We start from the raw sequence: 111,311 nt of genomic DNA, 5'->3' as shown, positions 1-111,311 counted from the left end.
CCGCTGCGCGAGGACAACGGCCTGGTCCCCGACCCGGCGGAGGCCGAGCGGCTGATCGACGCCGGCACGCGCGCCCTGGTCCTGATTTCTCCGAACAACCCCACCGGCGCCATCGCCTCCCCGGACGCCATCGCCGCCCTGTACGCGCTGTGCGAGCGGCGCGGCGTCAAGCTGCTGCTGGACGAGACCTACCGCGACTTCCCGGAATGGGAGGGGCGGGCGCCGCACGGGCTGTTCCAGCGGCCCGGCTGGCAGCGGACCCTGGTCCAGCTCTACAGCTTCTCGAAGGTCTACAGCCTCGCCGGCTACCGGGTGGGCGCGGTGGTCGCCGACGCGGCGTTCCTGTCGCAGGCGCGCAAGGTGATGGACTGTCTGGCGATCTGCGCGCCCCACATCGGGCAGAAGGCGGCGCTGTTCGGGCTGGAGACCCTGGACGGCTGGGTGGCCGGGAAGCGCGCGGACATCCTGGCCCGCGTCCACGCCTTCCAGTCGGCGATGGAGGCCAGCGGCACCCGCTACCGCATCGCCAGCATCGGGGCCTATTTCGCCTATGTCCGGCATCCCTTCACCGGGACGCGCGCCCATGACGTGGCCGAAGGGCTGGCACGCGATCACAACATCCTGTGCCTGCCCGGTTCCATGTTCGGTCCCGGCCAGGACGATTACCTGCGCTTCGCCTTCGCCAACGTGGACGCGGCGGTGATGCCGGAGATCGCCCGGCGTCTCGTGGAAAGCGAAGGGTAAAGGCCGGTCAGCGGGTCAGGCCGGTCAGCGGGTCAGGCCGGTCAGCGGGTCAGGTGGGTGACGATGTTGGCGCCCACCGCCGCCAGATGGTCGGCGCGGTCGCGGTAGTCGAGGCTGCCGGAAAAGCCGCCGGCGGCCCGCACCCGCTCGATCCAGGCCGGGGCGGCCCCCAGAGCGACCAGACGCTTCACCATCTGGTCGGTGGAGCGCAGCGTCATGCGTCCGTTCTCGGCCAGACGCGGGGCGTGCACCATGAATTCGGCGGTCGGTGCCGCGTAGCGCGGGTAACCGGCCAGATAGAGGCCGACGCACATGCTCTCGCAGGACTGGCCGCCGATCACGCGGGTGGCGACCGGGCGGCCCGCCTGCCGCTCCGCCAGCATCAGGTCGATCATGCGGTAGCCGGCGGTCGTGAAGCCGCCGGGGCTGGACAGTTCGACCACCACCGGCTGGCCCGCCGGGACGCTGCGCAGCGCGTCGGTGAAGCGCTGCTCCACCCCCGGCGTGATGATGCCGTCCAGGCGCAGCGTGGTGGAGTCCACCTGATCGACCCGGACCAGCGTGGCGTCGGGGAAATCGGAGGCGACGGGCGGCGGCGCCGGGTTCGGGCGATTCACGGACAGGCTGTCGGCGGTTGCGGCCCCCGACGAGCCGACGGCCAGCAGCAGCCCCAGAACTATCATGCGTGCAGTCGCGCGAACCGGCATCGAAACCTCCTTGCTCTGCGCAGGAGGGTGCCGGGAAATGCTTGCGTGATGGTTAACGGCAAGCCTGTCCGAAAGTGCAACCTCCTCCGCCATGGGCTGTTTATGGAGGAAGGCGTTCGTGCGGACAGTGAATTGTGAAACAATTTTGCGCATTTTGCGCCATGATCACGCTGGTTTTGTGGCCCTGTCCGGACATATCCGCGGATTTGGTTAACAATGTGGCGACGCAGCAAAAATCCCGCGGATGCGGAACGCCGCCCCCGGCGGCGGTTCCGGACCATGTGGCGGTGAATGGGACGGCGCGCGGCGTGATCGTGGCCGTGCCGGCGGATTACCGCCCGGACCGTCCGCACAGCCTCGTCGTCGCCTTCCACGGGCGCACCAACAGCAACGCCGAGGTGCGCCGCTATTTCGACCTGGAGCGGCACGCGGAGGAGCCGGCGATCGTCGCCTATCCCGCCAGCCTGAAGGACGCCCGCGGGCGGAACGTATGGTCCGATCCGGGCGACCCACCGGACCGGCTGCGCGACTTCCGGCTGTTCGACGCCGTTCTGGAGACGCTGGCGGATGCCTATTGCCTGGATCGGGGCCGGGTGTTCGTGGTCGGCCATTCGCTGGGCGGGTCCTTCGCCAACAGCCTCGCCTGCGCGCGGGGCGGCGTCATCCGCGGGCTGGCCAGCGTCGGGGGCGGCGCGGCGCGGGCCGGGGAGTGCGGCGGACCGGTCGCCGCCATGCTCCTGCACAACCCGCGCGACGAGCAGGTACCGGTCTCCGAAGCCCTGCGCCTGCGCCGCGCGCTGCTGGCCCAGGACGGGCTGCCCACGGGCAGCGCCCCGGACGAGCCGCACCGCTTCAACTGCCGCCGCTACGGCGCGGACGGGGAGGCGAACCCGGTGCTGTGGTGCCCGCTCGCCGACGACCGGACGCGCAGCGGGCGTTTCTACCCGCACCAATGGCCGCAAGGGGTGGGCGAGGCGATCATGGACTTCTTCGCGCGGCTCGGTTGATCCTGTTCGTTGGCTGGCATGATTGTTCGTCGCACCCATTGCCGCCGCCGTCCCATTCCGCCAAGATGGCTGAAAAGACACTTCAGGGACGGAACGCATTGATGTCAGACAGCGCCGCCATGGCGGCCGCCCTGCGGACGGAGGGGGCGGACAAGGCCGCGCTCCGCCTGGACGGCGTGACCTGCACCTTTCCATCGCCCGACGGACGCGGGCGCACCTACACGGCGGTGCAGGGCGTGACCCTCTCGGTCGCCGCCGGGGAGTTCGTGTCCATCGTCGGGCCGACCGGCAGCGGCAAATCCACCATCCTGAACGTCGCGGCGGGCCTGCTGGCCCCCAGCGCGGGCCGGGCCCTGGCCTTCGGGGAGCCGGTCAGCGGCATCAACCGGCACGCCGGCTACATGTTCCAGGCGGACGCGCTGATGCCCTGGAAGTCGGCGCTGGAGAATGTCGCCGCCGGGCTGGAGTTCCGCGGCGTGCCGCGGCGCGAGGCGGAGGAGCGGGCGCGCCCCTGGCTGGCCCGCGTCGGGCTGGACCGCTTCGGCGACCGCTACCCCCACCAGCTTTCGGGCGGCATGCGCAAGCGCGTGGCGCTGGCCCAGACGCTGATCGTCGATCCCAAGATCGTGCTGATGGACGAGCCCTTCTCGGCGCTCGACATCCAGACGCGGCAATTGATGGAGAACGAACTGCTGGACCTCTGGTCGGCCGACCGCAAGTCGGTGGTCTTCATCACCCACGACCTGGAGGAGGCCATCTCCATGTCCGACCGGGTGCTGGTGCTGTCCGCCGGCCCCGGCGCCCGGCTGATCGGCGAGTACCGGGTGGATCTGGAGCGCCCGCGCGACGTGGCGGAGATCCGCATGACGCCGCGCTTCCTCGACCTGCACCGGGAGATCTGGGGGCAGCTTCGCGAGGAAGTGCTGAAGGGCTACGCCCAGACCAAGCTGACGTGAGGATTCCATGGCCGTGGCCCGTGTGAAACGCCTGCCGAGCCGCCCGGTGATCCTGCTGCTGCAGGTGGCCGTGCTGATCGGCTTCTTCCTGCTCTGGCACGTCCTGACCGCGACGAAGATCCTGAGCCCCTTCTTCTTCGGCACGCCGCTGGCGGTGCTGGAGCGCACCTGGAGCGATTTCGCGTCCGGGGTGATCTGGTACCATCTGGGCATCACGCTTCTGGAGACCGCGCTGGCCTTCGCCATCGGCACCGTCGCCGGGATCGCCTTCGGCTTCTGGTTCGCGCGGGCGCCCTTGGTCTCCGTCGTGTTCGACCCCTACATCAAGGCGGTCAACGCGCTGCCCCGCGTGGTGCTGGCGCCGATCTTCGCGCTCTGGCTGGGGCTGGGCATCTGGTCGAAGGTGGCGTTGGGGGTGACGCTGGTCTTCTTCATCGTCTTCTTCAACGTCTACCAGGGCGTGAAGGAGGTCAGCCCCGTCGTGCTCGCCAACGCGAAGATGCTGGGGGCGAGCAACCGGCACCTGTTCCGGCACGTCTATCTGCCGTCCGCCCTGTCCTGGGTCTTCTCCAGCCTGCACACCGCGGTCGGCTTCGCCATGGTCGGCGCGGTGGTGGGCGAGTATCTGGGCTCCGCCGCCGGCCTCGGCTACCGCATCCATCAGGCGGAGGGGGTGTTCGACACGGTCGGCGTCTTCTCCGGCATGCTGGTGCTGACGATCTTCGTCGTGGTGATCGACGCGGTGGTGACCGTCATCGAGAAACGCCTGCTGCACTGGCGCCCGCAGGAGGCGCAGACGACCAACGCGCAGGGATGACCGCGCGAAACCGATAAATCTGGGAGGGAAGCCATGCGTTTGAAAAGCGTGATCGCCGCCGCGGCGGTGGTCCTGGCCTTCGGCATCACCGGGGCGGACGCCCAGCAGGTCGAGAAGAAGGACCTGAAGCTGGCGGTCGGCGGCAAGCCGCTGCTCTATTATCTGCCGCTGACGGTGGCGGAGCGGCTCGGCTACTTCAAGGAGGCCGGGCTGAATGTCGAGATCAACGATTTCGGCGGCGGCGCCAAGAGCCTCCAGGCGCTGGTCGGCGGCTCGGCGGACATCGTGACGGGCGCCTTCGACCACACGGTGCAGATGCAGGCCAAGGGCCAGCCGATCACCGCGGTGGCCCTGCTGGGCCGCTATCCGGGCATCGTGCTCGCCTCGGTCAACAAGGCCGGAACGATCAAGTCGGTGAAGGAACTGAAGGGCAAGAAGATCGGGGTGACCGCCCCCGGCTCCTCGACCAACTTCATGGTCAACTACCTGCTGACCCAGAACGGCATGAAGCCGGACGACGTGTCCTTCATCGGCGTCGGCGGCGGCCCCAGCGCGGTGGCGGCGGTGAAGCGCGGCGAGATCGACGCCATCGCCAACCTGGACCCGGTCATCAGCCAGTTGGAGGCCGACGGCGACGTGACCCCCATCGCCGACACCCGGACGGAGAAGGGCACGCTGGACACCTACGGCGGGCCGTACCCGGCGGCGGTGCTCTACACCACGCCGGACTTCATCAAGGAGAATCCGAAGACCACCCAGGCGCTGGTGGACGTGTTCGTCCGGACGCTGAAATGGCTGGATCAGGCCAAGACGGAAGAGGTTCTGAAGATCCTGCCGCCGGAATATTTCCTCGGCAACCAGACGCTCTACGCCCAGGCGTTCGAGCATTCCAAGCCGACCTACTCGCCGGACGGCCGCTTCTCCCGCGAGGGGGCGGAGGCCGCCTACAAGGTGCTGAAGGCGTTCGACACCGCCGTGGCCGCGACGGACATCGACCTGTCCAAGACCTACACCAACGCCTATGTCGAGGATGCTCTCAAGCGGGTGAAGTGAGATTTCCCTCTCCCGCCTCGGGAGAGGGTGCCCGCGAAAGCGGGCGGGTGAGGGTCGTCCAAGGATGGGGCCGCTGATCCTTGGCGATACCCTCACCCTCCCGCCGCTTCGCGGCGGGTCCCTCCCTCTCCCGGGGCGGGAGAGGGAACGTAAGGTGCGACATTCCGTCATCCGCACCCCCGGTGCCCGCGCCGTTAGACTGGACCTAATTCGTCCTGTTTCGATGCGGAGCACCAACCCCATGACGGAAGTGATCTTTTACGGTCTGTCCGGCTGCACGGCGAACGCCAAGCAGAAGCTTCAGCTTCAGGCCGCCGGCCACACGCTGGTGGAGCGCGACTTGGCGGCGGAGCCCTTCACCGCCGAAACCCTGCGCCCCTTCTTCGGGGACCGTCCGGTCGAGGACTGGTTCAACCGCCGCGCCGCCGCGGTGAAGACCGGTTCCGTGAAGCCCGACGAACTGGACGAGGATTCGGCCCTGGCCGCCCTGCTGGCCGACCGCGATCTGATCCGCCGCCCGCTGCTCCAGGTCGGGACGGACCGCAAGGCCGGTTTCGATCCCAACGCGCTGCACGCCTGGATCGGCCTGACCGCGTCCGGCGAAACCTGCGACGACAAGCATTCGCGCGGCGTCTGCGACCACGGCCATCACCACGTTCCGAAGCACGGCTGAGCGCGGAATCAACTGGCGGGGGGACCGCAGGGAATGGTTGAATGCCGGGCTATGGACCGGCCCGATCAAGAGCTTGCGGAACTCCTCGCCAACCTGGGCGCGCGCCTGCCCGCCGCGCCGTCCGGCGTCCCGGCCCATCTGCGGGAGCCGTTGCGGGCGCTGCGCGACCGGCTGAACGCCGTCCTGGACGCCCCCCTGGACCACCCGCAACCGGAGCCGGGCCGGGGGGAGGGCGGGGCCCATTTCCGCGCCCTGCTGTCCGACGCCATCGGCTGCGTGTCCGAAGGCTTCGTGCTGTTCGGCGCGGACGGTCGGCTGGTGCTGTGCAACGACCGCTACCGCGCCGCCTATCCGCTGCTGTCCGACCATCTGGTTCCCGGCGTCCGCTTCGCCGACCTGCTGCGGGTCGCTGTGGAGCGGGGCGCCGCCGGCGACGCCCTGGGCGATCCGTCGGACTGGATCGCCGAGCGGCTGAACCGCCACATCCGCAACGGGCCGCCCACCGACCACCAACTCGGCGACGGGCGCTGGTACCGCATCAGCGAGCACGCCACCCGCTTCGGCGGGGTCGTCAAGATCCTCACCGACATCACCGAGTTGAAGCGTCACGAGGAGGCGCTGGCCGACAGCGAGGCGCGTTACCGCCGGCTGGTCGAGATGGCGCCCTACGGCATCCTGATCTGGGACGGGCTGCGGGTGCGTTTCGCCAACCGCTCCGCCGCGCTGATCCTGGGCAGCGGCGATCCGGAGGCCATGCTGCGCATCCCGCTGGTCGAGGCGACGGAGTTCGACGGGATGCAGCGCCTGTTCGACTGGCTGCCCCCACCCGGCACCGGCCTGGAAGCGCCGCCGCCGGTGGAGGCCCGCTTCATCACCGCGCAGGGCGCCCTGCGGGAGCTGGAGGTCGGCATCCATCCGTTCACGGTGGGGGCTTTCACGGTGGAGGGGGAGGCGGCGTGGCTGCTCGTCCTCAACGACATCACCGGGCGCAAGCAGGCGGAGCGCGCCATCCAGCAGGCGCAGAAGATGCAGGCCATCGGCCAGTTGGCCGGGGGCATCGCGCACGAGTTCAACAACATGCTGACGGCCATCGGCGGCTTCGCCCAGATGGCCCGCCGCGCCCCGCAGGACCGCCCGCGGGTGGAGCAGTGCCTGACCGAGATCGTCAAGGCGACCGACCGCGCCTCCGGCCTGACCGCGCAGCTTCTCAGCTTCGGGCGGCCCGGCCGGACGGACGCGGTGCGGCCCGTGCGCGTCGGCGCGGTGATCGAGGATCTGCGCCGCTTCCTGGGCCCCACGCTGGGCGAGCGCCACCCGCTGCGGATCGAGGGTGCGGGCGGCGGGGCGGTGGTGACCATCGACCCCGGCCTGCTCCACCAATCGCTGGTCAACCTCGTCCTCAACGCCCGCGACGCCATGCCGGAGGGGGGAGCGATCACCATCGCGGTGGGCCGGCCCGACGATCTCGGCGTGACCGTCACCGTCGCCGACACCGGATGCGGCATCGACCCGGCGGTGATCGACCGCATCTTCGAACCCTTCTTCACCACCAAGGAGCCCGGGGCCGGCACCGGGCTGGGGCTGGCGCTGGTCTATTCCACGGTCGCGCGGGCCGGCGGCGCGGTGGATGTGGACACCGAGCTGGGCCGGGGCACCGTCTTCACGCTCCGGTTCCCAACGGACGGCGCGGCGGCTTTGCCGGAGCCGGACGCTCCGGGCCTGGACGACGCCTTCTTCCCCGGTGCCGAGGAGGACGAGGTGGACGGGCTGTCCATGGCCGCCACCGTCCTGCTGGTGGAGGACGAGGCGCAGGTGCGCGACTTCATCCGCCTGACGCTGGAGGACATGGGCATGCGGGTGGTCTGCGCCACCGACGGCGCCGATGCCCTGCGCGCCTACGCCGACCATGGCGGCGCCTTCGACCTGCTGGTGACCGACCTCGTGATGCCGCAGGTCGGCGGGGCGTCGGTGGCGCGGGCGTTGCGCCGGGAGAATCCGGATCTGCCGACCGTGCTGATGTCCGGCTACCCGCCGGAGACGGAAAGCCTGGAGGACCTGCTGGCCGATCCGAAATCAGGCGGGCGCCGCATCGTTTTCCTGCGCAAGCCGATCAACCCGGACGAGCTGGCCGACACCATCCACGCGCTGCTGGTCTGACGGCGGGGTACCGATGAGCACCATCCCGCCGACCCCGCCGCCGACCCTGCCGCCGACTCTGCCGCCAACCCCGCCGCCAACCCCGTCCGAGAGCATTCCCATCGGCGCCTACGACGTCGATGCCCTTCTCGGCGAGCTGAGCGGCGACACGCTGGAGGAGCCGCCGGAGTCCGCCGTCTGCGTCCGGCTGGAGGAGATCTTCGCCCCCGCCGCCCGCTTTCTGATCGCGGAGGAGCTGGCGGAGTTCCTGGAGGCGCGCGGCATCACCCCCACCGAATTCCTGCACAAGGTGGAGCCGCAGCGCTCCTTCCTCGACTGGCCGCGCCGTCCCCTGGTCCTGGAGCGGGTGGCCCAGCGGCAGGCGCGGCCCGGACGCCGGTCCCCCGCCATGCGGCTGGAGGAGCTGAAGCGGCTGGAGCAGGAGGTGCTGGCCCTCACCGCCCGGCGCGCCCACGGCGGCACGTCCCTGTCCATCGACGCCAAGCAGTTCGCCGCCATGGTGGCCCAGACCATGGCGCGGACGCCGGGCTTCGCCGGGCGCCACACCATCGATTCCTGGCTGTCCGCCTGGCTGGGGGAGGGCCGCAACCACGAGCTTCGGCTGGTGCGCATCCTGTCCCTGGACGGCGACGGGCTGTCCGGCGAGGGCATCGCCATCCTCGACCAGTTCGTCGGGGAGATGCTGGCGAACGGGCTGGTGGCCGAGGCGCTGTTCGCCTGGGCGGACGGCCTGCGCGGCATGGTGGACGCCATGGCGATGGTCTGGCGCGGGGAAGCCCCGTCCAGGCCCGGCGCCCCGGCGGTTCTGCACCGCCTGTCCGCCTTCGTCGCCCGCCATCAGGCCCGCGCCGCCCGGCTGGGGCTGGAGGCGGGAATACACCACGCCCTGCTGGGCGACACGCCGCTGTCCGCCGCGAAGGCGGAGCCGAACAGCGTGGCGGCGGTGCTGGACGAGCTGACGGCCATCGGCCTTCTCGCCTCCCGCCTGACGATGAAGGACGGGGTCATCGGCGGGGAGCGCACCACCCGGCTGCTCGACCGGCGGGTGGCGCTGCTGCTGTCCGGCCCCCGGCTGGAGGCGGTCCTGCACGCCAAGAGCCACTACGCCCGCATCGTCGATCTGCTGGCCTTCGAGGGGGCGGTGTCGGGGGAGCGCAGCCGCCGCCTGATCGTGGCGCATCTGCGCCGCCATCTGGAAGCCCGCGACTTCGCCCAGCGGCTGTTCGAGACCGCCCGAACGCCGCGCGCCCGCATCAAGGTGCTGGCCGACCTGCAACGGCGCGTCCAGCGCTCCACCCTGACGGAGGGACTGCGCGAGCGCTACGTCCGCATGCTGGACGAGATGCAGAACACCTTCCTGCGCACCAACAAGATCCTGGCCCGCATCGCCAAGGACCGCCCGCCCCATGTGGAGGAGGTGATGGAGTTCGCCAGCCTGCTGGCCGAGGGCGCCTTCACCGAAGGGAAATGCGCGGCGGCGGCGCGGGAGCTGGTCGGGCATCATGTCCGCTCCACCGCCTTCCTGCGCGCCTACCTCGCCCGCTGCAAGGACGCGACGGAGCAGCGCGCCGACCGCTTCGCCCATTTCTTCGCCACGCTGGCCGGCGCCGGCCTGCCGATGCGCGCCATGAACACGCTGCGCGTCCTGCTGGCCGACGACGAGCCGGCGGCGCGCGGCTATGTCGAGATGATCCTGCGCGATCTGGGCATCACCGACCTCACCATCGCCGAGGACGGGCGCGAGGCGCTGACCCGGTTCGAGGAGCGGGAGGGCGCCTTCGACCTGATCGTCTGCGACTGGAAGATGCCGCGCCTGTCGGGCCTGGAGTTCCTGAAGCTGGTCCGCGCGGTGCGGTCCGACATGCCGTTCCTGATGGTCACCGCGCTCGCCACCATCATAGCGGTGGAGGAGGCCATGGCCCACGACGTCACCGCCTACATCGCCAAGCCTTTTTCTCCCGAGCAGCTTGAGGAAAAGATCCTGGTTCTGGTGAACCGGCGCTGAGCGGCGGAAATCGCCTTCCCATGGTGGAATGCGATCGTACGGAAGCGAGCACTGAAACCCGCTGTTAACGGCTGGCCTCCTATTACGGGTTTATGCAAGCCGCCTCTTGCGCGGCGGTAATCCCATGACGATGGAGCGGGGCTCCGTGGATCTTTCCGGCCGGGGCGGGTTGCCCCCCACCGACACCGCTGCCGACGCACGGGCCTCACGCCGGGGGCTGGGCGGGCTGACCGACCTGCTGTTCCTCATGCTCGGCGCCGCCGGCCTTCTGGCCCTGACCATGCCGGAGGAAGGGCGCGACCGGCTGATGCTGCCGCTCGGCATGATGACGCTGGCCATGGCGGCGCTGGCCGTGCTGTCGGTGCGCCGCTCCCGCGCGGCGGCGGCGGCGCTCGACCGCTCCGCCCGCCTGCTGCGCGCCGCCAATGAGGAACTGGCCGGCAGCCGCCAGCGCTTCCGCGATTTCGCGGAGGCGGCATCGGACTGGTTCTGGGAAAGCGCGCCCGACCACCGCTACACCTACGTTTCCGAACGGCTGCCGGCGCTGCTGGGCGGCGATCCGGCGCCGGTGTTCGGCGATTCGCTGCTCGACCTCGGCGAACTCGTGGAGGACACCGACACCTGGCTGGAGTATCTGGCCGACATCGAGGCCGGGCGGGCCTTCCGCGATCTGGAGATCACGCTGTGCGACGGGGCGGGCCGGAACCGCGTCTTCCGCATCAGCGCCCAGCCCTGCTTCGACGCGGACGGGGATTTCGCCGGCTACCGCGGCACCGGGATCGAGACGACGGCGGAGACGCTGGCCCTGGTCGAGGCACGCTTCATGCAGTCGGTGGTGCACGACGCGCTGTCCAGCATCTCCGAGGGCTTCGTGCTGTTCAGCCCCGACGACCGGCTGATCTTCTGCAACGAGCGCTACCGCAGCGCCTATCCGAATCTGGCCGACGTGCTGGTGCCCGGCGCCGCCTTCGAGGACATCCTGCGCGCCGCCGCGGAGCGGGGCGGCTACGACGGCGACGACCGCGAGATGGAGAACTGGATCGCCGAGCGGATGAAGCGCCACCTGCTGCACACCGACCCGGTGGACGGTCGCCTGTCGGACGGGCGCTGGTACCGCATCAGCGAGCACGCCACCGGTTCCGGCGGCATCGTGAAGATCCTGATGGACATCACCGAGCTGAAGCGGCGCGAGGAGCAGCTCGCCGGCCAGACCGAGCGGCTGGAGGCCACCGTCAGCGCGCTCAGCGAGAGCGAGAAGCGCTACCGCCAGCTCGTGGAGCTGGCGCCCTACGGGATCGCCATCTGGGACCGCCGGGCCATCCGCTTCGGCAACGCCGCGGCGGCATCCCTCCTGGGGGTGGGCGGCAGTGGTGGGCTGGAGGGGCTGGACCTCAACCGCTTCATCGTGGAGCCGGAGACGGTGACCCCGCGGCTGGGGCTGGGCGCGGAGGGCGACCGCCAGCGGGTGGAATGCGAGATCGTCCGCCCGTCGGGCGAGCGCCGCCATGTGGAGATCGGCGCCTTTCCCGCGGTCTACCAGCGCGAGGCGGCGGTGCTGCTGGTGATGAACGACGTCACCGACCGCCGCCGGGCCGAGGCGGAGCTTCAGCGGTCGCAGAAGATGGAAGCGGTGGGCCGCATGGCCGGCGGCATCGCGCACGAGTTCAACAACATGCTGACCGCCATCGGCGGATTCGCCCGGCTGGCCGAGCGGGCGCCGGACGACCCGGTGCGCGTCACCACCTGCGTGCGGGAGATCGCCAAGGCGTCCGACCGGGCGGCGGCGCTGACCGCGCAGCTTCTGGACTTCTCGCGCCGCCGCCCGGCGGACGAGACGGAGGTGGTCGCCCTGGCCCCGCTGGTGCGCGACCTGAAGATCTTCCTGAAGCCGCTGATGAGCGCCGGCATCGATCTGGACATCCGCATCGGCGACGGCGAGGCGCACGCCGTCGCCAACCCGGTGATGCTGAACCAGGCCATCCTGAACCTCGCCCTCAACGCCCGCGACGCGATGCCGGAGGGCGGGCGGCTGACCATCGCCCTGGACAGCGGCGTCCCGGACGCCGCCTTCTTCGGGCGCCACGGCGGGCTGGCGCGCGGGTGCTACGCGACGATCCGGGTCATCGACGAGGGCTGCGGGGTGCCGGAGGAGGTGCGCGACCGCATCTGGGAACCCTTCTTCACCACCAAGGAGCCGGGCAAGGGCACCGGCCTCGGCCTGTGGATGGTCTACGGCACCGCCCGGCAGGCCGGCGGCGCGGTGGGGATGGAGGCCGGGCCGGACGGGCGCGGCAGCGTCTTCTCCATCCATCTGCCCGCCGTCGCGGCCCCGGCGAAGCCCGCCACGCTGGCCGACGGGCTGGGGCTGGGCGAGGACGAGGGGGCGACCATCCTGCTGGTGGACGACGAGGAGTCCGTGCGCACCTACGTCCGGCTGGCGCTGGAGGAGGCGGGCTGCACGGTGACGGAGGCGGTGGACGGTCTGGACGCGCTGGAGCGCTGGGACGAATGCGGCGGGCTGTTCGACGCGGTGGTGTCCGACATGTCGATGCCGCGGATGAATGGGCTGGAGATGGCCCGGGTTCTGGAGGAGCGCAACCCCGGCCTGCGCATCCTGTTCCTGACCGGCTATGCGTCCCACGAGACGGCGGCGGATATGACGGCACAGCCGGGCCGCCGGATCGTCATGAAGCCGGTGGCCCCGGACCGCCTGATCGAGGCGGTGCGCGGGCTGCTGACCGAATGACACAGGGTTAGGGTGGATCAAGGGCATGGCATCGGACCAGCGCATCGCGGACAGCCGGGACATCGACGCCGATGGCGGGATGGACGCCGCCGTCTGCCGGACTCCGGAAGACTTCTACACCCCGCAGGGCCGCGACAGCATCGGCCGGCATTGCCAGCGCTATTTCGACGAGAACGCGCTGACCCCGACCGAACTGCTGCACTCCCCCCGCCACCAGCAGAGCCTGTCCAACATCCCGACCTTCGTCGCCATCCTGCAACAGGCCGAACGGGCGATGGACCGGAAGGGCGCGCTGACCGCGCTCGTCAACGAGGTCGCCCGGCTGACCCGGGAGCGGCTGAAGGACGCCCAGCCGCCGGAACTGACGCCCGCCACCTACGCCGCCACGGCGGAACGGCTGATCGCCTCGCGCGACGCCTTCACCGGGCGCTTCCTGGTCGATGCGGCGCTGACCACGCACCTGTACCAGGGCCGCAGCTTCGCCGAGAAGGCGCGGCTGCTGCTGGATCTGGCGGAAAACCTGGAGGACCCGGACGCGCTGGCGCCGCTCGACCGGCTGCTGGGCGAGATCCTGCGCAGCGACACCGGCACCGCCTCCTGCTCGCTGGACGCGCCCTTCGTGGACCGGGTGGACATGATCGTGTCGCTGATCGCCGGGGACAAGCCCCTGCCGGACGAGGCGCCGCCGGTGTTCCAGGCGCTGGAGAAGCTGGTGCGCCGCACGGCCGTGCCGGTGCTGAGCGACAGCCTGATCTTCGCGCTGCGCCGCGAGTTGTCGAAGCCCGACCGCTTCACCATCACCAGTGCCGGCGACCTGTTCGGCGTGGAGGCGGTGCAGCGGGAAATCATGGCGCTGAGCCAGATTTCGCAACGGCTGCGCACCGGGGAGGGCTATTTCGGCGGCGCCCGGACGGAGGCGGCGCTCCAACGGCGCAGCGCGCTGCTCGTCAACGAGGACACGCTGCCCGAGATCACCAAGGGGCGGACGTTGATGCAAAAGCTCCGCATCCTCTTCGTCCTTCAGAAGATGCCCCTGTCGCCCAGCGCGGAGCGGGCGGTGAACGGCTACCTGAACCAGTTCTTCGACGGGCGGGACTTCGCCGGGCGCCTGCTCGACTGCTGGAAGGAGAAGACCGAGAAGCTGAAGGGGCTGGCGGAGGTGCAGAAGCTGGTGCTCGACAGCGTTTTCGCGGAGGACGCCCGCGAGCATATGGCCGGGCAGATCGACGATATCCAGAACGCCTTCATCCGCACCCAGCGCCTGTTGAGCCCCCTTCAGGGCAAGGACGAGCCCAACCCCGACACGGTGCTGGAGATGGTGCGGCTGGCCGGGGACGGCGCCTTCTGCCGCGGCAAGAGCCGGGCGGCGGTCGCCAAGGCGCTGTACCGGCAGGTGCACCGCCCGCGCTTCGTGCGGTCCTTCCTGCTGGGGGCCGCCGGCGGCAAGGAGCGGTCGGCCCGCGCCTCCTGGATGCGGGGGGCTCTGGGGGTGATCGGCGTGCCCTTCATCGACCTCAGCGCGATCCGCGCGCTGGTCGTCGATGACGAGGACGGGCCGCGCCACTTCGTCGAATCGGTGCTGCGCGAACTGGGCATCGGCCACATCGACACCGCGGCGGACGGGCAGGAGGCGCTGGTCCGGCTGGCCGGAGAGGAGGAATACGACCTGATCGTCTGCGACTGGATGATGCCGAAGGCCAGCGGCCTGGACGTGCTGCGCCGCGTGCGCGAGGTGCGGCGCGACGTGCCATTCCTGATGGTGACGGCTCTCGCCACGCTGAAGGCGGTGGAGCGCGCTCTGGCCCACAATGTCAGCGCCTACATCGCCAAGCCCTTCACCCCGGAGCAGCTCGAGGAGAAGGTGTTCCTCGTCCTGACGCAGAAAGCAGCGCCCGGGGCGTGAGCGGGACAGAAAACAACCGAGTCACGCTAATTTTATAATCATAAGGTAGTCATCAAGTGTCTATCAAAAGAAACAAAGAAAAATGAACAAAAAATGAGCATTCACGTCTATTGAGTATTGGTCATGAAGTAAAGCCATTAATGAATGGGTTACCATTGGCCCGATAGAATTCCGGCAGATGAACGGCTGGCGCGCAATCCCACATCGTCGCGCCGCTGTCGGAAAGGTTGCCATGTTCGATAATTTGTCCATCCGCTCGAAACTATGGGGGTTGGTGGCGCTGGCGAGCATCGCGTCGGCGGCCATCGTCGGTGCCGGCCTGTGGCTGAATTACCAGCGCATGCACGATGACCGCGTGCAGTCCCTGCGCTTCATGGTGGAGGCCGCCCACAGCATGGCCGCCACGTATGAGGCGGAGGCCGCCGCCGGGCAGATCACCCGGGAGGAGGCGCAGGCCCGCTTCAAGCGGTCGCTTCTGGGGATGCGCTACGGCGGGCAGGAATACCTGTTCGCGGTCACGCTGGACGGCTTCGGCTTCGCCCATCCCAGCCCGAAGCTGATGGGACAGGACATTTCCGGCGTGAAGGACGCCAACGGCGCACCGATCCTGATGGACATGGCGAGGATCGCCAAAGCCGATGGACAGGGGACCTACAGCTATTTCTGGAACGTCACGCAGGGCAGCGAGGAGACCGCGCGCAAGCTGTCCTACGTCAAGATCTTCAAGCCCTGGGACATCTACATCGGCACGGGGGTTTTCATCGGCGACATCCGCAGCGCCTTCCTGAACACGCTGTGGACGGTGCTGGCGCTGGCCGGGGTGCTGGCGCTGCCGGCGGTCCTCCTGATCGCCCTGGTCGGGGTGAGGCTCAGCGCGACGATCCGCAGCCTCAGCACCCGCATGCACGCCCTGGCCGGCGGCGACCTCTCGGTTTCCTTCCCCGAGGCGGGCCGGCGCGACGAGATCGGCGCCATGGCCAGCGCCGCGACGGTGTTCCTCAGCAACGCGGAGGAGAAGCTCCGCCTGGAGGCCGATCAGGCCGCCGCCGCCCGCCGCGCGGAGGATGACAAGCGCCGCACGCTGGCCGGCCTCGCGGAACGGTTCGAACGGAGCGTCGGCGAGGTGATGAAGTCCGTCAGCGTCGAAACCGAGGCGATGGAACGCGAGGCCCAGGAAATGACGCGGGCCGCCGGTCAGACCGACCGGTTGGCGAACTCCGTGGCGGCGGCGACGGAACAGACCTCCACCAATGTCCAGACCGTGGCCACGGCGACGGAGCGGTTGTCCGGCTCGGTCGGCGAGATCAGCCGCCGCGTCGCCGACGCCTCCCGCATCGCGCGCGACGCCGCCACCGCGTCGGAACGGGCGACCGGCAAGGTGACGGGGCTCGCGGAGGCGGTCGGGCGCATCGGCACCGTGGTCAACCTCATCAACGACATCGCGTCGCAGACCAACCTGCTGGCGCTGAACGCCACCATCGAGGCGGCCCGCGCCGGCGAGGCCGGCAAGGGCTTCGCCGTGGTCGCCGGGGAGGTGAAGAGCCTGGCCAGCCAGACCGCCAGGGCCACGGAGGAGATCGCCCAGCAGATCGGCTCCATCCAGGCGGCCACCGACGGCGCGGTGGAGGAGATCGGCGGCGTGGCGCGCGTGATCGAGCAGGTGAACGGCATCGCCAGCACCATCGCGTCGGCGGTGGAGGAGCAGGGGGCGGCAACCCAGGCGATCAGCCGCAACGTGCAGCAGGCCGCCGGGGTGACGCGCGACGTGGCCCGCGACATCTCCGGCGTCACCGCCGCCGCCGACCAGTGCGGCCGGATGGCCTACGCCGTGCTGGAAGCCTCCCGGCAACTGGCGCAGCAGTCGGAGGCCCTGAACGGCGAGGTGGGAAGCTTCCTGCGCACTCTGCGCACCCAGTGAACCGTGCCGCGCGCCGCGCCGATCAGTCGGCGGCGGCGCGTGCGCCCGTCTCCCGGCCCGTTGCCCCGGGCACCGCCGCCTCCACCCAGTCCACGATGTGGCGGGCGACCGTTTCCCAGCCGGATTCCAGCATCAGGCTGTGCCCCATGCCGGGAAAGAAGACCGGCTCCGTCCGGAAGGCGCGGGCGGTGGCGCGCACCTGATCGGCCGGGACCAGCAAATCCTCCGCCGCCCCCGTGACGGCCACCAGGATGCTCCGGTCGGGCAGGGGCGGAAAGGGGATCCAGCCGCCGATCTCCAGGGCCGCGCGCTGCGACTCCTCCTGCATCAGCGGCTCGTAGCGCCGGGCCTCCTCCAGCGGCACCCGGTCGGAGAACATGGCGCGGCGCACCGCCTCCGGGTCGACGGCGCGGGAACCGAAGGCCATCAGCATGCCCATCTGCTGGAACACGTAGGGATCGCGCCACGCCAGCCCAACCGTGGATTCCCACAGTCCGTGGGGCGGCGCGGAGGCCATCAGCACCGCCCCCGGCAGACGGCGGCGGATCAGCGCCCGCTGCACCACCATGCCGCCCATGGAGTGGCCGACCAGAACCGGCGGCGCCGAGCAGGCGTCCGCAGCGGCCAGCACGTCTTCCACATAGTCGGCGATGCCGAAGCCGTGCAGCCGCTCCCGCCCCTCGCTGGCGCCGTGGCCGCGCAGCGACACGGCGTGCGCCTCCCACCCCCGTTCGGCGAACCAGGGCAGGAAATGCACGTCCCAGATCCAGGCGGCGCAGAAGGCGCCATGGACGAACAGCAGAGGCACGGGCTTGGCCGGTCCGGAGGGGGACCGGCTGATGATTTCGAGCTGGGGCATGGAGGGTCCGGTCGGAATGCTGCGGTGCGGGAAGGTGAACCAGAGTTAGCCCGCATCGGTTCCCCTGTCGACCCGCGCTCAGCCGTTGGCAGCCTTGAGCAGATGGGTGGTGAACCAGGAGCGCGCGGAATCCGCCACCTGGTCCAGCTTCCCCGTCTCCTCGAACAGGCGGCCCGCCCCCGGCACGACCTCCAGCGCCTTGACGCAGTGCAGCCGGGAAAAGGCGTCGGCGTTGAGGTCCAGCGCCGGAGCATCCTTGCCGCCGACCATCAGCAGGGTGGGGGCGGCGACGGCGTTCAACCATTCCTCCGCCAGATCGGGCCGTCCGCCGCGGCACACCACGGCGCCGATCCCGTCATGCTCGGCGGCGCGCCCCGCGGCGATCAGCGCCGACGCCGCCCCGGACCCGGCGCCGAAGAAACCGATGGGCCTGCGCTCGATGTCGGTGGTGGCGCGCAGGTGGCGGACGGCCAGCAGCAGGCGTTCGGACTGGCGGTGCACGTCGAACAAGTTGGCGGGGTCGGCCTTTTCCTCCTCCGTCAGCAGGTCCATCAGCAGTGTGGCGAATCCCGCCGCGCGCAGGCGGGAGGCGACGCGGACGTTGCGCGGGCTTTTCCGCCCGCTGGAGGTGCCGTGTGCGAAGACCACCACCGCCTCGTATCCGGCGGGCGCGCCGAACTGACCCGCAAGGCCGAGCGGTGGAACGTAGAGCGTCGTCTCCATGCGCATTTTCCCCCCTTCCGATGGTCCATGCCCCGATGATGGTCCCCAGCCGGCGGATTCAACAGGCCGGATGGCCCATCCGTGCCCGATAGCCTAGAGTGACGGCTCCGGACCAATCCATGAGATCGGTATCGAACCCCGGTGAAGGGAGACCCACCTTTGTCCGACAAGCCAACCGTCAAACCCGTGGCCTTGCCCGAAACCCCGGTTCTCGACCCCGCCGCCGTGGAGGCCCGGCCCGGTGTCACCGGCTACCCGGAACCGTTCCGCGCGGCGGTCGCCGGGCGCCTGCGCAAGCGGCTGGGCAACCCGCTGGGCATCACCAACTTCGGCGTGAACCTGACCCGGCTGGAGCCCGGCGCGGCCTCGGCCCTGCGGCACTGGCACACCCGCCAGGACGAGTTCGTCTATGTGCTGGAGGGCGAGCTGACGCTGGTCACCGACGCCGGCGAGACCCTGCTGCGCCCCGGCATGTGCGCTGGCTTCCCCGCCGGAAAGCCGGACGGGCACCAGCTCGTCAACCGTTCCGGCGAGCCGGCGGCCTATCTGGAGGTCGGCGACCGCACCGCCGGCGACGAGGTCGATTACCCCGACGACGACCTGCGCTACGACGGCACGGCGGACCGCTACAGCCACCGCGACGGGACCCCGTGGTGAGAGAGCAGGGGCGGCGATCCGGTCAGGGAACCGCCCGCGCGTGCACCAAGGCCGGTTCCGCCAGAGCGTCCAGGGCGTAGGGTGGCCGCCGGAGCCGGGCGATGTGCTGGGCGGCCTTGGCGCACTGGCTGCGCAGCTCGGGCACCGCGGTCATTTCCCAGAAGGGCGGGCGGCTGACCGGACCGAGCGCGAACAGCCGGTCCGACGCCTGCCCGTCCTCGCCGATCAGGGCGCCGTCCAGCGTGACGTCCAGCCCCAGCCGCAGCGGGTCGGGGCGGGCCAGACCGCGCGTCAGCAACGCCTTGACCAGCGGATGGCCGATCCGGCTGAAATCGCATTCGGTGCCGGTGGCGTTGACGATGGCCCCCACCGTCCGGGTCCACACGGTCCCCTCCGCCCCGCGGGCACGGACGGCCGCCTCCACCCCGTCCGGGCGCAGCCGCAGCGACTGCAGGCGCCCGGCGCGGATGGCCAGCCGTCCGTTCGCGCGGAGCGCGGCGATGCGGGCGGCCACCTCCGGCGCCATGCGGTGGCGGTGGACCTCCCAATAGGGGCGGACGTGGCGCAGGAAGCGCCGCCGCTCCTCCGGCGGCAGATGGCTCCAGATCAGGTGGTGGTAGGGGCGCAGCGCGTCGAAGGCCGACCTCCAGTCGAATCCGGTCTCCCGCGCGCGGCGCAGGTCGGCCTTCAGGGCGATCATCACGTCCAGGACGGTGCGCGGCATCACCTGCGGATGGACGAAGCTCTTGAAGGGCCGTGTCTCCTCGTGCGTCTGCGGCAGCAGGCCGCGGCGCGACAGGGCGAGGACGGGGCCGCGGTGCCCTTGGTTCTCCAGCGACAGGACGGTGTCCACCATGGTGAGGCCCGTCCCGAGGATCAGCACCGGCGCATCCGGGGCGATGGTGGCCAGCGCCGGCCAGTCCCAGGGCGAGGCCACGTAGCGGCTGGAGGCGTACACCTCCGGCGCCGGGACCGGCGGCGGCGAGGGGGCGAAGTTGCCGACGCACAGCACCGCCGTGTCCACCGACAGGCTGGTCCCGTTGCCCAGCCGCAGCCGGGTGCCCCGCGCGTCCGACGCGAGGTCCACCGCCTCCGCCTGCGACACGGTGAGCGAGACGTGGCGCGGGGCGGCGGCCACCGCCTCCCGCAGCACGTCCTGGATGTAGGCGCCGTAGCGTGCCCGGGACACGAAGGCGTGGCCGCTGGGCGGCACCGCGCCCGCCCCGTCGTCCTGCGCCCACAGCCAGCGGAGGAAGTGCCGCGGGTCGTCGGGGTAGGCGCTCATGTTGTAGGCGCGCACGTTCAGCAGATGCGCGGCGTTGGGCGTGGAATAGGCAAGCCCGGCGCCCACGCTCGGCGTGCGTTCGATCAGGTGCAGGCTGGTCGGCTCGTCGACGTGGCGCAGCAGATGCGCGGCGAGGACGCTGCCGGTGAAGCCGGCCCCGATGATGGCGATGCGGCGTTTCGAAGGGCGTGCTGACAACGTCGTCGCTCCTCTGCTCTGGCCGTACGAGGGGGGCGATGATCCGGCGCTGGGGGTCCGGAAGGCCCGGTCGGCCACTGTTCGGTGCGGGATTGTACAGGTCAACCACAATTCCGGTGTATCATGATCCACCGGACTCCGCTGGCGGTTTCATGGTTAACACGAAATTAACCATAACATGGAAGGTTTCGGACGTTCGAACCATGTACGGCAGGACCGATGCGCGACGACCCCTTCCGACCCGCCAACACCGTTCCGTCCGGCGCCACCGCGGCCCAGCCCGTACGGCGCGAGCCCGCACGCTGTGAGTCTGGCCGGCGTGAGTCTGCCCGGGGCGAGTCTGCCCGGCGCGAGCCTGACGTGCAGCTTGCCGCCATGGTGCCGCAGAGCGTCAAGCGCGCCGTCCGCCGCCGCGCCGAGGAGGAGGGCACGACCGTCCGCAGCGTCCTTCTGCGCGCCCTGAAGCACGCCGGGATCGCCGAGGTGGACGAAACGGAGATCGCCGACCGCCGCATCGCCGCCGGGGCCGAACGGTCCGGCCTGTGGAAGGCGACCCGCAACCGCTGACCGGGGCGCCCGGCCTCTCCGCACCGTCACCCGGCCCCATCCTTCGAAAGCCGTCCTGCATGAGTCTTCTTCACCGCCTGTTGCTGCTGGTCTTCCTGGCGATGGTCCCGGCGGCGGTCATCGAAGTGAAGAACGAGCTGGCGCTGCGCGCCGCCCGGGAGGCGGAGGTGGGCCGGGACGCCCTGCACCTCGCCGCCCTGTTCGAGGCGGAGCAGCACCGCATGGTCGACGGGCTGCGGCAGGTGCTGAGCACGCTGGTGCGGGCGGACCCGGTGCGCGCTCCGGACTCTCCGGCCTGCCAGGCTCTGATGGACGATCTGCGCACCTCCTACCCCGGCTATCTCGGCGTCTCGGTCACCGGGCTCGACGGCGTGGTGCGCTGCGCCACCAACCGCGCGGCCATCGGCATGTCCATCGCCGACCGCGGCTATTTCCGCGACGCGCTGGACAGCGGGCGGATGACGCTGGGGGAGCATGTCGTCCGGCGCACGGACGGACGCCCGGCCTTGCCCGTCGCCCAGGCTTTCCGGGACGGGGAGGGCAGGGCCGCAGGCGTGGTGACGGCGATGACCGACATTTCCTGGATCGCCGATTTCCTGTCCAAACGGCCGCTGTCCGACAACGCGCGGATCATGCTGGTGGATCGCGGCAACCGGGTGATCGCCCAGGTGCCCCCCCTGACGGATCAGGTGGGCGGCGCGGTTCCCCTGTCCTTTCTCGGGCTTCTGTCCCGCGACACGCCCGGCGTGACCGAGATGGCCGGGCTGGACGGGCAGCCCCGCATCGTCGCCTATCGGCCGGCCGGGCCGGCGGCGGATGGCATCGGGGTGCTGGTCTGCCTGGACAAGCGCGAGGTGCTGGGACCGATCCGCGGGGCGATGGTGCAGGCGATGACGGGCATCGTCACGGTGCTGGCCCTGACGCTGCTCACCGTCTGGTGGGGCGCCAACCGGTTCCTGCGGCGGCCCGTGGCGGCGCTGGTGGAGACGGCGGAGCGCTGGAAGGGCGGCGACCTGACGGCGCGCAGCGGCGTGGCGGACCAGTCCTCCGAACTGGGCACGCTGGCCCGCGCCTTCGACAGCATGGCCGGGGAACTGGCCCGCCAGCAGCAGATCCGGGAACAGGCCAACGCGCTGGCCCACAAGATGGCCGCCGTGCTGGGCAGCACCACCGACGGCGTGTTCGAGATCGACCGCGACTGGCGCATCACCTTCATGAACGAGCGCGCCCGGACGCTGGTCGCCGGGGGGCGCGACCTGACCGGCCAGGGGCTGTGGGATGTCTATCCGGAAGCCGCCGGCAGCGGGTTCGGGGAGCATTACCGCCGCGCCCTGCGCGACCAGACGCCGGTCGAGTTCGAGGAGTATTACCCGCCCTTCGAATCCTGGTACGCGGTGCGGGCCTTCCCGTCGCCGGACGGGCTGGCGGTCTTCTTCCAGGACATCACCGCCCGCAAGTGGGGGGAGGCGGCGCTGACCTCCGCCAACCGGGAGAAGAGCGCTCTGCTCGCCCAACTGAACAGCCTTCTGCAGAACGCGCCGGTCGGCTTCGCCTTCTTCGACCGCCAGCGCCGCTACATCCGCATCAACGAGCGGTTGGCCGACGGCAACGGCATGCTGGCCGAGGAGCATATGGGCCGCAAGCTGGGGGACCTTCTCCCCGCGGTCGGGGCCAGCGTCGAGCCGATGATCGACCAGGTGTTCGAAACCGGCGAGCCGATCCCCTACCGCGAGGTGGTGGGTGAGACGCCCAGGGAATTCGGCGTGACGCGCCATTGGCTGAACGCCCTGTTCCCCGTGCACGAGGGGGCGGAGGTCGTCGCGGTCGGCGCCGTCGTCATGGAGATAACCGACCTGCGCCGGGCCGAAGCGGCGCGCCGCCAGAGCGAGGAGCGGTTCCGCTCCATCTTCGAACTGGCCGCGGTGGGCATCGAGCGGGTGGCGCTGGACGGGCGGATACTGGACGTCAACGCCAAGCTCTCCGACATCGTCGGTTATCCGCGGGACGAGCTGCTGGAGCTGACCTACCGCGACATCACCGAACCGGCGGACCTGCCGGCGGAGGAGGAGCTGATCGACTGTCTGCTGGCCGGCGATCTGTCCAGCTACGCCATGGAGAAGCGCTACCGCCGCAAGGACGGTGGAACGGTGTGGGTGCGGGTGACCTCCTCGCTCGCCCGGATCACCGGGGCGGAGCCGGCCTACCGCATCACCGTTGCCGAGGACATCACCGAACGCAAGGCGATGGAGGCCGAGTTGCGCTCCGCCCGCGACGATGCGGAGCGCGCCAACCTCGCCAAGTCGAAATTCCTGGCCGCGGCCAGCCACGACCTGCGCCAGCCGCTCCAATCGCTGTTCTTCTTCGCCGCCGCCCTGTCGGCCCATGTCGGCGACGACGCGGGGGCCAAGATCCTGAGCCATCTGGAGCAGGGGCTGGATGCGCTGAAGGGGCTTCTGGACAGTCTGCTGGACGTGTCGCGCCTGGACGCCGGGGTGGTGACGCCGGTCCTGGAGGATTTCGACGTGGCGGAGGTGCTGGACCCGATCCGCGCCGCCTACGCCCCGGTCGCCGCCGGCAAGGGCATCGGCTGGCAGGTGGAGGTCCGCGCCGGGCGGGTGCGCAGCGACCGCACGCTGCTTGGCCGGCTGCTGCGCAATCTGGTGGAGAACGCCATCCGCTACACCGAAAGCGGGCTGGTGCGGGTGCAGTGCCGGACGGACGGGCGGTTCCTGTCGATCGTCGTCCAGGACACCGGGGTCGGCATTCCGGACGACCATCTGGAGCGCATCTTCGAGGAGTTCCATCAGGTCGGCAACCCGGAGCGCGACCGCAACCAGGGGCTCGGCCTCGGCCTTGCCATCGTGCGGCGCCTGTCGCGGCTGCTCGACCATCCGGTGGAGGTGCGGTCGGCGGTGGGGCGGGGCTCGGCCTTCCGGGTGGTCGTCCCGATGGGCGAGACGGCGGTGGTGGCTCCCGCCGGGACCGGGGCCGGGGCGCCGGGGCAGGGGCAGGGCCGTTTCGCCGTTCTGGTGGACGACGACGCCATCGTGCTGATGGGGCTTCAGATGATCCTGACGGAATGGGGCTATGCCGTGCTGGCGGCGGGGAGCGCCGATCAGGCGATGGAACGGCTGTCCGCCCAGACCCGCGTCCCCGACATCGTGATCGCCGATTACCGCCTGCGCGAGGGGCGGATCGGAACCGAGGTGATCCTGCGCGTGCGCGAGCGGTACGGGACCGGTGTGCCCGGCGTGATCCTGACCGGGGAGACCGGGCCGGACTGCCTGCTCGACGCCACCGCCCACGGGCTGACGGTGATTCACAAACCGGTCACCCCGCGGGAACTGGCGGCGGCGGTGGACCAGCAGTTGAAGGCTGTGCCTGCCTGAGGGGGCAACGGAAAGCCTCCGAAACCCTCACCCGGCCTGCGCAAGTTCCCTGGCGGCAAGCGCGGCGCGCCCCGTGTCGGTCAGGCGGCAGACCAGCCAGTCGGGCTTCAGCGGGTTGTCGAACCAGCGCTCCGCCCAGCCGGATTTCAGGCAGCTTTCGATGGTCTGCCGCTTCACGCGCTGGCCGTCGCCGTCGAACAGGGGCAGCTTGCCGCCGGGCTGGTCCAGGCCGTGACGCAGCCACGCCGCCTGGGCCTCGGTGGGCCGGCGTCGGGACGTGGTGCGGCGGGGTGCGGCCATGGGCGCCTCGGAGATGTTATGGCGGGAATGTTGCGGCCCTGCGGCCTGTGGCAATGTTCGGGCATCCTACATCGAAAGGGTTCGGCCATGGAATTCGTCTTCGCCTACATCACCGCCGGGTCGCGGGACGAGGCGCTGCGCATCGGCCGCGCGCTGGTCGGGGAACGGCTGGCCGCCTGCGCCAACCTTCTGGACGGCATGACCTCCATCTACCGCTGGCAGGGCGCCATGGAGGAGGCCACCGAGACGGTCGTGATCGCCAAGACGCGGGCGGAGCTGTTCGACCGGCTGGCCGCGCGGGTGCGGGAGCTGCACAGCTACGAGGTGCCCTGCGTGGTCGAGCTGAAGGTGGGGCGGGGCAACCCGGCCTATCTGGACTGGCTGCGCGACGAGACCGCCTGACCGCTTCACCGCCTGACCGCTTCACCGCCTGACCGCTTCACCGCCAGACCGCTTCACCGTCTGGCCGCGCCCGCATGCCCGCCATGCCCGTGCTGCATTGGACCGGTCCGGACCCGCGTGCCAGTTTCACCTCGGACATTTTCAATCGCAAATCATCCGGGTGCGGAGAGGTTCCATGACCGATACATCGGCGCGTCTGTCGATCGGCTTCTCGTGGGTCGGCCACGCGCTGATGCACATCGTCTCCGCCCTGTTCCTGACGGTCGTGCTGGCGCTGGAGCGGGAATGGAACCTGCCCTACGACGAGCTGATCCGGCTGTGGACCCTCGGGGCGCTGATGATCGGCGTCGGCGCGCCGCTGGCCGGCTGGCTGGGCGACCGCTGGAGCGAATGCCGGATGATGGCGGTCTTCTTCCTGCTGACCGGTGCGGGAACCATCGCCTGTGGCTTGGCCGACGGTCCGGAGGCGCTGTTGTGGGCGCTGGCGGTGCTTGGGCTTGGCTCGTCCATCTACCACCCGGTGGGCATGGCCTGGATGGTCAAGAACGCCACCAACCGCGGCAAGGCGCTGGGCTACCAGGGCATCTTCGGGACCATCGGCATCGCCTCGGCGGCGGTGGTGGCCGGCGGCCTGACGGAGTGGATGGGCTGGCGCTCCGCCTTCCTGATTCCGGGGGCGATCTGCCTGGGGCTGGGCGTCGTGCTGGCCCTGCTGATCGCGCTGGGCAAGGTGGAGGACCGCAAGGGCGACGTGAAGCCGATCCCGAAGGCGTCGCGCGGCGAGGTCATCCGTGCCTTCGTCGTGCTGTCGGTGACGATGGTCTGCGCCGGGCTGATGTTCAACGCCATGCAGGTGGTGCTGCCCAAGCTGTTCGAGGCGCGGCTGGGTGACCTTCTCGGCGGCAGCACGCTGGGGGTGGGCGGCGTGGTGACGGCGGTCTATCTGTTCGCCGCCCTGCCGCAGCTCATCGGCGGGCATCTGGCGGACAAGTACCCGCTGAAGCGCATCTACACGCTGTGCCTGCTGGTCCAGGTGCCGATGATGGCGGCGGTGGCGGTGCTGGCCGACCTGCCGCTGGTCGGCGCGGCGGCGCTGGTGGTGGTCGCTTCCCAGGTGCAGATCCCGGCGGAGAACCTGCTGCTCGCCCGCTACACGCCGGAAAAGCACCGCGGGCTGGCCTACGGCGCCAAGTTCATCCTGTCCTTCGGTGCCGGTCCGCTGGCCGTTCAGCTCGTCGCCCTGGTCTATGAGCGGACGAACGAGTTCGTGATGCTCTACGTCACGCTGTCGGTTCTGGCTCTGGTCGCTTTCGCGGCGGCGCTGCTGCTGCCGCGCGACCGCGACGTTCCGGCCAAGCCCGCCGCCGCCCCGGTGCCGGCGGCGGAGTGAGGCGTCACATCCGGTCCGGAAGCCCGGCGTAAAAAGCCTCGTCGGGCAGGTCGGCCACAACCGTCGCCCGCCCGTTCCACGGCAGAAGCCACGCATCGCCCACCCCGGCGGCGCGGATCTCCGCCAAGCGGCGCAGGGCGCCGGAGCGGTCCTCCGGCGGCAGGACGACGCGGTGGATGCGGCGGCCCCGCACGTCCGCCGTCACGATGTCGGCTTCCGGATGGCCCAGGCGGTCGCGCCGGGCCTCGGCCTGCCCGCGCTTCGCGAAGCTGCCCGCCACCACGAGGAAGCGCCGCCCGGCGGGTTGCGGAACCGGCGGTATGGCGGCGATCTCCACCTCCGCGGTCACGGGAAGCGGCAATGGCGCGGGTGGCGCCGGTGTTGCCGGCGGTGGCGGCTCCGGCACGGGGGCCGGTGCGGTCTCGGCGGTCCGGATCACCGGAACGATCACCGGTTTGCAGAAGGACCCTTCGGTCAGGATGCGGAAGGTCGCGCAGTCCTGCTGGAGCACCGCCGACAGCATGTGGTCGGTGCTGCTCTTGCTGGTCCCGACATAGAGAAGGCCGTCCAGGGCGAAGGACGCGGCGGTCATCCCGATGGGCATGCCCGCGCAGCCGCCCAGCCCAAGCAGCGCTGCCGCCGCGACTCCCGCCTTGAGCTTTCCGCCCATGCCCCGCTCCCCCTGTTCACGCCAGGGTCCGGGGGAGGGAGGGGAAAGGTCAACGGAACGGCCGCCGTTCAGCCGTCATCGCCGCCGCTACGCCTTGTGGGGTATCGCCCCCGCCCGCCGGGCATGAACCGTGGCGGGCGGGGGCGATGCGTGCACATCAGGCGGCCCTGAATCAGGCGGCCCTGAATCAGGCGGCCCTGAATTAGGCGGCAGTCAGCGCCTGATCGAGGTCGGCGATGATGTCCTCCACGCTCTCCAGACCGATGGACAGGCGGACGACGTCCGGGCCGGCGCCGGCCTGCGCCTGGGCTTCCGGCGAAAGCTGGCGGTGCGTGGTCGAGGAGGGGTGGATAATCAGCGACCGGCTGTCGCCGATGTTGGCAAGGTGGCTGAGGAGCTGGACCTTCTCCACCACCTTCACGCCCGCGTCGAAGCCGCCCTTCACGCCGAAGGTCAGCACGGCGCCGGCGCCCTTGGGCAGGTATTTCCTGGCAAGTCCGTTGTACTTGGACGACTCCAGCCCGGCGTAGCTGACCCAGCTCACCGCCGGGTGGCTCTCCAGGAACTGCGCGACCTTCAGGGCGCTGTCGCTGTGGCGCTGCATGCGCAGCGGCAGCGTCTCGATGCCGTTCAACGTCAGGAAGGCGTTCAGCGGCGCCTGGCTCGGCCCCAGGTCGCGCAGGCCGACGGCGTGGCCGTGGATGGTGAAGGCGAGATGACCGAAGGTTTCCTGGAACTTCAGCCCGTGATAGCCGGCGTCCGGCTCCGACAGGGCGGGGAACTTGCCGTCCTTGCCCCAGTCGAAGGTGCCGCTGTCGATGACCACGCCGCCGACCGAGGTGCCGTTGCCCGACAGGAACTTCGTGGTGGAGTGCACGACCAGCGTGGCGCCCCACTGGATCGGGTTGATCAGGTACGGGGTCGCCAGCGTGTTGTCCACGATCAGCGGGATGCCGGCCTCGTCGGCGATCTTGGCGATGGCCTCCAGGTCGGTGACCACGCCGCCGGGGTTGGCGAGGCTCTCCACGAAGATGGCCTTGGTCTTCTCGGTGATGGCGGCGCGGACGTTCTCCGGCTGGTCGGTGTCCACGAAGACGGACTTCCAGCCGAAGGCGCGCGGGAAGCTGATGCCGAACTGGTTCAGCGTGCCGCCGTAGAGCTTGCGCGAGGCGACGATCTCGTCGCCCGGCGACAGCAGCGGGAACAGGGCGAGGAGCTGCGCCGCGTGGCCGGAGGAGGTGGCCGTGGCCCCGGCGCCGCCTTCCAGGTTGGCGAGCCGCTCCTCCAACACCGCGACGGTGGGGTTGGTCAGGCGGGAGTAGATGAAGCCGACCTTCTGGAGGTTGAACAGCGAGGCCGCGTCGTCCACGTCGTCGAAGACGAAGCTGGTCGTCTGGTAGATCGGCGTCTGGCGCGCGCCGGTGGCGGGATCGGGGGCGGCGCCCGCGTGGATGGCGCGGGTCTCGAAACCGAAGGACTTCTGCTCGCTCATGATGGCTTCCTCTGTTTCCTACATCAGTTTCTTGAAGGTTTTGGCCGGTGCGGCCTTCTTGGACGTCAGGATGTTGGAGTTGACGCCGATGCGCCCGATCTCGTGGAGCAGGCGCTGAAGCTCGATCTTCGGGCAGCGGTTCATGACCACGGTCAGCCCCGCCGCCTCGGCCCGCGCCGCCGCCGCGTCGTTGCGGACGCCCAACTGCATCCACACCACCTTGGCGCCGACGGCGATGGCCTCCTCCGTCACGCCCGCGGCGGCGGTGGCGTTGCGGAAGACGTCCACCATGTCCGGCGGCTCCGGCAGGTCGCCCAGGCTGGCATACACCGGCTCGCCCAGGATGGTCTGCCCGGCCAGCTTCGGGTTCACGGGGATGACGCGGTAGCCCTTGTCGCGCAGGTATTTCAGCACGATGAAGCTGGCCTTCACCGGGTCGTTCGACGCGCCGACCAGGGCGATGGTCCTCACCCGGTCCAGAACGCCGCGGATGAAGCCGTCGCTGTAGTCGTCGTGCGTGCCGGCGCCGCTCATTGGCCGCACCACACCGGCGTACGCTTCTGCAGGAAGGCGTCGATGCCCTCCGCGGCGTCGCGGGCCAGCATGTTCTCGGTCATCACGCGGGCGGCGTAGGCGTAAGCCTCCTCCACGTCCAGATCGATCTGGCGGTGGAAGGCTTCCTTGCCGATGGCCAGCGTCAGCGGCGACTTCGCGGCGATCTTGCCGGCGGCCTCCTCCACGGTGGCGTCGAGCCGGTCCGCCGGCACCGCGCGGTTGACGAGGCCGATGCGCTCGGCCTCCCCGGCACCGATCAGGTCGCCCAGCAGCAGCATCTCCATGGCCGCCTTGCGCCCCACGGCGCGGCTCAGGGCCACCATGGGGGTGGAGCAGAACAGGCCGATGTTCACGCCCGGCGTGGCGAAGCGCGAATCGTCGGCGCAATAGGCGAGGTCGCAGGTGGCGACGAGTTGGCAGCCCGCCGCCGTGGCGATCCCATGGACCTTGGCGATCACCGGCTGGCGGATCCGGCTGACCGTCAGCATCAGTTTGGAGCACTGGACGAACAGCGCCTCGTACGCCTCGCGTCGGGGGTCGGCGCGCATCTCCTTCAGGTCGTGCCCGGCGCAGAAGGCCGGACCGGCCCCGGCCAGAATCACGACGCGGACCGACGGGTCCTGGTGGATGGCGTCCAACTCCGCCTGAAGAGCGCTCATCAGCCCGACGGACAGGGCGTTGCGCGCCTGCGGGCGGTTCAGTGTCAGGGTCGCGACCCCGTCGCGGTCCTGGCGGAGAACCAGCGGCGCGCGGTCGCCGGTGGTGGGCGGGGTGTCGTTCATCGCTGTCCAATCCTCCCGGATGTCTTGATCGTTGGCGGGAACAGTACCCCGACCGCCCCCGCCACGGAACCGGGCGTGTGGTCCGGCCATCTAACGCCGTCGCGAAGGGCAACTCAACCTTTTTGTTGATAGAATTTGTAGATTTATGAGGGGTGCGTGTTTATGGATTGTGTGAAATCGAGACGGTCCGACGCGCTTGGCGGGGCGGGCGATGTCCGCCATGATGGCGCTCCACAAGAAAAGCCATGGGTGAGGGAATGAGCGCGCCAGCCGTGTCCGTCGATGAACTGGAGGCCCTGATCCGCGAGGGCGTGCCGCTGGTCGGCAATTACGGAATCACCATCGAACAGCTCGGCGCCGGCACCGTGCGCATGAAGCTGCCCTACAACGACAGCTTCGTCCGGCCCGGCGGAACGGTGACCGGCCCGGCCATGTTCGGGCTGGCCGACGTGGCGCTCTACGCCGCGGTGCTCAGCCTGATCGGGCGGGTGGAACTGGCGGTGACCACCAGCATGACCATCAACTTCCTGCGCCGCCCGGCGCCGGTCGCCATCACCGCCGACTGCCGCATCCTGAAGATGGGCAAGCGGCTGGCCTATGGCGAGGTCCTGCTGTTCTCCGAGGGCGATCCGGAACCCGTGGCCCACGCCACCGGCACCTACTCGATTCCGCCGCACGAGCCGGTGACGCTCGCGGTATCCGGATACCATTCCCCGGATGCGGAATAAAAACGTCAATGATATCAATGGCTTTGCTGTCGCGGTAAAATGATACCGCCCCGGTAAAGCGCTGATTTCAAACGGATATTTTTCCGTTGACAGCGGCCCGTGCAATACGTACAAAACCGGCCGCTTCGGCGCCCCGGGGATTGAACGTCCAGTTTCGGTGGCCCGCCGATCCACGTTTAGTCAACGAGTGTGGCGATGAAGACCTTCAATCTGAAGCCGACCGACATCGAGAAGAAGTGGTACGTCGTCGATGCCGACGGCCTCGTTCTCGGCCGGCTTGCCAGCATCCTGGCGAACATCCTGCGCGGCAAGAACAAGCCGACCTACACCCCGCACATGGATTGCGGCGACCATGTCGTCGTGATCAACGCGGAGAAGGTGAAGCTGACCGGCAACAAGCGCCAGGACGACATCTTCTACTGGCACACCGGTTACCCGGGCGGCATCAAGGGCCGTTCCAAGGGCCAGATCCTGGACGGCAAGTACCCGGAGCGCGTGATCGAGAAGGCCGTGGAGCGCATGGTTCCGCGCGGTCCGCTCGGCCGCAAGGTGATGACCCACCTGAAGGTCTACAAGGGCGCTGCCCACCCGCACGAGGCGCAGCAGCCGGTCGCGATCGACGTTGCGGCCATGAACCCGAAGAATAAGCGGAGCGCGTAATCCAATGGCTCAGGTTACCACCACCCTTTCCGGCCTGAAGGACATCGCCGCCGCCCCGGCCGCCGCTTCCGCCGAGGACATCGCTCCGAAGCTGGACGCCCAGGGCCGCGCCTACGCCACCGGCAAGCGCAAGGACGCCGTCGCCCGCGTGTGGATCAAGCCGGGCTCCGGCAAGATCGTCATCAACGGCCGCGACCAGGAAGTCTACTTCGCCCGTCCCGTGCTGCGCATGATGATCGCCCAGCCGTTCGGCATCACCGACCGCGCCGACCAGTTCGACGTGATGGTCACGGTGACCGGCGGCGGTCTGTCCGGCCAAGCCGGTGCGGTCCGTCACGGCATCTCCAAGGCCCTGACCTACTTCGAGCCGGCGCTCCGTCCGCCGCTGAAGGCCGCCGGCTTCCTGACCCGCGACGCCCGCGTCGTCGAGCGTAAGAAGTACGGCAAGGCCAAGGCCCGCCGCAGCTTCCAGTTCTCGAAGCGCTAAAGCCTACCGCGGACCCGCGTTTATACTGTACAAGCGAGGGGCGTCCCGACGGGGCGCCCCTTTCTTGTTTCAGTTCTGTTTCGAACGTCTTCGGCGTTCCGTGCCCAATCCCGTGCGTCAAAAGGAACAGCGTCCATGGCCAACAGCACTTCCCCGATCCGCGTCGGCATCCTCGGTGCCTCCGGTTACACCGGCGCCGAGCTGGTGCGCATGCTTCTGCGCCATCCCGGCGTGGAGATCTGCGCGCTGACGGCGGAGCGACAGGCGGGAAAGCCCATGGCGGAGGTGTTCCCGCATCTGGGCCAGTTCAACCTGCCCGGCCTCGTGAAGATCGAGGAGGTCGCCTGGGACAAGCTGGACGCCGTGTTCTGCGCCCTGCCGCACGGCACCACGCAGGAGGTCATCGCCGGCCTGCCGCGCCACATCAAGGTGGTGGACCTGTCCGCCGACTTCCGCCTGACCGACCCCGCCGAATACGCCACCTGGTACGGGCATGAGCACCGCGCCGTGGAGCTTCAGAAGGAGGTCGCCTACGGCCTGACCGAGTTCAACCGGCAGGGCGTGCGCAAGGCGCGCGTGGTCGCCAACCCCGGCTGCTACCCCACCTGCTCGCTGCTGCCGCTGCTGCCGCTGCTGATGGACGAGCTGATCGAGCCGGGCTGGATCGTGATCGACGCCAAGTCGGGCGTGTCGGGCGCCGGGCGCGACGCCAAGCAGCAGAACCTCTTCACCGAGGTGTCGGAGGGCTTCAACGCCTACGGCGTCGGTTACCACCGCCACATGCCGGAGATCGAGCAGGAGCTGCGGCTGGCCGCCGGGCGCCCGGTGACGGTCAGCTTCACGCCGCACCTCGTCCCGATGAACCGCGGCATGATGGCGACGATCTACATCCGCATGGCCGATGGCGTCACCGCCGACGACCTGCGCGCGACGCTGACCAAGCGCTACGAATCGGAGCCCTTCGTGAACGTCACGGCGGCGGGCATCGCCCCGGCCACCCGCCACGTCCGCGCCTCCAACCAGGCGCTGATCGGCGTCTTCCCCGACCGCACCCCGCGCGGCGCCATCATCGTGTCGGTCATCGACAATCTGGTGAAGGGCGCCTCGGGCCAGGCCATCCAGAACATGAACGTCATGTTCGGCCTGGGCGAGACCACGGGGCTGGAGCAGGCCCCGCTGTTCCCGTAAGCGGAAAGGAGGAACCATTTCATGTCCGGCCTGATCCTGCCCTTCCAGGGCATGCTTCCGACGATCGACCCGAGCGTCTACGTGGCGCCCACGGCCTCGGTCATCGGCGACGTGGTGATCGGGCCGGACAGCAGCGTCTGGTTCGGCTGCACCATCCGCGGCGACGTGAACGAGATCCGCATCGGCGCCCGCACCAACATCCAGGACGGGACGGTCGTCCATGTCGCCTCGGCGGGGCAGGGGACCTACATCGGCGACGACGTGTCGATCGGCCATATGGCCCTGCTGCACGCCTGCACGCTGGACAGCGGCTGCTTCATCGGCATGCAGGCCTGCGTCATGGACGGCGCCCATGTCGAGTCGGGGGCCATGGTGGCCGCGGGGGCTCTGGTGACCCCCGGCAAGCGTGTGACCTCGGGGCAACTTTGGGCCGGAAGTCCCGCAAGACCCGTGCGTGCACTAACGGAAAAGGACCTTTCTTTCTTCCCGGTAAACGTCCGGAATTACGTGCGGCTTGCCCAAATCTACAGAGAGGGCTAATACCTCTTTAGTGCGTCGCAGCACTGTGGCATACTGGCAACAGTGACACCGGCACGAAACGTGTAGGACTTCCGGAGGGTATGTTTGAACGTAGACAAACCCCACATGTTTCGCGTTTTGTCACGTTTCATGCACGCGATATGTCCTATCGTTTGTGCGATTCGTCCTCCGCGAGCCAAGCGGTAGGGAGAGTGTCTCTAAGGGAGTGGAGAAATGAACAGCTTCTTCCGCGCAACCATGGCCGTCGTGCCGGCCGCCATCGTCGCTTTCGGCATGACCGCCGGGGCTCAGGCCCAGAGCGCCGACACCGCCGAGTGGTGCAACCCGGTCATCGGCTGGAACAACACCCCGGTCCGCACGGCTGATGGCGGCTACGCCATCCACCAGGGCAGCTTCAAGTGCCCGCCGGCCGCCGCTCCGGCGGTTGCCCCGGCCCCGGCCGCCCGCGCCCAGACCGAATACCTGGTGTTCTTCGACTGGGATAAGGCCAACGTGACCCCGGCCGCCGACCGCGTGATCGGCGACGCCGCCGCCGCCATCGGCAAGGGCGCCAACGCCCGCGTCCATGTCGTCGGCCACACCGACACCTCGGGTTCGCCGGCCTACAACCAGCGTCTGTCGATCCGCCGCGCCGAGGCGGTGAAGCAGGCCCTGGTCTCCAAGGGCATCGCCGCCGGCGCCATCACCACCGAGGGCAAGGGCGAGAGCCAGCTCCTGGTGCAGACCGGCCCGAACGTCCGCGAGCCGTCGAACCGCCGTGCGCAGATCCTGCCGCGCGGTGCGAACGCCCCGTCGTCGTAAGGCGCCGGGTTCCCTTTTGGGACACGAGCCCCGGACCTGCTCCGGGGCTCTCGCCGGATAAGGAAAAGGCCCCGGACCATGGTCCGGGGCCTTTTCTTATGGGCCGCTCCCCGAGAGGAACGGGCATCCGGGGAGCGGCGGACCGCTCCCCGGCGCATCCTCAGACGATGCGGACCTTGGCGTAGGAGCCGGGCGCGTCCTCCAGGGCCGGCAGGCCGCCCTTTTCCGGATCGCGGGCCGGGACCTTGCCTTCGGAGAAGGTGGAGACCCACTTGTTCCACTCCGGCCACCAGGAGCCGGGGGTCTGCTCCGACGACTTCAGCCAGTCGTCCGAGGTCTTCGGCAGCTTGGCGTTGGTCCAGTAGCAGTATTTCCCGGCGGCGGGCGGGTTCACCACGCCGGCGATGTGGCCCGACGCCGCCAGAACGAACTTCACCGGGCCGGAGAAGAGGTTGGCGCCCATGTAGGTGGACTTCCACGGGGCGATGTGGTCCTCGCGGGCCGACAGGAAGAAGGACGGGGTCTTCACCGTGCGCAGGTCGATCGGCACGCCGCCGATCGACACCGCACCCGGCTGCGCCAGAAGGTTCTTCTGGTACATGTTGCGCAGGTAGAAGCTGTGCATCGCCGCCGGCATGCGGGTCGAATCGCTGTTCCAGTACAGCAGGTCGAACGGGAAGGGGTCCTTGCCGAGCAGATAGTTGTTCACCACGAACGACCAGATCAGGTCGTTGGCGCGCAGCATGTTGAAGGTGGTCGCCATCTTCGAGCCGTCGAGATAGCCCTGCTCGGCCATCTGGTTCTCGATGAAGGTGAGCTGTTCCTCGTCGATGAAGACCGACAGCTCGCCGGCTTCGGTGAAGTCCAGCATGGTGGTGAAGAAGGTGGCCGACTTGATGCGGTCGTCCTTCTTGGCCGCCATATAGGCCAGCGTGGAGGCCAGCAGCGTGCCGCCCAGGCAATAGCCGATGGCGTTCACGTCCTTCTCGCCGGTGATCTTCGCGATGGCGTCCAGCGCCGCCAGCGGGCCTTCGAACATGTAGTCTTCGAAGCCCTTCTGGGCCAGCTTCTCGTCCGGGTTGACCCAGGACAGCACGAAGACCGTATGGCCCTGGTCCACCGCCCACTTGATGAAGCTGTTCTTCTCGCGCAGATCCAGGATGTAGTACTTGTTGATCCAGGGCGGCACGATCATCAGCGGCCGCTTGTTCACCTCCGGCGTGGTGGGGGTGTACTGGATGAGCTGCATCAGATCGGTCTGGAAGACGACCTTGCCCGGGGTGACGGCGATGTTCTTGCCGACCTGGAAGGCGTCGTAGTCGGTCATGGAGATGCGCAGCTCGCCCTTGCCGCGCTCCAGGTCCTTCAGCAGATGCTCAAGGCCCTTCACGAGGTTCTCGCCGCCGGTCTCGATGGTCGTGCGCAGCACCTCCGGGTTCGTCATGACGAAGTTGGAGGGGGCCATCGCGTCCACGAACTGGCGGGTGTAGAAGTCCACCTTCTTGGCCGTGTGGTCGTCCAGCCCGTCCACCTCGTTGACCGTGGACTGCATCCACCGGGCCGACAGCAGGTAGGACTGCTTGATGAAGTCGAACAGGGTGTTCTCGTCCCAGGCCGAATCCTTGAAGCGGCGGTCGTCCTTGGCCGGGGCGATGACCGGCTGGGCCTCCTGGCCGAAGAAGCGCTGGGTGGTGCGCTGCCACAGGGTCAGGTAGTCCTGCCACAGCGTCATCTGCGCCTTCATCAGCTTGGCCGGGTCGGCCATCATGCGCGTGGTCATTTCCAGGAACGCGTGGCCGACGCCCATCGGGTCGGGGTTCTTCGCGCCGACGCCGTCCGAAGCCTGACGGGACAGGAATTCGGTGACCAGCCGCTGGCTCTGCTCGGCGATGCGGGTCATCGCCCGCGACATCTCGACCGGGTCGGGAAGCTTGACGTCAGGGGCCTGGTTTTCGGCCATTGGTGCGGTCCTTCTTCTTTAGGCGAGTTTTAGGCTTCAGGAGGGACGTTGCGAGGTTTATACAATGCCTGCCGGAAGTCTGTTCGGTCGGAGTGCGGTCCGGTCCTGGCATCGCGGACAGTTTATGCTATGTCCGTTCGAGCCGGGGTCCGTCATACACCTCTCGTATGAAGATTTCATTTCGCCCACCACCGTTCAAGCGGCTGGATGGGTTCGGATGTGGGGTTCGCAGAATGGAAAAGGGTATCCGACGCGGCGTGGCGGTCAAGGCGGGCCGGTTCCGTCCGGCGCTGTCCGTGCTGGTTGTGTCCGTGCCGGTTGTTCTGGGGGTGTCCGCCTGCAGCAACCACGTGCTCGACACCGGGCTGCTGGGCGCCGTGACGGGCCGCGACGTGCCCAGCGACGAATCGCCGGTGCGCGGCATGTCCGGCGAGAACCGGGAGTACCCGAACCTCGGCACGGTTCCGCCGCGGCCCACCGACCTGCGCACGCAAGCGCAGCGCCAGCAGGACCTGGACCAGCTGGCCCAGGACCGCGAGGCCGCGAAGAAGATGCTGCCGACACCCATGGAAGCTCCGCCGCCGCCCGTCATCACGCCCGGAAAGCCCGGTTGAAGGCAGGGCTGTACCAAAAGGCGAGGGGCGGCAGTAATCCGTAAGTATACCTATGTGGAGCGTGCTTCGGGCATTGAGGGCGTTTCCCTGAAGGAAAGGGACGCGCCGGTCTTCGTCCGGTCGATGCGCAGTTCCCATCGCGGTGGCGCGGACCACGGAGCACCCATTGCTGCTGCCAAGGTGGAAAAAACTACGTCCTGTGGTGGCGGGTCCGCAACAGATTTTCAAACTGCGACTATTTAGCGCGTCGGGATCGGTTCACGCCGCCTGAACCGTGCGCGGGCCGCCATGGCGCGGCGGCATGACCGCCCTGCGCCGCCCGCGTTTGCCGCATTTCGTAAGGCACCCTTATAATAAGGCATGCTCGACGAATCCCCCTTCGGAATGATCCTGATCGACTGCGCGCGGCTGCTGCGCGCGCGGTTCGACCGTGCCCTGGACGACGCGCAGCTCGGCCTCACGGCGGGGGAGGCGCGGGCGCTCGTCTATGTCTGCCGCCACCCCGGTTCGCGCCAGTCCGTGCTGGCGACGCACATGTGGGTGGAACCGATGACGCTGGTCGGCTTCCTTGACCGGCTGGAGGCGCGCGGCCTGGTGGTGCGCGAGCCGGACCCGGCGGACCGCCGCGCCAAGATCGTGCGCCCGACCCCGCAGGCCGAACCGCTGGTTGCCCGGGTCCTGGAGGCGTTCCGCACGCAGCGCGAGTCGGCCATGGCCGACCTTTCGGCGGCGGAGGTCAGCCAGCTCAAGGACATGCTGTCCCGCCTGCGCAACCGCATGATCGCGGACGACCGCGGCGGGGCGGGCCAATGAGCCACGGCTCCTCCGTACCCGTGCCCGCGCCCGCCATGACGGAGATGCGGACCGCCGTCATCGGCACGCTGATCGTCACGCTGGGTCCGCTCAGCCTCGCGCTCTACACGCCGGCCCTGCCGATGCTGGTGGAGGCGTTCCAGACCACCCCGGCGGCGCTGAAGCTGACCCTGTCCGTCTATTTCTTCGGCTTCGCCTTCTCGCAGCTTGCCTGCGGGCCGCTGTCGGACGCCTATGGGCGGCGCCCGGTCGCGCTGGCCTTCTTCGTCGCCTACGCGCTGGGCAGCGTGGTGGCGGCGCTGTCCGGCAGCATCGAATGGCTGCTGGCCGGGCGGGCCTTGCAGGGGATCGGGGCGGCGGCGGGCATCGCCATCTCGCGCGCCATCGTGCGCGACCAATTCACCGGGCAGCAATCGGCGCGCATCCTGAACCTGATCGGGTTGATGCTGGCCGTGGTGCCGGCGGTGGCGCCGACGCTGGGCGGTGTGATCCTGGGCACGGTGGGCTGGCACGCCATCTTCGTGGTGATGACGCTCTACGGCCTCGGCGTGCTGGCGGTCTTCGCGCTGGGCACGGCGGAAACCAACCGGACGCGCGACCGCTCGGCGGCCCGGCCCGGCCCGGTGATGCGCAACTACCGCACCCTGCTGACCGACCGGCGCTTCATGCGGGCGGGGCTGGTGCTCGGCCTGACGCTGGGCGGGCTCTACACCATGGCGGCGCTGCTGCCCTTCGTGATGATCGGGCAGGTTGGGCTGAGCCCGACCGTCTTCGGCTTCGCCATGCTGCTGCAGACCGGCTCCTACACGCTGGGAGCGACGGTGACGGGACGGCTGCTGCGCCGGCTGGACGCGATGCGGCTGATCCCCTACGGGCTGGCCTGCGTGGCGCTGGGCGGGCTGGGCTTCGCCCTGGCGCCCGTCTTCGGCGAACCCACGGTGGCGAGCGTCATGGGGCCCACCGCGGTCTGGGCCTTCGGCATCGCCCTGGTCATGCCCGGCGCCACCAGCGACGCGCTGGCCGGCTTCCCCCGCATGGCCGGGGCGGCGTCGGCGCTGATCGGCTTCATGCAGATCGGCGGCGGTCTGGCCGGAACCGCGGTGGCCGCGCTGTTCGCCGATCCCCACACGGCGGTGACCGCCATCATGACGGGCCTCGCGCTGCTGGCTCTGCTGTCCTACGCCCTGCTGCGCGTGCCGGCGCACCGGCGCTCCCACCCGGCCAAACTGGAGGATCTGGAGGTCGCCGTGGACCCCGCCGCCCTGGTCGGTGCCGGCGGGGAGGAGATCGAGGAAGCGCTGCACCAGCGCCGCGATCCGCGGCGCAAGGGAGGCTGACGGGCGTCGGAAGCGTCCGGGATGCCGCAAGGCGTACAGGAATGTCGCCGAACGCGAATTTTACCTCGCTTCTGCGGAGGCGGGGCGGTAGATAAGTGGTCCCGGTCCGCTGGTATGGGTTCGTGGCGTGGCCGGACAGGCTTCGGAGCGTCCATGAGCGATTCAGAATTCCACCGGATCAAGCGGCTTCCGCCCTACGTCTTCGCCGAAGTGAACGCCATGAAGGCGCGAGCCCGAGCTGCCGGCGAGGACATCATCGACCTCGGCATGGGCAACCCGGACCAGCCGACGCCCCAGCACATCGTCGATAAGCTGATCGAGGCCGTGCGCGATCCCAAGACGCACCGCTACTCGAACTCCCGCGGCATCCCGGGCCTTCGCAAGGCGCATGCGGCCTATTACAAGCGCCGCTTCAACGTGGACGTCGATCCCGAGACGGAGTGCATCGTCACCATCGGGTCGAAGGAAGGTCTCGCCAACCTCGCCCAGGCGATCACCAGCCCCGGCGACATCATCCTGGTGCCGAACCCCAGCTACCCGATCCATCCCTTCGGCTTCATCCTGGCCGGCGCGTCGGTGCGCCATCTGCCGGTGGGGCAGGCGAACGGCACCTCCACCGACATCGACAGCTTCATGATCATGCTGGAGCGCGCCGTGCGCCACAGCGTGCCGAAGCCGCTGGCGCTGGTGCTGAACTACCCGTCCAACCCGACGGCGGAGGTGGTGGGGCTCGACTTCTACCGCCCGATCGTCGAGTTCTGCCGCAAGCACGGCATCTACATCCTGTCGGATCTGGCCTACGCCGAGGTCTTCTTCGACGGCGAGCCGCCGCCCTCCATCCTGGAGATTCCGGAGGCGCGCGAGGTGGCCGTCGAGTTCACCTCGATGTCGAAGACCTATTCGATGGCCGGCTGGCGCATCGGCTTCGCCACCGGCAACAAGAAGCTGATCACCGCGCTGGCCCGCATCAAGTCGTACCTCGACTACGGCGCCTTCACCCCGGTGCAGGTCGCCGCGACCGCCGCGCTGAACGGCCCGCAGGATTGCGTGGAGCAGGTGCGCTCCATGTACCGCCAGCGCCGCGACGTGATGATCGAGGGGCTGGCCGCCGCCGGCTGGTCGGTGCCGAGCCCCGCCGCGTCGATGTTCGCCTGGGCGCCGATCCCGGAGCGTTTCGCCCATCTCGGCTCGCTGGAATTCTCCAAGCTGCTGCTTCAGGAGGCCAAGGTGGCCGTGGCGCCGGGCATCGGATTCGGCGAGTACGGCGACGGCCACGTCCGTCTGGCGCTGGTGGAAAACGTCCACCGCATCCGTCAGGCGACCCGCAACATCAAGGAGTTCTTCCGTTCCAACGCCGCCGGTGCGGCGGCGAGCAAGGACCCGGCGGCGCGCGCCGCCCTCCTCGACCCCGAGAAAGCGAAAGCCTGATGTCCGACTCCCACAAAGCAGGCCCTCTGAAAATCGCCGTCGCGGGCCTGGGCACGGTCGGCGCGGGCGTTCTGAAACTTCTGGAGCGGCAGGCCGATCTGATCGAGCAGCGCTGCGGCCGCCGCATCGAGGTCGTGGCGGTCAGCGCCCGCTCGCGCGGCAAGGACCGCGGCGTCGATCTGTCGAAGGCCGAATGGTACGACGATCCGGTGGCGCTCGCCGCCCATCCCGGCGTGGATGTGGTGGTGGAGCTGATCGGCGGTTCCGAGGGGCCGGCCAAGGAGACCGTCGAGCTGGCGCTGGAGCGGGGACGCCATGTCGTCACCGCCAACAAGGCGCTGCTCGCCCATCACGGCACCGCTCTGGCGGCCAAGGCGGAGGCCCAGGGCCTCGCCATCGGCTTCGAGGCGGCGGTGGCCGGCGGCATCCCGATCATCAAGGGGCTGCGCGAAGGGCTGGCGGGCAACCGGGTGTCGGAGGTGCACGGCATCCTGAACGGCACCTGCAACTACATCCTGACCGAGATGCGCACCACGGGCCGCGACTTCGCGGACGTGCTGGCCGACGCGCAGAGGCTGGGTTACGCGGAAGCCGACCCGAGCTTCGACATCGACGGCGTGGACGCGGCGCACAAGCTGGCGATCCTGACCTCGGTGGCCTTCGGCACGCCGGTGGACTTCAAGAGCGTCCATGTGGAAGGCATCCGCCACGTCTCGGCGGTGGATTTCGACTACGCCGACGCGCTCGGCTACCGGATCAAGCTGCTGGGCATCGCGCGGCGCACCGACCGCGGGGTCGAGCAGCGCGTCCACCCCTGCATGGTGCCGAAGGCGGCGCCCATCGCGGCGGTGGACGGTGTGTTCAACGCCGTGGTCGCCCAGGGCGATTTCGTGGACCGCGTGCTGTTCGTGGGCCGCGGCGCGGGTGAGGGGCCGACCGCCTCCGCCGTCGTCGCCGACCTGATCGACATCGCCCGCGGGCGCTCCACCCCCACCTTCGGCGTGCCGGCGGCCCAGCTTTCCGAGGCCCAGCCCTCGCCGATGGAGGCCCGCCGGGGGTCGTACTACGTACGCCTGATGGTCCTGGACCGGCCCGGCGTGATAGCGGATGTCGCGGCGGCCATGCGCGACCAGAACGTCTCCATGGAGCAGTTCCTGCAGCGCGGGCGCGCGCCGGGCGAGGCGGTGCCGGTGGTCCTGACCACCCACGACACCGACGAGGCGGCCATGCAGCGGGCGCTCGCCACCATCGCCGCCAAGGAGTCGGTGGTCGAGCCGCCCCGCATGATCCGCATCGAACAGTTTTGACCGAACCATAGAAGAACCGAACATCGATTCGGGGGAGAACCACCATGTCCGTTCATGTCGACCTGTCCGGTATGGACCGGAACCTGGCCCTGGAAGCCGTCCGTGTGACCGAGGCCGCCGCGCTGTCCGCGTCGCTGCTGATGGGCCGCGGTGACGAGAAGCTTGCCGACCAGGCCGCGGTCGACGCCATGCGCCAGGCGCTCAACACCCTCTACATCGACGGCACCGTCGTGATCGGCGAGGGCGAGCGCGACGAGGCGCCCATGCTCTACATCGGTGAGAAGGTCGGCGCCGGCATCGGCCGCGGGCCGAAGGTCGACATCGCGCTCGACCCGCTGGAAGGCACCACCATCTGCGCCACCGGCGGCCCGAACTCGCTGGCCGTCATCGCCATGGCCGACGAGGGCGGGTTCCTGAACGCCCCGGACGTCTACATGGACAAGATCGCCGTCGGCTCCGGCCTGCCGGAAGGCGTGGTCGATCTGGACGAGACCCCGGCCAACAACCTGAAGGCCCTGGCCAAGGCCAAGGGCACCGAGGTGCAGGAACTGCTGGTCTGCATCCTGAACCGTCCGCGCCACGCCGAGCTGATCGCCCGCGTCCGTGAAGCCGGTGCGCGCATCATGCTGATCAACGACGGCGACGTGTCGGGCGTGATCGCCACCAGCCAGGCCGGCACGGGCGTGGACATGTATGTCGGTTCCGGCGGCGCGCCGGAAGGCGTTCTGGCCGCGGCGGCTCTGCGCTGCATCGGCGGCCAGTTCCAGGGCCGTCTGCTGTTCCGCAACGACGATGAGAAGGCCCGCGCCGCCCGCTGGGGCGTCAAGGACCTGAACAAGAAGTACAGCCTGACCGAGCTGGCCAGCGGCAACGTCATGTTCGCCGCCACCGGCGTGACCGACGGCGCCATGCTGCGCGGCGTGCGCCGTTACCCCGGCGGTGCGGTGACCCATTCGGTCATCATGCGCTCCAAGTCGGGCACTGTGCGTTACGTCGAGGCGCACCACAACCTGCAGCGCAAGCCGGCCATCAAGTAAGGTCGGCACCACCGTTCATTCTCCCCCTGGGGAGAACGTTGGGATGGAAGGGGGCGTCCTCTGGGCGCCCCCTTTGCTTTGCCGTGGGGCGAAGACGCCGAGGGGAGTCAGGAACGGTTCATGAAACCGATTTCATGATTCCGCAACGCTGGGGTCAGGCGGGAGACGCTAGAAGTACAGTCATTGACGACGTTTCATTACTGGCGAGTCATCCACCGGCGGTTCCCGCCGCCGGCCACACACGATCCGGAATGTTCCCGCATACCCCCGGATCGTTTCTTGCGGCGGTGTGCATCGGGTTTTTGCCTTGGATCGGCGTCCCCCGCCCAGGCTTCCCCCCAAACCCTTGCACGCCGCCGTCTTCTTTTCCCCTCTGTCCACCTTCGGAAACCGCCGCGCTTGACGCGGAGCCCCCTCGGCGGGATTGAATGGGGACCACAGGCCCCGTTTCCCCCCGCGAGACTTCAATCCCGTGCGTCCCGTCGTTCTCTTCCCGCTGTTCCGTCCGGTGACGGCGCTTCCCGGCCTCGGCCCCCGGCTGGGCAAGCTGGTCGAAAAGCTGGCCGGCCCGCAGGTCGTGGACCTGCTGTGGCACCTGCCGTCCGGAGTCATCGACCGGCGCTACGCCCCGAAGATCGCCGAGGCGCCGAACGGGCGGATCGCCACCATGACGGTCCGCGTCGATTCGCACGCGGTGCCGCTCAACTCCCGCCATCCCTACAAGATCCGCTGCACCGACGAGACGGGCGTGCTGGAGCTGATCTACTTCCATGTGAAGGGCGATTGGCTGGAACGGCAGATGCCGGTCGGCAAGACGATGGTGGTGTCCGGCAAGGTGGAGCGGTTCCACGACACGCCGCAGATCACCCACCCCGACGCCGTGGTCCCGCTGGAATCGAAGGACGAGATCGAGGCGGTGGAGCCGGTCTACCCGATGACCGCCGGCCTGCCGGCCAAGACGCTGCGCAAGGCGGTGCGCGCCATGCTGAACGACGTGCCGGAACTGCCGGAATGGCAGGACGCCGCTTGGCGCTCCCGCAACGGCTGGCCCACTTGGCACGAGTCCGTCCGCCGCGCCCACACGCCGGAGGACGAGGCCGACCTCGCCCCCACCAACCCGATCCGGCGGCGGCTGGCCTATGACGAGCTGCTGGCGAACCAGCTCGCCCTGACGCTGGTGCGGATGCAGCAGCGCCGTCTGTCGGGCCGTGTCATCCAGGGCGACGGGCGGCTGCGCGCCAAGGTCGCCGGGGCGTTGCCCTTCGCCCTGACCGGTTCGCAGGCCGCCTCGCTGGAGGAGATCTACGAGGACATGGCGGCGGAGCGGCGGATGCTGCGCCTGCTCCAGGGCGACGTCGGCAGCGGCAAGACGGTGGTCGCGCTGATGGCGATGCTGAACGCGGTGGAGGCCGGTCATCAGGCCGCCCTGATGGCGCCCACCGAGATCCTGGCGCGCCAGCACGCCGAAAGCCTCGCCCCGCTGTGCAAGGCGGCGGGGGTGGACCTCGCCCTGCTGACCGGGCGGGACAAGGGCAAGGCGCGGCAGGCTGTGCTGGACCGGCTGGCGTCCGGCGAACTGCCGCTGCTGGTCGGCACCCACGCGCTGTTCCAGGAGGATGTGGCGTTCAAGGACCTCGCGCTGGCGGTGATCGACGAGCAGCACCGCTTCGGCGTCCACCAGCGGCTCCAGCTTTCAGCCAAGGGGCGGGCGGTGGACGTGCTGGTGATGACCGCCACGCCGATCCCGCGCACGCTGACCCTGACCGCCTACGGCGACATGGACGTGTCGCGCCTGACCGAGAAGCCGGCGGGGCGCAAGCCGATCCAGACCGTGACCATAGCGCTCGACCGGCTGGAGGAGGTGGTGCACGGCATCCACCGCAAGGTGCAGGAGGGGGCGCGCGTCTATTGGGTCTGCCCGCTGGTGGACGAATCGGAACAGACCGACCTCGCCGCCGCGACGGAGCGTCACGCCTTCCTGCGCGCCACCTTCGGCGACCGGGTGGGGCTGGTGCATGGCAAGATGCGCGGGCCGGACAAGGACGCGGTGATGGCCGCCTTCCAGGCCGGTAACCTGGATGTGCTGGTCGCCACAACGGTCATCGAGGTCGGGGTGAACGTGCCCGAGGCCACCGTCATGGTGATCGAGCACGCCGAGCGCTTCGGCCTCGCCCAGCTTCACCAGCTCCGCGGGCGGGTGGGGCGCGGGGAGAAGCCGTCCACCTGCCTGCTGATGTTCGACCCGCAATTGACGGAGACCGCCCGTGCCCGCCTGAAGACGATGCGCGACACCGAGGACGGGTTCGTCATTGCGGAGGAGGATTTGCGTCTGCGCGGTGCGGGGGAGGTGCTGGGCACCCGCCAGTCGGGCCTGCCGGAGTTCCGCATGGCCGATCTGGCCGTGCACGGCGACCTGCTGGCCGCGGCCCGCGACGACGCGAAGCTGATCGTGGACCGCGATCCGGATCTGGCGGGCGAGAGGGGGCAGGCGTTGAGGACGCTGCTGTACCTGTTCGAGCGGGACGCGGCGGCGAAGACGCTGCGGTCGGGGTGAGCGGGGAGTGGTGGCGTTGGGCACCCCTCCGTTGCCTCATCGGGGCCCCCACCCAACCCTCCCCCACCTTCGGCGGGGGAGGGCTCATTCCTCCCCCCGCGATGTGGAGGGAGGTTAGGAGGGGGGCACCGCAACCACTCTCCCCCAAACCCCTTACGCCCGCTTGCGCTCCTCCACCGCCGCGCTCTTGACTTCGCGGGGCTTGCGGTCGGGCGGGGTGACGATGCCGCCGGACATCACCAGCTTCAGCCCGTCCTCCACCGTCATGTCCAGAACGGTCACCTCCCGCCGCGGCATGATCGCCAAGTAACCGGCGGTCGGCGGGGCGCAGGGAATGAAGACGTGGACCATCTCCTCCGCCGACATCTTCTGCACCTCCGGATGGGCGGCCCCGGTGATGAAGCCCAGGGACCACACGCCGTGACGCGGGTATTCCACCAGCACCACCTCGCGGAATGCCTTGGACTTCTTGGCGACCACCGTCTCGACGATCTGCTTCACCGCCCCGTAGACGGAGCGGACGACCGGCATGCGCTCCACCACGCCTTCGCCGATGCGCACCACCAGCCGCCCGACATAACCGGCGGCGAAGGCCCCGATCAGGGTCAGCACGATGATCAGCGTCAGCACCCCGATGCCGGGGATGGAGAAGGGCAGGTAGTTCTCCGGGTTGTAGGCGGCGGGGATCAGCGGGCGGACATGCCCGTCGATGAAGGCCAGAAGCCACCAGCCGAGATAGACCGTCACCGCGATCGGCGCCGTCACCAGCACGCCCGCCAGGAAATAGGCGCGCAGGCGCCCCATCAGGCCGATGCCGGCGGGCCGGTGGGACGCCGCCTCGTCCGCAGCGCTCTGGCCGTCCTGTTCGTTCCGATCCACCGTCCCACCCCTGCAAATCCGACGCCCGACATAGTGATACAGGAAACCCTCCCGTCTCAATCCACTCCGTCGTTCCGGCAGGCGGAAAAGCGCCGGCCCGGCGCAACCGAAGGAACTCCCTCCGGGGGGCTGGTCCGCCGCCCGACCGCGCATCACATCGCTGAGGATGAGCCATCCCCCCCGCATTCTCTCCCTCGCCACGGCCCTGCCGCCGCACCGCCTGGACCAGGACGAGGTTCTGTCCGTGGCGCGGGCGGTCTTCGCGCCACGGATGCGCGACTTCGACCGGTTGGTCCCGGTTTTCGCCAACACCGGCATCGAAACGCGCCACGCCGTGATGCCCATCGGCTGGTACATGGAGCCGCGCGGCTGGCCGGAGCGCACCGCCGCTTTCCGTGAGGGCGCCCTGGCCCTGCTGGAGGACGCGGCGTCGCAGGCTCTGGCCCGCGCCGGCCTGGGCCCGCGGGATGTGGACGCCATCGTCTGCGCCTCCACCACCGGCATCGCCACGCCCAGTCTGGAGGCTCTGCTGCTGGAGCGCATGGGCTTCCGGCCCGATACGCTGCGGCTGCCGCTGTTCGGGCTGGGTTGTGCTGGCGGCGTTTTGGGGCTGACGCGCGCCGGGCAGTTGGCGCAGGCCATGGCGGGGCGCACCGTGCTGTTCCTGGTGGTGGAGCTCTGCACGCTGGCCTTCCGCTCGGCGGAGGCGACCCCGACCAACGTCGTCGCCAGCGCCCTGTTCGCGGACGGTGCCGCGGCGGCGGTGCTGCGCGCCGATGGGGAGGGAGGCGATGGAGAGGGGCCGCGCCTCGTGGACGGGGCGGAGCACACTTGGCCCGGCACGCAGGACGTGATGGGCTGGCGGGTGGAGGACGACGGCTTCGGCGTGATCTTCAGCCAGAGCATCCCGACCCTGATCCGCGGCCGCCTGGGGCCGGTGCTGGACGGGTTCCTGGAGCGGCGGCGGATGGCCCGCGGCGATCTCGCCGGGCTGATCTGCCATCCCGGCGGGGCCAAGGTGCTGCATGCGCTGGAGGAGGTCTGCGCGCCGGTCGCCGCGGGGCTGGACGACGCCTGGGCGGTGCTGCGCCGCTGCGGCAACATGTCGGCGGCCAGCGTGATGTTCGTGCTGGAGCGGCGCCTCGCCTCGGGCGCCCGCGGCCCCCACCTGATGAGCGCGCTCGGCCCCGGCTTCACCGCCGCGATGGCCCAGATCGATCTCTAGGAGCGTTCGCAATGGAGACGCCGCCGCTCGGCTGGCCCCATGTCATCCTGCTGCTGGTCGCGGTGCAGCGCCTTGCGGAGCTGGCCGTGGCCCGGCGCAACACCCGCCGCCTGCTGGCGGAGGGGGCGCGGGAGGTGGGGGCGGCCCATTACCCGCTGTTCGTCGGGTTGCACGCCGGATGGCTGGCGCTGCTCGTCGCCGTCGTGCCGGCGGATGCGCCGGTCAACGGCTGGCTGCTGGCTCTGTTCGTTCTGTTGCAGGCCGGGCGGGTCTGGGTGATCGCCACGCTCGGGCGCTTCTGGACCACCCGCATCGTCACGCTGTCCGGCGCGCCTCTGGTGCGGCGGGGGCCGTTCCGCTGGGTGCGCCACCCCAACTATCTGGTCGTGGCGGGGGAACTGGCCGTGTTGCCCCTGGTCTTCGGGGTGTGGTGGATTGCGGTGCTGGCGACGCTGCTGAACGTGCCCCTGACCCTGCACCGCATCCGTGTCGAGGACGGCGCGCTGTCCGGGCGGCGCGCGCTCAGGTCAGCAGGAAGCACAGCATCGTGACGCAGCCGGCGATCGCCGCCCCGTCCAGGTGGTTGGGGAAGGCATGCCAGAAGGATTCGCGAGTCTCCGGCTCCGACCGGTCCATCTCGTCCAGCCACAGGCCGGCGGGCAGGCCGCCGTTGGCGCGCTCCGCCAGGGCGCCGGACAGATGGGCCATGGCCACCGCCAGATAGCAGAACTTCACGAAGCTCAGGACGAAGGCCATCGGCCCGCCGGCCTCCGCGATGGGGTCGGTCATGCCGCCCGTCGCCGCCACCGCGGTCGCCATGGCGATGGCCGCCGCGAAGGGAATGGCGACGACCGACAGGAGGCGCTGGGCGTCCACACGGCCGGCGTAGGGGATCAGGCTGCGGGGAACGGGGCCGGAGGGCAGTTGGAACGACATGGCTCTCTCAATTCCGGTGTGCGCGTCCCGTCCGTTCTGCCGCTTTCAGGGTTAACGGGACGTTAGCGATAACCGTTGGAGGGAGGCGGTTCCACCTTTGCGCAGGTCCGGCTATGCTCCCGGATGTGCCCGAGGGCCGCCGTCAGAAGAGGATACGACCGCCGTGGCTGCCGACGCTGGAGCTTCCCGGCTGGATGGGATCGCGCTGCTGAGCCCGTTGACCGTGGAGGAGCGCGCCGCCGTGGCGCGCCTGTGCCGCTGGCGCCGCTTTCACGCGAACGAGCAGATCATCGACCATCAGGGGGACTCGCGGGATGTCGCTCTCGTGGTGGAAGGGCGCGTGCGGGTGTTGAGCCATTCTCCGGCGGGCCGTGAAATCAGCTTCGACGACATCGAGGCGGGCGGATTCCTGGGCGAAATGGCGGCCATCGACGGGCTGCCCCGCTCGGCCTCCGCGGTGGCGCTGGTGGAGGGGACGCTGATCGCCTTCCTGGCGCCCCGGCCCTTCCAGGAACTGGTGTCCGGGCACCCGGCGCTCGCCATGACGGTGATGAAGCGGCTTTGCCGGGTCGTGCGCATCGCCACCGACCGGGTGATGGAACTGTCCACGCTGGGGGCGAACAACCGCGTCCACGCCGAGTTGCTGCGGCTTGCCAAGCGCGGACGGATGCAGGGCGGGGCGGCGGTGATCGCGCCGATTCCCGTTCACGCCGACATCGCCAGCCGGGTCAGCACCGCCCGCGAGACGGTCGCCCGCGTTCTGAACGACCTCGCCCGCGACGGGCTGGTGGAGCGGCGGGCCGACGCGCTGATCGTCAACGACCTGCACCGGCTGGAAGCGCTGGTCGAGGACGTGCGGGCCGGCGCTTGACGGTCCAGCGCCTGAACGCTGTGTCAGGCCGTCCGGCCCAGAACGGTCAGGATCATGGCGCGCAGGGATTCGGGGTCGTAAGGCTTGGGAAGGAAATGCCAGCCCGCGGCGCTGACGTCCGTACGGGTGGCGAGGGATTCGTCCCCGGTGGTGATGATCACCGGGAGGGAGGCGCCGAGCCCCGACAGCACCGCCCGCACCGACTCCGGCGCCTTGCCATGCCGGCCCAGATGATAGTCGGCGACCAGGATGTCGGGGCGCGCCCCGCCGGCCAGCGCGTCCAGAAGGAATGCGGGAGTCGGGGCGCTGACCAGCAGCATGCCCCAATCCTCGAACAGGGCCTCCATGCACATGCACAGCACCATATCGTCCTCCAGAAGGGCGACGGTCAGTGTGCCGGAGCTGGCGGATCGGCCGGCGAGTGGGGCGTCGGTCATGCGTCTGAGATATCCAATGACAGCTCCAATGGACAGCGGGGCAAGGAACAGCAGGGCGGCGAGGCCGACTGCCCGGTCCCCTCGCGTCCGGTTTGCAAAGCCGGTTCGGAGTGGCCGCTGTCCGCTCGATGGCCGGTCTACTCGATTATCTGGGTAGACAATCTATAACCTACATCGATCCTCCCGCCACCGCATTGTCATAGGTTAATCGGAAAGAGGATATCGCAGGAAGTCTTTGCGGGGCCGGGTCAGTCGCCCGCGCGTTTGCGGTCCGACTTGGTGTCCAGAGCATGCTCCAACGGCTTGGGCGCCCGGATCAGATGCAGGTACAGCTCGTCGAACTGACCGATGGAGGCGAGCTGCTTCACGTCATGAACGGTGATCTGCTGACCCGCCAGATCGATCAGCCCGATGTCGCGCAGCCGGCGGAGCGTCCGGTTGATGTGGACGATGCTGAGCCCCAGCGCGTCGGCCAGGATCTCCTGGGTGACCGGCAGGGTGAAGCGTCCCTCCTCGACCAGCCCGACGATGGTCAGCCGCCGCAGCAGCTCCACGATGAGATGGGCCGTCCGCTCCAGCGCGGTGCGGCGCCCGACGCTGAGCAGGCGTTCGGCGATGATCGCTTCCTCCTTCGCCCCGGACCAGGCGAGGGCCGCGGCCAGACGGGGAAAGCGCTTGAACAGCTCGATGATGCGGTCCGGCTGGAAATTCGCGACCTCGGCGGGCGTCAGGGTGGTGACGCCATGGTCCGCCGTCTCGAACAGGTTGCAGTAAAAGCCGATGATGTCGCCCGGCAGAACAAAGTTGACGACCTGCCGCCGTCCGTCGGGAAGCGCCTTGTGACGGATGGCCCAGCCCTTGCGCATCACACGGACGCAACCGTAGCGTTCGCCTTGCTGAAGAAGATCGGAGCGCGAGCCGTGACGGGTAACATTGCGCTCCAAATCGGCAAGGAAAGTCTTTTCCTCGTCTGTGAGGCTCATGTAACTGGTGATCTTGCGCCCCAATGGAGATGACGGCATGTTGGCCTGGGCGCGGGTCATTTCTGTTCCAGCCTTTGATCGTCCGGTAGTTATCGCCTCGAAGCGAACGCCTCGGCCAGCCCAATTACGGGCGGCCTCGAACGATTAAGCCAAACGACAAAACCATCTATAACATAGGTTAATGGGGGTAAGATTTTCTCGACCGGACAGGTGAGGGATCATATACAAAACTGTTGGTGGCATTGGCCGTAAGGGGTTTTTGAACGGCCTGGTTCGGGAACTGACGAGCGCGGGGGGCGGCATGGCGGCGGAGCGGGACGCGGCGGGTTTGGCTGCCCTCTCGATTTGTGAATCCCTTATGCTCGCCTTGGTGGAACGCGGTGTGTTGCGGATCGAGGAGGCGCAGGCCGCGCTGGAGGATGCCGCCGCCGCCCATCAGAACCGCGACGCCAAGGGCGAGGACCCGAACATGCACCGGCTCGCGATGCAGATCGTCGAGCGTCTGATGATCCAGATGAACGCCGCCCACCCCGCGTCGGAGCCCCTCGGGGCCGGTCCCATGGCGAAGCGGAATTCTCAAGACGGGTGACGGATCGGGCGAAACGAAGAAAGCCCCGCCATCGCGGCGGGGCTTTCTGTTCTCATGGCCCGTTTCGTGGCCCGGCGTCCAAGGATGGTCAGTCGGCCCCGGCTCCGGCGGCTTCCGTGGGTTCCGGACGCTGCTTGCCCAGCCCGATGTTCGGGAAGGCGTTGATCAGCGCGGTGATGAAGGCCGACAGGTAGGGCAGCGACTGCACCACCAGAAGGCCCGACCACATGAAGGCGTCGCGGTTCTCGTGACCGAACACCAGGACGATGGCCAGCGCGGCACCCCACAGGCCGAGCAGCAGAGCGATCTCCTCCCGCGCCATCAGGAAAGCCTGCATCAGCGCCGGCTGGTTCTCGCACTTCGGCGTGCGGACGAAGGGGCGCCCGGAGGTGAACATGCCCAGCCACATGGCGCGGCCCACCGTGTGGGTCAGGGCCATGCCGGCGATGGCGGCCCCCACCTTGTCCCAGAAGCCGCACTTCACCCGCGCCTCGTACAGCCAGAGCGAGGCGCCGACCTTGAAGGCGAAGACGCTGAGCGTCGGGATCATGAAGACGCTGGGCGGGAACTCGAAATATTTCGGGAAGGCCAGCAGGCCCAGCGACCAGATGATTCCGGCGATGCCGAAGATCATGTGGGCGGCGTCGGCGAACCAGGGCAGCCAGCCGGTGATGAAGTGGTACTTCTGCCCGGCGGTCAGGCGCGGGCCGCCCGGCAGCAGGTCGCGCCAGTGATGCTTCAGGATCTGCACGGCGCCGTAGGCCCAGCGGAAACGCTGCGTCTTGTAGGCGGAGAAGCTGTCGGGGACGAGGCCCTTGCCGTAGCTTTCCGGCATGTAGACGGCCTCGTACTTATGCTCGAACAGGCGCAGGCCGAGGTCGGCGTCTTCGGTGATGCACCACTCGCCCCAGCGCCCGACCTCCTCCAGCGCCGACTTGCGGATGATGGTCATGGTGCCGTGCTGGATGATCGCGTTGCGCTCGTTGCGCTGGATCATGCCGATGTGGAAGAAGCCGGCGTACTCCCAGTTGATCATCCGCTGGAACAGGTCGTGGCTCCAGTCGCGATAGTCCTGCGGGGACTGCACGAAGCCGACCTCGGGCCGGTCGAAATGCGGGATGGTCGCCTTCAGCCAGTCGGGATGGACCTGATAGTCGCTGTCGATGACGGCGATGTGCTGGGCGTCCGGCGCCGTCTGGGCGAGGCCGAAGTTCAGCGCGCCGGCCTTGAAGCCCGGCCAGTTGTCCAGGTGGAAGAAGCGGAACTTCGGCCCCAGCTTGCGGCAGTACTCCTCGACCGGGCGCCAGACCGCCGGGTCCTTGGTGTTGTTGTCGAGCAGCAGGACCTCGTAATTCGGGTAGTCCAGCCGGGCCAGCGCGTCCAGCGTCTCCATGACCATGTGCGGCGGCTCGTTGTAGCAGGGCACGTGGATGGAGACCTTCGGCGCGTTGGGCAGGGGGGCCGCCGAGCAGGGCTGGAACTTGCGCTTGAAGCGGTCCTGCCAGACGACCTCGGTCAGTTCCAGCCCGTCGATCAGCATGACGGCGAGCAGGACGAGCTGGCAGAACACCAGGATGCCCCAGGCGATCTCGGTGGTGGTGGCGAGGCCGGCGACGCTGGCCGCGGTGAAGGTGAAGACCAGCACTGACGCCACGCCCTGGATCATCGCGCCGTAGAAGATCTGCCCGCCGAACTTCAGGTCGCCGCCGCGGCGCCACAGGAAGAAGACGAGCGGCAGGAAGCCGACGGCGATGGAGATTCCGCACAGCAGCGGCCAGTTCCGCAGCTCCGTCACCTCGCCGATCATCGGGAACTTCGGCTTGCGCCATGCATCCCACAGGCCCCAGCTCGTGCCTGCGGTGCCTTCGATCTCCCGCTTCCAGGGCTGGTCGAAGGCTTCCATGATGAAGTAGTCGAGCTTGTTCTGCGCCGCGACGTTCAGGAAGGTGCGGATGAACTTGGCCTGGTTGACCTGGCTCGCCTCGGCGCCGCGGCGCCACGGGCCGTCCGCCGGCCAGCCGATTTCCGAGATCAGGATGTGCTTGTTCGGGAACTTGGTCTTCAGCTCGTTGTAGCGGAACATGGCGTAATCGACCGACTGGTCGGCGGGCACGCCTTCCCAGTAGGGCAGCAGGTGAACGGCCAGGAAGTCCACCGCGTCGGCCAGTTCCGGATGCTCCAGCCAGACGTGCCACGGCTCCGCGGTGGAGACCGGGACGTTGACCTTCTTCTTCACGCGCTTGATGTACTCGATGGCCTGCGGGACGGTGACGTCGGCGCGCAGGATCGCCTCGTTGCCGACCAGGACGCGGCGGACGTTGTTGTTGTCGCGCGCCAGCTTGATCAGGCCGTTGATTTCCGGCTCGTCGATCTCCGGCTTGCCGGTGATCCAGGCGCCCGCGGTGACCGGAAGCCCGTACTTGCGGGCGATGGGTGCGGCCTGCTCCGACCCGTCGGTGGTGGAGTAGATGCGCACGCCCTTGACCGACCCCTCCAGGGCCTTCATGTCCTTCTCGATGTCCTCCGCCGAGGCCTTGTCGCCCTTGGACGGGCTCTTGTCCGGATGGAAGGGGGTGTAGCCGACGCCGCTGATGGCGCCGCCCCAGGAGCGTTCGGCGACCGGGCGGTTCCACAGCGCCCAGACCCCGATGTTGCCCAGGATGACAAGAAGAAGAGCCGCGATCGCCGACTTGCGCATGACCGTCTTTCTTTATCCCAAACGTCTGCCGGCCGTCCTGGCACTGTCCGCCCCGGCCGGGCATTCCTCAATTCCGCAGACCGTTCGCTTCCGATCGGCAGGCAGGGGGACCCGCCGCCCCGACACCGCCTTCGGACCGAACACCCGTACCTGACCCTGGTTGCTGGACTCGTCTTGTTCCGCCGCGCGACCCGCGTTTCCCTTGAAACGCCGCCGACCGGAGCATCGCCGGGCCGAACAAAGATCGCCGGGCAGTTTATACATTTTTCCTAGTCCCGCAACCACGCGCATGGCCGCAGCCCTGCACCGGCGGCAATCCTCACTGGACGAACGCATCGGATTGGCGCTTTCTTCCCGGAAAGCCGCAAAGAAAACCTTGCCAGCCGAAGGGAAGACACGGGACCCCATGACGATGTTCCATCTGCACGACCGTTTGGAGGCCGATACGGCTCCCGTCGCCCAACTGCCGCTGTGCCGCGTGCTGCTGATGGACAACCGGGTGTGGCCCTGGCTGATCCTGGTTCCGGCGCAGCCCGGCCTGACGGAGATCCACCAGCTTTCCCGGGAGGACCGGCACCGTCTGATGGACGAGATCGCCCTGGCCTCGCGCACGCTGGAGGCGCTGTTCGCCCCGGACAAGATCAATGTCGGGGCGCTGGGCAATCTGGTTCCACAGCTTCACGTGCATGTCGTCGCCCGCTCCAAGGCGGACCCGGCGTGGCCGGGACCGGTGTGGGGGTCGGGCTTCGCGGAGCGCTACAGCCCGGAGGAGCGGGACAGCCTGACCCGAAAGATCGGGGAGGGGTTGGGCCAAAAGTGAGGCCCGCCCGAACCGGACGGGATGGGTGCCTCTCCCTTTTCGGACAAGCGGGGGCGGGACGTTTCCCGCGCGGCCTTGTTGACGATGCCTGAAATCACTCTTCGAGGGAGAGGGCATCATGAACACCGATCGCATCACCGGCGCCGGCAAGGAGCTGAAGGGCGAGGTCAAGAAGCAGGCCGGCGACCTGACCGGCAACCAGGACCTGAAGGACGAAGGCCGTGCCGACAAGGCCGAGGGCAAGATCGACAAGGTGATCGGAAAGGTGAAGGACGTGTTCCGGGGCGACAAGTGATGGGTACGGAGGAGCGGGGGCATCGCAAGGACGATGCCCCGTCCGACGCCGCCCAGCGGATCGAGGACAAGCTCGTCGAGGAGACCGGGCGGGCGTCGGGCGACCCCGACAAGCCCGTCCAGGAGAAGTTCGACGAATTGGGCGAGAAGCCCGACATCAAGAAGAAGAGCCTGAGGGATTAAGGATCGCCGGCGGGGGCGGCGGGCCGCGCCGCGCCGTCTCCCGCCGGAGCGGTTCCGTCCGTGTTCGTTCGGCGGGATGCCGCCACCAGCGCCATCATGGTTTCGACCGTCTGGACCACCGCCCTTTGGGCCACCGTGGCGTCCACCCGTGAAACGTCGAATGGTCCCCGCCCGCGCAAGGCGAGGCTGGCCGCTCCATGGACCGCCGACCAGAAGGTGAAGGCGGCGGTCTCCGTGTCCAACCCTTGCAGATATCCCGCCGCCTGACAGTCCCGGATGGATGTTTCCAGGAAGCGCAGACAGCGTTGCGCCATGTCTTCGGTGCCGTCTGCGGCGCCTTCCGATCTCGACGCGCGCAGTTCTTCGAGGCGGCGGTGCGGGCCGCGGTCGTTGAACATCAACTCGTACAGATTCGGGTTCTCCAGAGCGAAGCGGATATAGGCCAAGCCACCCAGCCGGAGCCGCGCCACGGCATCGCCGCCCGCCGCCCGTCCGGCATCCGCCTTGAAGGCGTAGAGGCGGCGGAACCCCTCGTCGTGGACCTCCAGCAGAAGGGCTTCCTTGTTCGGGAAGTAGCGGTAGAGGGCCGGCGCCCGGCACCCCACGTCAGCCGCGATGTCCTGAAGCGTGACCCGTTCGGTTCCGCGTTCGACGAACAGCCGCGCCGCCGCTTCGACGGCCCGGCTGCGGATGTCGATCCGCTCGTCGTTACGCGGGCGAACCATGGGAGCGGCCTCTGGCGGTGGGGCGGTACAGCTTCCAGCTTGCCGCGGCGAGAACGCCGATCAGGACGCTTCCCACGGCGATGGCCGGATAGACGGCGACCGTCTGGGCAAAGACCGGCGGCGGTCCCGGATAGAGCTTGTGCGGGCCGAAGGAGAGCAGCGATTCCAGGATGACGGCCGCCGTCGGCAGCGCGAACCAGCGCGATCGCACGAGCATCAGTGCGGCGCACAGCGCGCTGAGCGCGAGGGACGAGGCGAACAGCGGGGCGAACTGCAGGGGCGGGTAGGGCTCCGTCTGCGTGAACTGTCCGGCCAGCATCACGGCCTTGAGAATCGCCAACCCGGCCAGCGCACCGAGGGCGAGCGTGCGGACCGGGTTGGGAGGCGGAGCGTCCGGGGCGTGCTGGCCGGTGTGCGGCGGTATGGGCATGGTGACACCCTGAGCGGTTTTGTGAACTTCATTAAATTAATTCCATTCATTTAATGACGCAAGGGGCAGCCATCCTCCCGGATGCGGCGGAGAGGAATGAGGGGCGAAAGCGGCCTCTCTATACCCGTCATTCCCGCGAAGGCGTTCAGCGGATCTTCGATCCGCCTGACGCGGTCAGCGCTGGCTTTGCCAGCGGGAGAGGCGGGAATCCAGCCTGCTCAAACACTTATATGCGGAGTCCCCTGGACCCCGGCTTCGCGGGGGTGACGATGAAAGAAATCCATTTCAGATCAGCAGGTTACAGATGTGTGCATCAGGTGGCGCCGAAGGTGGGGAGGGTCAGGCTGGGGGATCGGCGCGACCGCCTGCCGAGGACGTGACGGTCTGCGCCTCGACCCGCACCGGGAAATTCACCGAATTGGCGATGAAGCATTTTTCGTGGGCCTCGTGGTGCAGGGCCTCGGCCTTCGCAGCGTCGCTGCCGGGGGCCAGGGTGACCTGGGGGCGCAGGACCACTACGGTGAAGCGGCCCCCGCCGCCGGAATCCTCCGCCATGGTGCCGGTCGCCGGGTCGCTGTAGGCGGTCACGGTGACGCCGTTCACGGCGCACAGATGCAGGTACCACAGCATGTGGCAAGCCGAGAGCGAGGCCACCAGCATGTCTTCGGGATTGTAGCGGGCCGGGTCGCCACGGAAGGCCGGGTCCGAGGAAGCGGGGATCGGCGGCTTGCCCGGCGCGGCGATCTCGATGTCGCGGCTGTAGGCTTTGTAGCCCGAGGTTCCGGTTCCCTGGTTGCCCGTCCAGGTGACCGCCGTGCTGTAATGATGTTCGCGTCCCGACATGGCCCCTCCGCATGCTTTTCCGGAAGAGTAACCATGAACGCCGGCGCTGAAAAGAAAACGGGAGAGCCGAAGCCCTCCCGCGTTCCCGGAAACACTATGCCTTGAAGCCTCAGCTCGCTTCCGCCGCGCGGGCGTGGCGCTTGCGCTCGTTCGGGTCGAGGTAGCGCTTGCGCAGGCGGATGGACTTCGGCGTCACCTCCACCAGTTCGTCGTCGCCGATGTAGGACAGGGCGCGCTCCAGCGTCATCTGGATCGGCGGGGTCAGGCGGACCGCCTCGTCCTTGCTGGTGGTGCGGATGTTGGTGAGCTGCTTGCCCTTGATGACGTTGACCTCAAGGTCATTGCCGCGGGTGTGCTCGCCGATGATCATGCCCTGATAGACCGGAACGCCCGGATCGATCAGCATCGGGCCGCGATCCTCCAGGTTCCACAGCGCGTAGGCCACCGCGGTGCCGTCGGCGTTGGAGATCAGCACGCCGGTGCGCCGGCCGGCGATGGTGCCCTTGTAGGGGGCGTAGCCGTGGAACAGCCGGTTCATGATGCCGGTGCCGCGCGTGTCGGTCAGGAACTCGCCCTGGTAGCCGATCAGGCCGCGCGACGGGGCGTGGAAGACGATGCGGGTCTTGCCGCCGCCCGACGGGCGCATCTCGATGAGGTCGGCCTTGCGCTCCGCCATCTTCTGCACGACGGTGCCGGAGAACTCCTCGTCCACGTCGACGACGACTTCCTCGATCGGCTCCAGGCGCTGGCCGTTCAGCGGGTCGGTCTTGAACAGCACGCGCGGGCGGCTGATGGCCAGTTCGTAACCCTCGCGGCGCATCGTTTCGATCAGGATGCCGAGCTGGAGTTCGCCGCGGCCCGCCACCTCGAAGGCGTCGCCGCCCTCGGTGTCGCTGACGCGGAGCGCCACGTTGCCTTCGGCCTCGCGCATCAGGCGGTCGCGGATCATGCGGCTGGTGACCTTGTCGCCCTCGCGGCCGGCCAGCGGGCTGTCGTTGACCGAGAAGGTCATCGCCAGGGTGGGCGGGTCGATCGGCTGGGCGGCCAGCGGCTCGGTCACTTCCGGCACGCAGATGGTGTCGGCGACGGTGGTGGTGGTCAGGCCGGCCAGCGCCACGATGTCGCCGGCGTGCGCCTCGTCCACCGGAACGCGCTCCAGGCCGCGGAAGGCCAGGACCTTGCTGACGCGGGCGTTCTCGATCAGCTTGCCGTCGCGGCTCAGCGACTTGATGGCCATGTTGACCTTGACGCTGCCGGTCTGGATGCGGCCGGTCAGGATGCGGCCCAGATAGGGGTTCGCCTCCAGCGTGGTCGCCAGCATGGTGAAGGGCAGATCCTCCTCCACCTTCGGCGCCGGGACGTGGTCGCGGATCAGCTCGAACAGCGGGGTCAGCGTCTCGCGGGCGCCGTTCTCCAGGTCCGTGGTCGCCCAGCCGTTGCGGCCCGAGGCGAACAGGGTCGGGAAGTCGAGCTGCTCGTTCGAGGCGTCGAGCGAGGCGAAGAGGTCGAACACCTCGTCATGCACCTCGTGCGGACGGCCGTCGGGGCGGTCCACCTTGTTGATGACGACGATCGGGCGCAGGCCCAGCTTCAGCGCCTTGCCCAGCACGAACTTGGTCTGCGGCAGCGGCCCTTCGGCGGCGTCGCAGAGCAGGACCACGCCGTCCACCATGGAGAGGATGCGCTCGACCTCGCCGCCGAAATCGGCGTGGCCGGGGGTGTCCACGATGTTGATGCGCAGGTCGTTCCACAGGACCGACGTGCACTTGGCCAGGATGGTGATGCCGCGCTCGCGCTCCAGGTCGTTGGAGTCCATGGCGCGTTCGGCGACCTGCTGGTTCTCGCGGAACGAACCGGCCTGCTTGAGGAGCTGATCGACCAGGGTGGTCTTGCCGTGGTCAACGTGCGCGATGATGGCGACGTTACGAAGATTCATGTGTCGGGGACTCTTAAATCCGCTTTGGGGCTTCCGTTGCGCAATGCCGCCCCGACACCGCGGCTCCGGGCCGCGCACAACAAAAGGCCCTCCGAGAGGTGTCGGTGGGCTCTGCCGGGGAAACTGTTGCGACGCAATATAATGATCCGGCTCCATAACGCAAGCGGCGTGGTGTTGAAAACTCGCCCAAACTGCCTATGCGGAATTTCCTTGCGTCACGGCAACCGAATCATTGGCGTCTACGTCTTGGAATCCCACATGGTCCGGTGATGACCCGCCGCGCTTCCGCTTCCCGCCTCGCCGTCATTCTCGTCTCCGGCCTCCTGTCCGGCGCGCTCGCCGCCGCGCCGGGCGGCCCGTTGCGCGCGCAGGACCCCGCTCCCGACTCCGCTCAGGACAATCCAGCGGCGGAGGACGCCGGACCGGACGATCCGGCGCCCGACGCTCCCGGCCCGCAGATTCCCTACGAGGTGGAGTTCACAGGGCTGGAGGACGACGAGTTGCGCGACCTGCTGCGCGACAGCTCGTCCCTGGTCAGCCTGAAGGGCGACCCGCCGCCGTCCGTGCTGGGGCTGGAGCGGCGGGCCGACAGCGACCGGGACCGCTTGCAGACGGCGCTGCGCTCCGCCGGGTTCTACGATGCGGTGCTGGACATCCGGGTGGACGCCGCCCGGACGCCGGCCAGGGTCACCGTGGCGGTGACGCCCGGTGCCGCCTACCGCTTCAAGACGGTCACCATCGCCTCCACGGACGGCACGCCCCTGCCGGGCGGCGACGTGACTCCCGGCGACATCGGCCTGCCGGTGGGCGAACGGGCGCGGGCGCCGCAGGTGGTGGACGCCCAGGCCGCCCTGCTGCGCCGGATGACCGAACGCGGCCATCCCTTCGCCACCGTCGCCGAGCGGCGCGTGGTGGTGGACCACGACGACCGCAGCATGGACGTCACCTACACGGTCGATCCCGGCCCGCTGGTGCTGTTTGGGGACACGCGGATCGACGGGCTGGCGAGCGTGGACGAAGGGCTGATCCGCGGGCGCCTGCCCTGGAAGCGGGGCGATATCTACAGCCCGGCCAGGATCGACCGGGCGCGCCAGCAGATCGCGCAGCTCGACGTGTTCGACACCGTGCGGGTGCGGCTGGCCGAGCAGCCGGGGCCGGGCGGCGTCACGCCGGTGGACGTCACGCTGGCGGAGAAGCTGCACCGTTTCATCGGGGCCAGCGCCTTCTACTCGTCGGAGGACGGGGTGGGCGGTTCGGCCTATTGGGGCCACCGCAACCTGTTCGGCGGGGCGGAGCGGCTGCGGCTGGGGGTGGAGGTCGGGCGGATCGGCGGCGACAACGGCGCCGCCCAGGGGCCGCGCGGCAGCCTGGACCTGCCGGACCTGCGCTTTTCCGCCAATTTCCGCAAGCCCGACTTCCTGGCGCCGCGCCAGTCGTTGATCCTGGATTTCCAGGTCGCGTCGGAACAGCCGCCGGCCTACGACCGGGTCGCCACCATCGGGTCGGCCTCCCTGGAGCGGCAGGTGACCGACCAGCTCAAGATCTCCTACGGCGTGTCGGGGGAGCGCGGGCGGGTCCGTTCCAACCTGCGGGAGTACCAGACCGGCTTCATCGGCGTTCCGCTGGGCATCGCCTGGGACGGGTCGGACAATCTGTTGAACCCGTCCAGGGGGTACCGTGCTTCGCTGCTCGCCACACCCTGGTTCCCCTACGCCGGGGACACCGATTCGATCTTCACGAGCTTCCAGATCAACGCCTCGGCCTACCGCGATCTGGCCGACGACGGGCGTTACGTCGCGGCGGCGCGCATCGGCGTCGGCAGCACGGTGGGGGCGTCGCTGGACCAGGTTCCGCCGGACCACCGCTTCTACGCGGGCGGCGGCGGGTCGGTGCGCGGCTACGGCTTCCAGAAGGCCGGGCCGCGCGACATCTACGGCGACCCGACCGGCGGGCGGTCGCTGTTCGAAGCGGGGCTGGAGCTGCGCATCAAGGTGACGGAGACCATCGGCATCGTGCCCTTCGTCGACGCCGGCACCGTCTTCGACAGCGCGTTTCCGGACTTCAAGGAGCCGCTGAAGGTCGGCGCGGGCATCGGGGCGCGCTACTACACCGATTTCGGACCGCTGCGGGCGGACGTGGCCTTTCCGCTGAACGCGGATTCCGGCGACGCGAAGTGGCAGCTCTATCTCAGCCTGGGTCAGGCCTTCTGATCCGTCCTTTCAACCGGTGATGCCGGATCGGGTCGCATTTTTGCCACTTGGATCGGGATCGCCCTTGCTCTTTCCCGTTATTCCATTCGGGGAGTACCGCAACGGGGTGCGTGGTGTCGGGTCTGCGTCGTCTAATCGTCGTTCTGCTGGCCATCGCCGCCTTGACCGGGGCGGTCCTGACGGAGGCCGCCCGCGCGGCGGACACCGAGGGGGGAGGCTGGGGTCCCGCCAACGCCGTGCGGCGCTGGATCGCCGAGACCATCGAGAAGGCGGTGAACGGCCCCGACCTCCAGGTGAGGATCGGCACCATCGGCGGCGCGGTTCCCATCAACTTCACGATCTCCGACGTGACCGTCGCCGACCGCGAGGGCGTGTGGCTGCGGCTGGAGGAATTGCGGGTCAACCTCGCCCCGACCGCGCTGCTGACCGGGCGGGCCAAGGCCGACGCGATCGAGGCGCAGCGCGTCGTCGTGGAGCGCGCGCCACTGCCCGCCGCGGAACCACAGCCGCCGCCGCCGCCCGACCAGGGGCCGGCCTCCCTGCTGCCCAGCCTGCCGGTGGGCGTCGCCGTTGACAGGCTGGCCATCGCCGAACTGCGGCTGGCGGAGCCGCTTCTGGGGCAGGAGGCGCGGCTGAAGATCGACGGGTCGCTGGATCTGGCGTCCGGCGGCTCCTCGCTCGAAGCGCACCTGAACGCGGACCGGCTGGGCGAGCAGCCCGGCACGGTGGCGCTGAACGTCGCCTTCAACCCCGACGACAAGCGCCTCGACCTGACCCTGAAGGCGTCGGAGCCGGCGGGCGGGCTGATCGCCACGGCGCTGGGCATCCCCGGCGCGCCGCCGGTCAGCGCCGCGCTGGACGGGCGGGGATCGCTGGACGACTGGAAGGGCACCTTCACCGCGGTGGCGGAGAACGCCGCGCGGCTGGCCGCCGACGCCACGGTGAAGGCGGTGCCGGAGGGGCACGCCGTCACCGTCGCGGCGACCGGCGACGTCGCGGCGCTGCTCGGTCCCGACATTGCGCCGCTGGCCGGGCCGCAGCCGGTGCTGAAGGGGACGGTGATCGTCGCGCCAGACGGCGCCCTGACTCTCCAGCCGGTGGCCGTCGAGACCGCAGCCGCCACGGCCAGCCTGTCCGGGCGGGTCGGCGCTGACCGCCGCAGCCTGGATTTGCGCTACGCGGTGCAGGCGGGGCCGGACTCCACCCTGCACGGTGTCGCCCCCGGCATCGCCTGGAGGGAGGGCACCGTCTCCGGCACCGCCCAGGGCACGCTGGACGCGCTGACGGTGGCGGTGGAGGGGCTGATCCGCGACCTTGCCGCCGACGATCCCGCCCTGGCCGCCGTCACGGGGCCGGAGGTGCGGCTGGACGGTCGGGCTCTGGTCAACGCCGACACCGGAGCGGTGGGGATCGAGGGGCTGACCCTGACCGCAGCGGCGGCCAGCGCCGGGGCGCAGGGCAGCGTCACCGGCTGGGGGCGGACCGCCGACGTGACGGTCTCGCTGACCGCCGACGACCTGTCGCGCCTGTCCGGACTCGCCGGGCAGCCGCTGGCCGGGTCGCTGGCGCTCGCAGGGCCGGTGCGGCGGCAGGAGGACGGCACGCTGACGGCGGGCCTGAGCGGCGCGCTGCGCGGTCTGGAGACCGGAACGCCCGCCGACGGCGTGCTGGGCCGCGACGTGAGCCTGGGCGCGCAGGCGGTGATGGAGCCGGGCGGCGCCATGCGAGTCACCGACCTGACGGTGGATGGCCGAAACGGGCGGCTGACCGGCACCGCGGCTCTGGTGGACGGGGCGGTGGACGTGAAGACCCGGCTGGACATCGCCGACCTCGCCCCCGTGGGCGGCGCCGTCGGGACGGAGATGGCCGGCGCCGTGACGCTCGACGCGACCGCGAAGGGTCCGCTCGACGCGCTGGCGGCGGAGGCGGCGCTGCACGCCCGGAACTTCGCCGTTCAGGGGCGGCGCTTCGGCGACACGCGGCTGAACGCGACGGCGCAGAATTTGCCGGGCGCCCCGCAGGGGCGGCTGTCGGCGCGCACGGAACTGGCCGGCGCCGGGCTGACGATGGACGCCGCCTATGCGCTGGACGGGCGGGCGCTGCGGATCAGCGACCTTGCGCTGGCGAACGGCCCGAACCGGATCACCGGTGCGGTGCGCGTGGCGTTCGACACCATGACCGCGACGGGCAAGCTGGAGGGCAACCTGCCGCAGCTTGAGGCCCTGTCGGAGCTGGCCGGCGTGCCGCTGACCGGCGCCGCGGGCTTCACCGTTGCGCTCGACGCGCCGAACGGCAAGCAGGGAGCCAGCCTGACCGCCAACGCCAGCAACCTCCGCGTGGAGGGGGAGGGCGGGCCGCTGTTCGCCGCGCGCCGCCTGACCGCCAACGCCGACGTGGCCGACGCGCTGGGCAGCGCCAGCGGCAAGGCGCGGCTGGAGCTTCAGGACGGAGCCGCCGCGGGCAACGACCTGTCCCGCGTGACGGCCAGCCTGGATGGCTCGCTCGCCAGGGCCGCCTTCCGGGCGGAGGCCGCAGGGGCCGGGCGCGACCCGCTGGCGCTCGATCTGGCGGGCGACGTCTCGCAGAACGGCACGCTGAACCGCATCCGGCTGGAACGGCTCCAGGGCCGCTACGGCGGGGAGTCCTTCCGGCTGACCCAGCCCGCCGCCATCGCGCTGGGGGAGCGGCGCTACGAGGTGTCCGGCCTGCGGCTGGTGAGCGGCAACGCCCAGCTCGCCGCCGACCTCGGCCTGAACGGGGAGCGGCTGTCGGGCGAGCTGCGCGTGGACCGCGTGCCGATGGCGCTGGCCCGGCTGGCGAACCCGTCGCTGCGGCTGGACGGCACGCTGAACGCGCAGGCGACGCTCGGCGGCACGGTCCGCCGCCCGCAAGCCGACGCAACCGTGCGCGTCGCCAGCCTGAAGGCGCAGCAGACCACCCAGGCGGGCATTCCCGGGCTGAACGCCACCGTCAACGCCCGCTGGCGGGACGCCCGCCTGTCGGTGGACGGCGATGTGGCCACCGGCAACAATTCGGGCCGGCTGACCCTGACCGCCGCCGCGCCGCTGGCGATGGACCCGGACACGCTGGCCTTTTCCGTGCCGGAGCGCGGGCGGCTGGAGGCGGCGCTGCGGGGCGCCATCGACGCCTCGCTCGCCAACGACCTGCTGGCGGCCAGCGGCGACCGGGCGCGCGGCACGCTGCGGCTGGACGTGAGCGTCGATGGGACCGTGGCGGCGCCCCGGCTGGGCGGCACGGTCTCGCTCGCCAACGGGCGCTACGAGAATCGGGCGAGCGGCGCCATCATCAGCAACATCGACGCCCGCATCGTCGGAGACGGCGACGTCTTCACCATCCAGACCTTCCGTGGGCGGATCGCCAACGGCGGGGAGATCAGTGCGCGCGGCGTGATCCGCCCCGCGGCGGCGGACCCGCAGCAGCAGCTCGACCTCGCCATCCAGGCCAACCGGGCGCGGCTGGTGCAGAACGATCTGGCGGCGGTCACCATCGGCACCAACCTGACGCTGACCGGCAGCTTCCTGAACCCGCGGCTGACCGGACCGGTGCGGATCGAGCGGGCGGAGATCCAGATCCCCAACCAGACCCCGCCCAACGTGGTGGACCTGAAGGTCGTCGAGGTCGGCAAGGGCCGCAAGGCGCAGCCGGTCGGCCTGAAGAACGGGCGGGCGGCGAACGGGCAGGCGGCGAACGGGCAGGTGGCGGTGCCGGAAGCGGCCTTCGCGATGATCCTGGATCTGACGGTGAGCGCGCAGAACCAGATCTTCGTCCGGGGCCGCGGGCTGGAGGCGGAGTTCGCGGCGCAGCTCGCCGTCACCGGCACGTCCAGCCAGCCGCTGGTCAACGGACGGCTGACCATGCTGAAGGGCGAACTGGATCTCCTCGCCAAGACCTTCACCTTCAAGCGGGGCATCATCGAGTTCGACGGCGGCCCGACCATCGATCCGCGGCTGGACTTCCTGGCGGAGGCCAGCGCCAACGACGTCACCGCCCAGGTCCTGGTCACCGGAACCGCCAGCCAGCCCAAACTGGAGCTGACCTCTCCACAAGGGCTGCCGCAGGACGAGGTTCTGTCCGCCGTGCTGTTCGGGAAGTCGGTCGGCAGCCTGAACGCGGTGGAGGCGGTCCAGCTCGCCCAGTCGGCGGCGACCCTGGCAGGCTTCGGCGGCGGAGGGCCCGGCCTGATCGGCAACCTGCGCCGCGGCCTCGGCATCGACCGGCTGGAATTCACCAGCGGGGCGGACGGCAGGGGCGGCGCGGTGGAGGCCGGACGCTATGTCAGCGACCGTGTCTATGTCGGGGTGGAGCAGGGCATCGGCGCGAACCAGAGCCGTGCCACGGTCGAGGTGGACATCACCAAGAACATCAAGGCCCAGGCCGATGTCGGCGCCGATTCCGACACCCGCGTCGGCGTCAAGTGGGAGTGGAACTACTGACCGGCACCGCCCAGGGCTCCGACCTCCGGTTAAGGCGTGATCGAGGGTGAGGCAAATATCCTTCTCCCCAGGCAGGAGAGGGTTTGGGTGAGGGGGCGTTCTGCCCGGCAGGGCAGACAAAAGCGGCTGCTTCCAAAAGTTCCGTCTTCGCAAGCGGTACGTGCCATCGGCACCCCATCATCCTGACCTTCTCCCCAGGGGGAGAAGGGATAGGCATCCTGTCCGAGCGCATTCTTGACCTGAGTTCGGAGCCCTGCCGGCACCGCCGCCCGGCTTTGACGGCGTGCGGGGTGTTCTACGGTTGCATAGGAATGCACGCCCGGTATCGATCGGAAAGTTGATTCTCCGTTATCCTCTGCAACCGATCTGTTTCCGCGCTCCTGCCGGTACCGCCGTACAGCGCTGGTCATTGGCGAAAAAGCCCCCATATCCGACAAGGACGGAGGCCGGGCCGCTGAGGCCGCGGCGGACGGCGAAGGGGGGACGGTGCGCGCGGCCAAGGGCATACCCTACGTCAACCAGGGCATCGTCATGGCCTGCACGCTCGCCTTCGTGCTGGGCCTGCCGCCGGAGCCTTTCGCCTTCGTCCCCGCCTATTTCTTCGGAACGGTCGAGACCGCCGGGCCGCTGCCGACCTGGGCGGTGTGGCGCGGGCTGTTCGGCCATGTCCTGATCCACAGCGACATCGTGCATCTGGTCAGCAACATGGTGGCGCTCTGGGCCTTCGGCGGCGCGGTGGAAATGTCGATGGGCAGCCTGCGCTACCTGCTGTTCTTCGCGCTGTGCGCGGCGGTGGGGGCGGTGGTCGAGGGGGCGCTCGCCATCGATCCGATGGCGCCGCTGGTCGGGGCGAGCGGGGCCATCTGCGGCGTCATGGGCGCCTATCTGCTGCTGCACCCGCAGGCGACGCTGGGCGTATCGCCGGGGCCGCGCGTCCCCGCCTCCTTCGTGGTGGGCAGCTTCCTGGCGGTCAACGTGGCGATGACGCTGATGCCGCCGGGGCCGGATTCCGGCTTGGCCGACGTGGCTTGGGCCGCCCATCTGGGGGGCTTCGCGGCGGGCATGGCGCTGGTCGCCCTGTTCCGCCGCCCCGGCGTGGCGCTGTGGAGTGTCGCGCGCCTCAGCACCGCGGCGAAGGCGGCGGTCTATCTGACGCTGGTCGTGGTCCTTCTCCGCACGCTGTGAGCGTTGCCGCCTCTGTCGTTGCCTTTGCCGGGCCGGAGCGGAATACTGCGCCCATCCATCGACGGAGGCATGTGATTATGGCGGAAAGCGGGGCCGCGCCGGTGCTCGGCGTGATCGGCGGCAGCGGCGTCTACGACATCGACGGTCTGGAGAAGCAGCGCTGGGTGAAGGTGGACACTCCCTTCGGCGACCCGTCGGACGAGCTGCTGACGGGCGAACTGAACGGGCAAAAGCTGGTCTTCCTGCCGCGCCATGGCCGCGGCCACCGCATCCCGCCGTCCGAACTGAATTTCCGCGCCAACATTTTCGCCCTGAAGGCGATGGGCGTGACCGAGATCCTGTCGGTCTCCGCCGTCGGTTCCCTGAAGGAGCATCTGCCGCCGGGCACTTTCGTGGTGATCGACCAGTTCATCGACCGCACCTTCGCCCGCGAAAAGACCTTCTTCGGCACCGGTCTGGTGGCCCATGTGGCGCTGGGCCACCCGGTTTGCGGGCGGCTGGGCGACCTGATCGAGGAGGCGCTGGAGGAGTTGAAGGTCCCGCACCAGCGCCGCGGCACCTACATGGTCATGGAAGGCCCGCAATTCTCGACCAAGGCCGAGTCCGAGCTGTACCGGAGCTGGGGCTGCGACGTGATCGGCATGACCAACATGCCGGAGGCCAAGCTCGCCCGCGAGGCGGAGATGTGCTACGCGACCGTCGCCATGGTCACCGACTTCGACTGCTGGCATCCGGAGCATGACCACGTCACGGTGGACGCCGTCATCCGGGTGGTGGTCGCCAACGCCGGCAAGGCCCGGTCGCTGGTCAAGAAACTCGCCCCGAAACTTCGGGTGCGCGACGGGCTGTGCGCCCAGGGCTGCCACACGGCGCTCGACAACGCGATCATGACCGCGCCGGACAAGCGCGACCCGGAGATGCTGAAGAAGCTGGGCGTCCTCCTCGCCCGCGCGCTGGGCTGAGGCCGCCTTCAAAAACAACGCGGGGACCGGCGTGCGTCCGGTCCCCGCGGCTTGTGTGAAAAGGCTGGAAAGGCTCAGTGGCGGGTGCGCGCCGGGGTGACGTAAACACCGTCCCAATCGACGCCGAACAGGGCGTCGTCTCCCGCCTCTTCCACCAGCTCGTCATATTCGCCGACCTCGATCAGGCCGAAGATCGACGCGGTGCCGGAGGCATCCAGGTCGCAGGTGACGACGCGGCCCGCGAACTCGACGGAGGTGAAGAACACCTCCGGCAGTTCCATGCTGTCGAGATCGGCGGACACCGCGCATTCGATCTCGTGCACGAGGCGGGAGGAGAGGGAGCCCCGCAGTTTCGCCGCCTGGGAGGCCCAGACGATCTTCTTCACCCGCGCTGCCGGGCGGTTGTCGGGTTCGCCGGCGCCCTCGTCGGGCTGGGCGGCCATGGCGATCATCCGGGAAACCAGGTTCGACGGGCTGGGCGCACGCATAGAAACCTCCGCTGAAGAACGGGCGCAGATTCACCCGGCGTGGGTTAACGGGGTCTTAAATCCCGATGTCACGAAAGGCTTACCCCTTATGCGTAACGACCTATGACCGCCTATGCCGTCAACGCCGCGTAAGCCGCGGCGAGCCGCGCCGCGGTCACGGCGTTGTTGCGGATCAGCGCGATGTTCGCGGTCAGACTGCGCCCCCCGGTGATCCGCTCCAGCGCCGCCAGGAGAAAAGGCGTAACGGATTTTCCCGCAATTCCATGGCCTTCCGCATCCCTTAGCGCCTGTTCGATGGCCAGCTCCATGGCCGCTCCGTCGAGCGCGTCGGCCTCCGGGATTGGGTTGGCGAGAACCACGCCCCCTTCCAGCCCGAGGTCCCATTTGGCCCGCAGGATGGCCGCAACCTCGTGCACGTTGTCACAGCGATGAGATACGGGCAGACCAGAGTTGCGGCTGTAGAAGGCCGGAAACTCGTCCGTGCCCAGGCCCAGAATGGGAACGCCGCGGGTCTCCAGCACCTCCAGCGTCTTCGGGAGGTCGAGAATCGACTTCGCACCCGCACAAACGACGCAGACGCTGGTGCGGGCCAGCTCGTCCAGATCCGCCGACACGTCGAAACTGGTTTCCGCCCCGCGGTGCACGCCGCCCAGCCCTCCGGTGGCGAAGACGGCGATTCCGGCCAGCCGCGCGGCGATCATGGTGGCGGCCACGGTGGTGGCGCCGGGCACCCCGGTGGCCAGGGCGACGGGCAGGTCGCGGCGGCTGAGCTTCATGACACCCGTGCCGCCCCGGGCGAGCCGCTCCAGCGCGTCGCCGTCCAGCCCGACGCGGATGCGCCCGTCCAGAACGGCGACGGTGGCGGGCACCGCCCCTTCGGCGCGCACCGCGTCCTCCAGCGCCGTCGCCGTCTCCAGATTCTTCGGATAGGGCATGCCATGGGAGATGACGGTCGATTCCAGCGCCACGACGGGCCGGCCCTCGGCCAGGGCGGCGGCGACCTCGGGGGTCGGGGACAGGCGGTCGTGCATGGTCGGTTTCTCCCTCGTTCACCGGCATCCTGCGCCGTGGGCCCGTCCTCCGCAATGGCCGGAATCGGAATTTTGTCCTTTCGCGAGGACGGCCTATATTGCAGGGCATGCCCGCACCGCCCCCCTCCCGAACCCCCGCCGTCAAACATCCAGCGGAAAGCTGGGTCAAGGTCTGTCCCGAGGGTCTCTATGTGGAGCCCGGCGGCTTCCACGTCGATCCGCTGCGCCCGGTGGAACGGGCGGTGGTCACCCATGGCCATTCCGACCACGCCCGGCCCGGTCACGCCCATGTGCTCGCCACCGCGGGGACGCTCGCCATCATGCGGCAGAGGCTGGGGGAGGGGGCGGGCGCGGCGACCCAGGCGCTCAACTACGGTGAGGCGATCCGCATCGGCGACGTGACGGTGCGGCTGGCCCCCGCCGGCCATGTGCTGGGCAGCGCCCAAGTGGTTTTGGAACATGCGGGGACGCGGGTGGTGGTGTCCGGCGACTACAAGCGGCGCTTCGACCGCACCTGCGCCCCGTTCGAGCCGGTTCCCTGCGACGTCTTCATCACCGAGGCGACCTTCGGCCTGCCGGTTTTCCGCCACCCGCCGGATCTGGGAGAGATCGACAAGCTGCTGCATTCCCTGTCGATCTTTCCGGAGCGCAGCCACGTCGTCGGGGCCTACGCGCTGGGCAAATGCCAGCGGGTGATCTCCCTGCTGCGCGCCGCCGGCTATGACCGTCCGATCTACCTGCACGGCGCGCTGGAGCCGATCTGCACGCTGTACGAGGGCTTCGGCGTCGCCCTGGGCGAGCTTCGCCCGGCCACCGTCGCGGCGAAGGAGGAGTTGAAGGGCGCCCTGGTGCTGGCTCCGCCCGGCGCGGTGGCCGACCGCTGGGCGCGGCGGCTGACCGACCCGGTGGTGGCGATGGCCTCCGGCTGGATGCGGGTGCGGCAGCGGGCGCGCCAGCGCGGCGTCGAACTGCCGCTGGTCATCTCCGACCACGCGGACTGGGACGAGCTGACCCAAACGCTGGAGGAGGTCGCGGCACCGGAGGTCTGGGTGACCCATGGCCGGGAAGAGGCGCTGGTCCACCATGCGACCCGGCGCGGCATCCGCGCCCGCGCCCTGGCCCTCGTCGGCTTCGAGGAGGAGGGGGCGTGAGGAACTTCTCCTCCCTGATCGACGGGTTGGTCTTCATGCCTTCGCGCAACGGGAAGCTCCGCCTGCTGGCGGACTTCTTCGCCACCGCGCCGGACCCCGACCGCGGCTGGGCGCTGGCCGCCCTGACCGAAACGCTGGTCTTCCACGAGGCCAAGCCGGCGGCCATCCGGCAACTGGTCGCCACCCGCACCGATCCTGAGCTGTTCGCCCTGTCCTACGACTATGTCGGTGACCTCGCGGAGACGGTGGCGCTGATCTGGCCGGAACGCCCGGAGCGGGCGAACAGCTTGCCGCCCTCCCTGACCGAGGTCGTGGAGGCGCTGCGCGCGGCCAAGCGCGGGCAGGTGATGGGGCTGGTGGAAGGCTGGCTCGACACGCTGGATTCCTCGGGCCGTTTCGCGCTGCTGAAGCTGATCACCGGCAGCCTGCGGGTGGGCGTGTCGGCGCGGCTCGCCAAGACGGCGCTGGCGGAGTGGGGAAGGGTCGATCTTGGCGACCTGGAGGAATGCTGGCACGGGCTGACCCCGCCCTATGCGGAGCTGTTCGGCTGGCTGGAAGGGCGGTCCGACCGTCCGGCGGCCGGGCAGGGCGCCGGCTTCCGCCCGCTGATGCTTTCGCACCCGCTGGAGGAGGAGGACATGGCCGCCCTGTCCCCCGCGGACTACTCCGCGGAATGGAAGTGGGACGGCATCCGCGTGCAGTTGGCGGCCCGCGGCGGGGAGCGGCGCATCTACAGCCGCACCGGCGACGACGTGTCGGGCGCCTTTCCGGACATCGTGGACCATATGAATTTCGACGCCGTGCTGGACGGCGAACTGCTGGTCGCCCGCGGCGAGGGGGAGATCGCGCCCTTCAACGACCTTCAGCAGCGGTTGAACCGCAAAACCGTGACCGCGGCGATGCTCAAGGAGTTTCCCGCCTGGGTGCGGCTCTACGACATCCTGTTCGATGGGGAGGAGGATCTGCGCAACCTGCCCTTCACCGGGCGCCGCGCCCGGCTGGAACGCTGGTACGACGCCTTGCGGCCCCGGCGGATGGATTTGTCGCCGCTGGTGCCCTTCGACGGCTGGGGCGCGCTGAAGGCTCTGCGCGAGGGCAGCCGGGAAAACAGCATCGAAGGGCTGATGCTGAAGCGGCGCGACAGCGCCTATGTCGCCGGGCGGCCAAAGGGGCCGTGGTTCAAGTGGAAGCGCGGCGCGCTGACGCTCGACACCGTGCTGATGTACGCCCAGCGCGGGCACGGCAAGCGGTCCAGCTACTATTCGGACTTCACCTTCGGCGTCTGGCGGGGGGAGGAACTGGTGCCGGTCGGCAAGGCTTACTTCGGCTTCACCGACGCGGAGCTGGTGGAACTGGACCGCTGGGTGCGCAACCGCACCACCCGCCGCTACGGCCCGGTGCGGGAGGTCGAACCGGGGCTGGTGCTGGAGGTCGCCTTCGACAGCGTGCACCCGTCGAACCGCCACAAGAGCGGTCTGGCGATGCGTTTCCCGCGCGTCCACCGCATCCGCTGGGACAAGCCGGCGGCGGAGGCCGACCGGCTGGAAACCCTTCAGGCGATGGTGGTGGGGTAGGCCGGGCGGCTTCTTCCATTTTGAACCGGGTCCGCGTTGACGCAGGGGCGACAGCGTCTAGTCTTCTGCAACCGCTCGATGCAACCGGATGGTTGCCAGAGCCAAACCGGAGACCTGACCATGCCGTTCGCCGCCGCCGCCGAATTCAAGAAGCACAAGGCGAAGTGCGAAGCCGAGGCGAAGAAGATTCCGAACTCCGGCGAGGCCGTCGCCGTCGTGAAGAAGGCCGGCGACGTGGAGAAGGCCGCCGCGGCCTGGGACAAGGCCCACAAGGCGGGGGACGCCAAGGCGCTGCGCGAGGCGCTGGCCGACCTGCTCCAGGCGACCAAGATCTTCCGCGCGAAGCTCAGCGCGGTCATCGTGAAGGCCCAGAAGGCGAAGAACGAGGGCGCCGTCGAGGTGGCGGCGGACATGCTGGGCGGCACGATGAACGTCGAGCAGATGGCCCAACTGGAAAGCCTGTCCGCCTTGAAGAAGCTGGAGAAGGCCGGCGCCGGCAAGGCGATGCCCGCCACCACTTTCTACGCCGATTGGACCGCGGCCAAGAAGATGTTCGAGGCGCTGACCGGGAAGAAGAAGCCCGCCGAGGGCTTCCTGCTCGCCTTCCGGGCGTCGAGCGGCCTGGAGAAGGCGACGAAGGCACTGGACGCCGCCACGCGGGCCAACGACCCGGACGCCTTGCAGAAAACGATCAAGGCGTTCGAGAAGACGGGCAGCGAGTATTTCGCCACGGTGAAGAAGAAGGCAAAGGTCTCCGTCGCCGCCGACGACACCGACATTCCGGATGAGTCGGCGGAGGCGTTCAATTACGATCAGGCGCTGGCGATCCTGCTCAAGAACCTGAACGTCATCCGCAAGGAGGCCGGCGATATCCTCGCCGAGGCCAAGAAATAAGGGTTTTTTTTACCACAGAGACACAGAGACACGGAGACACGGAGAAAATGTTACTTTGTGTCTCGGTGTCTGTGAGGTGACTCTTCTCCAGCCTATCGGCTCAGCCGCATGTCGATGTGGTCGATCCCGACATCGTCATAAATCTCGCTGACGCGGCGGAAGCCGAAGCCGCCGTAGAAAGTCTCCAGATAAAGCTGCGCGCTGATCTGCACGTCATGCTCCGGCCAGTCCCGGGCCAGCCGCTCCAGGCATTCGGCGACCAGCCGGCGGCCCAGCGCCTTGCCACGCCACGCCGGGGCGACGGCCAGCCGCCCGAAGGAGGTGGTGCCGGTCTCCGCGTCGGGGCCGAAGATACGGGCGTAGCCCACCGGAGCCGGCGCATCGCCGTCATGGAGCGCCAGATGCAGCGCCACGGGATCGCGCCCGTCCAGGTCGGGGAAGGGGGACGCCTGCTCGACCACCAGCACGCTCTGGCGGAGATGGAGCATGTCGTGAAAGGTGCCGGCGGACAGGTCGGCGAAGCGGTACCAGCGGAATTGCATGTCGGACCCTAGAAGGAGGGCTCGGCGGGAGCCAGATGCTCCACCGTGAAGCCGAAACGGCTGTGAAGAAGCGCGCCGACGCGGAGCCGGTGGCAGAGATGCGGCGACGCCTCGAAGCAGAGCAGGCAGGCCGGGCGTTCCCGCGCCAGGGCGGCGGCGCGGTTCAGGTCGTGCTCGGCCTCCGGCGTCTGCATCTTGTCCTCGACGATGGACCAGAAGCGGTCCAGGTCGCCCTGATGGGCGGCGACCCGGCCTTCCTTGGGTGTGCCCAGCCCCTTCAGGTGGACGTAGCCGATCCCCGCCTCCTCCAGCCCGGCGGACAGCGGCTTCTTGGAGAAGCCGGCGCGGCGGGACAGCGGCAGGTCGCGCACGTCCAGCAGGACCCCCACACCCCGCGCCTTCAGCGCGCGCAGGACGGAGTCGAAGGACGCGCCTTCGTAACCGATGGTGAAGAGGGGCGGGGCGGCGCTCATGACGCGGACGGAAGGGCGTTGCGGATCATGTATTCGCCGATGTCCTTCGGCTTCACCTTGATATCGGTCAGCGGCTCGTCGGCGGACATCGCCTTGGCGACCAGAAGGCTGTTCTGCACGTTGGTCAGCGTGATGCGGAAGACGCCGGAGGCTCCCTTCAGCTTCGGGTAATAGGTGGGGTCGATGACCTTTTCCTTGCGCATCAGCCGCTCGATCACCGTCTCCTCCTCAAGGTCCGGCACGTCCTGGCTGTGGATCAGGCGCCAGTCGCCCTCGCCCGCCCAGCCGGCCTCGATGGCGGCCTTCGCGGCGTCCTTGTCGGCGGCCACGCCCAGCTTGAAGATGTGTTTTCCCTGTCCGACGTCGGACGCCCATTTCGTCAGCGCGGCACTGCGCGCCACATAGACCACGGCCATTCTCGAATTTCCTCACCGGTCACGCGGCCATGCTGCCGCGAAGCGCCCGACGAGGCAACCGTCGGAAGACGGGAACGTCAGGGGAAGGAGGACTGGCGCGACAAGGGGGTGATGAGGATGCGGCTGACGACGTCCTTGCCGAACAGCTTTATGCTCTCCTCGTCGATCTTGCGGCGCAGGGCGGGCATGTTGGCGATGTTGCCGCGGACGATCCAGCCCTCCTCGATGCCCAGGTAAACCGCACGCAGGGCGGCGTCGTGAAGGCGCGGGATGGCGAGCTGGACCTCACCCAGGCGGGTGGCGTTCGCCACCTCCAGCATCACCTCGATCTGGGTGTAGCGCTCCACCTGCCCGCGGGTGACGATGGGGACCATCACCGGCTTGATGCGGACCGAGGGCGGCAGGGCCGCCGGCCCCTCCGCCGCTCGGACCGCCTTGCCTGGGACGGCAGCGGCGGCGGCGATCAAAAGGGCGCCGAGGATGGTTGCGACCCTGCGCATGGGCGGGCACCGGAAAAATCGATTGGATGGTGCCGATAGTAGGAGCTCGCCCGCCTGCGTTCAATGGCCCCCGCTGTAACAAGAGACGCGGCCCGGCGTGCCGGTATCAGCGCGCCGGTATCAGGCCGCCTTTTGCCCGCCGGCCCGGATCGCCTTCTTGTTCACGTCGTTGATGGCCAGCGTGTTCAGCTTGCGGTCGGTTTCCTTCTCCTCGTTCAGGGTCTGCTCCAGCAACTGCGCCACCTTGGTCAGCCCGCAGGCGGTGGCATAGGCGTGGACGGTGCCGTAGCTGGCGATCTCGTAATGTTCGACCTTTTGGGCGGCGGCGATCAGGGCCGCGTCCTGGACCTCCGGGGCGAGGCCCATTTCCATGATCTCGCGGGCCTCGCTGATCAGCCCCTCCATCGCGTCGCAATGCTTGCCGCGGGTCCGGGTGTCCAACTCCTCGAAGACCTGCTCCAGCCGCTCCACCTGACCGCGGGTTTCTTCCAGATGGGTTTCGAAGGCGGCGCGGAGCTGTTCGGAATGGGCGGCCTTGGCCAGTTTCGGCAGAGCCTTGGTGAGCTGCCTTTCGGCATGGTAGATGTCGCGGAGTTCCTCGATCAGCAAATCCTGCATGGTCTTGGCTGCCATGGTGCCGGTACTCCCTTGCTGAATTCATCGTCCGCCAACAACAGGACGTAGCAGGCGGGGTTCCGGTGTGGTTGCGCTGTGCTAAGGTGGTGTCCGGTCCGGCGCAGGCCGGCGATGGAGAAAAGCAATGGTTGGCAATCGGGCGCCTGGAAAAGGCCAGACGGCTGGAAACGGCGTTGGCGAGGTGCTGTTCGAGTTTCAGCGGGTCGGCAGCTATCTGAAGGTGATGGCCATAGACCCGGTCACCGCGACGGAGGTCTCGGTCGTCGGGCCGGCCACCGGCAGCCTGGAACTGCTGAAACGGACCGCGATCAGCAAGCTTCAATTCGTGATGAAGCGCGATGCCGCCAAACGCTGAACCGGTCCCACGAGTACAGACGCCAAGAAGCGCGCCCTCCCGGCGGGGCGGGGGGCGCGCCTAGTCTTGGCTTCTGCTGATGGTGAGCACTGACATCCCGGAACCGGACCTGCGGGACCGGTCCTGGGGCGAACTGCTCGCGTCCGACTCTAGACCTATGCCGCGCCATGGGCACTGGTGCATCGGATGTAACGCCTGTAGAAACCGTTCCACGAACGAACGGACCGCAGCGCTTTCCGGATGCGGCGGTCCTGACCGAATGCGGAGGGAGACGATCGCATGCGTTGCGCGACGGTCTTGCGGAGAATGCCCGTGCTGTTGAGAAGGACCCTGACCCCGGCGTCCACGCTGCTGGTGCTGGCCGCGGCGCTGCAAAGCCCGGCGGTGCGGGCGGAGACGACCATCATCTGCACGAAGCCGGGCGTTCCGCTTTGCATGAGCGACACCACCACCTTCGTCAGCGCGGACAAGATGGGCGCCTGCCAGTTCGAGGTGAAGGAGTATGTGGACAAGACGATGGACTATCTGCGCTGCCTGAACGAGGAGAACACCAGCACAGGGCAGGAGCTGACCCGCAATGTGGAACGATTCAACTGTCGCCTGTCCGGCCGCAACTGCGGGTGATGCCCGCGGCTGACCGCGGCGGAACCTGCGGCAGCCGAGTTGGAGGCTGAAACAAATCAGGGCCGGTCTCCCTCGCGGGGAGCCGGCCCTGTTTCGTTCAGGACAGTGCTGGCGTTCAGCTGGCCTTGCGGCGGGTCTGGCGACCGGAGCTGCGGCCAAGGCCGATTCGCTTCGCGAATTCGGACCGCTGGGCGGCGTAGTTCGGCGCGACCATCGGATAGTCGGGCGGCAGGCCCCAGCGCGCCCGGTATTCGTCCGGCGACATGTTGTAGGTGGAGCGCAGGTGGCGCTTCAGCATCTTCAGCTTCTTGCCGTCTTCCAGGCACACGATGTATTCGGGCGTCACCGACTTGCGGATCGGCACGGCGGGCTTCAGCGGCTCGGAAGGGATTTCGCGGGGCTGCGTGTTCAGCCCGGTCAGCGACGAGTAGACCGTGTTGATCACCTCGGGAATCTGCTGCGCCGGCAGAACGTTCTTGCTGACATATGCGGAGACGATGTCCGCGGTCATCCGCAGAAGCTCGTTATCGGGCACATCGGCGCGAAGCTGGTCACTCATTGCCATTAGTCCTGATTTTTCATTTTGTCCCTAGCAACCAAGTTGCACAGCGTGATTTGGGTGTCAATATAATTTCGAGAGGAGCGAATTAAGTTATTTACGGTCTGCATGACGTTACAAGGCGCGGCAAATCAGATGATCCAGGAAATGGCCGGGCTGCGGCTGCACTGCCCCGGCTTTAGGCAACGTCTAGTGCGGGGAAGCTAGGCAAGACCATGGGAATCGGACACCGTAACTGACCGATTCGTAATGCGACACCGAATCGGTCGGCCTGCTTATTGGCCCTTAACGTCAACGATGGCGGGAAATAGAGAAACATTTGTTCTCGGCACGCATGGCCGACCGGTCCGGCGCCCGTGCCGCGGTGCCCCGTTGCCCCCTGTGGGGTCCTGTGCCGGGCGCAAAGCCCCCGCGCGTTGTGTCCTTCTGGCGGTTCGGGGCGATATCTGGTAGCTTGCGCGCCATGCCGCCGTCCCCGCCGGGTGTCTCCCTTCCGGGGCCGGCGCCATTCGTATTCGTGCACGGAGTTTTTCTTTCATGACGACCATCGCGATCGCGTCCGATCACGCGGGATACGAGATGAAGGCCCAGATCGCCTCCTGGCTGGCCGGCAACGGCTACGAGGTGCTGGACCTCGGCTGCAACGGTCCGGACTCGGTGGACTATCCGGACTTCGCCGCGGCGCTGGCCGCCGCCGTCAACGGGAAGCGGGCGGAGCGCGGCGTCTTGATCTGCGGCAGCGGCATCGGTATCAGCATCGCGGCGAACCGCCATCCGGGCATCCGTGCGGCCCTGGTGCACGACGTGACGACCGCCCGCCTCGCGCGCCAGCACAACGACGCGAACGTGGTGGCGCTCGGCGCCCGCATCATCGGCGCGGAGATCGCGAAGGATTGCGTGGACGCCTTCCTGACGACCGATTTCGAAGGCGGTGAGCGGCACAGCCGGCGAATCGCCAAGATGGGATGAGACGGCCCTTCACCCGGCCTGCGACTGCTTATTGAACCCAAGGACCTGCCCGCCATGACCGTGACCAACGCCGACCCCCGCGCCGAGATCGGCCGTTTCTTCGCCGCCTCGCTCGCCGAGACCGATCCCGAACTGGCCCGCGCGGTGCGCGACGAGCTGGTCCGCCAGCAGGAGCAGATCGAGTTGATCGCGTCCGAGAACATCGTCTCGCAGGCGGTGCTGGAGGCCCAGGGCTCGGTCATGACCAACAAGTACGCCGAGGGCTATCCGGGCAAGCGCTACTACGGCGGCTGCGAGTATGTGGACGTGGCCGAGACGCTGGCGATCGAGCGCGCCTGCAAGCTGTTCGGCTGCAACTTCGCCAATGTCCAGCCGAATTCCGGCTCGCAGGCCAACCAGGCGGTCAACCTCGCCCTGCTCCAGCCGGGCGACACCATCCTCGGCATGTCGCTGGCGGCGGGCGGCCACCTGACCCATGGCGCGGCCCCGAACCTGTCGGGCAAGTGGTTCAAGGCTGTGCAGTACGGCGTGCGCCGCGACGACCATCTGATCGACTTCGACGAGGTCGAGCGTCTGGCCCGCGAGCACAAGCCGAAGCTGATCATCGCCGGCGGCTCGGCCTATCCGCGCGTCCTCGACTACCAGCGCTTCCGCGCCATCGCGGACGAGGTCGGCGCGTACTTCATGGTGGACATCGCCCATTACGCCGGCCTGATCGCCGGCGGCGTCTACCCGAACCCGTTCCCCTACGCCGACGTGGTCACCACCACCACCCACAAGACGCTGCGCGGCCCGCGCGGCGGCATGGTGCTGACCAACAGCGAGGAGATCGCCAAGAAGATCAACTCGGCGGTCTTCCCCGGCCTGCAGGGCGGCCCGCTGATGCACGTCATCGCCGCCAAGGCGGTGGCCTTCGCCGAGGCGCTGCGTCCGGAGTTCAAGACCTACGCCAAGAGCGTGCTGGACAACGCCCGCGCCCTGTCGAAGGTGCTGATCGAAGGCGGTCTGGACATCGTGTCCGGCGGCACCGACAGCCACATCGTCCTGGTCGATCTGCGCCCGAAGAACCTGACCGGCAAGGCCGCCGAGGCGAGCCTGGAGCACGCCGGCATGACCTGCAACAAGAACGGCGTCCCCTTCGACCCGCAGAAGCCGATGGTCACCTCCGGCGTCCGCCTGGGCAGCCCGGCGGCGACGACCCGCGGTTTCGGCGTCGCCGAGTTCGAGCAGGTCGGCCGCCTGATCGTCGAGACGCTGGACGGGCTGGCCGCCAGCAACTCCGGCGACAACGCGGCGGTCGAGGCGAAGGTGCGGGAGGAGGTGCGCGATCTGTGCCGCCGCTTCCCCATCTACCCGACGCTGTAATCATCAAGACCGACTAGGGGGATAGGCCGGACATGCGCTGCCCGTTCTGCGGACACGAGGACACCCAGGTCAAGGACTCGCGACCGACCGAGGACAACTCGGCGATCCGCAGGCGGCGGTTCTGCCCCAGTTGCAGCGCGCGCTTCACCACCTTCGAGCGCGTCCAGCTCCGGGAGCTGACGGTGGTGAAGAGCAGCGGCCAGCGGGAGCCTTTCGACCGCGAAAAGCTCCTGCGCTCCATGCGCATCGCCCTGCGCAAGCGCCCGATCGACGCCGACCGCATCGACCGGGTGGTGAACAGCCTGGTGCGCCAGCTGGAGTCTTCCGGCGAGAGCGAGATCCCGTCGAAGCAGATCGGCGAGATGATCATGGTGGCGCTCCAGACGCTCGATCAGGTCGCCTACATCCGCTACGCCTCGGTCTACAAGGATTTCCGCGAGGCGTCGGACTTCAACGAGTTCGTCGAGCAGCTCGCCCCCGAACCCCAGAACGGGTGAGGAAGGCGGGCGGCGCCCATGGCGAACCAAGCCTTTCATCCCGACGATCTTCGCCACATGCGCGCCGCGCTGGCTCTGGCCGCGCGGGGGCTCGGCAACACTTGGCCGAACCCGGCGGTGGGCTGCGTCATCGTGCGTGACGGGGCCGTGGTCGGGCGGGGCTGGACCCAGCCGGGCGGGCGTCCCCACGCCGAGACGGAGGCCCTGGCCCGCGCCGGCGGCGCGGCGCGCGGGGCGACCGCCTATGTGACTCTGGAGCCCTGCAATCACTACGGGAAGACGCCGCCCTGCGCGCTGGCTCTGGTCGAGGCCGGGGTGGCGCGTGTGGTGGTCGCCTGCGGCGATCCCGACCCGCGGGTGGCCGGCGGCGGGCTTGAGCGCCTGCGCGCCGCCGGGATCGCGGTGGAGACGGGCGTCTGCGAGGATGACGCCTGGACGCTCAACGAGGGCTTCTTCCGGCGCATCCAGGACGAACGTCCACTCTATACACTGAAAGCCGCCACGACGCTGGACGGGCGCATCGCCACCCACACCGGCCAGTCGCAATGGATCACCGGGCCGACCGCGCGGGCCTGGGGTCACCGGCTGCGCGCCACCCACGACGCGATCATGATCGGCATCCGCACCGCGCTGGCCGACGATCCGGAACTCACCTGCCGCCTGCCGGGGCTGGGCCACCGCTCGCCCGTGCGCATCGTGGTGGACAGCCGTCTGCGCCTGCCGTTGACCGGGAAGCTGGCCGCGAGCGCGCGGAGCGTACCGACCTGGGTCATCGCCCGCGAGGACGCCGACCCCGGCCGTTTGGCCGTCTTCCAGGACTGCGGAATTGATGTGATCCGCGTTCGTGCCGACTCCGCCGGGCTGCCGGATCTGGCCGAGGCGAGCGTTGCGCTGACCCGCCGCGGGCTGACCCGCGTGCTGGTGGAGGGCGGGGCCACGCTGGCGGCCTCGCTGCTGCGGGCGGATCTGGTGGACCGGCTGGAGTGGTTTCGCGCCGCCTCCGTCATGGGCGGCGACGGGCTGCCGGCGGTCCATGCCTTCGGCGTGGACGGGCTGGAGCGCATGGCGCTGTTCCGCCGGACCGAATTGCGCTTGGCCGGCGACGATCTGGCGGAAAGCTACGTCCGCCGCGGTTGAGCGGGCAGGAGGCCCGCCATCTCCGGCACCGTGCCGGGCGCAACAGTCCGTTGCGTGCCGCGCCGTGCGGATGAATCTTTCACACGATTGAAAACCTGCTAAATTGCCGGCCCATGTTCACCGGAATCATCACCGATGTTGGGCGCGTTCGGGCCGTGGAACGGCAGGGCGACACCCGGTTCACCGTCGAGACCGCCTTCGATACGGAGACGGTTCCCATCGGCGCGTCCATTGCCAACAACGGCGTCTGCCTGACGGTCGTCGAGAAGGGTGTTCTCGATAACGGGCTGGGCTGGTTCGCCGTCCAGGCCTCCGCCGAGACCCTGTCGAAGACGACCCTGGGCGGCTGGGCGGAAGGCACGCGCGTCAACCTGGAGCGCGCGCTGAAGGTCGGCGACGAGCTGGGCGGGCACATCGTGTCCGGCCATGTCGACGGCGTCGCCTCCGTCGTGGACGTCCGTCCCGACGGCGAGTCGAAGCGCTTCACCTTCGAGGCTCCGGCCACCCTGGCGAAGTACGTCGCCTCGAAGGGCTCGGTGGCGCTGGACGGCGTGTCGCTGACGGTGAACGAGGTCGATGGCGCGCGCTTCGGCGTGAACATCATCCCGCACACCCAGGACGCCACCACCTTCGGCACGCTGAAGGCCGGGGACCGGGTCAACCTGGAAATCGATATGCTCGCGCGGTACGTGGCGCGGCTGGCAGGGCAGGAATGACGTCCGAGTTTCACGATTATCTGTCGCGCCCCGAGGAGATCCTCGAAGAGGCGCGCCAGGGCAGGATGTTCATCCTCGTCGACGACGAGGACCGCGAGAACGAAGGCGATCTGGTCATCCCGGCCCAGTGCGCGACGCCCGAGGCCGTGAATTTCATGGCGAAGTACGGGCGCGGCCTGATCTGCCTCGCCATGGACCAGAACCACATCGAGCGGCTGCGGCTGCCGCTGATGGCGCAGCAGAACGGCACCCGCCACCAGACCGCCTTCACCGTCTCCATCGAGGCGCGCGAGGGCGTGACGACCGGCATCTCCGCCGCCGACCGCGCCCGCACCATCCAGGTCGCCATCGACCCGAAGGCCGGGCCGGACGCCATCGTGACTCCGGGCCACGTCTTCCCGCTGCTCGCCCGTGACGGCGGCGTGCTGGTCCGCGCCGGCCACACGGAAGCCTCGGTGGACATCGCCCGCATGGCCGGCATGACCCCGGCGGGCGTGATCTGCGAGATCATGAACGACGACGGCACCATGGCCCGCCTGCCGGATCTGGTGAAGTTCGCGCAGTTCCACGGGCTGAAGGTGGGCACCATCGCCGACCTGATCGCCTACCGCCGCCGCACCGAGACGATCGTCGAACAGAAGCTGGCGGCGACGCTGGACAGCCGCTTCGGCGGGCGTTTCCAGATGTACGTCTACGTCAACAAGGTGGCCTACGCGGAGCACATCGCGCTGGTGCGCGGCGACATCTCCGGCGACGAGCCGGTGCTGGTGCGCATGCACGCCCTGTCGGTGCTGGACGACGTGCTGGGCGACCGGAGCGCGGCGCGCGACGGCGAGCTTCAGGCCTCCATGGAGATGATCGCGCGCGAGGGCCGCGGCGTCATCGTCCTGCTGCGCGAGCCGATGGCGAACAGCCTGACGGAATCGGTGAAGGCGCGGCTGGAAGGCCACGACAACCCGTCTCCCGCGCTGCGGGATTATGGCGTGGGTGCGCAGATCCTGCTGGACCTGGGCGTGCGCGACATGGTTCTGCTGTCGAACCGCAAGAAGTCCATCATCGGGCTGGAGGGGTACGGCCTGACCGTACTCGGCCACCGCCCGATTCCCCTGCAAGACCAGTAACCGCCAGCCGAGCGACCCGAGATGACCGAAAAGCCCCATCTGATGATCGTGGAAGCCCGCTTCTACGAGGACATCGCCGACGAGCTGGTGAAAGGCGCCATCGCCGAAATCGAGAAGGACGGCGCCACCTACCAGCGCGTCTCGGTGCCGGGGTGCCTGGAGATTCCGGCGGCGATCCTGTACGCCCTGCGTTCCATGGATTTCTTCACGGCGCGCAAGCGCTTCGACGGCTATGTCGGGCTGGGCTGCGTGATCCGCGGCGAGACCACCCATTACGACATCGTCTGCAACGAGAGCGCCCGCGGTCTGCAGGACCTCGCGCTGCGCTACGCGCTGGCCATCGGCAACGGTGTCCTGACGGTGGAGAACCGCGATCAGGCTTGGGCGCGGGCCTCCGTCGCGGCCAAGAACAAGGGCGGCTTCGCGGCGCGGGCCTGCCTTGACATGATCGAACTCAAGCGCCAATTCCGCCTCTATCCGCGGTAACCCCGCGGCAATTCCTGACAGTATGAGCATCATGAGCAACGACGACGCGGCTGGCCGCGCGAAACAGAAGCGCGGCTCCCGGAACCGGACGGGTGGCGGATCGGCCAAGGCCCGGCGCAAGGCCGCGCGCCTTGCCGCCGTTCAGGCCCTGTACCAGATCGACCTGAACCAGATCGAACCGACCGGCATCGCCGTGGAATCCGTGATCGGGGAGTTCATCAACCACCGGTTCGGCGAGGAGATCGACGGGGCGAAGTTCGTCGCCGCCGACCCGCAGCTCTTCGCCGACATCGTGCGCGGCGCCGCGCACCGCCGGGCGGACGTGGACGGCATGCTGGCTGCCGCGCTGGAGCCGCGCTACGCGCTGGACCGGCTGGAATTGCTGATGCGCGCCATCCTGCGGGCCGGCGCCTACGAGCTGTTCGTGCACAACGACACGCACCCGCGCATCCTCATCAGCGAGTATGTGGATGTGGCCCATGCCTTCTTCGCGGCGCGGGAGCCGGGGATGGTGAACGGCGTGCTCGACCATGTCGCCCGCGCGCTGCGGCCGGATGAACTGGCCCAGCCGGACTCCAGCCGTGACCCATCCAAAGACCGGTAAGGCGCTCGGCGAGTTCGGGCGGATCGACCGCTACTTCAAACCGCTGGCGTCCGGCTTTCCGGGCGCCCGCGGGCTGGCCGACGACGCCGCCGTGTTCGGCGTCCCGCCGGACCGGGAACTGGTCGTCACCACGGACGCCATGGTCGCCGGCGTCCATTTCTTCCCCGACGACTCGCCCGGCGACATCGCCGCGAAGCTGCTGCGCACCAACCTGTCGGACCTCGCCGCCATGGGAGCGGCTCCCTATGCCTACACGCTGGTCACCGCCCTGCCGAAATCGGTGGGGGAGGACTGGCTCGCCGGCTTCGCCGCCGGTCTGGGAGAGGACCAGGCTCGGTTCGGGATCGCCCTGGCGGGGGGCGACTCGGTCTCCACCGCTGGCCCGATCACCCTGTCGGTGACTGCCTTCGGTTTGGTGCCGAAGGGCGGCGCGGTGCCGCGCTGGGGCGGGCGGCCCGGGGACCGGGTCTTCGTCACCGGCACCGTCGGCGACGCGGCGCTCGGCCTTCAGATCGCCTTCGGAAAGTTGGAAGTGGCCGACGACTCGGCGCGCGCCGCGTTGCTGCGGCGCCTGCGGCGGCCCGATCCGCGGACCACGTTGGGGCCGCGTCTGGTCGGGCTGGCGACCGCGTGCCTGGACGTGTCGGACGGTCTGATCGCCGATCTCGGCCATCTCTGCGAGGAATCGGGCTGCGCCGCGGCTGTGGAGTCGGGCCGCGTGCCATTGTCGTGCGCCGCGCGGGCGGTGATCGGGACCGATCCGGCCCGCTTCGCCCTGGCCCTGACCGGCGGCGACGATTACGAGCTGCTGTTCACGGCTCCGGAGGACGCCGCCCCGGCGCTCGCCGGCTTGTCGGCGGAAACGGGCGTGCCGGTGACCGCCATCGGGCGTCTGGTGGACGGTCCCGCGGGCAACGTCACGGCAACCGACCCGCAAGGGCGGGCGCTGGACCTGCCGACTCGCGGCTGGGACCATTTCTAAGGGCGTCTCCGCTCCCCGACTCCGCTTAACGCAATCGAAAGCAGGCCGGCGTTAGGCTCGATCCGTTCCGTTTCCGGGAAAGGGTGGGCGTGGTCAAGGCCGTCATATTGCTGGTTCTGGGCCTGCTGCTGATCGGTGGCGCAGGCTTCGGCGGCTGGATGATCTACAACAAGTATTTCGTCGAGCACGAGGAATCGGCCCCGAAGAAGGAGGAGCCCCCGCCCAAGCCGCCCACCGGCTTCGTCCGCATGGCCCCGCTGGTCGTCCCCGCCATCGGCGCGCAGAAGGTGGAGCAGTTCGTGACCGTCGTCGTCACGCTGGAGGTGGTTCTCGACAAGGTGCCGCTGGTGCAGTCCCGCCAGCCCCTGGTCTTCGACAAGTTGCTGACCACGCTGTACGGGGCCGTCGACGACCGGTCGATCATGAGTGGTAATCTGGTCAACATCATTGCCGTAAAAGAAAAACTGACCGCCGCCGCCGCGAAAGTCGTAGGTGAGGGCGTGGTGCAAAATGTTCTCGTTCAAGTGGTTACGCAGCGCAACCTGTAACCCCGCCGAACAGAACCTATCCGAAAGTCAGTAGCGCCTCGGCCAATTCGCCGCGCCAATTCGGGCGTGGCGGCTGTTGCATTGCGCCTGCCGGTTCGGCATCCTTTTCATGAACAACTCGCCCGTCATCCACCTTCTTTTGCACGGGTCGTTCTCACGACAAAGGCGGTAATCGGGCCCGATACCATAAAAATTTGGGGGAACCGATGGCAGCAGCGTTCGTCATCATCATCGCCAGCGGCCTGTTGGCCTTGGCGTACGGGTATTACGCGGGCAGACAAGTCATGGCGGCCTCCGCCGGAACCGACCGCATGCAGGAGATCGCAGCGGCCGTGCAGGAGGGCGCCCGAGCCTACCTGAACCGCCAATACACCACCATCGCCATCGCGGGCGTGGTCCTTCTCATCATCCTCGGCGCGTTCCTCGGCCTGCATGTGGCCATCGGCTTCCTGATCGGGTCGGTCCTGTCGGGCGCCGCCGGCTATATCGGGATGAACGTGTCGGTGCGCGCCAACGTGCGCACGGCCCAGGCGGCGACCCTGGGGTTGGCCCCGGCGCTGGACATCGCCTTCAAGGCGGGGGCGATCACCGGCATGCTGGTGGTCGGGCTGGGCCTGCTGGGGGTGGGCGTCTATTACGGTATCCTGACGATGGTCTACCGCGTGACCGACCCGGTGGAGGTCCGCGCCGTGCTGGAGGCGCTGGTGGCGCTCAGCTTCGGCGCCTCGCTGATTTCCATCTTCGCGCGTCTGGGCGGAGGCATCTTCACCAAGGGGGCCGACGTCGGCGCCGATCTGGTGGGCAAGGTGGAGGCCGGCATCCCGGAGGACGACCCCCGCAATCCCGCGGTCATCGCCGACAATGTGGGCGACAACGTCGGCGACTGCGCCGGTATGGCCGCCGACCTGTTCGAGACCTACGCCGTCACCATCGTCGCCACCATGTTGCTGGCGGCGATTTTCTTTTCGGGGGAGGTGATCCGCCTGCTGCTGGTCTATCCGCTGGTCATCGGCGCGGTCTGCATCGCCGCCTCGGTCGCCGGCACCTTCTTCGTGAAGCTGGGCAGCAACAACAACATCATGGCCGCCCTCTACAAGGGCCTGGCCGCCACCGCGGGCATCTCGCTGGTGCTGATCCTGATCGTGACGGCGATCATGTTCGGCTTCACCCGGCCCATCGCGTTGAACGGCGGCGGTTACGTGACCGGCGGCAACCTGTTCGTGTCGTCCCTGGTCGGGCTGGGCGTGACCGGCCTGCTGGTGTGGATCACCGAATATTACACCTCCACCGCTTTCCGCCCGGTGCGCAGCGTCGCCCGCTCGTCGGAGACGGGGCACGGCACCAACGTGATCCAGGGTCTGGCCGTGTCGATGGAGGCGACGGCGCTTCCGGTCCTGGTCATCTGCGTCGGCATCATCATCGCCTATGGGCAGGCCGGCATCTTCGGAATCGGCATCGCTGCGACCACGATGCTTGCGTTGGCCGGCATGGTGGTGGCTCTGGACGCCTACGGCCCGGTGACCGACAACGCGGGCGGCATCGCGGAAATGTCCGACATGCCGAAGGACATCCGCGTGACGACCGACGCGCTGGACGCCGTCGGCAACACCACCAAGGCGGTGACCAAGGGCTACGCCATCGGCTCCGCCGGTCTGGCGGCACTGGTGCTGTTCGCCGCCTATGTGCAGGATCTGAAACACTATTTCCCGAACGTGAAGGTCGAGTTCCGGCTGGACGATCCCTATGTGGTCGTCGGGCTGCTGATCGGCGGGCTGCTGCCCTACCTGTTCGGGGCCATGGGCATGACGGCGGTCGGGCGCGCCGCGGGATCGGTGGTGGTGGAGGTACGCCGCCAGTTCCGCGAGATCAGCGGCATCATGGAGGGCACCGCGAAGCCGGACTATGGCCGCGCCGTGGACATGCTGACCCGCGCCGCGATCAAGGAGATGGTGATCCCGTCGCTGCTGCCGGTTCTGGCGCCGGTCGTGCTGTATGTGGTCATCGCCGCCATCGCCGGTCAGGCCCAGGCCTTCGCCGCGCTGGGCGCCATGCTGCTGGGCACCATCGTGACGGGGATCTTCGTCGCCATCTCCATGACGTCCGGCGGCGGCGCCTGGGACAACGCCAAGAAGTTCATCGAGGAGGGGAACCACGGCGGCAAGGGCTCCGACGCGCACAAGGCGGCAGTGACCGGCGACACCGTCGGCGACCCGTACAAGGACACCGCCGGCCCGGCGGTCAACCCGATGATCAAGATCACCAACATCGTGGCGATCCTGCTTCTGGCGATCCTCGCGCAGATCGGCTGATCCCGCGTCGGTTCGGCACCAAAAGAAAAGCCCCGCGGAAGCGGGGCTTTTTCTGTTTCCGGAAGGCCGGTGGCGTCAGCGGCCCGGGCCTCGGCCCCGCGCGTCCTTGGCGGAGAAGCGCCCGACGTTGCCGAGCATCTGTTCCAGGAAGCTCAATTCGCGCCCGGCGGTGGGGGTGCTGCGGTCGACCATCTCGACCTGCTGGCCGTCGCTGGCATCGAGCTGCTTCATCTCCCGCACCACGCCGGCGTCGTCGAAATGAACGACGACCACGCGGCGCTCCATCACGCTCGGCTGGAAGAAGGCGACCTTCTCCGTCTTCTGGCCGATGTAGTACCAGACGTTCTGGTCGAAGGTTCCCACGGAGGTCGGCGTGCCGAGGATGTCCGCCACATCCTCCCGCCGCGACTGGCCGGCCTTGATCTCGGCAATGCGGTCGGGGTCCGCCATGTTGCCGCGGGTCGCCACGGTGGGCGAGCACGCGGAGACGGCGAGACCCAGAAAGGCGAAGGCGCACAGCGCCGAAGGAATCGATCTCGTCATGGTGCTCAGGCTATGATGGCGCGGGCGGCCCGCCGGACCCTTGCGGCAGGCCGGACTCCGCCCGCTAATGCCGGGACAATCGCACCGCGCGGTTTGTCCTGTCAACGAAACTCCGAGCGAGAGAGAAACCGTGCTCGACCGCCTGTTCCGGCGCCGGCGTGAGGCCCGCGCCATTGCCGAATTCTATCTCACGATCGTGGCGCAGGCCCGGTTGCCGGGCTTCTACCGTGATCTTGGCGTTCCCGACACGCTGGACGGGCGCTTCGACATGGTGGTGCTTCACGTCTTCCTGGTGATGCGGCGCCTGAAGGGGCAGGGGGCCGCCGCCGCGGACCGCTCGCGCCTGCTGTTCGAGGCGATGATCGACCATTTCGAGAAGTCGCTGATGGAGCAGGGGGTGGGCGACAGCGGAGTCGGGCGGCGCATCAAGACCATGGCCCGCGGCATCGCCGGCCGCATCGAGGTCTATGACCGCGCCCTGGCCGAGGATGGCGGGCAGGGGCTGGAGGTGGCGCTCGACAACAACATATACGGCACCGTGCCCGACGTGCCGCCGGAGCGGCTGGCCGTCATGGCGGCCTATGTCCGGCGCGAGGCCGCGGGCCTGGAGTCGCAGCCGCTGGAGTCGCTCCTGGCCGGGGAGGTCCGCTTCGGGCCGCCGCCCGCCGCGGAGTCGGACTGATCCCGCCGGATCGCGCCTCTTATCAATCGGACTTGCCTTTCCCGGCGTCCGGATTCATCTGACAATGAGCAAGGATGCGCCCGCAACAGAACGGGCGCTGTGACAAGGAATTGCCTGACATGCGCAACACGCCCCCGCTTTCCGCCGGTCCCGCGCCGGAATTCTCGCGCGTCGTCCGCGCCGACGCGGTCCATCGCGACGGCGAGCTGGTTGAGACCATCGAGGCGACGGAGGCCGAGCGCAAGGCCCTGGCCGACCGCTTCGAACTGGAGGGAATCGGGCGGCTGACCGCCACCGTCCGGCTGCGGTCCGTGCGCGGCGGCCAGATGGTGCGCGTCGAAGGGGAACTGGACGCCGACGTGGTGCAGACCTGCGTCGTCACCTTGGAACCGGTGCCCGCCCGGCTGTCCGACCGGTTCGGCGCCCTGTTCGCGCCGGAGTCGATGGTCCCCGGCGAGGAGGACGAGATCGAGATCGACCCGAACGTCGCCGAGGAGGACATTCCCGAGGCCATGACGAACGGGCGCATCGACATCGGCGAACTGACCGCCCAGCACCTGTCCCTGGCGCTCGATCCCTACCCGCACGCCGAAGGCATCGAGTTCAGCGGCTACAGCGAAGGCGAAGAGGAGGAGGAGGGGCCGGACGCCGCCGGTGACGATGCCGGCGCCGATCCGGAGAAGCCGAACCCGTTCGCCGTCCTGGAACGTCTGAAACGACAGAATTGAGGGCGGAACGGGCTTGCCCTTCGAGGGCAATTGCCGTATTGAATGCCGCTCGCGTCAGGCGGCCCCTCTTCGGGCCGCCTTTTACAATGAAGAGAGTTTACGGCCATGGCTGTTCCGAAGAAGAAGACCTCCAAGTCGCGCCGCAACATGCGTCGCTCGCACCACGCTCTCCCGACCTCGTCCTACGCCGAGTGCTCGAACTGCGGCGAGCTGAAGCGCCCGCACCATGTCTGCGGCTCCTGCGGTCATTACGACCAGCGCGAAGTGGTTCAGAGCGCTCCGGCGGCCTGATGGCGGTTTGGTTGGCCGCCCTACGTCCTAGCCAGGGAGCCTGTCCGCGGTGAGCCAGCGCCTGACCATTGCCCTTGATGCCATGGGCGGTGACAAAGGACCCGACATGGTGATCGCCGGGGCGGATATCGCCCGCGAGCGTCACCCGCAGGTCCATTACCTGCTGTTCGGGGACACCGCCCGCATCGAGCCGCTGCTCGCGCAGCGGCCCGCCTTGAAAGCGGTGGCCGAGGTGCGCCACACCCCGGACGCCGTGGCCGGCGACGCCAAGCCATCGGTCGCGCTGCGTGCCGGACGCCAGTCGAGCATGCGTCTCGCCATCGATGCGGTGGCGGGCGGGCAAGCCGCCTGCGTGGTGTCCGCCGGCAACACCGGCGCGCTCATGGCCATGGCCAAGTTCGTGCTGAAGACGATTCCGGGCATCGACCGTCCGGCCATCGCGTCCTTTTTCCCCACCTTGCGGGGGGAGAGCGTTATGCTCGACCTCGGCGCCAACACCGAATGCCAGCCCGAGAATCTCGTGCAGTTCGCCGTGATGGGCGCGGTCTTCGCGCGCACCGCGTTGAACCTGTCCGAGCCGACCATCGGCGTGCTGAACATCGGGTCGGAAGAGGTGAAGGGGAACGAGGTGGTCCGCGCCGCCGCGGGCCGTCTGCGCGAAATGCCGCTGCCGGGACGCTTCCATGGATTCGTCGAGGGCAACGACATCGCCACCGGCACGGTGGACGTGATCGTCACCGACGGCTTCACCGGCAACGTCGCCCTGAAGACCGCCGAAGGCACGGCGAAGCTCTTCACGGAGTTCCTGCGCCGGACGTTCCAGTCCTCCTGGACGGCGCGTCTCGGTTATCTGCTGGCCCGTGGGGCCTTCAAGCGGTTGAAGCAGCGCACCGATCCGCGCCGCTACAACGGCGCCATGTTCCTGGGCCTGCGCGGCGTCTGCGTGAAGAGCCACGGGGGCACCGACGCCATCGGGTTCGCCAACGCCATCGGTGTGGCCTACAATCTGGCGGCAAACGGTTTCAACGACCGAATCAAGGAAGAGATGCAGCGTCTGGGCGACGCCAAGCCTCTTCCCGACACGAAGGCGGCGGCGGTCTAGCATCATGGTCAAGCGTTCCCGGATTCTCGGCTGCGGTTCCTATCTTCCGGCCAACGTCGTCACGAATCGTGACCTCGAGGCCCGTGTGGACACGTCGGACGACTGGATCGTCCAGCGCACCGGCATCAGGTCGCGCCACATCGCCGCCGATGGGGAACTGACCTCCGATCTCGCCATCGCCGCGGCGACCCGTGCGCTGGAGCACGCCGGGGTGGACGCCGCCAGCATCGACTGCATCGTGCTGGCGACGACGACTCCGGACAACACCTTCCCTGCCACCGCGACGAAGGTGCAGGCGGCGCTTGGGGCCAAGGGCTTCGCGCTGGACATCCAGGCGGTGTGCGCCGGCTTCGTCTACGCGATGTCCATCGCCGACAATTTCATCCGCCTCGGGCAGGCCACCCGCGCCCTGGTCATCGGCGCGGAGACCTTCTCCCGCCTGCTGGACTGGAAGGACCGCACCACCTGCGTGCTGTTCGGCGACGGCGCCGGTGCCGTGGTGATGGAAGGCTATGACGCGGCGGGGACCGCGGCGGACCGCGGCGTGCTGTCCACGCACCTGCATTCGGACGGCGCCCAGTACGGGCTGCTCTATGTCGATGGCGGTCCGTCCGCCACCGGCACGGCGGGCCATGTCCGGATGAACGGGCAGGAGGTCTTCCGCCACGCCGTCAGCAAGCTGTCCTCCGTCGTGGAGGAGGCGCTGGCGGCCAACGGGCTGGAGCCTGCGGCGGTGGATTGGCTGGTGCCGCATCAGGCCAACCAGCGGATCATCGACGGCATCGCCCGCAAGCTGAAGCTGCCGACCGACAAGGTCGTGCTGACGGTCGACCGACACGGCAACACCTCCGCGGCGTCGATTCCGCTGGCGCTGTGCGAGGCGGTGCATGATGGCCGCGTGAAGCGGGGCGACCTGATCCTCATGGAGGCCATCGGCGGCGGCCTGACCTGGGGTGCTGCCATGGTGCGCTGGTAAACGGCGCATCCCGCCCGGTTCCTCCGGTCCGTTCGCTGAAAGGCTGCGTTTGCTGCGCTGCTCACAACGATGCGATCCAAGCTTTTGAATTGACCGGGTTCTTTCCCCGGATTACGGTTTTTCCCCTATGGTTTCGGGGGGGAAGCGAACCATGTCACAAAACACCGTTACACGCGCGCAGCTCAGCGAAGCGGTCTACCAGGAGGTCGGCCTGTCGCGCAACGAATCCGCCGATCTGGTCGAAAGCGTTCTGGAGGAGATCTCCGACGCCCTGGCCCGCGGCGAGATGGTCAAGATCTCGTCCTTCGGCAGTTTCCAAATCCGGCAGAAGGGGCAGCGGGTCGGCCGCAACCCGAAGACCGGTGAAGAGGTGCCGATCCTGCCCAGGCGCGTCCTGGTCTTCCGGGCGAGCCACGTCCTGAAGAACCGCATCAACGAGGTCGTGGAGGCGGAAGAGGCCCAGGCGCAGCGTGTGAAGGCGGTGTCCTGATCCGCCGTTCCGATTGCCTGCCAACCAAGGTTGCCTGGATATGAAAGCGCGCGGCATCGCAAAGTCCGCCACGGCCTTCCGCACGATCAGCGAGGTTTCGTCCGAGTTGGACGTGCCGCAGCATGTGTTGCGCTTCTGGGAAGGCAAGTTCCCGCAGCTCCGCCCGCTCAAGCGCGGCGGGGGGCGGCGCTATTACCGTCCGGAAGACGTGGAGTTGCTGCGGCAGATCCAGAGCTTGCTGTATGGCGAGGGCTACACGATCAAGGGCGTCCAGCGCCTTTTGAAGGACGGGCAGGTGGACGGCGATCCGGAGAACCGGAGGGGAAGCCTCGGGTTGGACGAGCCCGACGCCCTGGAAACGCCTTTGGAAGGCCCCCCGGATGCAGCGGACGCCGATCCGGATGAGGCGGAGGAGGTATCGGACGCCGCGTCGGAGACGATGCCGAGCGCCGTCCGACAGGCCATTGCCCAAGCCCTGGATGAGTTGAAAGAGGCGAGGTTATTGCTCGCAAATGGGGAAGGGAAATAATTTCAGGAAACGTGAAAAAAGTGAACTGTAGCGCTTGCGTTGGACCAAGGTCCCGGCTATAGTCCCGCTCCCTTCCGGAACGAAGGGCGGTCCGTCGAACGGAGCGTAGCGCAGCCTGGTAGCGCATCAGACTGGGGGTCTGGGGGTCGCAGGTTCAAATCCTGTCGCTCCGACCAAGTTCCGGAACGGAAGAGAAGCCTTGGAGCTTAGCGGCTCCAAGGCTTTTTCTTTTGCTTTGCTGGCACGATGAGCCTGCGAAGACCGCCGGGCCCGTGACGGGTGACCCGGCGGCGGCTCCACTGAATTGCATCTCCCCGCAGGGCTCAGGCGGCGGTCTCCGATGCCGCCGTGGTGTCCTGGGCCGTGGTGTCCGGCTGGTTCATCCGGCGCCGCTGCGCGGCCATCTCGATCAGGGCCGTGCGCAGCGCCGGGTGCCGGGCCGTGAACTGGTTGAAGTCACGCCGGTCAAGGACCTGAAGCTGGCAGTAATCGACCGCGGCAACGTCGGCGTTCCGCCGCTGGCCGCTCAGCAGGGCCATCTCGCCGAACATGGTGCCGGCACCCAGGCGGATGGTCTGGCCCTCCATCAGCACCTCCACGGCGCCGGAGGAGATGAAGTACATGGCGTTGGCGCGGTCGCCCTTGCGTATGATCCTCTCGCCGGGAACCACCGACTTCGACCGGAACAGCATCATCAGCCGTTCCTGCTCGTGCGCGTCCAGCAGGGACAGCACCGGGAAGGTTTTGGCCAGCGCCTGGATTTGCAGGCTGTGCTCCTTCTCGCGCTCCTCTGCCTGGTGGCGGGCGTCGGCGAGGCTGCTCTGAAGCTGCTCGAACTGCTCCCAGCCGTAGGGAGGAACACCGGCAGGCCGCTTGGCCTGGAGATGCTTGCGCAGCGCGCCGACCGCCGCGAAGACCGCCGGGTTCAGCGTGATCGACAGCAGCGCGCCGGCCAGCACGAGGTCGCGGCCCTCCTCCGGCAGCAGGCCGAGCGACATGCCCAACCCGACGAGAATGAAGGAGAACTCGCCGATCTGCGCGAGGCTGGCCGACACCGCCAGACCCATGCCCACCGGGAAGCGCAGCAGGATCACGATGCCGAAGGCGATCAGCGATTTGCCCACGACAATCAGGGCGACCACGGCGATGACCGCCAGAGGGTCGCGGATAAGGATCGAGGGGTCGAACAGCATGCCGACCGACACGAAGAACAGAACGGCGAAGGCGTCCTGCAACGGCATCGAATCGGTGGCCGCCTTGTGGCTGAAGCGCGATTCGTTCAGTACCACGCCCGCGAAGAAGGCGCCGAGCGCGAAGGACACCCCGAACAGCACCGCCGAGCCGTAAGCGACGCCCAGCGCAATGGCGAGAACCGACAGGGTGAACAGTTCCCGCGAGCCGGTGCGGGCGACGTTGGTCAGGATCACCGGAACGACCCGTGGGCCGAGCAGAATCGCCAGAACGGAAAAGGCAGCCACCTTGCCGAGCGTGAGGGCCAGCGTCAGCCAGATCGGCCCGTCCGATCCCGCCCCATGGCCGCCCGCGGCGCCCGGCGCGTGGCCGCCCAGAACCTCCGCCAGGGCCGGCAGCAGGACGAGCGCCAGGACCATCGCGAGATCCTCGACGATCAGCCAGCCGACCGCCACCCGGCCTTCGGCGGTGTTCAGCATGTCGCGCTCTTCCAGGGCCTTCAGCAGCACCACCGTGCTCGCCACCGACAGGCTGAGGCCCAGCACGAGGCCCGCGCCGAGACTCCAGCCCCACAGCCATGCCAGCCCGACGCCCAGCGCGGTGGCGAGGCCGATCTGGCCGACCGCGCCGGGAATGGCGATCTTCCGGACCGCCAGCAGGTCCGAAGGCGAGAAGTGAAGCCCGACGCCGAACATCAGGAGAATGACGCCGATTTCAGCCAGCTGCGCGGCCAGACCGCCGTCCGCGACGAAGCCCGGCGTGAAGGGGCCGACGATGATGCCGGCGACCAGATAGCCGACGAGGGGAGGCAAACGGATGCGGTCGGCGATGTATCCGAAGACGAAGGCCAACCCGAATGCGATGGCAATGGTGGATATAAGCGGAACGTCATGAGGCATGCGGGAATCCTGGCTGCATCGGCGCGATGCCGCATAGTACGGATTTTGGCGGCGCTTGTGGGCACTGTCGTCGGGATTTTTCCAATTTCTTGCCCGCATTTGCCGGGACTAAAACAGGGTCTCCATAAATTCGCCTCAATTGCCCAATGCTTCGGCAAAGGTGGGAAATCTGTGCGATGTGACCTTGCTGGCCCTGTGTCATTGAGGGCTGGATAAGCGGGCCGGGGCCGCTATGCTCCGCATGCCGACGGTGAGGTGAGGGGCATGGCGAGCAAAAGACGCAAGGCATCCAGGAAGGCGGGCCGGGGCCGTCCGGGGGCGGGGCGCCCTCTGGCCGGCGAATCGATGGTTCTGGAAGGGCGGGCGGCGCGGCCCCAGGTGCGGACTCCGCCCGTGGCGCGCAACCGGGGCATGGCGAAGCGTGCCGTCGCGCCGGACGGCGATCCGGGCGCCTTTCTCGGTCCCGAGCAACAATATCTGCTGAGGAAGCGCCGGGAGGTCGAGCGGCGCGAGGCCCGGATGCGGCGCACCGTCGCCGGGTTGGTCGCGGCGGTGCTCATCGCGGCGGCGGCGGGGCTGTTCTGGGTCTTCACCCCGGCGTGAACAGGCCGGGGATGCCGCGCCCGCTCCCTTGTCGGGACACGGGCGCGGCGAAGCGGTCAGGACCCCAGATCAGGACCCCAGGCGGCGCCGCAGGAGCGAGAGCGGCTGCGGGTCGTCCAGCGACGGCTGGAAGGCGACGGTGATTTCCGTCAGGGCGTGCGCCCAGCTTTCCGGCTTGGTGTGTTCCGGGGCCTCGGCGGAGGTGAAGCCGGTGCGGACCAGGAACTGGTACTGGTCGGGGATGACGTGCCCGACCGCCCGGATCTCGCCCTCATAGCCGTAGCGCTCCCGCAGCTCGCGGGCGGTGGAGAAGCCGCGCCCGTCGCGGAACTTCGGGAACTCGATCGCCACCAGGGCGAAACGGTCCAGATCCGCGGCGATGGCCGGGGCCAGCGTTCCGCTCTTCACCCGCAGGCCGAGAGCCGCGTTGCGCCCGTCAAAGCTCGCGCGCTCCGCCTGCCAGCGCTCGAAGGTGACGATGGCGGGGCGGTCGGCGGGAACCGGTTCGCCGTCCGCGACCGCAACCCACGCGTCCTCGACGATGCGGCCGTCCTTAATGAGCGGCATAGACTCTCTCCTTGAACGGGCCGTGGCCGACGCGCTTCAGCGTGTCGAGGAAGCGTTCCCCGTCGTGCCGGTTGGACAGATAGACCTCGACGATGGCCTCGATGGCGTCCACCGTCTCGTCGGCGGTCACCGCCGGGCCGAGGATGTCGCCGATCGCCGTGGTCAGGGTCGGGTCGCCGCCCACGGTGATCTGGTAGAACTCCTCGCCCTTCTTATCCACGCCCAGGATGCCGATGGCGCCGACATGGTGGTGGCCGCAGGCGTTGATGCAGCCGCTGATCTTGATGCCCAGCTCGCCGATGGTCTGCTGCCGCGCCGGATCGGCGAAGCGGGCCGAGATGGCCTGGGCCAGCGGGATGGAACGGGCGTTGGCCAGCGCGCAGTAATCCAGGCCGGGGCAGGCGATGATGTCGCCGATCAGCCCCGCGTTCGGGGTGCCCAGCCCGTTGGCCTCCAACGCGGTCCACAGGGTGAACAGCGCGTCCTGCCGGACATGGGCGAGGACGAGGTTCTGCGCGTGGCTGACGCGGAGTTCGCCGAAGCTGTGCGCGTCGGCCAGATCGGCGACCAGTTCCATCTGTTCCGACGTGGCGTCGCCGGGGATGCCGCCGGCCGGCTTCAGCGAGATGGTGGCGGCGGCGTAGCCGGGGACCTTGTGGGCGACGACGTTGACCGCCACCCAGCGGGCGAAGTCCGGGTTCGCGGCCTTGGCGGCCTGGAGGGATTCCGGCTCGTCGGTCAGCGTCTCGAAGGCCGGGCCGCCGAAGCGGCGGCGGATCTCGTCCACGATCTCCGGCGCGAGGCGGTATTTCGGGCCGCGCAGGCGGGCGAACTCCTCCTCGACCTCCTGCGTGAATTTCTCCTGGCCCAGCTCGTGGACGAGGATCTTGATGCGCGCCTTGTAGATGTTGTCGCGCCGGCCATACTGGTTGTAGACGCGCAGGATGGCTTCGAGATAGGCGACGAAATCCTCCTCGGGCACCCAGTCGCGGATCAGCTTGCCCACGAAGGGCGAGCGGCCCAGACCGCCGCCGACATAGAAGGTGAATCCGACCTCGCCCCGCTCGTTGCGCTTGGCGAAGACGCCCACGTCATGGACGCGGATGGCCGCGCGGTCCGCGTCGGACCCCATGATGGCGATCTTGAACTTGCGCGGCAGATAGGTGAATTCAGGGTGCAGGGTGGTCCATTGCCGCAGGATTTCGGCGTAGACGCGCCCGTCCACCACCTCGTCCCGCGCCGCGCCCACGAACTGGTCGGTGGTGACGTTGCGCACGCAGTTGCCGCTGGTCTGCAGCGCGTGCATGTCCACCTCGGCCAGCTCGTTCAGGATAGCCGGGGTGTCCTCCAGCTTGATCCAGTTGAACTGGAGATTCTGGCGGGTGGTGAAGTGGCCGTAGCCCTTGTCGTATTTCCGCCCGATCCCGGCCAGCTTGCGCAACTGATGCGAGGTCAGGACGCCGTAGGGAACGGCGACGCGCAGCATGTAGGCGTGAAGCTGGAGGTAGAGGCCGTTCATCAGCCGCAGGGGCTTGAACTCCTCCTCGGTCAGCTCGCCGGACAGGCGGCGCTCGACCTGGGCGCGGAACTGCTCCACGCGCTCCGCGACGAAGCGGCGGTCGATGTCGTCGTAGCTGTAGACCCCGGCGTTGCGGCCGGGCGCGATGTGGTTCATGGAACTCGCCCTATTCAGAATGTTGGCCGCCCGGTTCAGGCCGCAGCCTGCTTGCCGAGATCGATGCGCACGGTGGGACCCAGCGCCCGGATGCGCTCCCGCGTCTTGACCGGCAGCCGCTGTCCGTCCGCGACGCGCAGGTCGAAGGCGTAGACGTCCACGGCGAACCGCTCGCCCTCCGCCTGGGCCTTGGCGGCGGCCAGGGCGGCGTCGGCGGTGGCGGCGTCCTCGAACAGGGCGGCGTCCTCCAGCCGCTCCACCCAGGCAACGCCGGAGCCGACAGCGGAGCCGGGGGCAAGGAAGATCACCTCGCCGTCGCGCAGGCGGTTTGCGGTGATGGCCTGCAGCACCGCCTCGTTCCGGGACTTATCGTTCAACGCCATGCCTTCAACTCCTAACACGAACGCTCACGCCGACACGGCGATGGAGGACGGATGCTGGCCGGTGGTTTGCTGCCACGCGCCGATCAGGGCGCGCAGCCGCACGACCTCGCCGACCACGACGATCGCGGGGCGCTTGGCCTGTAGCCGCACGACATCCCGCGCGCAATGGGCAAGATTGGTTTCGACGACGCTCTGCGCCTCGGTGCTGGCGCTCGACACGATGGCGACCGGAGTCATCGGCGGCTTGCCGGCGGCGGTCAGCCGGTCGGCGATGGTGCCGATGGTGCCAAGCGCCATGTAGAAGACCAGCGCGCCGGGCAGCCGCGCCAGAACGTCCCAGTCCAGATCGGCGGGCAGCCCGCCGGCCTTGTCGTGGCCGGTGACGAAGGTCGCCGTGGTGCCGAAGCCGCGGTGGGTCACCGGGATGCCGGCGTAGGCCAGCCCGCCGATGCCCGCGGTGACGCCCGGCACCACGCGGAAGGGAATCTCCGCCTCGGCCAGCGCGAGGCATTCCTCGCCGCCGCGCCCGAAGACGAAGGGGTCGCCGCCCTTCAGCCGCAGCACCCGCCGGCCTTCCCGCGCCAGTTCCACCAGCCGTTCGTTGATCGCCTCCTGCCTGGGGGAGGGATGGCCGGCGCGCTTGCCCATGTCCACCAGCAGGGCGCCGGGGTTGGCGAAGTCCAGGATGCCGCCGCCGACCAGCGCGTCGTGGACGATGGCATCGGCCTCGCCCAGCGCCTTGGCGGCCAGCAGGGTCAGCAGACCCGGATCGCCCGGACCGGCCCCGGCGAGCCAGACGCTTCCCGCCTCGAAGGCGGGCAGGCGGGACGACAGATGAGGAGAGATCATGGCAGCCATCCTTTGGCGGCGATCAGGTCCCGGCAGGCGCGCAGCACCTCGGGGCCCTTGGCGCCCGCGGCGCGCAGGCGGTCGCGGAGCGCGGCAAGCTCCGCCAGGCGATCGGCCCAGACGGTGGGGAACAGGGTTTCCAGCCGCTCGCGGATGGCCTGGGCCAGAGCCGGACTCCTGCCGCCGGTCGAGACGGTCAGCAGGAGCTCCCCACGCCTGACCACGGAAGGCGCGTGGAAATCGCAGAGCGGAACCACATCCTCCACATTCACCAGAATGTTCCGTTCCCGCGCCTGGCGCGCCAGCGTTTCCGCGGCTTCATCCGGAATTCCCACGATGAACAGCGCATGCACGCCGTCCAGTTCGACGGGAGAGGGCAGGGTGCGGCGCAGATGGTCGCCCGCCAGGGCGGCCAATTCCACGTCTGGCTCCGGTGAATAGACCGCTGGCGAAGCGCCGCCATCCACCAGCTGGAGAAGGCGGCGCTTCGCCAGCGGCCCCTGGCCGACCAGCACGATGCGCACATGCGCGGGATCAAGGGCGACCGGGATCACCGCCGCCACCCGAAATGCACACCATTGATGTCGTGAATAAGCATCATGGGCGCATTTAAGCGCGATGCAGGGGTGCAATCAACAGATTTCACAAACTCTTATAAACCTATAATACATGTAGACAATGTATATGCATTGCAACGCCGTGAAACTGGTGTTAATGTGCAATTCAGAACAAATACTCCACTTTGCGAGTAGGCAAACTGGCCATGCTGGATGGACTTTCTCGGGCTGTGAAATCTGACCGCGTGGCGGAGCTGGCCGAACGGTACGGACGGTTGGAAGGGGCGGTGCTTTTGAACGCCCTGCTGCGCGACGAATTTGACGGCCGCGTCGCTGTGGTTTCCTCCTTCGGTACGGAATCGGCGGTGCTGCTCGCCATGGCGGCGGAGGCCGACCCATCCTTCCCCGTGCTGTTCGTCAACACGGGCAAGCTGTTCGGGGAGACGCTGCGCTACCGCGACAAGCTGGCCGCCGCGCTGGGCCTGACCGGGGTCCGCACCGTCGGCCCGACCGACGAGGATCTGGCGGCGGAGGACGCCGACGGACTGCTGTTCACCCGCTCGCACGACGCCTGCTGCCATCTGCGCAAGACGGTGCCGCTGGACCGCGCGCTGGAAGGCTTCGACGCCTGGGTGACCGGGCGCAAGCGCTTCCAGGCCAGCACCCGCGCCGCCCTTCCCCTGTTCGAGGCGGAAGAGGGCACGGGCCGCATCAAGATCAACCCGCTCGCCCTGTGGGACCGCGAGCGGATCGACCAGGAATTCGCGCGGCGCAACCTGCCGCGCCACCCGCTTGAGGCCGACGGCTTCCTGTCCATCGGCTGTTTCACCTGCACCGAGCGTGTCGCTCCCGGTGCGGACCCGCGGTCCGGACGCTGGGCCGGAACCGCCAAGACCGAATGCGGCATTCACACCTTCAAGAAGACCGGAACCGCACAATGACCGCCGATCTCGATTACCTTGAGAGCCAGAGCATCTACATCCTCCGCGAGGCCTACAACCGCATCGACAAGCTGGCTCTGCTGTGGTCGATCGGAAAGGACAGCAACGTCCTGCTCTGGCTCTGCCGCAAGGCGTTCTTCGGGCGCGTGCCGTTCCCGGTCGTCCAGTTGGACACCGCGATGGAGCTTCAGGAGGTCTACGATTTCCGCGACCGCATCGCCGGGGAGTGGGACCTCGATCTGCGGGTCGAGCAGTGCCCGCCGGAAGCGGACATGGACCAGACCCTGCCGCCGCTGACCCGCGCCGCCGCCCGCAAGACGGAGGGGCTGAAGAACCTGCTCCGCACCGGCAAGTACCAGGGGATCATGGTGGGCATCCGCCGCGACGAGCAGGCGACCCGCGCCAAGGAGCGCGTCTTCTCCCCGCGCTCGCTGGAAGGCGATTGGGACGTGAAGGACCAGCCGGCGGAGTTCTGGGACCACTACAAGACCCGGTTCGAGGAAGGCACCCACGTCCGCATCCACCCGCTGCTGCATTGGACCGAACTGGACATCTGGCGCTATTCCAAGCGCGAGGGGATTCCCATCGTCCCGCTGTACTTCGCCAAGGACGGCAAGCGCTACCGCTCGCTGGGCGAGAAGAACATCACCTTCCCGGTGGACAGCACCGCCGGCACCATCGACGAGATCATCGCCGAACTGGTGGTGACCCGCATCCCGGAGCGCGCCGGCCGCGCCATGGACAACGAGGCCGAGGACAGCTTCGAGCGCCTGCGCAGCTCGGGCTACATGTAAGCGGGGGATGGGAAAGATGGATATCCGGAACGAACTGAACGGCCAGCTCCGCATCGTCATCGTGGGCCATGTCGATCACGGCAAGTCCACGCTGATCGGGCGCCTGCTGAACGACACCGGCAGCCTGCCCGACGGCAAGGTGGAGCAGGTGCACGAGATGAGCCGCAAGCGCGGCATGCCCTTCGAATGGGCCTTCGTGATGGACGCGCTCCAGGCGGAGCGCGACCAGGGCATCACCATCGACACCACGCAGATCCACTTCAAGACGGAGCAGCGCCCCTACGTCATCATCGACGCGCCGGGCCACACCGAGTTCCTGAAGAACATGGTGACCGGCGCCTCCCAGGCCGACGCCGCCCTGCTGGTGATCGACGCCGCCGAGGGTGCGCTGGAGCAGTCGCGCCGCCACGCCTTCCTGCTGCATCTGCTGGGCGTGCGCCAGGTGGCGGTGGCGGTCAACAAGATGGACCGGGTGGAGTTCGACCAGTACCGGTTCGAGGCTGTGTCCCACGAGATCCGCGCCTATCTGGCGGAGCTCGGCCTGCACACCTCCACGGTGATCCCCATCGCGGCGCGTCACGGCGACAACATCGTCACCCGCTCCGGCAAGGCGCCCTGGTACGACGGCCCGACCGTGGTGGAGGCGCTGGACGCCTTCCGCCCGCAGCAGGCGCCGACCGACCTGCCGCTGCGCTTCCCGTTGCAGGACGTCTACAAGCCCGACGACCGCCGCATCCTGGCGGGCCGGATCGAGAGCGGGCGGCTGCGCGTCGGCGACACGCTGCGCTTCTCGCCGACCGGCGCCACCGCGACGGTGGTCAGCATCGAGGGGTGGAACCACAGCCAGCCCATCGTCGCCGCCCAGGCCGGGCAGAGCATCGGCATCACGCTCGACAAGCGCATCTTCGCCGAGCGCGGCCACATCGCCCACCATGAGGAGGGGGCGCCGCACGTCACCCACCGTTTGGGCGTGCGGGCCTTCTGGCTGACCTCGGAACCGCTGACGGTCGGCAAGACCTACACGCTGAAGATCACGACGGGCGAGCACCGCGTGACGGTGGAGAGCATCACCGCCGTCATCGACATCGAGGATCTCTCCAGCACCCCGGCCAAGGCCGTCCACCGCAACGAGGTGGCCGAGGTCGTCCTGCGCTCCCGCTCGCCGATCGCCGTCGATCTCGCGTCGGCGCTGTCGCGGACCGGGCGCGGCGTGCTGATCGACGGCCACGACGTGGTCGGCGGCTGCATCGTCGTGGAGGTGGACGAGGGTCCCGCCGCGTCGGCCAACACCACCGAGGTGTCGCACACCGTCACGGCGGACGAGCGCAACGCCGCCAACGGCCACAAGGGCGGCGTGCTGTGGCTGACCGGTCTGTCCGGCGCCGGCAAGTCCACGCTGGCCATGGCGCTGGAGCGCGCCCTGTTCGACCGTGGCTGGCAGGTCTTCGTGCTGGACGGCGACAACGTGCGCAACGGCCTGAACGCCGGGCTGGGCTTCTCGGCGGAGGACCGGGCGGAGAACATCCGCCGCGTCGCCGAGACGGCCAAGCTGTTCGCGGACGCCGGCGTTCTGGTCATCGCCTCGCTGATCTCGCCGCTCCAGGCCGACCGGGCGCGGGCGCGGGCCATCGGCGGCGAGCGCTTCCACGAGGTCTACGTGGCCGCCGATCTCGCCACCTGCGAATCGCGCGACCCCAAGGGCCTGTACCGCCGGGCGCGCGCCGGGGAGATCCCGGAGTTCACCGGCGTCTCCGCCCCCTACGAGGCGCCGGAATCGCCGGAGCTGACCATCGATACGGGCAAGGTCACCCCGGTGGAGGCACTGGGCGAGCTGCTCGACTATGTGGACGGCGCGTTCGGCCGGAACGCCCTGAAGCGCGGCCGGGTGTAAGCTGTCCCTGCGGCGGTGTCGATCGGAAGGCCCCTTCCCCGTGCGGGAAGGGGCCTTTTCTTATGGGGGAATGCCCGCATGTAAGAACTCTATGAACGTGTGAAATTGCTCATTGCATCACCTTGGTTTGTGCAATTCACTCTTCCTTCCGAAGGGAGATGTGCTAAATAGGCGGGCAATTTCCTGCGAGGATGGATCCATGACCGCCCTGACCCGACGCTCCGCGATGCTGGCTGTGGCCGCCGTCGCGTCCCTGACCGCCGCGTCCCTGACCGCCTTCACGCCCGGCGCGGCCCGCGCCGCCGATCCGGTGAAGCTGGAGGTCGGCTACATCCCCATCCTCGCCGCCGCGCCGCTCTTCATCCTGGAAGGGGAAGGCTGGGCGCGCGAGGCCGGCATCGACCTCAAGCTGACCAAGTTCGAATCCGGCCCGCACGCCATCCAGGCGATGGCCGCCGGCAAGATCGACCTGCTCTACGCCGGCGTGGCGCCGGTGCTGGTCGCCCGTTCCAAGGGTGCGGACGTGTCGGTCATCGCCAACTCGGCGGTGGAGGAAATGGTCGTCGCCAGCCGCGGCGAGTTTGCCAAGGCGCTGGGCGGCAAGGCCACCGCGGAGTCCATCGCGAAGTTCGCCGCCGACACGGGCCGCAAGGTGAAGATCGGCACGCAGCCGCCGGGCTCGGTTCCGGACACGGTGCTGCGCCACTGGCTGTTCAAGGTGGTGAAGGCCGATCCGGCCAACGTGGAAATCATCTCCATGGGCATCGAGAAGACCCAGCAGGCCCTGCTGGCCGGCGCGCTCGACGCCGCGACGATCCGTGAGCCGACGGTGACGGTGACCCAGAAGGTCGATCCCAACGTCGGCCTGCTGGCCACCGGCGCGGAGATGTTCCCGAACCAGCCCGGCACCGTCATCGCGGTCCGCGGCCCGGTCGCCAAGGACCATGGCGAGGCGCTGACCCGCCTTCTGAAGGCGCACATCCGTGCCGTCGATCAGATCGCCAAGGACCCGGCCCGCTCCGCCAAGGTCGCCAACGAATATCTGGGCAAGGGCCTGATGGAGCCGGCCACGCTGGAGGCCGCCTTCCGCTCGCCGGGCTCCAAGTTCGTCGCCGATCCGCACGGCGTGGTCCCGGCGGTCGAGCAGATGATGGCCTACGCCAAGGAGATCGGCTCCGCCGAGGGCACCATCCCGGTGGCGGAGGCGTTCGACTTCCGCTTCTACGACGCGGCCACCGCGAAGTAAACGCGATGCGTCAACCGCTGAAGCTTCACAGCTCCATCGCCCTGTCGGCGCTCGGCGTCGGCGCTTTCCTGCTCGCCTGGGAAGCGCTGGCGCGCAGCGGCGTCGTGCCCGCCGGCCTGCTGCCGTCGCCCAGCGCGGTGCCCGGCGCCTTCCTGGCGGAGTTCCGGGCCGGCACCTGGCAGGCGATGGTCTTCGCCAGCCTGTCGCACTATCTGTCGGGGCTGGCGCTCGGCACCGTCCTGGGCATCACCTTCGGCACGGCGGCGGCGACCTGGGGGGTGTGGGACGCCTTCCAGGCCTGGGTGGTGCGCATGTTGCGCCCCATCCCGTCCATCGCCTGGATTCCCTTCGCCATCATCTGGTTCGGGGTCAGCAAGTCGGCGGCGACCTTCCTGATCGCGCTGACGGTCTTCTGGATCAACTACTACGCCACCTACAGCGCGGTGCGCGGGGTGGACAAGGACCTGATCGAACTCGGCCACGCCTTCGGGCAGGGCGGGCTGATCCCGCGCCTGTTCAAGATCGTCCTGCCCGGCGCGCTGCCGGGCATCCTGTCCGGCGTGCGCGCCGGGCTGGGGCAGGGCTGGATGACCGTGGTCGCGGCGGAGCTGTTCGGCATCTCCGGCCTGGGAGCCCGCATGTCCGACGCCTCCGGCCTGCTCGCCACCCACATCGTCGTGCTCTACATGGTGACCATCGCGGCGCTCTACGGCGTGTGCGACTTCCTGTTCATGCAGGTTCAGCAGCGGGTGCTCGCATGGCAAAAATAAACGGCTCCGCGGTCATCGACCTGAAGGGCGTCGCCATCGGCTACGGCGCGGAGGCTCCGCCGGTTCTGGTGGATGTCGATCTGTCCATCGAGCGCGGCAGCTTCGTCGCCATCGTCGGCCCGTCGGGCGTCGGCAAATCCACCCTGCTGCGCGTCGTCGCCGGGCTGCACGAGGCGCGCGGCGGGTCCGTCACCATCCACGAGACGAAGAAGCCGGGCCATCGCCCTGTCAGCCTCGTCTTCCAGGACGCCCGCCTGCTGCCCTGGCGGCGGGTCGCCAAGAACGTCCGTTTCGGCCTGGAGGGCCTGCCGATCGCCGCCGCCGAGCGGGAGGAGCGGGTGGCCGCCGCGCTGCGCCTCGTCCGGCTGGACGATTACGGGCGGCGCTGGCCCTATGAGCTGTCGGGCGGCCAGCGCCAGCGCGTCGGCATCGCCCGCGCCCTGGCCGTCGATCCCGACATCCTGCTGATGGACGAGCCGTTCGGCGCGCTCGACGCCATCACGCGCCACAGCCTTCAGGACGAGTTGCTGCGCATCCACCGCGAGACCGGCAAGACCGTGCTGTTCGTCACGCACGATCTGGAGGAGGCGGTGCACCTCGCCGACCGCATCATCGTTCTGGGCGGCAGCCCGGCGCGCATCGTGCAGGACGTGCGCAACGAACCGGGCCGCGACAGCGGCGGGTTCCGCGAGCAGGTCGAGCAGCTCCGGTCCGGGATCGCGGACAATTACAGCATTTGAGGGTGGGGCGTGGTTGTGCTGTGCCCTCCTCCCGGCCTCCCCCCGCTTCGCAGGGGGAGGGTTGGGTGGGGCCCCGGCGCAACCACTCAACCCTTACTGTGCCACCCGCCGCACATCCCGCGCCGTCAGGTGGATGTTCGCATCCGGGTCCAGCTTCCGGTCCATGATGCGGGCCTCCACCGCCTTGTCGAAGACCGGGCGGTTCAGGCAGACATACTGCAACGCCTCGTCCGGCTTCGGCAGATGGCCGGCGAGGCTTTGCAGGGCGCGGCGCGGGACGAAGACCCGCCCGTGATACTCCCCGACCTCCACCGCGAACTCCACGGCGTCGGCCTCCTCGTTCCAGGACGGGTCGTCGGGGAACACGAACAGCGGCATCGCACCCTCACGCAGAACTGAACCTCATTCGAGGATGTAGGTAACATCGTAGCCGCTGCGCTTGAAGCGGGTCTTCAGCAGCGTGCCCTGCGCGTCGAACCACAGGTCGCGCTCCACGTCGCCGGATATGCGGTGATGCTGCGCCGGAACGGACCGCCCGCCGATGGTCAGCGTCTCGGCGCCCACGAGGTCGGTGCGCACGGCGTAGGGCTTGCCGTCGATGACCGACAGCAGGGTGGGGCGCTTCAGCACCTCCGGGGTCCACAGCGTGAGGGGAAGGGTGTCGGCACCCGCCTCGCCGGCCTTGCCGTCCACGGTGACCGTGTAGCCGCCGCCGCGCCGCATCATCTGGACGGCGTGGGGCGTTCCGTCGTCGTCGGTCTGGGCGCTCATGGATTCCAGTGTCCGCCCCTTCCACACCTCTTCCCGCTTGTGGTCGTAGCGGAAGTTGATGAACAGCACCTTCACCCGGGTCGAGGCGGTGACGGCGACCCTGGTCACCTCGCCCTGGGGCTCCAGCCGGACGGTCTCCGTGCCGACCGGATCGTCGCCCATCAGGATCCGGTAGGTCAGCGTGCGCGGTTCGGCGGCGTGCGCCGTGGCCGCGGTCAGCAGCAGGCCGGCAGCGGCCAACGCCGCGCGCAGGGCGTGCGTCATGGGTGGTTTCCTCCCTGTGTTCGTGGTCCGGCGGCGGCTTATGGTGCCGCCGTCCGGCCGGTTCGTTCACTCGTCGAGAAGCTGCGCCAGCTTCATGGCGATGCCCATGGAGCCGTCCACCTTCAGCTTGCCCATGGTGAAGGCCAGCATCGGGTTCAGCCGCCCGTCCATCAGCTTCTTCAGATTCTCGGACGAGATGCGGATGGTGCAGTCGGGATCGGCGGCCCCGGCATCCTCCCGCGCGATGGCGACGGGCGTCTCGCGGGCGTTGACCCGCACCGCATGGCCGTCCTCCAGCGCGAAGCGGACGTCGGCCTTCAGGCTGCGGAAGCTGGTGGAGCGGGACTGGAGTTCGCGCAGGATGTCCTCAACCATGGATCGGTCTCTCTCCCCTGGATTCATGTTCGTCGGGTCTTGACAGTACGCACGCTTTACGTTTACGTCAACGTCATAACCAAAACGTTCCCGGCGCCCCGGCGATCCAGGGAACCAATCCAGGGAGTGAAACCATGCAGAACGCCGCCGCGCCCGGATTCCCACCGCCCCGCACCGCCCAGCATCCCCCGTTGTCCTGATCCGCCACACAGCCGGGAGGATCGGAGATGACCGAGAATCTTGCGCGCAAGGGCCGCACCGGGGACGGCACGCCGGACCATCCCTGGCTGGCCCACTATCCCGACGGAATCGCCTGGGACCAGCCGATCGCCGTGACCCCGCTGGCCGAGCTGTTCGAGGAGGCCGCCCGCCGCTACGCCGCCCGCCCCTGCCTGGACTTCCTGGGCCGGCGCTACAGCTACGCGGAGGTGCTGGGGCTGGTGAACCGGGCGGCCAAGGGCTTCGCGGCGCTGGGTGTGAAGCCGGGCGTGCGGGTGGGGCTCTGCCTGCCGAACACGCCGACCTACGTGATCGCCTATTTCGGGATTCTGAAGGCCGGCGGCACGGTGGTGAATTACAACCCGCTCTACGTGGAACGGGAACTTGAGCACCAGATCGGGGATTCCGGGACCGAAATCATGGTCACGCTCGATCTGAAGCAGATCTACCCGCGGATCGAGGCGATGCTGGACCGCACGCGGCTGAGGACGGTCGTGGTCTGCCGCATGGCTTCCATCCTGTCCCCGGTGAAGAGCGTGCTGTTCCGCGTGCTGAAGCGCAGCGAGCTGGCCGACATCCCGCAGGACGGGCGGCATGTGGATTTCGACGCGCTGCTGGCCAACGACGGCGTGTTCCCGCCGGTGCGGGTGGACCCACGGCGCGACGTGGCGGTTCTGCAATACACCGGCGGGACCACCGGCGTGCCCAAGGGGGCGATGCTGACCCACGCCAACCTCGTGGCGAACGCGCGGCAGGTGCAGGCGTGGTTCCCCGGCATGGCGCTGGGGGAGGAGCGGATGCTCGCCGTCCTGCCCTTCTTCCACGTCTTCGCCATGACGGTGGTGCTGAACATGGGGCTGGCGGCGGGGGCGGAGCTGGTCATGCTGCCGCGCTTCGACACGTTGCAGGTTCTGAAGACCATCGCGCGGCGCAAGCCGACGCTGCTGCCCGGCGTGCCGACCATGTACAAGGCTCTGCTGGGGCATCCGGACGTGGCGCGCTACCCGATGCGGTCGATCCGCTATTGCATCTCCGGCGGGGCGCCGCTGCCGATGGAGCTGAAACGCCAGTTCGAGGAGGCCACCGGCTGCGTCCTGGTCGAGGGCTACGGCCTCAGCGAGGCGTCACCCGTCTGCGCCTGCAACCCGCTGACCGGCGTGAACAAGGAGGGCTCCATCGGCCTGCCGCTGCCCGGCATCATGGTGCAGATCCGCGGGCTGGACGATCCCGACCGCGTGCTGCCGGCGGGCGAGAAGGGGCAGGTCGTGCTGTCCGGCCCCAACGTCATGGCCGGCTATTGGAACAAGGACGAGGAGAGCCGGCGCACCATCGTCGGCGGCTGGCTGTTCACCGGCGACGTCGGGGTGATGGACGAGGACGGCTACGTCTTCCTGCTGGACCGGCTGAAGGATCTCATCATCTGCGGCGGCTACAACGTCTATCCGCGCATGATCGAGGAGGCCATTTACCAGCACCCGGACGTGGTCGCCGTCTGCGTCATCGGCATTCCCGACGAGTACCGCGGCCAGAGTCCGAAGGCCTTCGTGCAGCTCAAGCCCGGCGCCGGCCTGACGGCGGAGCAGTTGAAGGATTTCCTGCGCGACAAGATCTCGCGGATCGAGATGCCGAAGCTGATCGAATTCCGCGCCGAGCTGCCCAAGACCGCGGTCGGCAAGCTGTCCAAGAAGGAACTGATCGCCGAGAGCTTGCAAAATCAGGAGGGGTGAGGAGGCGAGGGCGCGCGGCTTTGTCACGCCGCGGCGGGTGTGGTAGGAACGGGTGACGCCGTCCGGCGGCGTGGACTCCACGCCGCCGCGGTGCGACGTGACGGAAGGCGTGCCCCCCACCATGGAACAGCTCTACACGGTCAATCAACTGGCGGAGGAACTGGGCATCACGCCGCGCGCCCTCCGCTTCTACGAAGTCAAGGGGCTGCTGTCGCCCAACCGCCTGGGCAACAACCGCGTCTACACCAAGCGCGACCGCGCCCGGCTGAAGCTGATCCTGCGCGGCAAGCGGCTGGGCTTCTCGCTGGCGGAGATCCGGGAATATCTGGACCTCTACAACGTGGACGGCGGGGTGGAGCAATTGAAGGTCCTGCAGAAGCGCATCGACGCGCGGCTGAAGGATCTGGAGCAGCAACGCCAGGACCTGGAGGCGACCGTGGGCGAACTGCGGGAGATCGAGGCCCAGGTGGCGGCCGCGCTGGACGAGCGCGGGTTGACGACCAAGAGCGCCTGAGCCGGTGCGGCCCGTCCGCCCCGCCGGGCCGAGAGCCGGAGGGGATGGGACGACATGACGACCGAGTGGACGGGAACGGATGCGGCGGCCCGCGGGGGGCGGGCATGAATCTGCTGTTCCGGCTGATCGCCGTCATCGCCGCCGCCCTGACGGGCCGGGCCGTGGGCTTCCTGGAACCGGCGCGGCTGCGCTTCCGGGTCTGGCCCACCGACCTCGATCTCAACATGCACATGACCAACGCCCGCTATTTCAGCGTCATGGACCTGGGGCGGGTGGATCTGATGCTGCGCTCCGGCATGGGGCGGTCGATCGTGCGCCACCGCTGGCAGCCGGTGATCGGCGCCGCCAACGTGCGCTTCCGCCGCCCGCTGGCGCCTTTCCAGCGCTTCGAACTGGCGACCCGCGTGCTGTGCTGGGACGACAAGTACTTCTTCATCGAGCACCGGGTGGAGACCGCCGGAGGCACGGCGGCGCTGGCGGTGGTGCAGGGCGCCTTCGTGGCGCGCGGCGCCGTGGTTCCCCCGGCGGACGTGCTGGCGATCCATGGCGAGCACCGGGAATCGCCGCCGATGCCCGATTTCGTGGCCGCCTGGCGCGAACGCCCGCTGGCGAGTTGAACCGACAAGACAAAACGAATCCGGGAGGAAACCGCAGCATGAAGATCCTCGTCCCCGTGAAGAGGGTGGTGGATTACAACGTGAAGGTCCGTGTGAAGGCGGACGGTTCCGGTGTCGAGACCGCCAACGTGAAGATGAGCATGAACCCCTTCGACGAGATCGCCGTCGAAGAGGCGGTCCGGTGCAAGGAAGCCGGCAAGGCAACCGAGGTCGTCGTGGTCACCGTCGGTCCGGCGGCGTGCCAGGAGACGCTTCGCACCGCGCTGGCCATGGGCGCCGACCGCGGCATCCTGGTGCAGACCGACGCCGAGACGCAGCCGCTGGCCGTCGC

The 111,311-nt window shown here is 68.8% G+C and carries 111 protein-coding genes and 1 tRNA gene (1 of these 112 running past the window's edge); 75 read left to right on the top strand and 37 right to left on the bottom strand.

Translation table 11 applies throughout. From position 1 onward, the window contains the following. On the top strand, positions 1–744 hold the 3' portion of the coding sequence (locus QSG27_RS01255) for an aminotransferase (RefSeq protein ID WP_306703316.1). It extends 438 nt beyond the left edge of the window; only the last 744 of its 1,182 coding nucleotides appear in the window; the start codon falls outside the window, past its left edge; its stop codon occupies positions 742–744. Positions 745–785: 41 nt separating this feature from the next. On the opposite strand, the gene QSG27_RS01250 is transcribed toward QSG27_RS01255, so the two are convergent. Next, positions 786–1,427 carry an ATP-dependent Clp protease proteolytic subunit gene (locus QSG27_RS01250; protein ID WP_306703315.1) on the bottom strand — a complete coding sequence of 214 codons (642 nt, stop codon included), beginning with the start codon at positions 1,425–1,427 and terminating at the stop codon, positions 786–788. Between the two features lie 242 nt (positions 1,428–1,669). Here QSG27_RS01250 and QSG27_RS01245 point away from each other — a divergent pair, with 242 nt between their 5' ends. The 10 genes from QSG27_RS01245 to QSG27_RS01200 all read left to right on the top strand — a co-directional run bounded on the left by QSG27_RS01245 (position 1,670) and on the right by QSG27_RS01200 (position 16,686). After that, positions 1,670–2,458, top strand: a complete 789-nt coding sequence (locus tag QSG27_RS01245; RefSeq protein ID WP_306703314.1) for an alpha/beta hydrolase family esterase — start codon at positions 1,670–1,672, stop codon at positions 2,456–2,458. Positions 2,459–2,559: 101 nt separating this feature from the next. Next, on the top strand, positions 2,560–3,414 hold the full coding sequence (locus tag QSG27_RS01240; protein ID WP_306703313.1) for an ABC transporter ATP-binding protein: 855 nt from the start codon (positions 2,560–2,562) through the stop codon (positions 3,412–3,414). A gap of 7 nt (positions 3,415–3,421) precedes the next feature. After that, positions 3,422–4,231 carry an ABC transporter permease gene (locus QSG27_RS01235; protein ID WP_306703312.1) on the top strand — a complete coding sequence of 270 codons (810 nt, stop codon included), beginning with the start codon at positions 3,422–3,424 and terminating at the stop codon, positions 4,229–4,231. Between the two features lie 33 nt (positions 4,232–4,264). Next, on the top strand, positions 4,265–5,284 hold the full coding sequence (locus QSG27_RS01230; RefSeq protein ID WP_306703311.1) for an ABC transporter substrate-binding protein: 1,020 nt from the start codon (positions 4,265–4,267) through the stop codon (positions 5,282–5,284). Positions 5,285–5,525: 241 nt separating this feature from the next. Further along, positions 5,526–5,957, top strand: a complete 432-nt coding sequence (locus tag QSG27_RS01225; RefSeq protein WP_306703310.1) for an ArsC/Spx/MgsR family protein — start codon at positions 5,526–5,528, stop codon at positions 5,955–5,957. A gap of 51 nt (positions 5,958–6,008) precedes the next feature. Next, complete coding sequence (locus QSG27_RS01220; RefSeq protein WP_306703309.1) at positions 6,009–8,114, top strand: hybrid sensor histidine kinase/response regulator; 2,106 nt, start codon at positions 6,009–6,011, stop codon at positions 8,112–8,114. 13 nt (positions 8,115–8,127) lie between these two features. Further along, on the top strand, positions 8,128–10,119 hold the full coding sequence (locus QSG27_RS01215; protein WP_306703308.1) for a response regulator: 1,992 nt from the start codon (positions 8,128–8,130) through the stop codon (positions 10,117–10,119). 145 nt (positions 10,120–10,264) lie between these two features. Then, positions 10,265–12,865 (top strand): hybrid sensor histidine kinase/response regulator, encoded by a 2,601-nt coding sequence (locus QSG27_RS01210; RefSeq protein WP_306703307.1) that lies wholly within the window; start codon positions 10,265–10,267, stop codon positions 12,863–12,865. Positions 12,866–12,890: 25 nt separating this feature from the next. Beyond that, positions 12,891–14,768 (top strand): response regulator, encoded by a 1,878-nt coding sequence (locus tag QSG27_RS01205; protein ID WP_306703306.1) that lies wholly within the window; start codon positions 12,891–12,893, stop codon positions 14,766–14,768. A gap of 232 nt (positions 14,769–15,000) precedes the next feature. Then, positions 15,001–16,686, top strand: coding sequence for a methyl-accepting chemotaxis protein (locus QSG27_RS01200; RefSeq protein ID WP_306703305.1), 1,686 nt, complete (start codon positions 15,001–15,003; stop codon positions 16,684–16,686). Between the two features lie 22 nt (positions 16,687–16,708). Here the strand turns inward: QSG27_RS01200 and QSG27_RS01195 are convergent, their stop codons facing one another. Beyond that, positions 16,709–17,545 (bottom strand): alpha/beta hydrolase, encoded by an 837-nt coding sequence (locus QSG27_RS01195; protein ID WP_306703304.1) that lies wholly within the window; start codon positions 17,543–17,545, stop codon positions 16,709–16,711. Between the two features lie 78 nt (positions 17,546–17,623). After that, positions 17,624–18,274 (bottom strand): dienelactone hydrolase family protein, encoded by a 651-nt coding sequence (locus QSG27_RS01190; RefSeq protein ID WP_306703303.1) that lies wholly within the window; start codon positions 18,272–18,274, stop codon positions 17,624–17,626. A gap of 153 nt (positions 18,275–18,427) precedes the next feature. On the opposite strand from QSG27_RS01190, the gene QSG27_RS01185 reads away from it, so the two are divergent. Beyond that, positions 18,428–18,925 carry a cupin domain-containing protein gene (locus QSG27_RS01185; RefSeq protein WP_306703302.1) on the top strand — a complete coding sequence of 166 codons (498 nt, stop codon included), beginning with the start codon at positions 18,428–18,430 and terminating at the stop codon, positions 18,923–18,925. 22 nt (positions 18,926–18,947) lie between these two features. Here QSG27_RS01185 and QSG27_RS01180 read toward each other — a convergent pair whose 3' ends face one another. Next, complete coding sequence (locus QSG27_RS01180; RefSeq protein ID WP_306703301.1) at positions 18,948–20,408, bottom strand: FAD/NAD(P)-binding protein; 1,461 nt, start codon at positions 20,406–20,408, stop codon at positions 18,948–18,950. A 360-nt stretch (positions 20,409–20,768) separates the two neighbouring features. Here QSG27_RS01180 and QSG27_RS01175 point away from each other — a divergent pair, with 360 nt between their 5' ends. Further along, complete coding sequence (locus QSG27_RS01175; protein ID WP_306703300.1) at positions 20,769–20,975, top strand: hypothetical protein; 207 nt, start codon at positions 20,769–20,771, stop codon at positions 20,973–20,975. A 59-nt stretch (positions 20,976–21,034) separates the two neighbouring features. Then, entirely contained in the window at positions 21,035–24,364 is a 3,330-nt protein-coding gene (locus QSG27_RS01170; protein ID WP_306703299.1) for a PAS domain S-box protein, read from the top strand. 27 nt (positions 24,365–24,391) lie between these two features. Here QSG27_RS01170 and QSG27_RS01165 read toward each other — a convergent pair whose 3' ends face one another. Continuing rightward, positions 24,392–24,664 carry a hypothetical protein gene (locus tag QSG27_RS01165; RefSeq protein ID WP_306703297.1) on the bottom strand — a complete coding sequence of 91 codons (273 nt, stop codon included), beginning with the start codon at positions 24,662–24,664 and terminating at the stop codon, positions 24,392–24,394. An 87-nt stretch (positions 24,665–24,751) separates the two neighbouring features. Between QSG27_RS01165 and cutA the strand changes: the two genes are divergently transcribed. Continuing rightward, positions 24,752–25,066, top strand: coding sequence for a divalent-cation tolerance protein CutA (gene cutA, locus QSG27_RS01160; RefSeq protein ID WP_306703296.1), 315 nt, complete (start codon positions 24,752–24,754; stop codon positions 25,064–25,066). Between the two features lie 175 nt (positions 25,067–25,241). After that, the gene (locus QSG27_RS01155; RefSeq protein WP_306703295.1) at positions 25,242–26,456 is read left to right on the top strand and encodes an MFS transporter; all 1,215 of its coding nucleotides are present in this window, start codon (positions 25,242–25,244) and stop codon (positions 26,454–26,456) included. 4 nt (positions 26,457–26,460) lie between these two features. Here QSG27_RS01155 and QSG27_RS01150 read toward each other — a convergent pair whose 3' ends face one another. From QSG27_RS01150 to QSG27_RS01135, 4 genes are all read right to left on the bottom strand, one after another. Further along, complete coding sequence (locus QSG27_RS01150; RefSeq protein ID WP_306703294.1) at positions 26,461–27,126, bottom strand: SPOR domain-containing protein; 666 nt, start codon at positions 27,124–27,126, stop codon at positions 26,461–26,463. 202 nt (positions 27,127–27,328) lie between these two features. Next, positions 27,329–28,618 carry an O-acetylhomoserine aminocarboxypropyltransferase gene (locus QSG27_RS01145; protein ID WP_306703293.1) on the bottom strand — a complete coding sequence of 430 codons (1,290 nt, stop codon included), beginning with the start codon at positions 28,616–28,618 and terminating at the stop codon, positions 27,329–27,331. An 18-nt stretch (positions 28,619–28,636) separates the two neighbouring features. Then, a complete protein-coding gene (locus QSG27_RS01140; RefSeq protein ID WP_306703292.1) occupies positions 28,637–29,152 on the bottom strand; it encodes a CoA-binding protein in 516 nt (171 codons plus the stop codon). Continuing rightward, the gene (locus QSG27_RS01135; RefSeq protein WP_306703291.1) at positions 29,149–29,955 is read right to left on the bottom strand and encodes an enoyl-CoA hydratase; all 807 of its coding nucleotides are present in this window, start codon (positions 29,953–29,955) and stop codon (positions 29,149–29,151) included. The genes QSG27_RS01140 and QSG27_RS01135 overlap by 4 nt, the downstream gene beginning before the upstream one ends. Before the next feature lie 257 nt (positions 29,956–30,212). On the opposite strand from QSG27_RS01135, the gene QSG27_RS01130 reads away from it, so the two are divergent. The 6 genes from QSG27_RS01130 to QSG27_RS01105 all read left to right on the top strand — a co-directional run bounded on the left by QSG27_RS01130 (position 30,213) and on the right by QSG27_RS01105 (position 34,359). Then, positions 30,213–30,683 carry a PaaI family thioesterase gene (locus QSG27_RS01130; protein ID WP_306703290.1) on the top strand — a complete coding sequence of 157 codons (471 nt, stop codon included), beginning with the start codon at positions 30,213–30,215 and terminating at the stop codon, positions 30,681–30,683. A 195-nt stretch (positions 30,684–30,878) separates the two neighbouring features. Continuing rightward, positions 30,879–31,343, top strand: coding sequence for a 50S ribosomal protein L13 (gene rplM, locus QSG27_RS01125; RefSeq protein ID WP_209764565.1), 465 nt, complete (start codon positions 30,879–30,881; stop codon positions 31,341–31,343). A 4-nt stretch (positions 31,344–31,347) separates the two neighbouring features. Continuing rightward, entirely contained in the window at positions 31,348–31,830 is a 483-nt protein-coding gene (rpsI, locus tag QSG27_RS01120) for a 30S ribosomal protein S9 (protein WP_306703288.1), read from the top strand. A 135-nt stretch (positions 31,831–31,965) separates the two neighbouring features. After that, positions 31,966–33,018 (top strand): N-acetyl-gamma-glutamyl-phosphate reductase, encoded by a 1,053-nt coding sequence (argC, locus tag QSG27_RS01115; protein WP_306703286.1) that lies wholly within the window; start codon positions 31,966–31,968, stop codon positions 33,016–33,018. 21 nt (positions 33,019–33,039) lie between these two features. Next, a complete protein-coding gene (locus QSG27_RS01110) occupies positions 33,040–33,558 on the top strand; it encodes a gamma carbonic anhydrase family protein (protein ID WP_306703285.1) in 519 nt (172 codons plus the stop codon). 213 nt (positions 33,559–33,771) lie between these two features. Then, complete coding sequence (locus tag QSG27_RS01105; protein ID WP_306703284.1) at positions 33,772–34,359, top strand: OmpA family protein; 588 nt, start codon at positions 33,772–33,774, stop codon at positions 34,357–34,359. A 160-nt stretch (positions 34,360–34,519) separates the two neighbouring features. Here the strand turns inward: QSG27_RS01105 and QSG27_RS01100 are convergent, their stop codons facing one another. After that, positions 34,520–36,319, bottom strand: coding sequence for a PHA/PHB synthase family protein (locus QSG27_RS01100; protein ID WP_306703283.1), 1,800 nt, complete (start codon positions 36,317–36,319; stop codon positions 34,520–34,522). A gap of 233 nt (positions 36,320–36,552) precedes the next feature. On the opposite strand from QSG27_RS01100, the gene QSG27_RS01095 reads away from it, so the two are divergent. The 7 genes from QSG27_RS01095 to recG all read left to right on the top strand — a co-directional run bounded on the left by QSG27_RS01095 (position 36,553) and on the right by recG (position 45,409). Then, the gene (locus QSG27_RS01095) at positions 36,553–36,933 is read left to right on the top strand and encodes a hypothetical protein (RefSeq protein ID WP_306703282.1); all 381 of its coding nucleotides are present in this window, start codon (positions 36,553–36,555) and stop codon (positions 36,931–36,933) included. Between the two features lie 360 nt (positions 36,934–37,293). Further along, positions 37,294–37,746, top strand: a complete 453-nt coding sequence (locus QSG27_RS01090) for a MarR family winged helix-turn-helix transcriptional regulator (protein WP_306703281.1) — start codon at positions 37,294–37,296, stop codon at positions 37,744–37,746. Between the two features lie 35 nt (positions 37,747–37,781). Next, positions 37,782–39,083 carry a multidrug effflux MFS transporter gene (locus QSG27_RS01085; protein ID WP_306703280.1) on the top strand — a complete coding sequence of 434 codons (1,302 nt, stop codon included), beginning with the start codon at positions 37,782–37,784 and terminating at the stop codon, positions 39,081–39,083. A gap of 153 nt (positions 39,084–39,236) precedes the next feature. After that, entirely contained in the window at positions 39,237–40,511 is a 1,275-nt protein-coding gene (locus tag QSG27_RS01080; RefSeq protein WP_306703279.1) for an LL-diaminopimelate aminotransferase, read from the top strand. Next, positions 40,511–41,818 (top strand): homoserine dehydrogenase, encoded by a 1,308-nt coding sequence (locus tag QSG27_RS01075; RefSeq protein ID WP_306703278.1) that lies wholly within the window; start codon positions 40,511–40,513, stop codon positions 41,816–41,818. Before QSG27_RS01080 ends, QSG27_RS01075 begins: the two co-directional genes overlap by 1 nt. A 44-nt stretch (positions 41,819–41,862) precedes the next feature. Continuing rightward, positions 41,863–42,855, top strand: coding sequence for a class II fructose-bisphosphatase (glpX, locus tag QSG27_RS01070; protein ID WP_306703277.1), 993 nt, complete (start codon positions 41,863–41,865; stop codon positions 42,853–42,855). Between the two features lie 472 nt (positions 42,856–43,327). Next, positions 43,328–45,409: an ATP-dependent DNA helicase RecG gene (gene recG / locus QSG27_RS01065; RefSeq protein ID WP_306703276.1), complete on the top strand. Its 2,082-nt coding sequence runs from the start codon at positions 43,328–43,330 to the stop codon at positions 45,407–45,409. A gap of 153 nt (positions 45,410–45,562) precedes the next feature. Here the strand turns inward: recG and QSG27_RS01060 are convergent, their stop codons facing one another. Then, a complete protein-coding gene (locus QSG27_RS01060) occupies positions 45,563–46,288 on the bottom strand; it encodes a DUF502 domain-containing protein (RefSeq protein ID WP_306703275.1) in 726 nt (241 codons plus the stop codon). 166 nt (positions 46,289–46,454) lie between these two features. Between QSG27_RS01060 and QSG27_RS01055 the strand changes: the two genes are divergently transcribed. Then, positions 46,455–47,513: a type III polyketide synthase gene (locus QSG27_RS01055; RefSeq protein ID WP_306703274.1), complete on the top strand. Its 1,059-nt coding sequence runs from the start codon at positions 46,455–46,457 to the stop codon at positions 47,511–47,513. Between the two features lie 11 nt (positions 47,514–47,524). Continuing rightward, a complete protein-coding gene (locus QSG27_RS01050) occupies positions 47,525–48,064 on the top strand; it encodes an isoprenylcysteine carboxyl methyltransferase family protein (RefSeq protein WP_306703272.1) in 540 nt (179 codons plus the stop codon). Here the strand turns inward: QSG27_RS01050 and QSG27_RS01045 are convergent. Further along, the gene (locus tag QSG27_RS01045) at positions 48,036–48,449 is read right to left on the bottom strand and encodes a hypothetical protein (RefSeq protein ID WP_306703271.1); all 414 of its coding nucleotides are present in this window, start codon (positions 48,447–48,449) and stop codon (positions 48,036–48,038) included. The two genes, QSG27_RS01050 and QSG27_RS01045, sit on opposite strands and share 29 nt — an antisense overlap. A gap of 163 nt (positions 48,450–48,612) precedes the next feature. Between QSG27_RS01045 and QSG27_RS01040 the strand changes: the two genes are divergently transcribed. Beyond that, positions 48,613–49,320 carry a Crp/Fnr family transcriptional regulator gene (locus QSG27_RS01040; RefSeq protein WP_306703270.1) on the top strand — a complete coding sequence of 236 codons (708 nt, stop codon included), beginning with the start codon at positions 48,613–48,615 and terminating at the stop codon, positions 49,318–49,320. Between the two features lie 23 nt (positions 49,321–49,343). On the opposite strand, the gene QSG27_RS01035 is transcribed toward QSG27_RS01040, so the two are convergent. Both QSG27_RS01035 and QSG27_RS01030 read right to left on the bottom strand, forming a co-directional pair. Further along, complete coding sequence (locus QSG27_RS01035; protein ID WP_306703269.1) at positions 49,344–49,757, bottom strand: response regulator; 414 nt, start codon at positions 49,755–49,757, stop codon at positions 49,344–49,346. Positions 49,758–50,005: 248 nt separating this feature from the next. After that, positions 50,006–50,740, bottom strand: coding sequence for a Crp/Fnr family transcriptional regulator (locus QSG27_RS01030; protein WP_306703268.1), 735 nt, complete (start codon positions 50,738–50,740; stop codon positions 50,006–50,008). A 358-nt stretch (positions 50,741–51,098) separates the two neighbouring features. On the opposite strand from QSG27_RS01030, the gene QSG27_RS01025 reads away from it, so the two are divergent. Next, a complete protein-coding gene (locus tag QSG27_RS01025) occupies positions 51,099–51,329 on the top strand; it encodes a hypothetical protein (protein ID WP_306703267.1) in 231 nt (76 codons plus the stop codon). Between the two features lie 88 nt (positions 51,330–51,417). On the opposite strand, the gene QSG27_RS01020 is transcribed toward QSG27_RS01025, so the two are convergent. Further along, positions 51,418–54,027 carry a glycosyltransferase family 2 protein gene (locus QSG27_RS01020; protein ID WP_306703266.1) on the bottom strand — a complete coding sequence of 870 codons (2,610 nt, stop codon included), beginning with the start codon at positions 54,025–54,027 and terminating at the stop codon, positions 51,418–51,420. 406 nt (positions 54,028–54,433) lie between these two features. On the opposite strand from QSG27_RS01020, the gene QSG27_RS01015 reads away from it, so the two are divergent. From QSG27_RS01015 to QSG27_RS01005, 3 genes are all read left to right on the top strand, one after another. Then, on the top strand, positions 54,434–54,847 hold the full coding sequence (locus QSG27_RS01015; protein ID WP_306703264.1) for an HIT domain-containing protein: 414 nt from the start codon (positions 54,434–54,436) through the stop codon (positions 54,845–54,847). A gap of 118 nt (positions 54,848–54,965) precedes the next feature. Beyond that, entirely contained in the window at positions 54,966–55,142 is a 177-nt protein-coding gene (locus tag QSG27_RS01010; RefSeq protein ID WP_306703263.1) for a CsbD family protein, read from the top strand. Beyond that, positions 55,142–55,324, top strand: a complete 183-nt coding sequence (locus QSG27_RS01005) for a hypothetical protein (protein WP_306703262.1) — start codon at positions 55,142–55,144, stop codon at positions 55,322–55,324. Before QSG27_RS01010 ends, QSG27_RS01005 begins: the two co-directional genes overlap by 1 nt. Here QSG27_RS01005 and QSG27_RS01000 read toward each other — a convergent pair. The 4 genes from QSG27_RS01000 to typA form a co-directional block, all read right to left on the bottom strand. Continuing rightward, positions 55,321–56,049: a TetR/AcrR family transcriptional regulator gene (locus QSG27_RS01000; RefSeq protein WP_306703261.1), complete on the bottom strand. Its 729-nt coding sequence runs from the start codon at positions 56,047–56,049 to the stop codon at positions 55,321–55,323. The genes QSG27_RS01005 and QSG27_RS01000 overlap by 4 nt on opposite strands. After that, complete coding sequence (locus tag QSG27_RS00995; protein ID WP_306703260.1) at positions 56,033–56,479, bottom strand: hypothetical protein; 447 nt, start codon at positions 56,477–56,479, stop codon at positions 56,033–56,035. Before QSG27_RS00995 ends, QSG27_RS01000 begins: the two co-directional genes overlap by 17 nt. Positions 56,480–56,818: 339 nt before the next feature. Continuing rightward, complete coding sequence (locus QSG27_RS00990) at positions 56,819–57,322, bottom strand: OsmC family protein (protein ID WP_306703259.1); 504 nt, start codon at positions 57,320–57,322, stop codon at positions 56,819–56,821. Positions 57,323–57,431: 109 nt separating this feature from the next. Beyond that, the gene (typA, locus tag QSG27_RS00985; RefSeq protein ID WP_306703258.1) at positions 57,432–59,258 is read right to left on the bottom strand and encodes a translational GTPase TypA; all 1,827 of its coding nucleotides are present in this window, start codon (positions 59,256–59,258) and stop codon (positions 57,432–57,434) included. A gap of 269 nt (positions 59,259–59,527) precedes the next feature. Between typA and QSG27_RS00980 the strand changes: the two genes are divergently transcribed. The 4 genes from QSG27_RS00980 to QSG27_RS00965 all read left to right on the top strand — a co-directional run bounded on the left by QSG27_RS00980 (position 59,528) and on the right by QSG27_RS00965 (position 68,069). Continuing rightward, positions 59,528–61,468 carry an autotransporter assembly complex protein TamA gene (locus QSG27_RS00980; RefSeq protein WP_306703257.1) on the top strand — a complete coding sequence of 647 codons (1,941 nt, stop codon included), beginning with the start codon at positions 59,528–59,530 and terminating at the stop codon, positions 61,466–61,468. Positions 61,469–61,581: 113 nt separating this feature from the next. Further along, positions 61,582–65,922, top strand: coding sequence for a translocation/assembly module TamB domain-containing protein (locus QSG27_RS00975; RefSeq protein WP_306703256.1), 4,341 nt, complete (start codon positions 61,582–61,584; stop codon positions 65,920–65,922). 486 nt (positions 65,923–66,408) lie between these two features. Beyond that, complete coding sequence (locus QSG27_RS00970) at positions 66,409–67,107, top strand: rhomboid family intramembrane serine protease (RefSeq protein WP_306703254.1); 699 nt, start codon at positions 66,409–66,411, stop codon at positions 67,105–67,107. A gap of 77 nt (positions 67,108–67,184) precedes the next feature. Continuing rightward, positions 67,185–68,069, top strand: a complete 885-nt coding sequence (locus QSG27_RS00965) for an S-methyl-5'-thioadenosine phosphorylase (protein ID WP_306703253.1) — start codon at positions 67,185–67,187, stop codon at positions 68,067–68,069. A 74-nt stretch (positions 68,070–68,143) separates the two neighbouring features. On the opposite strand, the gene QSG27_RS00960 is transcribed toward QSG27_RS00965, so the two are convergent. Beyond that, positions 68,144–68,557: a hypothetical protein gene (locus QSG27_RS00960; RefSeq protein WP_306703252.1), complete on the bottom strand. Its 414-nt coding sequence runs from the start codon at positions 68,555–68,557 to the stop codon at positions 68,144–68,146. 110 nt (positions 68,558–68,667) lie between these two features. Then, on the bottom strand, positions 68,668–69,588 hold the full coding sequence (locus QSG27_RS00955; RefSeq protein WP_306703251.1) for a pseudouridine-5'-phosphate glycosidase: 921 nt from the start codon (positions 69,586–69,588) through the stop codon (positions 68,668–68,670). Positions 69,589–69,695: 107 nt separating this feature from the next. On the opposite strand from QSG27_RS00955, the gene QSG27_RS00950 reads away from it, so the two are divergent. From QSG27_RS00950 to QSG27_RS00940, 3 genes are all read left to right on the top strand, one after another. Next, positions 69,696–70,739 (top strand): ligase-associated DNA damage response exonuclease, encoded by a 1,044-nt coding sequence (locus QSG27_RS00950; protein ID WP_306703250.1) that lies wholly within the window; start codon positions 69,696–69,698, stop codon positions 70,737–70,739. Next, positions 70,736–72,313, top strand: coding sequence for a cisplatin damage response ATP-dependent DNA ligase (locus QSG27_RS00945; RefSeq protein ID WP_306703249.1), 1,578 nt, complete (start codon positions 70,736–70,738; stop codon positions 72,311–72,313). Before QSG27_RS00950 ends, QSG27_RS00945 begins: the two co-directional genes overlap by 4 nt. 120 nt (positions 72,314–72,433) lie before the next feature. Further along, a complete protein-coding gene (locus tag QSG27_RS00940) occupies positions 72,434–73,207 on the top strand; it encodes a hypothetical protein (RefSeq protein ID WP_306703248.1) in 774 nt (257 codons plus the stop codon). 92 nt (positions 73,208–73,299) lie between these two features. Here the strand turns inward: QSG27_RS00940 and QSG27_RS00935 are convergent, their stop codons facing one another. The 5 genes from QSG27_RS00935 to QSG27_RS00915 all read right to left on the bottom strand — a co-directional run bounded on the left by QSG27_RS00935 (position 73,300) and on the right by QSG27_RS00915 (position 75,771). Beyond that, complete coding sequence (locus tag QSG27_RS00935; RefSeq protein ID WP_306703246.1) at positions 73,300–73,749, bottom strand: GNAT family N-acetyltransferase; 450 nt, start codon at positions 73,747–73,749, stop codon at positions 73,300–73,302. Between the two features lie 8 nt (positions 73,750–73,757). Beyond that, positions 73,758–74,222: a DUF488 domain-containing protein gene (locus QSG27_RS00930; protein WP_306703245.1), complete on the bottom strand. Its 465-nt coding sequence runs from the start codon at positions 74,220–74,222 to the stop codon at positions 73,758–73,760. Then, complete coding sequence (locus tag QSG27_RS00925) at positions 74,219–74,638, bottom strand: hypothetical protein (protein ID WP_306703244.1); 420 nt, start codon at positions 74,636–74,638, stop codon at positions 74,219–74,221. The genes QSG27_RS00930 and QSG27_RS00925 overlap by 4 nt, the downstream gene beginning before the upstream one ends. 77 nt (positions 74,639–74,715) lie before the next feature. After that, complete coding sequence (locus QSG27_RS00920; protein WP_306703243.1) at positions 74,716–75,138, bottom strand: hypothetical protein; 423 nt, start codon at positions 75,136–75,138, stop codon at positions 74,716–74,718. 120 nt (positions 75,139–75,258) lie between these two features. Further along, complete coding sequence (locus tag QSG27_RS00915; RefSeq protein ID WP_306703242.1) at positions 75,259–75,771, bottom strand: YciE/YciF ferroxidase family protein; 513 nt, start codon at positions 75,769–75,771, stop codon at positions 75,259–75,261. A gap of 127 nt (positions 75,772–75,898) precedes the next feature. Here QSG27_RS00915 and QSG27_RS00910 point away from each other — a divergent pair, with 127 nt between their 5' ends. Beyond that, positions 75,899–76,129, top strand: a complete 231-nt coding sequence (locus tag QSG27_RS00910) for a DUF6898 family protein (RefSeq protein ID WP_306703241.1) — start codon at positions 75,899–75,901, stop codon at positions 76,127–76,129. A gap of 312 nt (positions 76,130–76,441) precedes the next feature. After that, positions 76,442–76,753 carry a hypothetical protein gene (locus tag QSG27_RS00905; RefSeq protein ID WP_306703240.1) on the top strand — a complete coding sequence of 104 codons (312 nt, stop codon included), beginning with the start codon at positions 76,442–76,444 and terminating at the stop codon, positions 76,751–76,753. Positions 76,754–76,868: 115 nt separating this feature from the next. Here the strand turns inward: QSG27_RS00905 and QSG27_RS00900 are convergent, their stop codons facing one another. Continuing rightward, positions 76,869–77,312: a MucR family transcriptional regulator gene (locus QSG27_RS00900; RefSeq protein WP_306703239.1), complete on the bottom strand. Its 444-nt coding sequence runs from the start codon at positions 77,310–77,312 to the stop codon at positions 76,869–76,871. 537 nt (positions 77,313–77,849) lie between these two features. Here QSG27_RS00900 and rpiB point away from each other — a divergent pair. From rpiB to QSG27_RS00845, 11 genes are all read left to right on the top strand, one after another. Continuing rightward, positions 77,850–78,281 (top strand): ribose 5-phosphate isomerase B, encoded by a 432-nt coding sequence (rpiB, locus tag QSG27_RS00895; RefSeq protein ID WP_306703238.1) that lies wholly within the window; start codon positions 77,850–77,852, stop codon positions 78,279–78,281. Positions 78,282–78,335: 54 nt separating this feature from the next. Next, positions 78,336–79,646: a serine hydroxymethyltransferase gene (gene glyA / locus QSG27_RS00890; protein WP_306703237.1), complete on the top strand. Its 1,311-nt coding sequence runs from the start codon at positions 78,336–78,338 to the stop codon at positions 79,644–79,646. A gap of 32 nt (positions 79,647–79,678) precedes the next feature. Continuing rightward, a complete protein-coding gene (nrdR, locus tag QSG27_RS00885; RefSeq protein WP_149468857.1) occupies positions 79,679–80,143 on the top strand; it encodes a transcriptional regulator NrdR in 465 nt (154 codons plus the stop codon). Between the two features lie 18 nt (positions 80,144–80,161). Further along, a complete protein-coding gene (gene ribD, locus QSG27_RS00880; protein WP_306703235.1) occupies positions 80,162–81,280 on the top strand; it encodes a bifunctional diaminohydroxyphosphoribosylaminopyrimidine deaminase/5-amino-6-(5-phosphoribosylamino)uracil reductase RibD in 1,119 nt (372 codons plus the stop codon). A 113-nt stretch (positions 81,281–81,393) separates the two neighbouring features. After that, a complete protein-coding gene (locus QSG27_RS00875; protein WP_306703234.1) occupies positions 81,394–81,996 on the top strand; it encodes a riboflavin synthase in 603 nt (200 codons plus the stop codon). Next, on the top strand, positions 81,993–83,117 hold the full coding sequence (gene ribB / locus QSG27_RS00870; RefSeq protein ID WP_306703233.1) for a 3,4-dihydroxy-2-butanone-4-phosphate synthase: 1,125 nt from the start codon (positions 81,993–81,995) through the stop codon (positions 83,115–83,117). The genes QSG27_RS00875 and ribB overlap by 4 nt, the downstream gene beginning before the upstream one ends. Before the next feature lie 21 nt (positions 83,118–83,138). After that, positions 83,139–83,603 (top strand): 6,7-dimethyl-8-ribityllumazine synthase, encoded by a 465-nt coding sequence (locus QSG27_RS00865; RefSeq protein WP_306703232.1) that lies wholly within the window; start codon positions 83,139–83,141, stop codon positions 83,601–83,603. A 31-nt stretch (positions 83,604–83,634) separates the two neighbouring features. Further along, on the top strand, positions 83,635–84,207 hold the full coding sequence (gene nusB / locus QSG27_RS00860) for a transcription antitermination factor NusB (protein ID WP_306703230.1): 573 nt from the start codon (positions 83,635–83,637) through the stop codon (positions 84,205–84,207). Further along, entirely contained in the window at positions 84,158–85,189 is a 1,032-nt protein-coding gene (thiL, locus tag QSG27_RS00855) for a thiamine-phosphate kinase (RefSeq protein WP_407653166.1), read from the top strand. Before nusB ends, thiL begins: the two co-directional genes overlap by 50 nt. A gap of 89 nt (positions 85,190–85,278) precedes the next feature. Then, entirely contained in the window at positions 85,279–85,737 is a 459-nt protein-coding gene (locus tag QSG27_RS00850) for a hypothetical protein (RefSeq protein ID WP_306703228.1), read from the top strand. Between the two features lie 206 nt (positions 85,738–85,943). Further along, entirely contained in the window at positions 85,944–88,046 is a 2,103-nt protein-coding gene (locus QSG27_RS00845; protein ID WP_306703227.1) for a sodium-translocating pyrophosphatase, read from the top strand. Between the two features lie 75 nt (positions 88,047–88,121). On the opposite strand, the gene QSG27_RS00840 is transcribed toward QSG27_RS00845, so the two are convergent. Then, on the bottom strand, positions 88,122–88,589 hold the full coding sequence (locus QSG27_RS00840) for an outer membrane protein assembly factor BamE (RefSeq protein ID WP_306703226.1): 468 nt from the start codon (positions 88,587–88,589) through the stop codon (positions 88,122–88,124). 130 nt (positions 88,590–88,719) lie between these two features. On the opposite strand from QSG27_RS00840, the gene QSG27_RS00835 reads away from it, so the two are divergent. From QSG27_RS00835 to QSG27_RS00800, 8 genes are all read left to right on the top strand, one after another. Beyond that, positions 88,720–89,271: a ubiquinol-cytochrome C chaperone family protein gene (locus QSG27_RS00835; RefSeq protein WP_306703225.1), complete on the top strand. Its 552-nt coding sequence runs from the start codon at positions 88,720–88,722 to the stop codon at positions 89,269–89,271. Between the two features lie 119 nt (positions 89,272–89,390). Further along, positions 89,391–89,999, top strand: a complete 609-nt coding sequence (locus QSG27_RS00830; protein ID WP_306703224.1) for a YceD family protein — start codon at positions 89,391–89,393, stop codon at positions 89,997–89,999. Positions 90,000–90,104: 105 nt separating this feature from the next. Further along, entirely contained in the window at positions 90,105–90,290 is a 186-nt protein-coding gene (rpmF, locus tag QSG27_RS00825; RefSeq protein WP_014240744.1) for a 50S ribosomal protein L32, read from the top strand. A 49-nt stretch (positions 90,291–90,339) separates the two neighbouring features. Then, positions 90,340–91,392, top strand: a complete 1,053-nt coding sequence (gene plsX, locus QSG27_RS00820; RefSeq protein ID WP_306703222.1) for a phosphate acyltransferase PlsX — start codon at positions 90,340–90,342, stop codon at positions 91,390–91,392. A 4-nt stretch (positions 91,393–91,396) separates the two neighbouring features. Continuing rightward, positions 91,397–92,368 (top strand): beta-ketoacyl-ACP synthase III, encoded by a 972-nt coding sequence (locus QSG27_RS00815; RefSeq protein WP_306703221.1) that lies wholly within the window; start codon positions 91,397–91,399, stop codon positions 92,366–92,368. 151 nt (positions 92,369–92,519) lie between these two features. Continuing rightward, the gene (locus tag QSG27_RS00810) at positions 92,520–92,858 is read left to right on the top strand and encodes an integration host factor subunit alpha (protein WP_306703220.1); all 339 of its coding nucleotides are present in this window, start codon (positions 92,520–92,522) and stop codon (positions 92,856–92,858) included. A 40-nt stretch (positions 92,859–92,898) separates the two neighbouring features. Next, on the top strand, positions 92,899–93,387 hold the full coding sequence (locus QSG27_RS00805) for a MerR family transcriptional regulator (RefSeq protein ID WP_306703219.1): 489 nt from the start codon (positions 92,899–92,901) through the stop codon (positions 93,385–93,387). Between the two features lie 99 nt (positions 93,388–93,486). Next, positions 93,487–93,563: transfer RNA gene (locus QSG27_RS00800), tRNA-Pro, on the top strand. A 147-nt stretch (positions 93,564–93,710) separates the two neighbouring features. Here the strand turns inward: QSG27_RS00800 and QSG27_RS00795 are convergent. After that, positions 93,711–95,477: a cation:proton antiporter domain-containing protein gene (locus tag QSG27_RS00795; RefSeq protein ID WP_306703218.1), complete on the bottom strand. Its 1,767-nt coding sequence runs from the start codon at positions 95,475–95,477 to the stop codon at positions 93,711–93,713. Between the two features lie 264 nt (positions 95,478–95,741). Between QSG27_RS00795 and QSG27_RS00790 the strand changes: the two genes are divergently transcribed. Continuing rightward, positions 95,742–96,080 carry a hypothetical protein gene (locus QSG27_RS00790; protein ID WP_306703217.1) on the top strand — a complete coding sequence of 113 codons (339 nt, stop codon included), beginning with the start codon at positions 95,742–95,744 and terminating at the stop codon, positions 96,078–96,080. A gap of 69 nt (positions 96,081–96,149) precedes the next feature. Here QSG27_RS00790 and QSG27_RS00785 read toward each other — a convergent pair whose 3' ends face one another. From QSG27_RS00785 to QSG27_RS00765, 5 genes are read right to left on the bottom strand one after another with little or no spacing between them, the layout of a single operon-like run. Beyond that, positions 96,150–96,647, bottom strand: a complete 498-nt coding sequence (locus QSG27_RS00785; protein WP_306703215.1) for a DUF934 domain-containing protein — start codon at positions 96,645–96,647, stop codon at positions 96,150–96,152. Then, positions 96,634–98,322: a nitrite/sulfite reductase gene (locus QSG27_RS00780; protein ID WP_306703214.1), complete on the bottom strand. Its 1,689-nt coding sequence runs from the start codon at positions 98,320–98,322 to the stop codon at positions 96,634–96,636. The genes QSG27_RS00785 and QSG27_RS00780 overlap by 14 nt, the downstream gene beginning before the upstream one ends. A gap of 35 nt (positions 98,323–98,357) precedes the next feature. Continuing rightward, the gene (locus tag QSG27_RS00775; RefSeq protein ID WP_306703213.1) at positions 98,358–98,705 is read right to left on the bottom strand and encodes a DUF2849 domain-containing protein; all 348 of its coding nucleotides are present in this window, start codon (positions 98,703–98,705) and stop codon (positions 98,358–98,360) included. Positions 98,706–98,729: 24 nt separating this feature from the next. Next, the gene (gene cobA, locus QSG27_RS00770) at positions 98,730–99,554 is read right to left on the bottom strand and encodes a uroporphyrinogen-III C-methyltransferase (protein WP_306703212.1); all 825 of its coding nucleotides are present in this window, start codon (positions 99,552–99,554) and stop codon (positions 98,730–98,732) included. Continuing rightward, positions 99,551–100,117 (bottom strand): precorrin-2 dehydrogenase/sirohydrochlorin ferrochelatase family protein, encoded by a 567-nt coding sequence (locus QSG27_RS00765; RefSeq protein WP_306703210.1) that lies wholly within the window; start codon positions 100,115–100,117, stop codon positions 99,551–99,553. Before QSG27_RS00765 ends, cobA begins: the two co-directional genes overlap by 4 nt. A gap of 200 nt (positions 100,118–100,317) precedes the next feature. On the opposite strand from QSG27_RS00765, the gene QSG27_RS00760 reads away from it, so the two are divergent. From QSG27_RS00760 to QSG27_RS00735, 6 genes are all read left to right on the top strand, one after another. Then, a complete protein-coding gene (locus QSG27_RS00760; protein ID WP_306703209.1) occupies positions 100,318–101,052 on the top strand; it encodes a phosphoadenylyl-sulfate reductase in 735 nt (244 codons plus the stop codon). Next, positions 101,049–101,846: a sulfate adenylyltransferase subunit CysD gene (gene cysD / locus QSG27_RS00755; RefSeq protein ID WP_306703207.1), complete on the top strand. Its 798-nt coding sequence runs from the start codon at positions 101,049–101,051 to the stop codon at positions 101,844–101,846. The genes QSG27_RS00760 and cysD overlap by 4 nt, the downstream gene beginning before the upstream one ends. 16 nt (positions 101,847–101,862) lie before the next feature. Next, the gene (cysC, locus tag QSG27_RS00750; protein WP_306703206.1) at positions 101,863–103,737 is read left to right on the top strand and encodes an adenylyl-sulfate kinase; all 1,875 of its coding nucleotides are present in this window, start codon (positions 101,863–101,865) and stop codon (positions 103,735–103,737) included. Positions 103,738–103,936: 199 nt separating this feature from the next. Next, positions 103,937–104,983, top strand: coding sequence for an ABC transporter substrate-binding protein (locus QSG27_RS00745; protein ID WP_306703205.1), 1,047 nt, complete (start codon positions 103,937–103,939; stop codon positions 104,981–104,983). A 5-nt stretch (positions 104,984–104,988) separates the two neighbouring features. Further along, complete coding sequence (locus tag QSG27_RS00740) at positions 104,989–105,753, top strand: ABC transporter permease (RefSeq protein ID WP_306703204.1); 765 nt, start codon at positions 104,989–104,991, stop codon at positions 105,751–105,753. Further along, positions 105,741–106,493, top strand: coding sequence for an ABC transporter ATP-binding protein (locus QSG27_RS00735; protein WP_306703203.1), 753 nt, complete (start codon positions 105,741–105,743; stop codon positions 106,491–106,493). The genes QSG27_RS00740 and QSG27_RS00735 overlap by 13 nt, the downstream gene beginning before the upstream one ends. 93 nt (positions 106,494–106,586) lie before the next feature. Here QSG27_RS00735 and QSG27_RS00730 read toward each other — a convergent pair whose 3' ends face one another. From QSG27_RS00730 to QSG27_RS00720, 3 genes are all read right to left on the bottom strand, one after another. Then, positions 106,587–106,871: a DUF1488 family protein gene (locus QSG27_RS00730; RefSeq protein WP_306703202.1), complete on the bottom strand. Its 285-nt coding sequence runs from the start codon at positions 106,869–106,871 to the stop codon at positions 106,587–106,589. Between the two features lie 24 nt (positions 106,872–106,895). Then, complete coding sequence (locus QSG27_RS00725; protein ID WP_306703201.1) at positions 106,896–107,528, bottom strand: DUF6134 family protein; 633 nt, start codon at positions 107,526–107,528, stop codon at positions 106,896–106,898. Positions 107,529–107,594: 66 nt separating this feature from the next. Continuing rightward, positions 107,595–107,903: an SCP2 sterol-binding domain-containing protein gene (locus QSG27_RS00720; protein WP_306703200.1), complete on the bottom strand. Its 309-nt coding sequence runs from the start codon at positions 107,901–107,903 to the stop codon at positions 107,595–107,597. Positions 107,904–108,130: 227 nt separating this feature from the next. Here QSG27_RS00720 and QSG27_RS00715 point away from each other — a divergent pair, with 227 nt between their 5' ends. The 4 genes from QSG27_RS00715 to QSG27_RS00700 form a co-directional block, all read left to right on the top strand. Further along, positions 108,131–109,849: a long-chain-fatty-acid--CoA ligase gene (locus QSG27_RS00715; RefSeq protein WP_306703199.1), complete on the top strand. Its 1,719-nt coding sequence runs from the start codon at positions 108,131–108,133 to the stop codon at positions 109,847–109,849. Between the two features lie 121 nt (positions 109,850–109,970). Next, positions 109,971–110,363 (top strand): MerR family transcriptional regulator, encoded by a 393-nt coding sequence (locus QSG27_RS00710; RefSeq protein WP_306703333.1) that lies wholly within the window; start codon positions 109,971–109,973, stop codon positions 110,361–110,363. A 104-nt stretch (positions 110,364–110,467) separates the two neighbouring features. Further along, complete coding sequence (locus QSG27_RS00705) at positions 110,468–110,980, top strand: thioesterase family protein (protein ID WP_306703198.1); 513 nt, start codon at positions 110,468–110,470, stop codon at positions 110,978–110,980. A 38-nt stretch (positions 110,981–111,018) separates the two neighbouring features. Continuing rightward, the coding region (locus tag QSG27_RS00700) for an electron transfer flavoprotein subunit beta/FixA family protein (protein WP_407653165.1) at positions 111,019–111,311 on the top strand (293 nt) is incomplete at its 3' end.

This window comes from Azospirillum isscasi (genome assembly GCF_030849505.1).
GTDB classification, from domain to species: domain Bacteria; phylum Pseudomonadota; class Alphaproteobacteria; order Azospirillales; family Azospirillaceae; genus Azospirillum; species Azospirillum isscasi.
The sequence above is the reverse complement of the archived record's forward strand: the minus strand, read 5'-3'. Positions and strand labels throughout refer to the sequence as shown.

Bases quoted from the DNA above. Each gene is read 5' to 3' on its own strand.
- QSG27_RS01250 (WP_306703315.1), bottom strand. From the start codon at position 1,427: ATGATAGTTCTGGGGCTGCTGCTGGCCGTCGGCTCGTCGGGGGCCGCA.
- QSG27_RS01240 (WP_306703313.1), top strand. From the start codon at position 2,560: ATGTCAGACAGCGCCGCCATGGCGGCCGCCCTGCGGACGGAGGGGGCG.
- QSG27_RS01235 (WP_306703312.1), top strand. From the start codon at position 3,422: ATGGCCGTGGCCCGTGTGAAACGCCTGCCGAGCCGCCCGGTGATCCTG.
- QSG27_RS01230 (WP_306703311.1), top strand. From the start codon at position 4,265: ATGCGTTTGAAAAGCGTGATCGCCGCCGCGGCGGTGGTCCTGGCCTTC.
- QSG27_RS01225 (WP_306703310.1), top strand. From the start codon at position 5,526: ATGACGGAAGTGATCTTTTACGGTCTGTCCGGCTGCACGGCGAACGCC.
- QSG27_RS01220 (WP_306703309.1), top strand. From the start codon at position 6,009: ATGGACCGGCCCGATCAAGAGCTTGCGGAACTCCTCGCCAACCTGGGC.
- QSG27_RS01215 (WP_306703308.1), top strand. From the start codon at position 8,128: ATGAGCACCATCCCGCCGACCCCGCCGCCGACCCTGCCGCCGACTCTG.
- QSG27_RS01205 (WP_306703306.1), top strand. From the start codon at position 12,891: ATGGCATCGGACCAGCGCATCGCGGACAGCCGGGACATCGACGCCGAT.
- QSG27_RS01200 (WP_306703305.1), top strand. From the start codon at position 15,001: ATGTTCGATAATTTGTCCATCCGCTCGAAACTATGGGGGTTGGTGGCG.
- QSG27_RS01195 (WP_306703304.1), bottom strand. From the start codon at position 17,545: ATGCCCCAGCTCGAAATCATCAGCCGGTCCCCCTCCGGACCGGCCAAG.
- QSG27_RS01190 (WP_306703303.1), bottom strand. From the start codon at position 18,274: ATGCGCATGGAGACGACGCTCTACGTTCCACCGCTCGGCCTTGCGGGT.
- QSG27_RS01170 (WP_306703299.1), top strand. From the start codon at position 21,035: ATGAGTCTTCTTCACCGCCTGTTGCTGCTGGTCTTCCTGGCGATGGTC.
- QSG27_RS01165 (WP_306703297.1), bottom strand. From the start codon at position 24,664: ATGGCCGCACCCCGCCGCACCACGTCCCGACGCCGGCCCACCGAGGCC.
- cutA (WP_306703296.1), top strand. From the start codon at position 24,752: ATGGAATTCGTCTTCGCCTACATCACCGCCGGGTCGCGGGACGAGGCG.
- QSG27_RS01155 (WP_306703295.1), top strand. From the start codon at position 25,242: ATGACCGATACATCGGCGCGTCTGTCGATCGGCTTCTCGTGGGTCGGC.
- QSG27_RS01150 (WP_306703294.1), bottom strand. From the start codon at position 27,126: ATGGGCGGAAAGCTCAAGGCGGGAGTCGCGGCGGCAGCGCTGCTTGGG.
- QSG27_RS01145 (WP_306703293.1), bottom strand. From the start codon at position 28,618: ATGAGCGAGCAGAAGTCCTTCGGTTTCGAGACCCGCGCCATCCACGCG.
- QSG27_RS01140 (WP_306703292.1), bottom strand. From the start codon at position 29,152: ATGAGCGGCGCCGGCACGCACGACGACTACAGCGACGGCTTCATCCGC.
- QSG27_RS01135 (WP_306703291.1), bottom strand. From the start codon at position 29,955: ATGAACGACACCCCGCCCACCACCGGCGACCGCGCGCCGCTGGTTCTC.
- QSG27_RS01130 (WP_306703290.1), top strand. From the start codon at position 30,213: ATGAGCGCGCCAGCCGTGTCCGTCGATGAACTGGAGGCCCTGATCCGC.
- rplM (WP_209764565.1), top strand. From the start codon at position 30,879: ATGAAGACCTTCAATCTGAAGCCGACCGACATCGAGAAGAAGTGGTAC.
- rpsI (WP_306703288.1), top strand. From the start codon at position 31,348: ATGGCTCAGGTTACCACCACCCTTTCCGGCCTGAAGGACATCGCCGCC.
- argC (WP_306703286.1), top strand. From the start codon at position 31,966: ATGGCCAACAGCACTTCCCCGATCCGCGTCGGCATCCTCGGTGCCTCC.
- QSG27_RS01110 (WP_306703285.1), top strand. From the start codon at position 33,040: ATGTCCGGCCTGATCCTGCCCTTCCAGGGCATGCTTCCGACGATCGAC.
- QSG27_RS01105 (WP_306703284.1), top strand. From the start codon at position 33,772: ATGAACAGCTTCTTCCGCGCAACCATGGCCGTCGTGCCGGCCGCCATC.
- QSG27_RS01100 (WP_306703283.1), bottom strand. From the start codon at position 36,319: ATGGCCGAAAACCAGGCCCCTGACGTCAAGCTTCCCGACCCGGTCGAG.
- QSG27_RS01095 (WP_306703282.1), top strand. From the start codon at position 36,553: ATGGAAAAGGGTATCCGACGCGGCGTGGCGGTCAAGGCGGGCCGGTTC.
- QSG27_RS01090 (WP_306703281.1), top strand. From the start codon at position 37,294: ATGCTCGACGAATCCCCCTTCGGAATGATCCTGATCGACTGCGCGCGG.
- QSG27_RS01085 (WP_306703280.1), top strand. From the start codon at position 37,782: ATGACGGAGATGCGGACCGCCGTCATCGGCACGCTGATCGTCACGCTG.
- QSG27_RS01080 (WP_306703279.1), top strand. From the start codon at position 39,237: ATGAGCGATTCAGAATTCCACCGGATCAAGCGGCTTCCGCCCTACGTC.
- QSG27_RS01075 (WP_306703278.1), top strand. From the start codon at position 40,511: ATGTCCGACTCCCACAAAGCAGGCCCTCTGAAAATCGCCGTCGCGGGC.
- glpX (WP_306703277.1), top strand. From the start codon at position 41,863: ATGTCCGTTCATGTCGACCTGTCCGGTATGGACCGGAACCTGGCCCTG.
- QSG27_RS01055 (WP_306703274.1), top strand. From the start codon at position 46,455: ATGAGCCATCCCCCCCGCATTCTCTCCCTCGCCACGGCCCTGCCGCCG.
- QSG27_RS01050 (WP_306703272.1), top strand. From the start codon at position 47,525: ATGGAGACGCCGCCGCTCGGCTGGCCCCATGTCATCCTGCTGCTGGTC.
- QSG27_RS01045 (WP_306703271.1), bottom strand. From the start codon at position 48,449: ATGTCGTTCCAACTGCCCTCCGGCCCCGTTCCCCGCAGCCTGATCCCC.
- QSG27_RS01035 (WP_306703269.1), bottom strand. From the start codon at position 49,757: ATGACCGACGCCCCACTCGCCGGCCGATCCGCCAGCTCCGGCACACTG.
- QSG27_RS01030 (WP_306703268.1), bottom strand. From the start codon at position 50,740: ATGAGCCTCACAGACGAGGAAAAGACTTTCCTTGCCGATTTGGAGCGC.
- QSG27_RS01025 (WP_306703267.1), top strand. From the start codon at position 51,099: ATGCTCGCCTTGGTGGAACGCGGTGTGTTGCGGATCGAGGAGGCGCAG.
- QSG27_RS01020 (WP_306703266.1), bottom strand. From the start codon at position 54,027: ATGCGCAAGTCGGCGATCGCGGCTCTTCTTCTTGTCATCCTGGGCAAC.
- QSG27_RS01015 (WP_306703264.1), top strand. From the start codon at position 54,434: ATGACGATGTTCCATCTGCACGACCGTTTGGAGGCCGATACGGCTCCC.
- QSG27_RS01010 (WP_306703263.1), top strand. From the start codon at position 54,966: ATGAACACCGATCGCATCACCGGCGCCGGCAAGGAGCTGAAGGGCGAG.
- QSG27_RS01005 (WP_306703262.1), top strand. From the start codon at position 55,142: ATGGGTACGGAGGAGCGGGGGCATCGCAAGGACGATGCCCCGTCCGAC.
- QSG27_RS01000 (WP_306703261.1), bottom strand. From the start codon at position 56,049: ATGGTTCGCCCGCGTAACGACGAGCGGATCGACATCCGCAGCCGGGCC.
- QSG27_RS00995 (WP_306703260.1), bottom strand. From the start codon at position 56,479: ATGCCCATACCGCCGCACACCGGCCAGCACGCCCCGGACGCTCCGCCT.
- QSG27_RS00990 (WP_306703259.1), bottom strand. From the start codon at position 57,322: ATGTCGGGACGCGAACATCATTACAGCACGGCGGTCACCTGGACGGGC.
- typA (WP_306703258.1), bottom strand. From the start codon at position 59,258: ATGAATCTTCGTAACGTCGCCATCATCGCGCACGTTGACCACGGCAAG.
- QSG27_RS00980 (WP_306703257.1), top strand. From the start codon at position 59,528: ATGACCCGCCGCGCTTCCGCTTCCCGCCTCGCCGTCATTCTCGTCTCC.
- QSG27_RS00965 (WP_306703253.1), top strand. From the start codon at position 67,185: ATGGCGGAAAGCGGGGCCGCGCCGGTGCTCGGCGTGATCGGCGGCAGC.
- QSG27_RS00960 (WP_306703252.1), bottom strand. From the start codon at position 68,557: ATGCGTGCGCCCAGCCCGTCGAACCTGGTTTCCCGGATGATCGCCATG.
- QSG27_RS00955 (WP_306703251.1), bottom strand. From the start codon at position 69,588: ATGCACGACCGCCTGTCCCCGACCCCCGAGGTCGCCGCCGCCCTGGCC.
- QSG27_RS00950 (WP_306703250.1), top strand. From the start codon at position 69,696: ATGCCCGCACCGCCCCCCTCCCGAACCCCCGCCGTCAAACATCCAGCG.
- QSG27_RS00940 (WP_306703248.1), top strand. From the start codon at position 72,434: ATGCCGTTCGCCGCCGCCGCCGAATTCAAGAAGCACAAGGCGAAGTGC.
- QSG27_RS00935 (WP_306703246.1), bottom strand. From the start codon at position 73,749: ATGCAATTCCGCTGGTACCGCTTCGCCGACCTGTCCGCCGGCACCTTT.
- QSG27_RS00930 (WP_306703245.1), bottom strand. From the start codon at position 74,222: ATGAGCGCCGCCCCGCCCCTCTTCACCATCGGTTACGAAGGCGCGTCC.
- QSG27_RS00925 (WP_306703244.1), bottom strand. From the start codon at position 74,638: ATGGCCGTGGTCTATGTGGCGCGCAGTGCCGCGCTGACGAAATGGGCG.
- QSG27_RS00920 (WP_306703243.1), bottom strand. From the start codon at position 75,138: ATGCGCAGGGTCGCAACCATCCTCGGCGCCCTTTTGATCGCCGCCGCC.
- QSG27_RS00915 (WP_306703242.1), bottom strand. From the start codon at position 75,771: ATGGCAGCCAAGACCATGCAGGATTTGCTGATCGAGGAACTCCGCGAC.
- QSG27_RS00910 (WP_306703241.1), top strand. From the start codon at position 75,899: ATGGTTGGCAATCGGGCGCCTGGAAAAGGCCAGACGGCTGGAAACGGC.
- QSG27_RS00900 (WP_306703239.1), bottom strand. From the start codon at position 77,312: ATGAGTGACCAGCTTCGCGCCGATGTGCCCGATAACGAGCTTCTGCGG.
- rpiB (WP_306703238.1), top strand. From the start codon at position 77,850: ATGACGACCATCGCGATCGCGTCCGATCACGCGGGATACGAGATGAAG.
- glyA (WP_306703237.1), top strand. From the start codon at position 78,336: ATGACCGTGACCAACGCCGACCCCCGCGCCGAGATCGGCCGTTTCTTC.
- nrdR (WP_149468857.1), top strand. From the start codon at position 79,679: ATGCGCTGCCCGTTCTGCGGACACGAGGACACCCAGGTCAAGGACTCG.
- ribD (WP_306703235.1), top strand. From the start codon at position 80,162: ATGGCGAACCAAGCCTTTCATCCCGACGATCTTCGCCACATGCGCGCC.
- QSG27_RS00875 (WP_306703234.1), top strand. From the start codon at position 81,394: ATGTTCACCGGAATCATCACCGATGTTGGGCGCGTTCGGGCCGTGGAA.
- ribB (WP_306703233.1), top strand. From the start codon at position 81,993: ATGACGTCCGAGTTTCACGATTATCTGTCGCGCCCCGAGGAGATCCTC.
- QSG27_RS00865 (WP_306703232.1), top strand. From the start codon at position 83,139: ATGACCGAAAAGCCCCATCTGATGATCGTGGAAGCCCGCTTCTACGAG.
- nusB (WP_306703230.1), top strand. From the start codon at position 83,635: ATGAGCAACGACGACGCGGCTGGCCGCGCGAAACAGAAGCGCGGCTCC.
- thiL (WP_407653166.1), top strand. From the start codon at position 84,158: ATGAACTGGCCCAGCCGGACTCCAGCCGTGACCCATCCAAAGACCGGT.
- QSG27_RS00845 (WP_306703227.1), top strand. From the start codon at position 85,944: ATGGCAGCAGCGTTCGTCATCATCATCGCCAGCGGCCTGTTGGCCTTG.
- QSG27_RS00840 (WP_306703226.1), bottom strand. From the start codon at position 88,589: ATGACGAGATCGATTCCTTCGGCGCTGTGCGCCTTCGCCTTTCTGGGT.
- QSG27_RS00830 (WP_306703224.1), top strand. From the start codon at position 89,391: ATGCGCAACACGCCCCCGCTTTCCGCCGGTCCCGCGCCGGAATTCTCG.
- rpmF (WP_014240744.1), top strand. From the start codon at position 90,105: ATGGCTGTTCCGAAGAAGAAGACCTCCAAGTCGCGCCGCAACATGCGT.
- QSG27_RS00815 (WP_306703221.1), top strand. From the start codon at position 91,397: ATGGTCAAGCGTTCCCGGATTCTCGGCTGCGGTTCCTATCTTCCGGCC.
- QSG27_RS00810 (WP_306703220.1), top strand. From the start codon at position 92,520: ATGTCACAAAACACCGTTACACGCGCGCAGCTCAGCGAAGCGGTCTAC.
- QSG27_RS00805 (WP_306703219.1), top strand. From the start codon at position 92,899: ATGAAAGCGCGCGGCATCGCAAAGTCCGCCACGGCCTTCCGCACGATC.
- QSG27_RS00795 (WP_306703218.1), bottom strand. From the start codon at position 95,477: ATGCCTCATGACGTTCCGCTTATATCCACCATTGCCATCGCATTCGGG.
- QSG27_RS00790 (WP_306703217.1), top strand. From the start codon at position 95,742: ATGGCGAGCAAAAGACGCAAGGCATCCAGGAAGGCGGGCCGGGGCCGT.
- QSG27_RS00785 (WP_306703215.1), bottom strand. From the start codon at position 96,647: ATGCCGCTCATTAAGGACGGCCGCATCGTCGAGGACGCGTGGGTTGCG.
- QSG27_RS00780 (WP_306703214.1), bottom strand. From the start codon at position 98,322: ATGAACCACATCGCGCCCGGCCGCAACGCCGGGGTCTACAGCTACGAC.
- QSG27_RS00775 (WP_306703213.1), bottom strand. From the start codon at position 98,705: ATGGCGTTGAACGATAAGTCCCGGAACGAGGCGGTGCTGCAGGCCATC.
- cobA (WP_306703212.1), bottom strand. From the start codon at position 99,554: ATGATCTCTCCTCATCTGTCGTCCCGCCTGCCCGCCTTCGAGGCGGGA.
- QSG27_RS00760 (WP_306703209.1), top strand. From the start codon at position 100,318: ATGCTGGATGGACTTTCTCGGGCTGTGAAATCTGACCGCGTGGCGGAG.
- cysD (WP_306703207.1), top strand. From the start codon at position 101,049: ATGACCGCCGATCTCGATTACCTTGAGAGCCAGAGCATCTACATCCTC.
- cysC (WP_306703206.1), top strand. From the start codon at position 101,863: ATGGATATCCGGAACGAACTGAACGGCCAGCTCCGCATCGTCATCGTG.
- QSG27_RS00745 (WP_306703205.1), top strand. From the start codon at position 103,937: ATGACCGCCCTGACCCGACGCTCCGCGATGCTGGCTGTGGCCGCCGTC.
- QSG27_RS00740 (WP_306703204.1), top strand. From the start codon at position 104,989: ATGCGTCAACCGCTGAAGCTTCACAGCTCCATCGCCCTGTCGGCGCTC.
- QSG27_RS00735 (WP_306703203.1), top strand. From the start codon at position 105,741: ATGGCAAAAATAAACGGCTCCGCGGTCATCGACCTGAAGGGCGTCGCC.
- QSG27_RS00730 (WP_306703202.1), bottom strand. From the start codon at position 106,871: ATGCCGCTGTTCGTGTTCCCCGACGACCCGTCCTGGAACGAGGAGGCC.
- QSG27_RS00725 (WP_306703201.1), bottom strand. From the start codon at position 107,528: ATGACGCACGCCCTGCGCGCGGCGTTGGCCGCTGCCGGCCTGCTGCTG.
- QSG27_RS00720 (WP_306703200.1), bottom strand. From the start codon at position 107,903: ATGGTTGAGGACATCCTGCGCGAACTCCAGTCCCGCTCCACCAGCTTC.
- QSG27_RS00715 (WP_306703199.1), top strand. From the start codon at position 108,131: ATGACCGAGAATCTTGCGCGCAAGGGCCGCACCGGGGACGGCACGCCG.
- QSG27_RS00710 (WP_306703333.1), top strand. From the start codon at position 109,971: ATGGAACAGCTCTACACGGTCAATCAACTGGCGGAGGAACTGGGCATC.
- QSG27_RS00705 (WP_306703198.1), top strand. From the start codon at position 110,468: ATGAATCTGCTGTTCCGGCTGATCGCCGTCATCGCCGCCGCCCTGACG.